The following is a 115343-nucleotide window of genomic DNA, read 5'->3' as shown; positions in this document are numbered from 1 at the left end:
TGTCTTCTCTCTTAATTCGAATTGCTTCAACGATATTTCCAAGAGGTAAAGCATAACGCTTATCATTCGTTTGAACAAGCATAGATTGAATAATAGATAACGTTAATGGAAGTTCAATTCTAAATGTACTTCCCTTTCCTTCCTCAGAATCAATAATTAAATGCCCACCTAAACTATGAATCGTATGTTTTACAACATCTAATCCGACACCGCGTCCAGAAAGATCTGATACAACTTCAGCTGTACTAAATCCTGGTTGGAAAATAAGATCAAACACTTCACGATCTGTTAATCTATTCGCATCCGCTTCAGTTACAACGCCATTTTTAATCGCTTTTTCTAATACTTTCCCTTTATTAATACCGTTTCCATCATCCGTAATTTGAATAACGACATGATTTCCACTATGAAAGGCTTCTAATTTAATCGTACCTGTCTCATTTTTACCTGCATCACGTCGTTTTTCAACAGTTTCTACACCGTGATCGATTGCATTTCGAATTAAATGAACGAGCGGATCACCGATTTCATCAATAACAATTTTATCTACTTCAGTATCTTCACCTGTAATTTGTAAATCGATTTTTTTCCCTAAATCTTTCGCTAACATACGTACCATACGTGGGAAACGATTGAATACAGTTTCAATCGGCACCATACGCATATTTAATAGTACATTTTGAATATCTTTTGAAATATCGCCTAATCGATTTAAATGTTCAATTAGCTCCTTGTTTTGAATCGTTTGAGCCAATTCATCAATGCGCCCACGTTCAATTACACTTTCTTCAAACATATTCATTAATCTTTCGATTTTCTCTAATTGAACACGAATTGAACGATTCTCCACTTTAGCATTTTTCGTTTTTGTAGTACTTTTAGCCGGCATAGCACTTGAAGGTTGATTCGTTGCCTCTATCGGTGATTTTACTTGCGTAACCACAGCTGGTTGTAGCTTTTCTTCTACTTGCACAACTTCTTGTGTAACGACTTTTTTAGAAGCTACTTCCTTCGATATAGGTTCTCCTTGCTTTACTTCCACTTTCTCAATTTCAGAAACATGAAGTACTACTTGTTTCAATTCTTCTATACTACAATCCGTCTCCATAAATACTGTAAATTCAAATCCGAAAGCATCTGCTTCAATTTCTTCAATACTCGGAGCTGTTTTTTGTATATTCCCTACATTTTGCAATGCTTCAATACACATAATGGCACGTACTGCTTTTAAAATTGCCTGCTGTTCAACTGTTATATGCACTTCATGCGAAACTGCATCATCGTTGTCTATATGATTTTGCTCTATATGTTCCGTAGGAGTTTCTACATTGCCGTTCAATAATGCTTCTAATTTCTGTTTAGTTGAGACTACATCAATATTGCCCATTCCACCTTGTTGCACATCTGCAACCATCTTCTCCAAATTATCAATGCACTCAAAAATCACATCAATAATATCCGCATTTACAACTATATTTCCATGACGAATTTCATCTAACACATTTTCCATCTTATGCGTTAAATCAGCCATCTCCGTAAATTCCATGCTCGCAGACATACCTTTGAATGTATGAGCGGATCGGAATATTTCTCCTACAACATCCATATCAGCAGGATTTTGTTCTAACACTAGCACATTTTCATTTAGCGACTGTAAATGTTCTTCTGACTCTTCGAAAAATATATTTAATAGATCTGTTTGCATTTTTATCCCCTACCTGTCTAACAAACATTTCATTTATGTATAACAATTTAGTGTTTTACAATGAGAAAAAAGGGGGCCACACGTCGATCCGCTATCACTGTTTTGATTCCTTGTGGCACCCCTTCTATATTAACTATTTGCTACTTTTGTTAAAGCTTCAATTACACGATCCGCTTGGAATGGCTTTACAATAAAGTCTTTTGCCCCGCCCTTAATTGCATCTAATACCATACCTTGTTGTCCCATTGCAGAACAAATAACAACCTTTGCACTTGAATCAATTTTAATAATTTCTTTTAATGCTTCAAGCCCATCCATTTCTGGCATAGTAATATCTAATGTTACAATATCAGGTTGAAGTTCTTTATACTTTTGAATTGCTTCCACCCCATTCTCTGCTTCGCCGATAACTTCAAATTCAGCATTACTTTTTAATAAGTTTTTAATCATCGTTCGCATAAACATCGCATCATCTACTACTAAAATTTTATGTGCCATTCTTTTTAATTCTCTCCTTCTATGTATAAATATATCTTAATATTTCACCTTATCATTCTCACTCATTATACAAAATAAAATGATAAAATTTAATATTTTTTTAAAAGAATTTTCGTATTTTTAGTATTTTATTATTAAAATAATAATATACTACTCTTTTATATAAATAACAACGCGACGGTTTTTTTCCCAGTTTTGCGGTGAATCATTTGGTACAATTGGCTTTGTGTCTGCATATCCTACCGCAGCTAGCCTTTTATCGTCCACATTATACACTTCAATTAAATGGTGAATCATATTTGCCGCTCGTGCTGAAGATAACTCCCAGTTAGAGGGGAATTTCTCGTTATGAATAGGTCTACTATCTGTATGTCCCTCTACAACAATGGGGTTAGGTACGGATTGAAAAAATCCAACTAATTGACTTATTATCCCTTTCGCTTCGGGCTTAACGTTCGCATCGCCTGTATCAAATATTAAATTATCTACTATAACGACGCTTACCCCTGTATCCTCTCGATATACATTCACTTGACTAATACCGTTATTATCTACATACGCTTTTAACTTCTTATATAATTCATCCATTCTCTTTTTTGAAATCATTTTTTCATCATTTTTTTCATGTGAAATATCCGGTATTGTATTTTCCATTACTTTTGCATCTACTTGCCCCGTATCACTAAACTTTTCAAGCATCTTTGACAATTTTACTGCATCTTGCTTTGATGTAGCAACTAGTAATACAAAGAAAGTTAATAATAACATCGTTAAATCTGTAAAAGTCGTCATCCAACGAGGCGATCCCTTTTGCGGTCCTTTACTCATCATACCACTCCTTGAAATATTAGGCTGCTCCTTTTACCTTTTTTACCTTTGTTTCGTATACATATGTATCCAGTTTCAACTTTAATTTGGAAGGGATTTGTCCACGATACAATTCTGAAATTGCTTCTATTACAAACTTCTTCTCTGTATATAAATCTTCAATACCACGATATACTTTTTCCGCAAGAGGGATTGCAATCATATTCGCAAGTACAGACCCATATAATGTCGTTAACATCGCAACTGCCATTCCTGTACCAATTTGCGATGTATCTTGTAAGTTTTGGAGCATAATGATAAGACCGATTAACGTACCAATCATTCCCCAAGCTGGAGCAAAATCACCAATTTTATCTAATAATGCTGCTCCTTTTCTTAACTCATACACTTCCGTTTCAATATCTTTCAATAACACTTCTTTTAATTCATCTTCATCGTAACCGCTTAACATTAATCGAATTCCTTTTTGAATAAAAGGATTGTCTACCTGCTCCCCATCTACCTCTAAAGAAAGTAAGCCGTGCTTTTTAGACTTTTTCGAAAAATCGACAAACAAATCCGTTAACTGTTCTAAATCTTCTTCTCTTCTATGTAAAACAGTAAAAATGCTTTTCGTATATTTTTTTATTTCTCCAAATCGATATGCCACAACAATTGTCGCTGTAGTTCCCCCTATGACAATTAAAATAGATGAAACATCTAAAAAGTTTTTGAAAGCTTTTATTCCACCGCCGCCAAGCATAATTGCCGCTATCACTATAATGAAACCTACTATAATGCCCACTGGGCTAGAAATATCAAACTTCCTTTTTCTTCTTTGTGGTCTAGCTAATACTTGATTTTTCTCTCCCATATTTCTGCCCTTTCCTTTCCATTTTTATATAACATTTTTTTATTTTAATAATACGTTTTCACATATAACATGTATTATACGCTTATCATCTGTTTATCGCAATATACTCATGAAATTGACACATTTCATTTCTATATTAGAATTATGGTATGAATAAATGAGGAGGATGACGATGGAACACAACATTTTACAAGTCATTGCATTAGCAGAAAAACTAAAATATGAAATGCGACATAGCTGGCTTTCCAACGGGCGTCAAGAAAGTGTTGCCGAACATACATGGCGTATGTCTCTAATGGCCATTTTAGTTGAACCTTATTTGGATCAAAAAGTAAGTATTGAGAAATTACTTAAAATGGTTATTATTCACGACCTAGTCGAAGCCGAAGCTGGTGATATTCCTGCTTTTGATACAATGAATAGTCACGAATTACAGCTACAAAAACAAAAAAATGAACTAGAGGCTATTTTAAATATTAAACAAACGTTAACAGGTTCTCTCGGCGAGGAATTATATGACTTATGGATGGAGTTTGAAGCGAAAGAAACGTACGAAGCAAAAGTTGCTAATGCACTCGATAAACTTGAGGTGAAAATCCAGCATAACGAAGCTGATATTGATACGTGGCTACCAATTGAACATAAAATGACGTTCCAAGTAGCAAAGCATACAAACTTTGATTCTTTCCTATCTAAATTACAAAAAATTATTGAACAAGATGGAGAAAAGAAGTTAATTGCTGCCGGCATTGATGTTGAGGCATGCAAGCAATAATGAAATAAGACACTCAACAAGAGTGTCTTATTTCATTATTGTTGATATAGCCTGCTTATAAATAAGCTGTTGTTTTCCATCCACTAAGATTAAAACTGTAAATTTATCCACTCCAACAACTTCTCCTACTATTCTAACGCCACTCTTTAAGAAAATTGTAACTGTACCTTTTTCTTCTTTTATTTGTTTATACAATTCTTCCTGTAAATGTTCCAATTACTGTCCTCCCCTTTCTGTTAAACATCTTAATATAAAAAACTATAAATTCTTTATTTATGCACTTTGTCTTTTATATTCATAAACTTATTAATTAGTATATCTAAATCTCGGCTGAATAACAAAACTTTATCATGATCCAATCCGTGCCTCGCAACAAGTTGAATTAACTCTTTCTTTTTGTTTTCTATTTTATTTTGTAATTGTCCCATCTCCATCTCTATACTAAAACTCCCTTTTCCCATAATATTACTTGTAAAATTATAGTACATATTCTCTCATAAAAAAATAAAAAAATGGTTTTTTTTACAATTTTTTATTTTTCTATGCCTAAATTACGGATTACGTAAAGATTTATTTACAAATCACTAACATACAATCCTAATGAATCTACAGGCATTTGTCTAATTATAAATGAGACTGGCTCGTTTTCTATACAAAAAACATACTGTATATAGTAGTCCATGAACCATATAGATTAACTTACTAAAAAGGAGGAAAACATATGAGTTATGGTGGAAGTTGCGCTGGTTTCGGCGGTGGATTTGCTTTGCTTATCGTACTATTCATCCTTCTAATCATCATCGGATGTAGCTGTTGGGGTGGCGGTGGATACGGATATTAATATATCCTATCCTTGACAAATGAACGAAAAACTATAGAAAAACAGCTCATATTTGAGCTGTTTTTTTCATACTTTCGTATGAATTTATATCCCTCTTATTTGCGATTTCAACTAACAAAATATTGTTTAATATAGAATAAGAAACATTTTACTAAGGAGGATTACAATGATTAAAGGTCTTTACGAAGCACAATTACCTGTTGGACTTCCTACAGAGGAAAAAGTGTATTTAAGCGAATGGAAAAAACAAGTTCAAGCATCATCATTACATAAGGATTAATCTATTTATGTCAGTTTCTTATTCCAAACTTCTTAAAACAAATAAAAACTTCAATAAACTATTTTATGGGCAAACATTAAGTGTACTTGGGGATTGGTTCCATACGGTAGCTTTATTAACATTTGTCTACAGCATAACGGAATCGCCGTTTATGATCGCACTTACTTTTATAAGTAAAAGTTTACCACAGCTTCTTCTTAGTCCATTCATAGGCGGAATTGTAGATCGTTTCTCTAAAAAGAATATTATGATTTTTACCGATATTACACGGGGAATTCTAGTCCTTACATACTTACTCGCAGGCTATAAAATTGAGATTATTTTCATTGCTAATATATGTTTATCTGTACTTTCTTGTTCATTTGAACCGGCTAAACAAGCAACCCTAAAAAATATTGTACACCAAAATCATTTCGTAACTGCTAACTCTCTTTCTAGTACAATTAATGGTTTTATGTCTATTATGGGAGCTTCTTTGGGCGGAGTAATTGCACAATCTTTACATATTGAGTTCGCTTTTTTAGTAAATAGCCTATCATACTTTATTTCAGCCTATTTTATTTATAATATGAGTATTCCTGCTCATGATACTTGTAACAAGAACAAAACATTTTTCACTGATATAAAAGGTGGTTATACATACATATTACAAACAAAAATCATTTTAACATTAATTCTTGTCGGCATTTCATGGGGAATTATTGGAGGCGCTTATCAACTACTTCTAACGATCTATGCCCAAAAAATTTTCCATACGAACATTGGGATTTTATATACGGTTCAAGGGGCTGGGCTTATGATAGGAAGCCTTCTCGTTAATCTTTATATATCCCATAATAAAGAAAAAATGAAAAAAGTATTCGGTTGGGCCTACTTACTACAAGGAATTTTCTTTCTCGGATTCATTCTATCCGATCAACTTATTATCGGTATCATTACTTTATTCTGTATGCGCATAGCAGGAGGAATCATCGTTCCACTTGATACGACATTACTTCAAACTTATACACACGAAAATATGATAGGTAAAGTTTTTTCATTCCATTATTCCATTTACGGATCTCTTATTCAGTTATCGATGTTTTTTACAGGAGGACTGTTAGAAATTCTTTCTCCTCAAATGATTGGCAGTTTATTAGCTACATGCTGTATTTTTGTAAGTTTTATATGGCTGTTCTTGTTTTATCGCGGGGATCTCAGTGAATAATTTAATGATAATCAATAAATTTTGATCCCATTCATTATTTGTTTCCCCATAATAAAATTGTTTAAAAATGTAAGTCGGATTTTTTAGGTAAAGAGCCTTATATGGCAACACTATTTAAGAAAAAACTAGATATTTATGTTAAAATACAAATAAGTTTGTGAAATATTGCACTTAAATAATAGACTTTAACTAGTTAAACTTGATTAAATAGGAGGGCTGTTTTGGGTATCACATTCATTTTCATATGTATTATATTAGTGGCTTCTATTCTGCAAGCAAGTACAGGTTTTGGCTTCTCCATAATGGCAACACCTTTCTTACTTATGTTATTTCTGCCACAAGAAGCTATACAAATAAACATTATTTTATCTTTAATTATCTCCATTTCACTCATTTGGAAAATAAGAATGGATGTTGATTTTGTTCTACTGAAAAGGTTTATTTTTGGAAGTATAGTTGGTGTTCCTTTTGGCATTTTAATTTTCATTTCCGTTAACATAAACACTTTTAAATTAGCAGTTAGCATCCTACTCTTACTATTAACATTGTTGCTAATATGCAACGTTAAGGTTAGATCAACACAATCTAGAGATTTCATAGTTGGCGGATTATCTGGTCTTTTAACGACAAGTATCGGTATGCCAGGTCCACCCCTGTTACTTTATTTTACAGGAACTGATACTGAAAAAGAGAAGTTAAGAGGAACTACATTAGCTTTTTATCTATTTATATATTTCATTAGCCTAGTAACTCAAATACTCTTTACTGGCACAAACAAAACCATTTGGGAATCAAGTTTTTATGCCATTCCAATTGTATTTTTAGGTTTGTTTATAGGTCAAATTATTTTCAAATGGTTTAATCAACGGATTTTTAAAATATTTACGTATATCCTTTTAAGTTGTACGGGTATGTATCTTCTTATTGAAAGTTTGCATTTATTATAGAAGTTGCTTTAGGTTATGCATTAAGAATTAGGTTTCGAATGAAATATCATGATATATTTTTAAACGTGATAACGATAAAAAGCGGCTATTATGCCGCTTTTTACATTATCAAATTGGTCGATATTAAACCAAATGACAGTAAATACATCGTTATAACAATCATCCACATATTGTTTTTCAATAGGGGTACTTAATGATTTATGAATAATGTACAAAATTAATTTTCCATATTGATCAATCACTTCTTTCAAAGCATCTTGATCATGTTTTTTCATAGCTATAATTAAATCCTCTTCAGAATTGAAAATCATAAGCATCTTCCTTCCTCAGTTCCCCTTTAGCAGCTGCTTTTACTTACTATTGGCATTTCATTCTCTTTTTCTATCACTTTTGTAAAAAATTATTAATTTTTATTTCTATGTATATGATAACAAACAAAATACCTAAGTTCAGAAAGAATAAACAACTTTCTGAACTTAGGTATTTCTCCTCCAAAAAAGGCAAACCCATACGTCAGGTTTGCCTTCTTACTCACTTCTTATTTAATCCTTTTTCACTTAAAAACTCTTTCATATGCATTCTTTTTTCTTTAGACATAAATGAACTCATGGATTCCGTCCACGTTACGCTTTTCTTATTTGATGATCTTTCTTTATAATACGCGTTCATCGTTTCATCATATTCGTTTAGTAATTCATCATATTTTTGTTCATCATATCCATTTTCATGAAGAACTGCTGCTACTGGTAAACGTGGTTTAACTCCATGTTCTTCATCTGGTACACCGACTGTCATTCCAAATACAGGATATACTTTATCCGGTAAATGAAGCAATTCGCTCACTTCTCTCGGATTATTGCGAATACCACCAATATAACAAATACCGTATCCTAATGATTCTGCCGCTAATGCTAAGTTTTGCGCAAAAAGTGAAGCATCTACCGTCGCAACGATAAAGTCTTCTACTCCCTCATGCTTTATCTCTGTACTATGTTTTTCACATGCAATTTCAAGTCGTTTTAAATCTGCACAACAAACAAAAAATGCTGCACAGTCCTTCACATGGCGATTTCCGGATAGCTCTGCTAGTTTAGCCTTTAATTGCTGATCTGTTACATATATAACAGAATACGCCTGTACAAAATGTGATGAAGCTGCATGTTGCGCAGCATGCACCATCTTTTCTACTACATCTTTCGGAATTGATTCTTCTTTATATTTACGAACTGAAACATGTTGCTCCATCTTATGTATGATCTCATTCATGAAAATCACTCCTTTTTTCTCTTCATAATGAAAAATTAACATATTTTTTTCAATTTTCACAACTTATAAGCACAAAAAGAGCAATTCTTTTTGAATTGCCCTTTTTTAAAACGTTTATCAATACGGTAAATGAAATTATACTTATCTTATTACGCCGTTTTCAAAACTTTAATACCTTTTACGATATTCCAAATGAAGTAGTAAATCCCTACAAGAATGAACACTGCATATGTGATAGCCATTCCAATTCCAGCACCGTCAGATTGATTGAACCCTAAACCGTACATGCCTGATACTGCTAGTCCTCCAAATAAGATTGCGTATGGGAAAACATGTGACCAAAATGCTTTTTTCGCGTGATACTTCACTTCATCTTCTGCAACAAAGTACACGATAATTGGTAGTAAAAATGGTGCAAAAAAGATACTAAAGTAACATAACGAAGATAAAATATTATTTCCTTTCATCCGATTCACCTCTAAATAGTTTTTGTTACCTTCATTATGTCAGGAAATCATTCTAGAAACTATCGCTTTACCTTTCACGAACGTGACATATTTGTAAGATTTTCCTCAAACTAAATCCCGCCTGAGTTTCAGACGGGATCACTTTCACTATATTCGATTCATAAACCAATACTGTGTAATTGCTAAATATTCTCGTACATTCGATGGAATGATGATTGGTTTCGGTGTTTTTGCCGGAAGACCTTCTAATTGTAAACCTTGTTTGGCCGCTATTTTTTTCGCTCTAAACATGTGAAAATCGTTTGTTACGATCATACCTTTTTTCATATCGGCTGGAATTAACGGTTTTGAGAATGTAATATTCTCATCTGTACTCGTAGATTTGTCCTCCATTATAATGCGGTCTTCTACGATGTTTTGTTTTATTAATCCTTGTTTCATTGCTAATGCTTCTGAAATGTCTTCACCTTTTCCTTGTCCTCCAGATACGATAGCGATTGTTTTCTCATGTGATTTTAAATATTCAGCTGCTTTATCAATACGATATTGCAATGAATAAGATGGTTTCGTCCCATTTACTTTCGATCCTAGTACAATTATGTAATCAGCATCGTAGGTTGCATTCATATGCCCATGCTTATAAATGTGATATTGTAAAAACCCCGCATACACGGCGCAAATCATTATAACACCTAAAATGCCCTTCATTATTTTCTTCTTTCTCATATTCATATACTCCTATTTTCTTTTACTTCCTTCATGATAATATCCATTTATTTGTTTGTATACAGACAAATTCCAATAAACCCTAATTTATCCTCTGAAAGGTAATATTTATATTACTTTCGGGAATAGTAAGTACAACTTTACACGAAGGAGTGTCTCTATTGCTTCTCTTTTTATGTAACGTGTCGTTCTTTTTCATCTTATTTTTACTATCGCTTAAGTTACTCGGTAAATCCGCGTTAGCGCAACTAACTCCTCATGATTTTGGGGCTATAATTTTTTTATCTTATTTAGCTTTCCAGGCCATACCCGTCTCTGGTGCTTTACAAGCATTTCTCGGTATGGTTGTTATCACATGTTTACATTTACTCCTTACAAAATTAAGCCTATTCAACAAACTAAATCGTTTTATTCTCGGACACCCTATCATTTTAATTAAACATGGTGATATTATTTTTGAGAACTTACAAAAAAGTAGATACCCCATTGCAGAATTGCTTTCTAATCTTCGCGTTGCAGGATATCCAAGTGTTCATGAAATTGAATACGCTATTTTAGAAGCGAACGGCGCTATTAGTATTTTACCAAAAAGAGAACTTGTACCATTAACTCCAAAAGATTTAAACATAGAAGTTAAGTATGCTGGATTACCAATTGCACTTATCGTCGATTCACAAATTCAATATGATAACTTAAAGTTAATACATAAAGATGAAAAATGGTTATATAAAGAATTAAAAGAAAAAGGAATTACAAATATTAAAAACGTTGCCTTTGCTTCTGTTCAAGAAACGGATGGATCTTTTGCGATTAGTTTAAAGGAATAAGAAAATTCCCTTAATTGCTTAAGGGGATTTTCTTCATCATATCGCTTCTTTCTCTCCTGCCATATTTAATGGCACAGGATGTTTCATACGATTCATCGTAAATACGATAACCGCTGTCATTACTTCTGCAACTGGCATAACGAGCCAAATTCCATTTATACCAAATAATTTCGGCATAATCCATAACAATGGAATAATAAATAGTAATCCTCGGCTCATTATAATAAGTACTGATTTCTTCGTTTGTCGCACTGATTGGAAGTACTCTCCATACACAATGTTATAACCTAAAAATACGTATTGGATAAAGAATAAACTAATACCTGTTAAGGTTAACTCCAATAATTCTGGAGATTGAACATCAAATAAACCAATGATATATTTCCCGAAGAATAATCCGACAATTATCGCAACGCCTCCGAGGACAACAGCAATTTTCACAGCAAACTTCAATCCTTCACGAAGTCTCTCTGATAAATTTGCCCCGTAATGGAAACTAGCAATTGGCTGTAATGCTGCTCCAACACCAAAGAATAATAGTAATGTCATTGCATGAATACTATTCACCATCGCATAGGAAGCTACTCCTACTTCTCCTGCATATTGGACAAATGCGATATTAAAACCAATCGTTACGATTGCAACCGTACTTTCTGCTGTAAAACTTGGGAAACCAATCACCATAATTTGTTTGACAGTATCCCATTCAAAATGAAATTTCGTCCACTTTAAAATACTACTTTTTCTAAAGAAATGGGTTAATAATACAAGGAAACCAATCGCTGCCGAAAGAATAGTCGCTGAGGCAGCACCTGTTACGCCCCATCCAAAGATAAAAATAAAGATATAGTCAAACACTATATTTAATACAGCCGTTACAACAAGACCAGCCATTGCTAAATTAGGATTTGCATCATTTCGTATAAATGTACTTAAAATATTTTCTAAAACGTATATCATTCCAAATGTTAATAATACGTGTAAATAGTCTAACGCATATGGTAAAATTACTTCATTTGCACCAAATAAGTATGCTAAATCTTCTATTCTCCATAAGCAAATCGCTGCTAAAACACCTACGATAACAACTGCTACCGTCATTGATTGAGTAAAAATAGATCTCGCTCTCTCTCGTTTATTTTCACCTAATGCAATGGAATATAACGTTGCCCCGCCCATTCCAATCCATAATGAAATAGAGAAGAAAATCGAAAAGGCTGGAATAGCCACGTTCACTCCTGCTAAACCGTTCGCCCCAACTCCTCTACTAATCATAACCGCATCAATTACAATATTCACTGACATTAATACCATTCCGAGGACGGCTGGTATTAAATAAGAAATAAATAAACTTTTAATTGGTTTTTCTCTTAATTTTTCTGTTGCTTCCATACTCTAATATGCTCCTTTTTTTCAACTCTCTTTTCTTAGTTTAAACCTTCAAGTAACTTTAAGGTCAATAGAGAATTAAAAAATAGGTGACTTAATTATCGCGTTTGATGCTCATTTGTAATTATACGAGTCCTATAACTTATTGCTTTGTTTTTTCATTATAGGAATTTGAATTTCTGTTACTTGCTCCTCAGGATCTTCTGTTACAGACCAATCAATCAATCCAATCTCAATCGAATCTCCATGTACTTCGTAACCTTCTTTATCAATGTATGTAAGTAACTCCTTGTACGTTGCATCTGTTTCTTCATACGGTCCATGATGATAAGAACAAGCATATAAACCTTCTTTAATTTCATCTGAAGTATGCACTTCATACGGCATATAATCCAAAAGAATAAATACACTGCTATATGCTTGAAACTCATTTTGCATTAACCCTTTTTTCGCAACAGTTACACCAATATCTCCAGAAAATAAGCTATCATCCATTTGCCTCATATTTTTTTGCAACGAATGAATGTAGTACTCAAACATATCATCCGTCGTATTCGGGGCAACCGCAATAGCTGTTATTTTTCGCTGCGGGATCTCTTTTATTACCATTTGTTCAGCTTTTGCTTTTGTTGCTTCCTTAATTAAATGAATTCTATGCTCCATTTTCGCCAAAGCATACTCAATTTCTCTTTGTTTCTTCAGCATCATCTCTTGTTGTTTTTCCAGTAAATTGAGTGCGTATGCTGGATTTCTTTCATCAATATATTTCTTAATTTCCTTTAACGGAATATTTAACTGGCGTAAAAATTTAATCGTATCTAACAGTGAAAATTGATCGATTGTATAATAACGATAATTCGTTTGAGGATCAACAATGGACGGATGAAAAATTCCTTTTTCATCATAATACCTTAATGTAGATTCTGCGATATTATGCATTTTTGCCATTTCTCCAATTGTAAAACGTTTATTTAATAACATGTTTCCTTCTCCAATTCATTAAAAATGTTGCCTTATTTCTTCTTATTATATAGCCATTCCCTTCATACCTAAATCAAATTCCATCATGAAAATCTGCTATTTTTTCATTGATTTTTAATAAATTTTATTATATATTAATTACAGGTTCAAATTACGAGTTCAAAAGAACTTGTAATCAGACCCTTTTTGTTTAATGGGTTTTACATATTTTCATTAGGCAAATTCCGAGAAATCGTATGATAAAACTAAAAATGACGAGGAGAGGATCAGATGGAATTCGAATTTTTCTTTCAAATTGCACTTATTTTATTAAGTACAAAACTTGCTGGTGATCTTAGTGTTAGATTAGGTCAACCTTCTGTGCTAGGTAAATTAATTGTCGGTATCGTTATCGGCCCAGCTATATTAGGTTGGATTGAAAATTCAGAGCTTCTAACACAATTAAGTAATGTCGGTGTTATTCTTTTAATGTTTATGGCAGGACTTGAAACAGACTTAGATGAATTAAACGCAAATCGCAATTCTTCTTTAGCAGTTGCACTCGGGGGTATCATTCTTCCATTCGTAGGTGGTTACGTTTCCGGTCTTGTTATGGGAATGGAACAAGGAAACGCTGTATTCTTAGGGTTACTTCTGTGCGCGACAAGTGTTAGTATTTCCGTTCAAACACTTCGTGATTTAGGTAAAATGAAAACACGTGAGAGTACGACGATGCTTGGAGCCGCTGTATTTGATGATATTCTTGTTGTTATTTTATTAGCATTCGCAATGAGCTTCTTAGGCACTGATGATGTTAACTTAACAATGATTATCTTGAAGAAAGTAGTATTCTTCGCTTCTATTATTTTAATTGGATGGAAAGGTGTACCAGCGATCATGCGTTGGTTATCACCACTACGCGTATCTGAGTCTATCGTGAGCGCAGCTCTTATCATCTGTTTCTCATTCGCATATTTCGGCGAATTATTAGGAATTGCTGGTATTATTGGTGCTTTCGCTGCTGGTATTGCAATTTCTCAAACAAACTACAAACATGAAGTAGAAAAGAAAGTAGAACCAATTGCTTACGCTATGTTCGTTCCAGTATTCTTCGTTAGTATCGGTATGAATATTACATTTGACGGTATTGGCAATCAAATTTGGTTCATCCTAGCATTAACAGCAATCGCTGTATTAACAAAACTAATTGGTTGTGGTGTTGGTGCACGCATGACTGGATTTGATGCAAAGTCTTCTGCAATTATCGGTTCTGGTATGGTTTCTCGTGGTGAAGTTGCACTTATCATCGCAGGAACAGGACTCTCTTCAGGTCTATTAGCACAAGATTACTTTACAGCAATCGTTATTGTCGTTATTTTAACTACAATGATTACACCACCAATGTTAAAATACACTTTTGGTGCTAAAGATAAAGCAATGAATGAAAGCAAGTAAATAAGTTTACTATAATAAAAGGAGATTGCTATCTTATAAAATAGCAATCTCCTTTTTGTTTTATCTTTAAACAATCTCGTGCTTTTTTAACCATTTTTCAAAAATAGTTCGAGCTTCTTCATCATCGATATCATTACTAAATGAATACACCTTAATGCCATAATCATCTATATATTCGCCTAGTTTCATTTCCTCCACTTTCTTATAAAAACCGTCTGCCTCATAGTGCGGAATATAAGCATCCCAAACTGGTTCATTTATTCTTTTGTACGCTGTCACTTCCAAATCATATCCATCTTCATAATATCCGATGTGATAATGTTGACTAGGATCATATTTCTCCATAAAAAACTCCTCCTACTAAACAAAAGCGAGCTGTAATCTACAGCTCGCTTCATTCATTAAATGCGTTCCATCGCTGTCTTCAACGTTCCAACAACAAAAGCGATTTCTTCACTCGAAATAACAAGCGGTGGTGCTAATGTTAAGACGTTATTGTATCCTGCTGTTGTCATACCGTTTCGCCCTATAATTAACCCTTTTTCTTTACAAGCATTTACAACACTTGCAATTTTGTCATTATCAATTGGCTCTTTCGTCTCTTTATCATTTACTAGCTCAATTCCAACTAGTAAACCTTTTCCTCTAATATCCCCAACAAGTGGATGCTCTCCAATTTCTTCTTTTAATTGCTCTAATAAAAGCGAGCCCATTTGTGCAGAGCGCTCAACTAAATTTTCATTTTCCATAATTTCTAAGTTTTTAAGTGCTAATGCACAAGCCGCTGGATTTCCACCAAATGTATTAATATGACGGAAGAATTCATATTCTCCCTTCCCTTTAAATGCTTCATATATTTCTTTTTTCACAGCTGTTGCTGATAACGGTAAATATGCGCTCGTAATCCCTTTTGCCATCGTAATGATATCTGGCTTCACATCATAATTCATAAATCCAAATGCTTTTCCTGTACGTCCGAAACCACAAATCACTTCATCGCTTATGAGCAAGGCACCGTGTTTTTGACACGTCTCATGAACAGCTTTCATATAGTCTTGTGGTGGCATTAAAATGCCTCCACCCGTAATAATTGGTTCCATAATAAAAGCTGCAATTGTTTCACTTAATTCCCATGTCATAACGCGATCTACTTCTTTCACACATTCTACATCATAAATGTTCTCTCTTTCTATTCCAGGCATACGATAGCAATCTGGCGGCGTTACATGTAAAAAGCCTGAAGCAAATGGCTCATATTGATATCTACGCTGTGCTTGTCCCGTCGCTGCCATCGTTGCCATTGTATTTCCATGATACCCGCGGTAACGTGACATAAATTTATAACGATGTGCTTCACCTTTTTGCGCATAGTATTGCCTTGCTATTTTAAAAGCTGTTTCGTTCGCTTCCGAACCACTATTAGAGAAGAAAATAACATACTCTCCTCCAAGCCACTCATTTAATTTTTCTGCAAGCTTTATAGCCGGTTCATGCGATTGTGACATCGGAAAGTATGATAATGTTTGTAATTGCTTATAAGCTGCCTCTGCGAGCTCTTTTCTGCCGTATCCACTATTCACACACCAAAGACCACTCATACCATCTAAATATCTTTTCCCTTGTATATCTTCAACCCAGCACCCTTCTGCTTTTGCCCCTACCATTGTATTATTTGGACTAAAGGGACGCATTCCGTGCCAAACATATTGCTCATCTTTTGCTAATAATTCATCAGTCTGTTTCGTTTTCATCATTTCTTCCACCTTCCATAACAACTTATTTTTCACAAAAGCTGCGCTGGTGCCATGATGATTTAAATTTCTCCCTGCTTATTTTCATTCCACAAAATTAAGATAAATCCTACTTACAAAGCAGTATTATTTACAATAAAATGACAAAAGAAAAAGGAGCTTTTCTTATTATCGAAAAGCCCCTCTTTTTTAATGTGAAGACGCATCACTAATACCATGACCAGTATTAGATTTCACAAGAATTTCATCAAACTTCGCCGCATCTTCTTTCTTACTAGATAAAATGGTCCCTAAATACGCTGCAAGGAATCCGAGCGGGATCGAAATAATTCCAGGTGTCGTATATGGGAATATCGCTTCTCCAACAAATATAGCTTTTCCAGCTACAGGATTCCAAACATTCGGACTTAACGCTACGAGAACAATAGCTGATACGAGACCAACAATCATACCAGAGATGGCACCCGCTGTATTGAAACGCTTCCAATATATTGTGAATAATATAACTGGTAAGTTTGCACTCGCTGCAACTGCAAATGCTAATGAAACTAAAAATGCTACGTTCAATGTTTGAGCAAATAACGCTAGTATAATGGATAATACCGCTACTCCAATAGACGCATAGCGAGCCATTGAAACTTGCTCTTTTTCCGTTGATTTCCCCTTGCGAATAATTTCATTATAAAAATCATGTGCAAAGGCTGACGCTGCTGTTAATACAAGGCCTGCCACTACAGCTAAAATCGTTGCAAAAGCAATGGCTGATACGAAAGCAAATAAGAAATCTCCACCTAACGCTTTCGCTAATAAAGGTGCTGCCATATTACCAGCAGGATTTGCTTTAATAATTGCCTCATTCCCTACAAATGCCGCTGCCCCAAATCCTAAGAAAATTGTCATAATATAAAATGCGCCAATTAACCACGTCGCGTATACTACAGATTGACGTGCTGTTTTTGCATCACGAACTGTAAAGAAGCGAACAAGAATATGTGGTAATCCAGCTGTACCAAGAACTAGTCCTAAATTTAAAGATAGCGTATCAAGGCCATCTTTATACTTTACTCCTGGGTTTAAAAACGAGTCTTTTAACGGTGTAGCTGTCTTCATTTGTGCGAACATTTCAGTCACACTAAAATTAAATTTTGCGAAAACGATAACAGAAATAATAAATGTACCAGCCATAAGTAATACAGCCTTTACAATTTGAACCCAGCTCGTCGCAGTCATTCCGCCAAAAATAACGTACACTGTCATTAATGTACCAACGATTAAAACAGATGTCGTATATTCGATTCCTAATAATAATTTAATAAGTGCACCAGCCCCAACTAATTGTGCAATCATATAAAAAATCGAAATCGTCATCGTATTAAGCGCTGCAACTCCGCGAACTTTTTTCGCATCAAAACGCGCTGCAATCATATCTGCTAACGTGTACTTTCCTAAATTTCGAAGCGGCTCTGCAACTAAGTATAATACAACTAAGTATGCAACTAAAAAACCGATGCTATAAAAGAACCCATCAAACCCAGTTAACGCGATCGCCCCAGCTATACCAAGAAAGGACGCAGCAGACATATAATCTCCCGCAATAGCCAGACCATTTTGCCAACCAGTTAATCCCCCTCCAGCCGTATAAAACTCACTCGCATTTTTCGTTTTCTTCGATGCAAAATAAGTTATGACGAGTGTACCAAGTACGATGATTAAAAATAGTGCAAAAGCGGTTACATTCAAAGTCATCCCCTCCCTTTTTGCATATCTTGCAGAATGTTTTGTGAGATTTTATCAAAGGATTCCGCTTTTTTGCTGTAAATCATACATAATGACCACGTCATAATAAATTGAGCAAATGCAAATACCCATGCCCACGTAACATCACCGAATGCCGGTGTATTGAGTACCTTTGAATACGATGTTAATATAGGTAACGCAATAAAAAAACTTAAAAAGAAAATACTCATTGGAACGATGAACTTCTTTTTCGTATTTAATAGCAATTGAAATTCTTCTGACTGAACAACCTCTGTATAATTCACCTCATTTTGCAACTTACGTGCTGACGTATCATCTCGTTTCATTAACCGATCCCCTCTCTTACTTGAAATGCACTTCCCCCTTGCATACCTAAAGTCTAAATTTTATAAATATTCAGAAACTTATACTTATTGTAGACAATCCGTGCATTCATGCAAAGATTTTTTGATAGACATTTTTCGGCAATTTCCCCTAAATTTTTAATATACTTTTTCAACATAAAGTGACACCTTACTTATTTTTTCCTCATTAAGACAAAAGCAGTGCTTAACGCACTACTTTTGTCTTTTTTTCCTTTTCTAAATTACGAGCTGTTTCGCTTAACTCAACCTCTTTTCCGTCTTTAAGTGTTCCAAATATAAAATCGAATACTGGATTTGAAACACCGAACCAAAACTTTTCGTTTTTATAATGGTGTAATATATGTTGTTTTTTTAACCATCTTCCAAACTTAGTGACGGGACGAATCGGTCTATGGGCAATATAATGTTTCCATTCGTAAACGAGTAGCATAATAATCATTCCGATTCCAAATGAAAGTGTAATAGTAACACTTTTTGTAATACCATATGCTATAAGCAAATATATAGTAAAACTAGGTATACTAAACCAAACAGGTAAAAACAAAAGTTTTAAATCATCTGGATATACGTGGTGATCATAATGCAATCTTCTTAACATTTTTAATAGAAATGTGTTTTTAGGTGGCTTTATATGGAATAAAAAACGATGTGTCATATATTCATTAAGTGTATAGAAAGCAATCCCAACCATACATGCTAACATACCAAACCACGTAAAAAATTGCATTTTTAAAATAATAATGAAAATAAATAGAATGCTATACATAATAACGATATCATGTTGTAAAAAGAACTCTTTCCCCACTTTCTTCATCTTGTTTCCCCCTTTTCCAAAAAAACAGCCGCAACATATCGTTACGACTATTTCTTTTCTATTCTTATTCTATTCACTTTACAAATTTGCCTGCTGTTCTATTGTCGAGAAAAAATTGTTTGGTCCAAATATATTTTGCTTCGGAATAATATGTTCCACTGCAAACACTGTTACTTCTCCTCTTTGCACTTCTCCAATAATAAGCCCCAATATTTCATGATTTACTGCAAACGTCGGTTGCTTTGTTTGTAACAATCTTGCTGCATTATGAAATACCGTTTCATATAGTGGATCTCTATCAGTAATTTCTTTTCGGATTTTTGGCGCTAACGTAATTATAATTTCTTTTCCTTCAATAGTGGTTCGATACATAAAAATCTCCCCTTCAATCTTATGTGAACAACTGTAAAGCTTTGTATGCAAAATGTATAGAGTAACATACTAAAATAATACCTGCTCCGGCTGTTATGTAGCCAAGCGCTTTTGGTTTTAATAAAGTTCTTCCAAAATGTACAGAAAAAGCAATATTTAAATTCCATAAAATAATACCAGCAATAATGCAAAGACTGTATAAAAAAGCTTCTTGTTTCGTTACCTTCGTAAGTAATGAGCTAAGTGTACTTCCGTATATACCAAACCAAAAAACAAGATTTAATGGATTGGATATCGCAATTAAAAATCCTGCCATAAACGATTGCTTAAGGCCATCTACCTCTTCTTTTTTATATTCCATATTCGAGTGGAAAATTCCTTGTTTTACACTTTGAAATCCTAAATAAAATAACAAGAAAAAACCCGTGCAATACATGAAGGCTTGTACATATGTATACATAAACACAGAAGATAAACCGAAATAAATGAGAAGCATAAATAAAACATCTGCAGTCATTCCGCCAATTCCAACAACCCAAGCGTGCCAAAACCCACGTTCGATTCCTCGTTTTAACATTTCAATATTAATTGGCCCTACTGGCGCAGCCAATGATATACCTAATACGATTTGCTGTATAATTGCTCCAAACATCGCTCTATCCTTTCTACTCTCTTTACTACTAGTTAATGATGTAATTAAAAAAATAGACTAGCTTTCATAATAAAATACCCTTTTTTATCCAAAATATACAAAAGAACCATCTAGGTGATGGCTCTTACTTTTCTATCCTATGAAGAAAAGGACATTTCCCTTTTATTAGCTCTACATCGTCTCCTATGAAATATTGTTTCCATTCGCGATGCTCTGGGTCACCATAATGACTAATGTTAGGATGTTTCGGCAATTGATCCCACTTTTCAACTCGCTCACGGACCATTTGTCTTGAATATGCTCCTTTAGGATGATCTCCCTCTAATCCATCAAAAATAGTGCGTGGCTGAAACCCAATAACGAGTGAATTCCCTAAATATCTAGTTTTTCGTTTTTTATAAGCTGGCGCATTTCCAAATGCGAATATTGGCTCACCACCAAATGAAAATTCCCATAAATAATGGTCTGGATCTTCAGGAATTTGCTTTGGCCATGCTTGATTATCGTTTTCATGTAAATACTGTAACACTTTCCAAAAGGAATCACGGTAATATTCGAGTGATTGTTCTTCACATTCCGGTTCTACAAAAAGGAAAAAGCCCCTTCTTACAATCGGCCTCTCTTTCATTAACTCTAAAAAAGATAACATTGTATGTGGCAAATGACTCCAATCATTATGAGAAAGAAATGAATAACGAAGTTCATTCTTTTTCAAAGCTGTTAAACCGAAATAACATGGAAAAGTTGGTTCTAACACGACACTTGAAAAAATCTCAAATTCTTTTGCAACCCAATCCGGTATGTCGGTTCTCGTTCTCATTCCTTCATTGTCTAATAAGTAAAACTTATTCATTCTTTCACCTCATTATGTATAGCATTCAATTAAGAATATTACATACTCGGTCTGTCCTATACCTATTTAAAAATTTGACTGAAAAATTATTTAAAAATACAAAAAAATAAAATCGCTTACTTGACTAAATTCTCCCAATTCGTGTATATTTAAATTAATCATTTAGCAGAATATTCAAGAATATAGCATTTTTAGTTTATATTATTTTTTTAAATGAATTTCACTAAATGAAAATAGTAAACGCTTTTAGGAGGAATTGTAACATGCAAGGAAAAGTAAAATGGTTTAACAACGAAAAAGGTTTTGGATTTATCGAAATGGAAGGCGCTGACGATGTATTCGTACATTTCTCTGCTATCCAAGGCGACGGCTACAAAGCTTTAGAAGAAGGTCAAGAAGTATCTTTCGATATCACTGAAGGAAACCGCGGACCTCAAGCTGCTAACGTAGTAAAACTTTAATCTAACATATGACAGGAGGTTACCTAACTTGGTAACCTCCTTTGTTATTCCTTTGTTATTCCTTTGTATATTTCCGTTTTCCAGAGCAAAAACTATGTGAAATGCGCAATATACAAAGGAGGAATTAGCAATGGGATCAGAAGTAAATGATTTTGAAGAAGTAAAATTCCGTGTAGAAACAGCACAAAAAATGGTAGGATCAGCAACAATTTCAATGGATCCAGATACATTAGAGCATGCTACTACTGCTGTAGAAGCCGCTCGCTCTCAGCTTGAAATTATGAAGTCTGTTGCAACAGATTTAGATGAGCCGTTTCTGATGAATGAGGAAAAAAAATTAAGTCAATGCGAGCATCAATTAAATGAAGCGAAGCACTAAAAAACATCCAGAGAATTTTCTCTGGATGTTTTTTCATGACAGCTGTTCTCCATACTTTTTCAACGTTTCTCCAACTGTACATTGCCTGATACAAAATGAATGAGCGTAATACTTACTATTCGTCTTTCGATTATGTTCTCGCAAAAAACACCCTTCACAATACGTTTCTAATAAGTCATTTACCTCTGTAATGAGTTGCTTTTTATCCACCTTTGCACCTCTCTATTCGGTTATTTCTTTATGACTATCAATAACTGTTCCTTCTAATGCTTGCGTAGCTAATTGATGTGCTTCTTTATTTTGTTTTCTAGATATCGGCTCACATACAAGTTTTAATTTCATTTGCTTCGCCTTTTGTTCAATTTGATCTAAATAATGATTTAAATGTTCATCATAACAAGGCCATTCTCCAGCCAATTGCTGCAGTACCACTTGTGAGTCTCCGCGAAGTGTAACTGCTTCATACTTAATCCCTAGTTCCTCGAGTATATTCATACCGTATAATAATGATGCATATTCCGCTTCATTATTATCATATATACCTTCTATATATGCATTGCGGCGAATGCGGTAGTTTGTATTTCCTTTTTTATAATACACACATATACCAACGCCAGCCTCTTTCGTTTGCACATCATACCCCCCATCAAAATAAACGAGTATTTCTTGGGGCTCTTCCTCTACTTGCTTACTTAACTTTTTCATCTCTTTTAATGACCATTCTGCATCCATTTCATCATAAAATGAAAATTCTTTTACTCTTCCTGTTTTCTCAAAATCCTCTGCAAATTGAAGTACTTCTTCTATGTTCATATACTCTGTTGTTAATTCCGTCTGCAATCCGCGCTTCGTTTTATACAACCAATGAATTTTATATTTCATACTACATTCCCCTTATGTAAGACTTCTTATTTATCCGGCTAATTGAAGCCTCACTTTATTTTATTATATTTTATCAAGAGTCACAGTATTATATTCAATATAATCACATACAAAAAGAGCCACTCTATATAAGGAATGGCTCTTTCATCTATTACATAAATCTTTCAAATTGTACTCGCTTATTAATCCAGTACATTACAGGCATACCAATCGCCATGACAACAAATTCACCGATTGCACATGTTAACCAAGACAACATAAATGGTAAACCCAATGCAAGATGAAGTTCAATTGCAATCATAAACATTGTAATCGTAAAGATAACTGTATTAAAAATCATACGAGCCCAAACACCTTTAATAAATCGCATAGAAATAATCGTTGCAACTAATGCAAGAATAGATTGACCTACTCCAAATACTAAATCATAAGCGATCATAGGTGAGAAAAAGAGATTCGTTAAAAATACACCTAATACAATTCCGTAAATTGCTTTCTTGTTAAATACAACGAGATGATTAAACATCTCTGAAATACGAAACTGTACATTCGTAAAGCCAAATGGCTGAATAAGCATAGAAACAGCAATATATAATGCCGCTAAAATACCATTACCGACTAATGCTCTAATATTCATGACAAAATCTCCTTAGTTTTTTTACGTGGGATGGTTTCGAACCACGTTATTCGTTTTTTAAGCAACAAGATTATATTTTACGTGGTAGCCCCTCTTTCGTCAATAGATTCCTATCGTGAACTACCTTTTTTCTTTTAGACAACGTATAATGAAACATATGAAAGATTTAGGAGGTTTCACTTCATGACAGCAACAATTCAAAATGAAAAAGTGATCGTTTCCATTTCTGACAAAGGTGCAGAATTACAGAGCGTTCGCTTAAAAGAAGACAACATAGAATATTTATGGCAAGGTGATTCTACTTATTGGGGGCGCCGCGCACCAATTTTATTCCCAATTGTCGGTCGATTAGTAGATAATACATACTACGTAGACGGTAAACCATATTCATTAACACAACACGGTTTCGCTCGTAATCTTACTTTCTCTGTGAAAGAACAAAGCGAAACAAAGATCACTTATATCGTTACTAGTAATGAAGAAACATTAAAAAAATACCCATACGAATTCGAATTACTCGTTTCTTATGAGCTAGATGGACAAAGTGTTCATGTAACATACGAAGTAAACAATCCTACTTCAAAAGAGATGTTCTTCTCAATCGGAGCACACCCTGGATTCAACTTGCCTTTATTGGACGGTGAATCATTTACAGATTATCACTTATCGTTTAATGGTTCGGAACACTTAGAAACCAGTGTATTAGAAGGACCTTATCTTTCAAACAAAAAGCAATTAATCGCTGAAAATACAAATGAATTGCCACTTACATATGATTTATTCAAAAATGATGCGCTTATTTTTGAACATATGAATACGAATGAAATTTCGATTCGTTCTCATAAACATAATAAATTTGTAAAAGTAGAATTTGATGGATTCCCATTTGTCGGCGTATGGACACCAGGGGATAATGCACCTTTCTTATGTATTGAACCTTGGTACGGAATTGCCGATGAAGTAACTCCAGCAAAAGATTTCAAGGAAAAAAAAGGAATTCAATCTTTACAAGCGAATGAAACATTTACATGTCGTTATAGCATTACAATCGGCTAATTACTCTATCCCCTACTTCAAAGAAACATATAAGTAGGGGATCATCTTATCATTTGGAGGTTTCTCATTTTGATTGAAGTATATATTGATGGTGCATCAAAAGGAAATCCTGGTCCTTCTGGTGCGGGAGTATTTATTAAAGGGGTTCAACCAGCTGTACAATTATCATTACCCCTCGGGACAATGTCCAATCATGAAGCAGAATACCACGCTTTACTTGCGGCATTAAAATATTGCACGGAGCATAATTATAACATTGTCTCTTTTCGTACAGATTCGCAACTTGTCGAGCGAGCTGTCGAAAAAGAATACGCAAAAAATAAAATGTTTGCACCTTTATTAGAAGAAGCACTGCAGTACATAAAAAATTTCGACCTCTTTTTTATTAAGTGGATTCCAAGTAGTCAAAATAAAGTTGCTGATGAGTTAGCTAGAAAGGCTATCTTACAAAATTAACGGAGGTATGAGTGTGAAAAAAGATTGGATTGCTCCTCTTGCTTTATTATTTGTCTCTTTTATTTGGGGAGCTACGTTTGTTGTCGTTCAAAATGCTATGTCTTTCGTTGGTCCATTTACTTTTAATGGTATTCGCTTTTTATTCGCCGGAATTATTTTATTATTCGTTCAAATGATTTTCGCAAAAAAAACTTCAAAACAAGATATAAAACAGAGTAGCCTTGCTGGATTAATCGTTGGATTCTTTTTATGTGTTGGCTATGTGTTACAAACATTCGGCTTACTTTATACAACTTCTTCAAAAGCAGGATTCTTAACAGGGCTTAGTATCGTTATGGTACCTATTTTGTCTTTTATCTTTTTAAAACAAAAAGCTACTATTTTTATCGTAATGGGCATTGCTGTAGCAACAGCAGGTTTATACTTATTAACAGCTGGTGATTCATTTCAATTAAACATTGGAGATATACTCGTTCTCGGTTGCGCGGTTGCTTTCGCTGCTCATATTCTTGTTAATGGCTTCTTCTCTAAGAAAATATCACCTTTATTGTTAAGTACGTCGCAAGTGTTAGCTGTCGGTATGTTTTCTTCTATTTGCGCCTTTTTGTTTGAAGATTGGGAAAAATTACTTTCAGCAGCACTATGGAAGAATTCTTCCTTTTTATTCGCCCTATTTCTAACTTCTCTATTCGCAACATCCATTGCTTTTTTCATTCAAACATCAGCGCAAAAACATACGTCTCCAACGAGAGTAGCCATTATTTTCGCAATGGAGCCCGTTTTCGCTGCCTTAACAGGCGTTCTCGTTGCAAACGAACAACTTTCTATTTCCGCTATTATCGGATGCCTCTGTATTTTCCTAGGCATGGTGTTTGTTGAATTACCTTCCAAAACAAAAAAAGAAGCGCAGGCTGCGTGAAGTTACGCTTGTAACTTCCGCATAAAAGCCTTAGCGCTTTTTTTATCTGTAATCTCTTCTTCTTTCAATCGTTCTAATAACGCAACAAAATAACTCCCATCAAACTGTAACTGATGTTTAATTGTCGCTTCTATTGCCGCGTTCACAATTCCATCAGATGCACCCGTATATCCTTGTCCGAACATAATAAACCCTTGTGCTTCCTCTGATAGTTTAAATCCTTTCGTATGTAAGAATGAAAGATAATCTTCTACTGTTTGCATGCTATTCCCACCTACTCAAAAATTCTCCATCTCCTATCATACATGTTTTTACAAGCTATGAGAATGAAATTTATATGACAACTTTGTAAATCTATCCGAAGTAGACGATAGAGGATTTCCTTACAATATAAAAGAATATGTAACTGGTAACTTATTTTATATTAAAGGGGATAGGGATATAAAATGAAACAAGCACTATTAATTATTGATGCGCAACAAGAGTTAATGGATGGAAATGAAAAAGAAAATGCAGTTTTTCGTAAAACCGAGTTACTATCCACACTAAATACAGCTGTGCAGAAAGCAATCGATGCAAATGCCCTTATTGTTTTCGTAAGAGATATCGATGTTGCTTCTGGTAGCGGTGAGGGATTTGAAGTACATAATGAAATTCAAGTACCTCAGTCTGCAATCCTTATTAATAAAGCAGCAACGAACGCATTCTATGGCACTTCTTTACTTGAACTTTTAAAAGAAGAGAAGATTGGCCATATCGTTATCGGTGGATGTAAAACAGAGCATTGTATCGACACCGCAGTTAGAACTGCGACTGTACAAGGATGTGACGTTACATTAATTAAAAATGGTCATTCCACAACTGATTCTAACGTATTATCTGCAGAGCAAATTATTGCTCATCATAATAAAATTCTACATGGACATTATAATGTGGATCATTTTTCAGTTGTTAGGGATGTCGAGGAAGACCTTTTTGTACCTATTCATGATCAATATCGTGATTAACGAAAAAGAATCCTTCATTCAGAAGGATTCTTTTTTATCCAAAAATTTGCGCTGCAATGCTATATAACTCATTATTCCTTTTTAATAATTGATCGCTATTTTTCATCATAATTGGTGGTGTATTAACCTTTTGAAAGCCAACAGCCTCTAATTCATTCATAAAATCGTTTTTCCCCTCTGGTACATCAATTCTTAATTTACCATGATGTTCACTTGCTAAATAATGTACAATTCGCATCGCCATTTCATCATTTTTAGCAACGACTGGTCCTATTATTTTATTTTCTGGTGTTTGTACGCTTAAACCATATGCTAGTACATGTTGTTCCTTATCCTTTACAACGATACACTGTTCACTTTGCATAATTCTTTTCGTTAAAAACTCTTTTCTATTTGTTCCAAACGCATATTCATCTAATTTTATTAGTTCTTCTAAATCACACTCTTGATAATTCATTATATAATCTTCATTTTCTATACAATAATCATTCACATTGTACGAGTTACATATGTATTTAGAAACATAGCTTACTGCTCTAAATCCTAATTTTTCATATAAAAATTCCCCCTCATCCGTAGCAATAAGCATAATGGCAGTTTGAGCCGATACGCTCTTCATGCATGCATTCGTTATCGTCTTTCCAATCCCGCGTCCCTTATAATTCGGATGTACAATGACCATTCCGATAGATGCTAATTTCTCTTCATATAATATTATTGCCGCACTAGCAATGAGTTCCTCCCTCTCATTCCACACACCGTATACAATACCTGAGCTAAAAATAGTCTCAATTTCTTCCCTGTTATAATCCCACCCAATATAAGAAGATAACGCTACAATGTCCTCTATTTTTTCTTTCCTAAGACGTTCTACCCTCATTTCTAATTCAATCATAATCCATCCCCTTATCTAGACATTTAAATCATTATTATCAAATCAACTTGTACATGTTTCCCTTTATTTGTCACACACATATCCTATTTTGACCAAGACTATATTGGGAATGAGGTGACAACATGCCCATTACGAATCGATTTTCTACCACCACTAACGGCGCACTCGCTATTACAGGAAATACTTTAGGATTAAGTAAAATTAGTAATCAAAACCGTGCTGGTACAATCGGAGCAATTGGTGCATTCGCAACTACAAATACTGCTTTACAAGTACCTACTTTTCCTGCTGGTACAACGTTAAACTATACACAAAATAGTTCTACCGCTCTTTTAAATATACCTGCTGGTAGTACGATTCTTTACGCAGAACTCGTTTGGGGTGGAAACTATTTATCTCGTGATCAAAACATTACGAGTGTATTAGGAAACCCGGTTTCTTTTACAACACCTGTTTCAACATACTTGATTACTCCTTCAGCTGTTACAGCTTCAAATCAAACTTTCGTTTCAAATTCTATTACATTTGGCTTTTACACTCGTTCAGCAGACGTAACAACCCTTATTCAAGCTGGAGGCTCTGGTTCTTATACTACGGGAGCTGTCCCTGGACTTGTAGATCCTATAGATGCTTCTAATGGAACAATTAATTCAGCTGGATGGACGCTTATCGTCGCTTATCAAAACGGGACATTACCAGCAAGAAACTTAACAATTTACGTAGCTGGAAACCGTGTTTCTGCTGATACTGGTAGTGCAGATGTAGCTGTTTCTGGATTCTTAACACCTTCAGGAGGACCTGTAAGCGGGAGATTATTTTTAAGTTCTATTGAAGGAGATGCAGATATAACAGGGGATCAAGCGCTATTTGGACCAAATTTCAGTTCATTAAATGCTTTATCTGGGCCAAATAATGCTGTAAATAACTTCTTCGGTTCTCAAGTGAATAATGCTGCAGGAAACTTAGATACAACTGGGACATTTGGAACGCGCAATCAAAGTGCCGCTACAAGCACAAATATCTCCGCAGGCCGGCAAGGTTGGGACATTACTTCTATTGATATTTCTCCTTATTTAACAAATTCTCAAGTGTCCGCCGCAATCCGTTTAACGACTAACGGAGACGCTTATATGTTGAATACAGTCGGTTTACAAATCAACATAAATTCACCTAATATTCAAGCAACGAAAAGCGTAAATAAAAGTGTTGCGGCAATTGGAGACGTTCTCACTTATACAGTTACTATCCCTAACACCGGACTTCTTCCTGCCAATAACGTTATTTTTACAGACATCCTCCCTAACGGTACTTCCTTTATACCTGGCACTGTAACAATAGATAATGTCCCACAAACGAACGCAAATCCGGCCGCTGGTATATCTCTCGGAACCATTAATAATGGTGCTTCTCGTACAGTAACTTTCCAAGCTACTGTCGTTTCTCTTCCAAGTCAAAATCCTATCTCTAACACTGCTAATATTACATTTCAATATACACCAATCGCCGGAGGAACAACCTTTAACGGTCTTGCAACAAGCAACTCTGCTGGAACACAAGTTAACCTCGCAGATATTAATGGCACAAAATCAGTCAACAAACTTTTTACAGATATTGGTGAAACGTTAACTTACAGTATTGCCTTAGCTAATATAGGAAATATCGCGGCAACGAACGTTATATATACGGATCCGATTCCTAGCGGGACTACTTTCATTCCAGGGAGTGTAACTGTTAACGGGGTTACTCAAGCTGGCGCAAATCCCGCTACTGGTATATCAATTGGATCTATTGCTGCTAATTCTACGACTACGGTTTCATTTCAAGTATTCGTTCCTTCTATCCCGCAAACAAATCCAATATTAAATAGTGGTACAACAACTTATCAATACATTCCTGTGCCAAATCAACCGGCAGTAAGCGGGACTGATACGACGAATATTGTCTCCACTCAAGTGAATAATGCTACTGTAACAATGACGAAAGCAGTAGACAAAAATTTTGCAGATATTGGTGATACACTAACGTACACTGTTTCCTTTACAGGTACAGGTAATACGAATGCGAATAACGTTATTTTTACAGATGTCATTCCTACTGGAACAACTTTTGTTCTCAACAGTTTAACAATAGATGGTACGACACAAGTTGGAGCAAATCCCGCTACTGGTGTGAATATAGGATCTATTCCAACTGGCACAACAAAAAATGTTTCATTTCAAGTAGTAGTAAATACAATTCCAGCGTCGAATGTCATATCTAATGGTTCAAGCGCTTCTTATCAATATACCGTCAATCCTAGCCAATCACCCGTTACAAAAAACATTTCTTCTAATCTTGTTTCTACTCAAATTAACAATGCGAATTTAACAGTAACAAAATCAACAAATAAACAATTTGCTACAATTGGCGAAACAATCAGTTATACAATTCTTATTACAAACAGTGGAAATACAGCTGCAACTAACAGATCCACTACCAAATGGAACGATATTAACTCCTGGTACTGTAACACTAAACGGTGTTTTACAAAATGTAGATTCTCTCATTGCTTTACCTATAGGAACAATTCCTGGCGGAGCTACTTTTACTCTTTCTTTTCAAGTAACAGTCATCAATATTACTGCCCAAAATCCTATCATTAATAATGCATTCGCTTCTTACCTATATACTGTAAATCCAAGTGTGCCACCAACTTCAAAAACAACAAATTCTAATTCTGTTACATCAACAATTAGAATAGCAAACCTTCAGGCTACTAAGTCTGTAGATAAAACATTTGCGGAAGTTGGAGATGTTTTAACTTATACCTTTTCTCTTACAAACGATGGAAATGTTGCGGCGAACAATGTAGTACTATCCGATTCAATCGCGAATGGTACTGTCTTTATACCAAACAGTGTTACGATTAACAATGTTACTCAACCAGGCGTTACACCAGCTAGCATCAATATCGATAGTATCAATGCTAATACTACAATTACAGCTTCATTCCAAGTATTAATAACTAGCATCCCAAATCCAAACCCTATTTCAAATAGCGCTTCTATTTCCTATAACTTTATCGTGGATCCTAATGCTTCCCCTGTAAGTAAGAACACAACTTCAAACACTACATTCACTCAAGTAAATGACGCAAATGTCGTTTCAACCAAAGCAGTGGATCGAGCGTTTGCTACTGTTGGGGATGTATTAACTTATACCGTTACTTTGGCAAATGCAGGAAGTGTTTCCGCTGATGGTCCTACTTTTGTTGATACGAATCCAGACGGTACTACCTTTATCCCAAATACTTTCCTTATTAATGGTGTACTCCAAAATAACGTCGATCCAAATGTCGGTGTTCCGTTACCTTCTATTCCTGCTAACGGCTCACTTACCGTCTCTTATCAAGTAACTGTCACCTCTTTACCAACACAAAATCCAACAATAAATTCATCTAGTACACAGTATAGCTTTATTTTGAACCCAGGAGATCCACCAACGATAGAAACATCTTTAAGTAATACTGTAAGTACACAAATTAATTTAGCAAATGTAATTATTTTCAAGGATGTAGATTTAACTATCGCTGATGTTGGGCAACCAATCACATATACAATTGCCTTAGCTAACCCAGGAAATACTCCAGCAGATAATGTAGTCGTTACCGATATACTTCCACCTGGTACGACTCTCGTACCAAATAGTATTTTTATAGGGGGTGCTTTACAGCTAGGTGCGGATCCAAGTGCCGGCCTTCAAGTTGGTACGATTCCAGCAGGCGGCATTACAACAATTGTTTTCCAAATTAGTGCAAATAGTTTACCTTCACCAAATCCAGTTCAAAACAGTGCTGCACTTCAATATAGCTTTATCGCAGATCCAAATTTACCTGCTGTTGTCAGGAACGCTATTAGCAATATCGTAGCTACACAAATTAATACTGCTAATATTGTCGCTACGAAACTAACAAGTACAAATTCCGCTGATGTTGGCGATGTCATAACTTATGCAACAATTTTAACGAATAGCGGCAATATCCCCGCCTCTAATGTAACGTTTACAGATATCATTCCAGCTGGTACCACCTTTCTTCCTAATACTGTAACGATTAACGGTGTCCCTATAGCTAATGCAAATCCTGCTAACGGCATTTTAATTGGTACAATTGGAGCAAATTCATCACGTACTGTTGCATTCCAGGTTTTTGTACCAACTATTCCTAGTCCCAATCCGCTTACGAATCAATCGAGCACTACATTCCAATACATGTACGATCCATCCAAACCAGTTGTAATGCAGATCGTGGCCTCTAACACTGTACAGACAATTATTAATAATGCAACGATTACCGCTGCAAAATCTGCAGATAAACAGTTTGCGAACGTAAATGATATTATTACGTACACGACTACTTTAACGAATAACGGGAACACACTTGCATCAAATATAGTCTTTACCGATGCAATTCCAAGCGGGACATCTTTTATTCCAAATAGTGTAACAGTAAACGGGAATATACTGCCTAATGTAAATCCAACGAATGGAATAGCAATTGATCCTATAAATCCGAATGCAAATACGATAATTTCGTTCCAGGTGCAAGTAAACTCCATCCCGAATCCGAATCCAATCCCGAACCAAAGTAACACAACGTACCAATATATCGTAGACCCGAACTTACCTCCAGCATCCGCCAATGCATCAAGTAATGTAATAACAACTCAAATTAACAACGCTACGATTATCGCTACGAAATCAGTAAACATACCGAATGCTGCAATTGGAGATATCGTTACTTATACGATTGCAGTTACGAACACAGGAAATATCCCTGCTAGTGCTACAGTTTTAACGGATGGACTTGGACCAGGTGCATCCTTCATCCCCAATTCCGTTACGATCAATAACATTTCCCAACCTGGATTAGACCCTTCATTAGGTATTCATTTAGACGATATTTCACCAGGAGGCACTACTTTCATTACATTCCAAGTGAAAATTCTCGCTATTCCACCTAGTGGAACTTTAACGAATAATGCTCTTGTAAACTACGAATATGCAGTGAATCCAACTGAAACACCAGCTGTTGGTAGTACCGTTACAAACACGACAGTTACACCGATTATTGACGCTACTTTAGTAATAAATAAAAATGCTAGTACAACTTTCGCAACAATTGGAGATACGATTACATTCACCTCAGTTGTTACAAATACAGGAAATACTACCGCTAATAACATTGTTTTTACAGATTCCATTCCAAATGGTACCGCCTTTGTCCCAAATAGCTTTAAGATAAATGGTGTAACAATCCCGAATGCAAATCCACAAAACGGTATTACTATTGGTAACTTGAATTCAAATGCATCGGTTACACTTAGTTTTCAAGTGAATATTACAACTCTTCCAAATCCTAATCCCATTCCGAATCAATCATCGCTTCAATATAGCTTTATTGTTGATATAAATGAGTCGCCTGTTTCACGAACAGTTCAATCCAATACAACTTTTACACAAGTAAATACTGCGTCCGTTATCGCAACAAAAACTGCAAGCAGTGCTTTTGCTGCTGTTGGAGATACAATTACGTATACAACTACGCTCATTAATAGCGGAAATACTACCGCAAACACACCTGTTTTTATCGATATATTACCACCTGAACTTTCATTCGTTCCTGATAGCGTACAAATTAACACTATCCCACAACTTGGATTTAGACCAGATAGCGGGATTTCTTTAGACGCAATTCCGGTTGGAGGAACGACAATAGTTAGTTTTCAAGCGATCGTCGGCTCAATACCAGCTACAAATCCAACTTTAAATCAATCTAGTACGACATACTCTATCATTGTTGATCCTAACCAGCCACCAGTGACAGAAACAGCTACTAGTAATCCAACTTTAGTGCAAATTAATGAAGCAATTATCCAAGCAACGAAAAGTGTGGATCGACTATTTTCTGACATCGCACCTGGAAATTCATTTTTAACGTATACAGTTTTATTAGAAAATATAGGAAACACGACTGCTACGAATATCATGTTTACAGATTCGATTCCAAATAATACAGTATTCATAGAAGATAGCGTTCGAGTAGGCGGGGTTTTATTACCTGGAGTAAATCCAGCAAACGGGATACCAATTGGGGATATTATTGCAGGAGATTTTATAAACGTTACCTTCCGCGTGCAAGTAGTTAGTATTCCAAATCCTATTTTTACAATCGGACCTGGAGGGCCAAATTCACCAGTTGTAAACGGTGCTTTCATTGATTATCAATTTATGACAGGACCTAATTTACCACTTGTTTCACGAAGTACGACATCTAATTCTGTTTCGACACAAATAAATTCTGGGGAAGTTGTGGCAATCAAATCTGTAGATAAAACTTTCGCTACGATTGGCGATACAATTTCTTATACAATTACATTAAGTAATCCTGGAAATGTCACTTCACAAAATATAATTTTTACGGATATTTTACCTGAAGGAACAACATTTATTTCCGGAACTTTAACAAATGATTCTGGTACACAGCAAATTGGAAATCCTGGGAACGGAATACAGATTGGAAATATAAATCCAAGTGGAACGACTGTTATTACTCTCAATGTTCTTGTTACAAATATTCCAAGTATAAATCCAATTTCTAATTTTAGTTCCGTACAATTTGAACATGTAGTTGATCCTAGCCAACCTTCTGTATTACAAACAACTATATCAAATACGGTTTCAACGACCATTAATAGCGCAATATTAACTACAACAAAAACTGTTGATAAATCGGTTATTTCCGTCGGGGATACACTTACGTATACAACGACTATTACGAATACAGGAAATACACCAGCTACAAATGTAACTTTTACAAGTACCATTCCAGCTAGTACTACATTTATACCAAATTCAGTTACAATAAATGGAATTCAGCAGTCTGGTGTGCAACCAGCACTTGGAGTAAACATACCAAATATTGCTCCTGGTGAAACAGTAACCATTACTTTCCAAGTAAATGTTCTTTCTGTTCCCCCTTCAAGTTCAATTATGGGGAATGATACCATTTTATATTCTTATACTGTCGATCCAAACGGAACTCCTGTTACAACTTCTACTTCAACGAATATCGTTACAAACCCTGTATTAGATGCTATCATAACGATGATTAAATCCGTCGATCAAACACTTGTAACACTAGGTGATACCATTACCTATACGACCATTTTAACGAATAGTGGTAATACAAACGCTACAGATATTGCTTTCATTGACCTTATACCAGATGGAACAACGTTTATTACTGATAGCGTTACAATAGATGATATCAAGCAAATTGGACTCAATCCTAATACCGGTATAACGATTGGATCAATTGCTCCTAACAGCTCAATATCTATAGCATTTCAAGTTACTGCTACTTCTACACCAGCCCAAAATCCTATTGCCAATTCCGCTACTGCTTCTTACACATTTATCGCTGATCCTAATGCCCCTATTGTTTCAAGGACGGTTACTTCAAACACAGTGTTCACTACGATTAATACAGCTACCATTCTTTCATTAAAACAAGTCGATAAATCCTTTAGTCGTATTGGAGACACACTCACTTATACTGTCGCTTTAACAAACAATGGAAACTCATCCGCACAAAATGTTATATTCACAGATACCGTACCGAACGGAACAGCATTTATTGCAGACACATTTTCTATTAATGGAATTCCTCAAAGTGGCGCAAATCCAATGAACGGTGTAAATATCGGAACTATAACAGCTGGGACTACAGTAACAATTTCGTTCCAAGTTACTGTAACGTCATTACCAACGGAAAACCCCATTGTAAATTTCTCATCAACATCGTACCAATTAGTCTCACCGCCTGATGCAGAAACTTCAATTAGCAATCCTGTTTCAACGCAAATTAAAGAAGCACTATTATCCATGACGAAAAATGAAAGTGTATCGTTTGCAGGTATCGGGCAAACTGCTTTTTACACTACTTCTATTTCAAATATAGGGAATACAGATGCAGCCAACATTGTATTCAAAGATGTATTACCAAGTGGAATCACATTTGTTCCTAACACATTAACTGTCGATGGTGTTTTGCAACCTGACGCGAATCCGAATAACGGTGTATTACTTGCAGCACTTCCACCAAATGAAATATATAGTATCACCTTTCAAGTTACAGTGAACAGCATTCCACCTATTAATCCAGCACCAAATACTGCATCAACGACATATGAGTTTACTGTTGATCCTGTTAATCCTCCAGTATTAAGTGCGGCTACTTCCAACACTACGCTTCTTCAAATAAACAACGCAAATATTATAAGTACAAAAACAACAGATCTTACTTTTGCGGATGTTGGTAATACAATAACATTTACACTTAACCTCCCGAATACAGGAAATGTGACTGCAACTGATGTTACCGTTATCGATATACTTGATAGCAATTTAACTTTTGTTCCAAACAGTTTCACGGTTAATGGGCAAACCATTCCAAATGCTGATTTATCTACTGGTGTAAATATCGGTTCAATTAACGGTGGTACTGCAGCCATTATCACATTCCAAGCTACCGTTACAACCCTACCAATCAACAACCCTATTTCTAATTCAGCTCTTACCACTTATCGTTATATTGTTGATCCCGACCAGCCGTTCATTTCAACTTCTAATCAATCTAATACAACGACAACACAAATTAATAGCGCTATCCTTACTGCACAAAAAAATTCAAATGTATCAACGGTAGATATTGGGCAAGATATTATCTACTCCGTTACGATTACAAATAGCGGAAATGTTAGTGCGACGAATGTTATTTTTACCGATATGATTCCAGACGGAACTTCCTTTGAACCGAATAGTTTTACACTCAATGGAACTACTATCCCAAATGCAGACCTAATTACAGGCGTTCCAATTGGTGATATCGCGCCAAACCAGTCTGTCATCGTATCTTTTCATATTAGTGCCGATGAAATTCCGCCTATAAATCCAATTACTAATCAAGCTAGCGTTAATTTCCAACATATCGTCAATCCAGCTAACCCTCCAGTTTCAAAAAACATTACTTCAAATAGTGTTACAACAACAATTGAAAGTGCTATTTTAACTACCACTAAAATTGGAGATAAAGCTTTTGCAACGATTGGTGATACGATTACGTATACAACTACGATCACGAATACTGGAAATATTCCTGCCAATAACGTTATTTTCTCAGACCCGATACCATTGTGGACACAATTTGTTGCAGGATCAGTTATTGTTGATGGCACTCCGTTACCATCCGCTTCTATCATTGACGGTATTGGCATAAATACGATCATTCCAAATCAAACTGTAACAATTGTATTCCAAGTTCAAATTGTAAGTAACCCAACAACATTCACACCAGAGCTCCAAAACTTAGGATTTGTAAACTTCCAATATAACGTAGGAAATGCATTACAGGCTCAACCTGGAAATGTGGAAACGAACGTCTTCGTTACTTCTATTAATTCAGCAATCCTTTCAGCTGTAAAAACTGCTAATACTGCCTTTGCGAATATTGGCGATACGATCACTTATACAGTTTTAATTCAAAATAGCGGTAATACAAACGCTACGAATGTAAATTTCTCAGATACGATTCCAGCAGGAACAACTTTTGTAGAAAATAGTTTTACTGTAAATGGAAGTACCATTCCAGGGGCAGATCCAAATAACGGAGTTAATATCGGAACAGTTAGCGTGAGTAGCTCCTTAACTGTTACTTTCCAAGTCATAGTTACATCAACCCCACCTTCAAATCCGATTACAAACGTAGCATCTATTCAATACGCTTTCATCGTTGATCCGGCCTCTCCTCCTGTTACAGGCACGATAAATTCTAATAGCGCTTCAACACAAATTAATAACGCAACTGTTACAACTGTCTTACAAGCAAATCGTTCAATTGTATCTATCGAGGAAGTAATTACGTATACAGCAACATTAACGAATACTGGAAACTTCCCTGCAAACCCTGTATTACTCATTAATGGCATTCCTGAGGGCGCATTATTTGTTCCAAATAGTGTTACGCTAAATGGAATTTCACTTCCTGATGCAAGTCCAACTCTCGGTATTCCAGTTGGTATTATCGCGCCAGGTGATTCTGCTACTATTACGTTCCAATTTGTCGCTAGTTCTATTCCACCGCAAGGAGCAATTATCAATCAAGCCATTACAAGTTACACGTATATCGTCGATCCAAATCAACCTCCAGTTACAGCAACATCCTCGTCTAATACAGTTAATACAGCTGTTGTTGATGCATCGTTATCCGTAATTAAAAGTACAGATTCTCTCGTACAATCTACTGACGGTACAATCACTTACACAGTAGTCGTTCAAAATAACGGAAATACTACTGCAAATACAGTTACTTTAATAGACTTGGTCCCAGAAGGAACCGCATTTATTCCGAATAGTGTTACCATTAATGGCGTTTCTGTTCCAGGTACCGATCCTAACATAGGAATACCATTAAACTCCGTTTCACCTTCAGAAATCGTCACCGTCACATTTCAAGTTATCGTTCAATTCATTCCAAACGTGAATCCTATTTCTAATACAGCCCGTATTGACTATACTTTTATCGCTGATCCAACTGCTCCTATCATCTCTCGAACAATTACGTCCAATCCAGTTTTCACACAAATTTCGGACGCGACTATTCTTTCTTTAAAAGCAGTCAATGCACAACAAGCAACAACAGGAGATATTTTGACTTATACGATAACACTAGAAAATACCGGAAATATTCCAGCTACAAATCTCATATTTTCAGATACTCTTCCGGAAGGTACTACATTCGTAGAAAATAGTTTTACACTTAATGGAACAGCTATGCTTGGTGCCAATCCAAATGCTGGTGTTACTTTACCTACCTTATCAGCAAACGCTACTCACCTTATTTCTTTCCAAATTCTTATTAACGATCCATTCTCGCAAGAATCAATTACAAATCAATCCAACACAACTTATACAATTCAGCCAGACCCAGGGCAACCGCCTATTACTGAAACATCTACTAGTAATATCGTCATTACAAATTTCGTGCAAGCACAATTGGTAATTACAAAAACATCCAATCCAACAACTGTAGATATTGGCGGAACTATACTTTATATTTCTGAAGTGAAAAATATCGGTAATGTTGACGCAATAAATATTATTTTCACAGACTCTATTCCAGCTGGGACTACATTTGTTCCCGATAGTGTCACAATTAACGGCGTCCTGCAGCCAGGTGTAAATCCTGAAAATGGAATACCGATTGGAACCATTCCTGCTAACAGTTCCAAAACGATACTATTTCAAGTGCAAACAAATAATCCACCTACTGAAACCGAAATTGCAAATCAATCTTCAGCAATTTACCAATATGTAAGCATTCCTACAGCCCCACCAGTAAATCGCTCTGCAAATTCTAACATTGTTACAACATCACTTCAAAATGCAAATATTATTTCTGTTAAAAGCGCGGATGTAACTTTCGTATCAATCGGGCAAATGATTACCTACACAAATACACTACAAAATATAGGAACCGTTCCAGCTAACAATACCGTGTTCGTTGATAATATTCCAGAAGGTACTATATTCATTGAAGATAGCTTAACAATAAATAATGTAATTCAGCCTGGCGTGAATCCTGAAAACGGAGTAACTCTCGGCACGATACAACCAAATGAAACAATCACTATTTCATTCCAAGTACAACTTACAAATATACCAGAGGGCAATGCAGTCATTAATATTTCAGACACTTCGTACGAATACCAAATTGATCCTAGTTCTCCTATTATTCAGCGCATATCGTTATCAAATGCAGTAAATACTGAAGTGCGGACGGCAAATGTTAGTGCAATTAAATCCGCTAACAGATCTATTACACGCATAGGTCAAATCATCACATATACAATCGCAGTTACAAACGCTGGTACAGTACCTATTACAAATACTCTCCTCATTGACGCAATTGCCGCTGGCACCACATTCGTTCCAAATAGCATACTTGTAGATGGCATACCAAGGCCTAATGAAAATCCAATTACCGGTATCAATCTTGATATAATTCTTCCAAATAACACGATTATTGTTACTTTTCAAGTAAGCGTAGTCTCTATACCGCCACAAAATAACATTAATAATATCGCTGTCATTCACTATGAGTATCGACCAGACCCAAGCGCCCCACCAATTTCAGAAACGACCTCTTCCAATAGTACAAATATACAATTTATTGATGCTATTCTTATTGCTACAAAATCTGCTAATACTGTATTAGCTAACATTGATGAAACCATTGAATATACAGTATCCATTCAAAATAACGGATCCACTACAACTAACTCCATCTTTTTTACTGATATTATAGAAGATGGAACGGTATTTATTCCGGGAAGTGTAACAGTTAACAACACTGTACTTCCTGCAGCAGATCCGAATATCGGCTTTTCCATTCCTAATATCGCATCAGGTCAAATAGCTACAATAACATTCCAAGTTTCAGTTACGAATTTACCTGCTGTAAATCCAACACCCAATACTGCAAACATCGTCTACGACTTTATTTTCAATCCTGACTTTGCACCAATTCAAAAATCGACTACTTCCAATACTACTTTCGTTCAAATTAATGATGCTGATATCGTTTCACTTAAAACTGTTGATTTGACCTCTGTAACGATTGGTGACATTTTAACTTATACAACAACTTTAACGAATACGGGGAATACGGATGCAACTGCTGTTGTATTTACAGACAATATACCTGATGGAACAACCTTTATTGACAGTAGCGTTTTAGTAAATAACATTCCTCAGCTTAATGCCAATCCAAGTGCTGGTATACTTGTAGGAACGATTGCTCCTAACACTTCTATCCCAGTCACATTTTCTGTTACTGTCGCAGCTCTTCCAGCCAGCGGCTATGTTCAAAATCAATCAACTTCTCGTTATACAATTACTGGCGAGGAACAACTATCGACTAGTAATATTACTTTCACTGAAGTTATTTCTGCTAATGTAATTGCGACAAAAACAACACCTATCCAATATGCTGACCTACAAACAATCATCCCTTATACAATTTCCATTATAAATAACGGAAATATACAAATAGAAAACATTATTGTTACAGATAGCATCCCAGGAAATACGAACTTTATAGAGAATAGTGTTATTGTGAACGGAAACGCTCGTCCAAATGACAATCCACTTAACGGTATACAAATTGATAACATTCCGCCTAATACGAGAGCAACTGTTCTATTCCAAGTACGGGTCACCTCGATTCCACAAACCAATCGTACAATTGAATATGAATACACGTTACCAGATCGACCACCTATTACGGAAACCATTATTTCATCAGCTGCAGCAACAGAAATTAATCATGCGAATTTGAATAGTAATAAAACTGTTGATCTTGCATTTGCAACGGTTGGTGATACGTTAACGTATACGATTACACTAAATCAAACCGGTAATGTTGCAGTAAATGATGTAATTATTCAAGATATTATTCCTCAAGGTACTACGTTTATAGAAAATAGCGTCATTGTAAACGGAGAAATCCTTCCAGGAGTGAATCCAGTAAGCGGCATACCAATTGGTACTATACCTATTGGTGGAGACGCAATAGTTTCATTCCAAGTAACTGTAACTTCTATCCCAACACCAAATGAACTCAACAACAATGCAATTACTACCTTTAACTATATAGTCAACCCAAATAACGCACCTGTTACGAATACAACTACAACAAATACTGTCACTACAACTGTCCAAAATGATAATGTCGTTGCGATAAAGGTTGTTGATTTCACGAGCGCCTTGCCTGGTCAAACTTTAACGTACACCATTACTATTACGAATAATGGTAATATCACTATTGAAGATCTTCTTCTAGTAGACACGGCACCAGTAGATACGACATTCGTTATTGGTAGTGTTACGATTAACGGAATCAATCAGCCTAATGAGAACCCTGAAAATGGTATTACGTTAGGAAATCTTGCTCCTAATGAATCTGTTATTATTACGTTCCAAGTGAAAATTTCTTCTTCTACTCTTCAATCTAGAATCAATAACGATGCGACTATTTCCTATACGTCTATTGTCGGTCCAACCGAACCACCTATTACGATTAGAAGGCAAATAAATACTGTTACAAAACAAACAAATATTGTTACAACGATAATCATTAATCCAATAGTTCGCATTGAGAAAACAGCAGACAAATCTATCGTCATTATAGGAGATGTTATTACATTCACATTAGAGGCATTTAATGATTCCCCAATTCCTACATTAAGTACTTCCGTTTTAGATATGATTCCAGCTGGTACAACATTAATAGAAAACAGTGTAACAATTAACGGTACTCCCGTTCCAAACATTCGACCAGATACTGGTATTAATATCGGCTCTTTACCCGCAGATTCAGTAGCAACTATAACATTTCAAGTTCTCGTAACTTCTATTCCTTCAAACAGTACAATTATAAATTCTGCAACAGTTACCGCTGCTTTTCAATTGACACCACAGGATCCAATTGTTACTTTCATTGTTAATTCAAATATCGTTCGTATACCAGTTCAATTTGTAACTGCAACAGTCACGAAAAACGCTTCCGTCAGCTCAGTTTATTTAAATCAATATTTTGATTATATGGTACGTGTTACAAATACTTCCGAAATTTCACTCTCAAATATTTCTTTACAAGATACCATTCCAGCAGGTTTACAATTTATAAACGGCACTGTCTTTATTAACGGTGAACGCTCTCCACTAGCGAATCCGAATATCGGTTTCCTAGTCGCTACTAATTTGGAACCAAACGAAACAATTATCGTGTCATTCACAGTACAAGTAATAAGCCCACCTGTTAATAAAGAATTTAAAAATACGGCCAATATTTCGTTACAACTTCAAGTATCGCCTACCGACCCACCAATTACAGTAACCGTTACAAGTAACGAAAACATCGTCACCTTTGTTCCAGAAAATCCAGATGAAACACTTCCAAATTTAAATTGCTTCTTTGACGGTGAACACTTCATTCGCATTACTCCTCGAAATGTACGAAATTACCTTTGGACTTGGATTTGGTGGAAGTAATTTAAACAAAAAAGAGATTGTAGTTTGGTTGAAACCAAATTACAATCTCTTTTTCATTACCTATATCCCACTACGTTGTAACTTGTCTAAGAATATACACTTAAACACCCTCTCAAGTTATTTTAGTCGTAATAAGTTGACCAGCTTCATTAATAGTAACTTTCCATTTCGCTCCACTAGCAGTCTTCATGATTATACCTTTACTTGCCTCTATTTCAATATCTCCAAACATTCTGCCACCAGTTGTCGCTAACCAAGCATTCCCGTTTTCCAGAGAAGATCTTGCAAAGATACGATTAATTCGAAAACGCTTATGATCTTGAGAATAACCACTTAATGTAATTCTTACTTTATATAGTTGATTCGCCTTCATATTCGATATAATTGTATCGCCTACATTTAATGGAACATCCGATGCGATAACCCAATTTCCAGTTGCGCTTAATGCATATTCAATTTTAATTTTTTTTGGACTCTCTCCCCATCCAAAATACATTCCGAAACAATTTAACATTTGTATTGGTTTTTTCGTAAAATCCAGTTCAATAACAACTGGATTACTATCTGGAACGTCAATATAGTTTACACTTTGTTCATCTATTAAATTAAAGCAATTTGCTAGATTTCCACCGTACGGTACTTTCCCACTTACTTGCTTAACAATATACTTTTGCTGAGCATTTACTAATATATCATCTTGATTGCCTATTAAGTGAGGTTTATTTAACGTAATCGGTAACTGAATTCGAAGAGATTCTTCATAGGTAGACTTACAAACATTATATTGCCCTTTATCTACAATAGTTGTCGAAAGCAGATTTGAAAAAAGGTAGTTACGATGAGAATTAGAAGAAAATTCAATGACAATTTGTTCACTACTCATCCGGTACGTATCCCAGATCATACAATCAAATGTATTATACGCACCTGAGCAACGAATTACTTTTTTCGTTTGTTGTCTACATTGTACTTGAATATCATGAAACGTATTTCCTGAACTTTCATTTGGTAAATCACTATTTCCATCTACTTCAATCCCATACACACATCCATCAATAAATATAGATTGAAATACATTGGCGTTAATCCAACAAGGTGTATTGATATCATTTATATATTCTGTCTTCAAATGTATTGCAGTTTGAAAGTTTTTAATTTGAATAAATTTAACTTGAAAGAAACTAATAAAATCCCATGCCTTTTGACAATAAAAATGTATAGCTTTTCCTTTATACGATGGGGTTGCATTTACTATATTTATATTTGATATAACAGATTGATTAGGTACTTCGATTTGTTGTGAACCAGAAACATAAATAACAACAGATTGAAACAATGGATTTATAACTTGAAGAGTACCACCAACTATCGAAGCGTTACTTTGTAGCTCAAATGCATTAAAATCTCCATCAATTTGCAGCGTTACGGTAGGATCTAACTCTAATCTTACGTTTGATTTAATAACAATCGGCTTTACAATTTTGTACGTATTTACCCCGGTAATTCTAACCGTCGAAATTCGATTCGCTACACAATAATCAATAGCTTGCTGAATTGCTAATGAGCTATCATTTCCCGAGTTTGGAACTGCGCCAAAACAATTAATGTGAACGCTACTTTCTGGCACACAATCTTCTTGGGAAGAAATATATTGTGACAAAATAAATTCACTCCTCATATTACCTTTTTCATATAATATGTGAGTTGTCTCTTAAAAGTTTCTATAATAAAAAAAACAAACGACCTACCCGGTCATTTGTTTAATTCATATATATTTTTCGTTTCCTCTATCATTTTAGTTAACGAGAAATACATCATTGCTTTCTCTCGTGCTTTTAGTCTAATAGCAATTACCTTTTCTTCATTCCCTTGTAGTTCCTCAAGCGCACTTGCGAATTCATATTCGCAATATTCAGATATCAAAACACCTGATTCTCCATCTATTACTGCTTCATGTATTCCACCAACATCTATTGAAACTATTGGTGTCCCTGTAGCCATTGCTTCAATTACTACCATTGGAAACACTTCACGAAAAGATAATAAAAGTAAGGCATCCATATTCCCTATAAACTCATGCGGCTCAGAAATATTTCCTAGCATCTTTACACTCTGTTGCAATCCATATTTTTCTATTTCTTTCATAATCGGTTCTTTCTCTGGTCCATCACCAGCAATATAAAACATAAAATCATTTCTCTTTTTCAACACATTTGCAATTTTGACAAATAGTAGATGGTTTTTCTCTTTGGATAATCTAGCTAATATCCCTATTTTATATGTAGATTCTTTCTTTTTCTGCTGGAATAAAAACTTTTCAATATCGACACCGTTATAAATTGTATTTATTTTTTCTTCTGCTACATGAATTGAAATTAAATTATTCTTTTCAAACTCACTTACTGTAATAATATTGTTTACATATTTATTCATGAAATAACGAAAAAGCGTTGGCATTTTCTTTTCTAATATCGTTACATTATGTTTCGTATAAACAATTTTCATCTTTTTTTTAATAAACTTTTGAAGTAGCAAAGCATATAATACCATTCGCAAACTATTTGCATGAATAAGTTCTATCTTTCGTTTACAAATTTCGTTTCGTAAATAATAAATATTCCTCAAATGATTCCATCGACTAAGTAAGATGAAATTTTCTTTTCTAGTAAGAGATTCATATAGTTCTCCATCACCTGCAGCTGTATAAATCTTAAAATCCTCATAACGCAAATTACTTTCCAATTTACAGAAATAGCTCTCGGCTCCGCCAGTTATCAATTTATCTGTCATCAACAGTATATTCATAATTGCGTCTTCCCAACTACATTGATTTTATTTTTTTTATAAGCATGATAAGCATACTTGCTGAAATAGTAAAAAATTTGTACCGAATTCAGTCTTTCTTGTTCCCTTAACAATTTCCAATACCGGAAAGCTGCTCTAATTTTATTTCTAGAAACAGAATTTGTAACAATTCTATATTTTGCTAACACTTGCTGTATCCCTTTTGCTTCATACCCTTTATGTAATAAGTTCAGCCATAACGCTGTATCTTCCGGCTGTATACTAGGCATTTCTACATACGGAATTTTTTCACGATCAATCATCACTGTTAAACACCCGATAATTGTATTTCCTACTAAATAATGATAGTCAACAGATTTTGGTACACTCACTTCGCAATTTAGTTCATTACCATTTTCATCAATTAAACTATACGACGCATATGAAAAAGCAATATTCATTTCTTCCATAAATAACAATTGTGTCTTCAATTTATGCGGCAACCATATATCATCACTATCTAAAAAGGCAATATACCTTCCTCTTGCCTCTTGGATCGCTAAATTCCGAGCTTTAGCAGCACCAACATTTTCTTTTAATGATAATAATCTAATTCGTGAGTCTCCTTCTATTATCTCTTTAATTTTTTCCGCAGATTGGTCGGTTGAACCGTCATCAACGATAATCATTTCCCAGTTTTCATACGATTGATTCTGTACAGATAAAATTGTCTCACCTATAAATCGTATACTATTATAAGAAGGTGTTATTACAGAAACATAAGGCGGCTCGTTATGTGCTGATAGACATTTTACCATCTATCTTTCCCCTTCCTTCATATATTGAAATATACTTCACAACAACTGCTAAAAATAAAAAGAACGCTTCGTTAATAATGAGTGACAATGACATCATCTGAAATAAAAATGCAATCATAGTCAATAGAAGGTATGGTTTTTCACGAAACAAAGTATGCTGCGCTAGCTTGAATATTAATATGAATAAAAACGCGCTATATAGAAGAAAACCAATTGTACCCGATTCAGACAAAATTTCTAAAAATGTATTGTGTACATACAATTTTTCATTAAATTGATACTCATAATAATTCGAAAAGTTAAAAGCACCGATTCCGATATATGGATTGGATAAATAATATTTAAAAGCAGCTTCCCATAATGTAAATCTACCACTTCCATTATCATGGGAAAAATCAGAGATTCGTTTATTTAATATGTCATCTAATTGCCCACCCATTACACTATTCGATAAACTAAAAATAACTACACTAAACAATACTAAACTCATAATTATTTTTATTTTTTTAGCGAAACTAGACATACATATATATACAAAAACGACAAGCACAAGCGCTAATATACCACCCCTTGAAAAGGTTAATAGACTCGTCGTAACACATAAAATTAACCCTAGGATGTTAGTGATATTTTGTAAATTAGTCATATAGTACATAAAAAATATTGTATTATAGAAAATAAAAATGTTAGGATCATCTAGCAATCCAATTAACCGTGGATATCCTCTATCAACTAATAAACCAGCAAAAATTTCTCTCTCTTCTCCACCGTATAAACTAAAGTATTGTAAACCGATTATATAGAGTATTAGACTTACAATATTAAATACTACTCCTACATAAGCAATAGATGATTCAAGTACCACTATTTCAGTATTCCCCAATAAATTCCTCATTATAAAATAGCATCCTAAAACGAGTAGCACGCCAAAAATCATACGAATACTAGCATTTAAATACATAGAAAGAATTCCACTTAAACAATAAATGAAATAAAACAGTAAAAATATAACTTCATGAAAATATAACTTTTGAATATGAAAGTTTTTAATTGTTAAACAAAAATATATGACTAAAAAAATCATATATATTTTCAATGAAAATCCAATATATAAATTGTATTTACTTAACATAACAAATAATATTAGAAGAATAATCCATCCCATCGATACTTTCATACTATTTTCCATAAGCTATATCCCCTGTTTCGTAATATAATCCTTTTTGCGTATTTTTCTTATAAAAGAAAGAAGAAGTTTTTTTAGCTCATAATCATATAAGAATATGGCAGCTACTACAATTAGTATATTAAGAACAAGCGCAATTAAATGATATGTATGCAATATATATTGCACTCCAATAAAGGTTACACCAAAATAAATTGTATACGGCATTACAATTTGGAATACAATTTTTTTCTTCACTACACTTACCGCTATATATCCCACTAAAGCGACAATTTCAAATAAAACCATAGCGTATGCCGCTCCTATCACTCCACCAAGACTACTAAAGCTATAAAGCATAACCCCACCTATCACCAATGCTACACACTGCACAACAGTTCTCTTATTTTGGCATCCACTCGTCGTTAAACCGTCAGCAATGGCAATATTTAAACTTTGTAGCACAATAAGAAATGATAATATTTGGAGTGGTTCTACTGCATTGCTCCATTCTTCATGAAAAAATATAGAAATAAAGTATGGTGCTAAATGATATAAACCAATCGTCATACATATTCCTACAATCGCCATTGATTTAATTTGAAGCAAATTTAATTTCGTATGCGCTTCTAAATTATTCTGGTTATAATGCTTAAAGAGCACTGGGAAAAATGCACCTGCAATTACCCCTGGTACTTGATATAAAGCTGCCGGCATCCGGTACGCCACTGCAAAAACACCTACCATACTTAATGGCAATGTATAGTTAAGCAAGATAGGCGCTAATTGTGGCGTACTCATTATTAAAAAACCGCTAATAATAAAGGGAGTTAATTGCCAAAATAACGCTTTATGAATTACGACTTTCATATTCATTTTCGTCTTTCTTCTCATGATATATATACTGAATACACCACCGATCATATACCCAAAAGCATATAAGCGAGCTGTTACATACACCGGTAACTCTCCGAAAATACAAAAACATGTAATTATAATGACAACTGATGCTGATACAACTTTTATGAGCGCTATATACTTCATTCGTTCCGTCAGTTGAAAATAGGCAACCCCTATGTTTTGCCAAGTTAATCCTATTAACATGAAAAACATTACGTTTATCATCATATAAATTAAATTTTTATCCGCATACATATAATGAATAGCAATATAACCGATGATAGAAATAAAAATAAGTAGAATCATCCTTATTTTTATATACGATGATAAAATCTGCTCTAAATCTGCTCCATCCTTTGCCCCTTCTCGAAGAAACGTATTACTAAGTCCTAAGTCTGTAAAAAATAACATAACAAACGTCACTGCTATGGCAACACTAAACATCCCATAATGTTGTGTGTTAAAAAAGTTTGCTAAAACAATTAAACTGACGGCCTGAAGAAGGTTAGCTAAAATCGTACTATAAAATAGATGGATAATATTGTTTAGAATAGATCTACCCATACCAGTTCTCCTTTGCAAGTAACCTACTTACATATGTTGTTTGTTTACATATATATTTATCTTGCACCATTACCATTCAATACAATTAAAACGGTTTTACATAAAATACGGATGTCCATCCGAAATGTTTTCATTTCAATATACTCCATATCCAGCCTCAACTTTTCCTTTGGATCAAGATTATACCCTCCATTTATTTGTGCCCATCCTGTTAATCCTGGTTTTACTATTAAACGTTCCTTAAACTCTGGAATATACGCATCAAACTCATTATAAAAAAACTCTCTCTCTGGTCTAGGGCCTACAAAAGACATATCTCCTCTTAAAATATTTAAAAGTTGCGGTAATTCATCAATTCTCGTTTTTCTTATAAACAATCCAACTTTTGTAATTCTTTGATCATGTTCTTTTGCCCATTGTGGTCCGTTCATTTCAGCATCCTTTACCATCGACCTTAATTTAAATACATTAAACTTCTTCCCGTTTATACCTAAACGTTCTTGAAAGTAAAATGGAGCACCTGATGTTTCTAAAGTAATCATAATACAAAAGAACAACATAATTGGTATTGTTAATAGTAACAATATGATTGAAAATATAATATCAAACAAGCGTTTTACACTTCGATTCAATATACTAGGCTTTTCTTGAGCCGGAATCGTATACAACTTGGCTTGATTTGTTTCACGAATCATGGATCGTTACCCCCACATTCAAGAATATAAAATTATACCTATTAATTCACATTCTTTCCTCTTTATATCCGCTATTACTTTTTGCACTGTACGTAGTGAATCTTTTCGCTTTTTAACTGCTAAGACCACTCCATCGCATTTCCCTGCAATAATGTGCGTAGCAGGAAGATCAAATACTTCAGAAGAATAAAAGAAAATGTAATCAAAATCTTCTTTCCACTTAGCAATCGCATTATCAAATTCATCCATAGCAACTAAGGGGGTCCCTGTGTGTACTGTTTTTTTTGCAGGAATACAATATAAGTATTTAGACAAATTACTAGAAAAAGATTCATAATTGCAGGGGGAAGAGCTTATTATATCGTTTACTGTTATCATGTGATCACTTTGTAATAATACATGTAATTTAGGATCAGAAAAATTCACATCAATAAGTAACACCTTTTTCTTCATTTCCGCAAACACTAGACCCATATTTACTATAAGCGAGGCAACAACCCCTCTGTCCTTCGTTGAACTAACTGTGAACAGTTGTTTTCCAGATTTTTTTAGCTCGTGATACACCGTATAAAACTGTTCTTTCATCAGATCATCATGCAGATCGAATGGCAGCTGTTTCTTTGTCCTAAACATCAACATGTTCACCTCGATATATAGATGATTGTTTATCAACCTCTGTAGGTTTCTTTTTTCTATTCGGTTTCATATTTATGTGACCAATAACAGAGACTGTTGTTATTTTCTCTAAATCTTGTTCCGTGTATATACGTTCATCAAAATAATCTCGAAATACAGCTAAACCTACCCCAACAAAAAAACTAACAATTAAAGAAATAGGAATGATTAGTTGAAATTTTGGAAACAATTTTTCAGCCTGTTCCTGTAACTCAGGATCCGTCAACACTTTCACACCTTGTACATTTGTGTACTGTTGAAAACTTTGTTGTGATTGCTCTGCCAATGTCTTTACAATGTCTTTCACGACTTTCGGATTGGAATTTTTTACTGTAACAGTTACAATTTGTGAGTTATCCGTATTCACAACCGAGATTTTTTGTGCTAATTCATGACTTGATTGCTCTAATTTCAAAGTTTTTTTGACTGTTGAAATAATTAATGGGCTTTTTAAAATATCAACATACGATGTTACTAGTTGCTTATTTTCTTGTGTTTTATTTGTTGAATTTTCCTTATTAAACTCATCTAAATTCCCAACAAGAATTTGCGTTGAATATTGATATGACGGCTTTAGAACATACATTGAGATAAGAACTAAAGAAGCGGTTAAACAACACATCGTTAAAATAATCGTTACGAATCTTCTTTTCAATAATTGTTGAAAATCTTTTATACTCATTTCTTGCTTCAATTATTTCACCGCCCTTTTCTGAATAACATCCTGCAAGTCACTCTTTACAGATAACTCTCTCTTCTTTCTGTCCACTTGTTTTGTTACATAGTTTCCGACTCTGAATGCAAACTTTTCTACATATACATACGAAAGTATTGCAAGTATAAACGAAAAAACAAGTGAAAAAATTAAAATAATAGGCAATGGTAATATTTCATGGAGCATGTATATAAGGGAGAACAACGATATAATATGGTATAAATAAAGACTGTAAGAAATCTTCCCCAAATATAACAAGTATTTATTACGTAGCAAGGACGACAAAGTTGATATTGACAAACTTAATATGACAAATAGACTTGCACTTATCGCCACTACGTAGTCTCGAAATATAAAATTATTGAGCACTTTAATTTCTCCAATAAGTCCTTCATACATAAAAAGTAAAATCGCAAATAAAAACCATGCAATTTTCGTGTTTTTAGTACAATTACTATAAAAAACTATTAAATTGTTTTTATACTTCGCAACTAGTGCTCCTAGTAAAAACAGCACCGTGTAATGCACTGTTAATGCATAGCTTGTCAATGTTAAGCCCGAACGAAACAAAAATAATATTACAACAGAACATATACTTAAACTAAACAATAATAGTAATGAACACCTCAACGTTTTTCGTAAACAAATCATCAAAATTAACGGAAAAATTATTGATATTCGCATTTCATGGACAAGTGACCAAATCACACCGTTATATGCATCTGTATTGTATTTCCCAACCAATAAAATATGTTGCGCTATTAAGCTTGAAGAGCTTTCAATCGTCCATGAGCGATTAAACCATTCACTTAAATAAGAAATACCATATTCACTAATTGTAGCCTGGCATATAATAGCTATAATTAGTGCTACAATATAGGGAATATATATTCTGCATATACGTTTTAAAAGGTATGCCCCATAACTACTATAGTTTTTTTGAATAGATTCGTACAAAACAAATCCGCTCAAAACAAAAAAGATAATAACAGATTCGTTACCACTACTAAAAATAAGACGAGCAGGCGTTTCTTTTAATAGGTACACAACAAATGGTTTATTATCTCCATAACTGTAATTTTGAAATGCTAAAAAAATCATTAAATGATGACCGATCATTACTATTAATGAAGAAATCCCTCTTATAGAATCCAATTCCTCGTATCTCTTCATCTTTTTACATCAACTCCTAATGAAATGATAATAATCATTTCAAAGCGACATCTTTATTCATATTCCTCTCCTTTCTTTTCATTCCAATTTTTCATATTAAAATGATTTTATAGTATAAATTTGAGTGTATTGTAACATTTTTTGTAATATTATGAATAGCGAATCCTAAAAATTGGTATATACCAATTTCAACCTCGAAAAATGAGTAATATTGATAGAAAAACACTATAAAAATATCTTGCATATTTACAAAATTAAAGAGCTGAATAGCGTTTTTTCAATATAAAATAAAAAAGATAGCCTACATAGGCTATCTTTTTTATTTTATTTAATTACTGGCACCACTATATGCTACATGTCGTTTCTCAATTCTCTCTTCAATTTCTTTCATATTTTCTTTATTATTTAATAGTGATTGTTTATTTTCAATTAATAATTGTTTAAAAGATTTTCTCACTTTTTTTCTCATTTTCATTGTCCTCCTTGGGGGATGGTTTATATAAAAGATAAAGAATTATCTGTGTGTTCTTATAATAATTGATTGTTGTGAATTCTATTTGAACTTCATATGAAAATTCTATTTATTTTCTGACAACTTTGTGAACACGCAAAAAGAGACTATCTAAAACTATATTGCAATTAATTTACTTCATTATATTTTGTCGAAACATTTATATATTTAAAATTGAGTTCGACATAATTTTATTTACTATAATACTGTTTACAAAAACAAAAAGAAGGTGTTACCAAGTCAAAGTTCGACTTATGCAACATCCTTCTTTCCAAGCTATTTATAGCATATTTATTAATATTTCAGGTCTTCCCCAATTCATTTCTTCACAAACAAATCTAATTTTTTCTGCATCCATTGTGTGTAATCCTTCTTCTAGTGAACATGAAATTGGAACTTCACAGTGAATTTGGGCTAATTGTAACGAAATATTTAAGTTCTCTAAATCACTTTCAATCTTCGTACGCTGCGCTTTTGTTAATGATTCTACATTTTCTAGTACAGCGGATACTGTTCCGTGCTCTTGAATAAGCTTATACGCTGTTTTTTCACCGATACCTTTTACACCTGGATAATTATCACTTGTATCTCCCATGAAAGCTTTTGCATGGACGATTTGCCACGGCTCTACACCTTTTTCTTCCATGATTTTCTCCGGTGTGTAATATTCGTAATTTCCAATTCCTTTACGCAGAAGCATAACTGTAACGTTCTTATCAACAAGTTGAAGTAAATCTGTATCACCTGTTAAAATATAAACTTCAGCTTCATTGCAGTATTGTTTTGCAAGCGTACCGATACAATCATCCGCTTCGTAGCCTTTCATACCGATAACTGGAATGGATAATTTCGCAGTCATTTCTTGCACTAAATCGAATTGAGGAATTAATTCTTCTGGTGGCGCTGCACGATTTGCTTTATAATTCGAGAACGATTCTGTTCTAAATGTCGTACTTCCCATATCCCAGCATGTAACGATATGTGTTGGTTCGATCGCTTGCGTAGCTGTTAATAAGTGTTTCATATAACCATGAATCCCGTTCGTAGGGGTTCCATCTTGTCTTTTCATAAATTGTCCGTAGACACTTGTTGCGTAAAAAGCACGAAATAATAGTGCCATACCATCAACTAATAATACTTTTTTCATAATTCCTCTCCTATTAAAAAAATAATAACCTTACGTTATCACGTAAGGTTATATAAATAGATTACCATTCTACGTTTTTGCTCAACTTTGTCTATTATACATTGTTTTTGTATATTTAGCATCATTAACACATTAAGACGTTCTACTACAACAAGTATGCAATATGCCTGAATACGTATTTTTCCCAGTAGAAACAACGACAGCTTTTGCATTTCCACTAACGATATACGAACCTTTAAAACATACATTTTCAAGCTCAAGTGGATTATAATCTTTCATCCGTTTTAATGGAATAAATCGTTTACGTTCAAGGTGATAGCAGCTCTCAAACTTCTCTATATTCGCTTCGTTTCCCGTTAACACAGACTCATTCACTAATAAGTCATCTGCATAAATAATACGTACATCAGCTGGCACAGCATCTCCAGCCGAAAGAAAAATCATATCTCCAGGTACAAGTTCTCGCACTGGTATCTCCATCATTTTCAGTTCACTATTTAGCCCTGTACTACTAGAACATTCTACTCTAGATACAGTAATCGTTTCACGTTGTAATTCATCACACACACGTTGTTTTGAAAAACCTGGAATCATGCCACCAAGCTTCATCATGACTTCTGTAAGAAGTGCTCTTTTGGAAGTTAGTTCATTTCGGCCATATACTTGAATACGTTTTTGTGCCTCTTTCATTGATAGTCCGTCTCTTGTTGTTTTAAAATATGCAAATACAGATTTGACATCTCTTGTTGCAATTTCAATTAATAAATCTTTATTTTTTTGGAGCATTGTTTGTTCTTTTATTGATTTTTTACTTAGTTTATATGACATGTTACCCACAGTTTTGTTTGCATATAACATATTATCGTCTCCTCCTTTACAACATAGGAAGAAACGCTTTGTTTCTCAATTTATCCACTTTACTGTGAAAGTGTCTCGCGCTTTATAAACGCTACATCGTGATAAATATAGAGGGAGGAACAAATCGTTTCCTGCCTACATCATATATTTTTGATTTGAAGTATATGGGTAACGGAACCGAGTCAGAATTTGACATGCTCCTCACCTCCTCGTTTAATTTTATAGTTTATACTATGAAATTACTCATAGCTTGGTAACAAAAAAGACCCCTACCCTTAAGAGAGTAGCGGCCATTACATACACAAATAAACGATTTCTAATATGATTAGAAATCTACGGACCTCTCCCTCACCGAGTTTTAGCACTGTATAGCATAGGTACATTACCAGCTACGTTAAGAAAAACCTTAATTCGATCATTCCTGTTGACCCATTGGCGTCTCTCGACATTTTTGGGCAGTAGCATTTCTCTATACAGGAGCCTCACCTAACAGAGACTTATTTTCATTACATTGAAAATGTTACTCTTATTTAAAATAGATGTCAACCGTAGCCTACAATTTTTTCAAAAGGTATGGCAAACTAACATATATAAAGTGAAACTTTAATCAGTGGGGGGGTGTTTATCCCCACTGTTTATTAGCCCTCACCAATCGGGCTGTCCTGTAAATAGCGGGATAAAATAAAAAACTTTACGTTTAAACGTAAAGTTTTTAATAAGTTATACAACCAGCAATTACAATCCCAATTGAAAGCGATAAAAACATAAGAAAAAGACCGACTGCTTGATTATCTTCTTCGAGACTTTTGTTTATATTAAAGCGTGGTGTAAGCCACTCAGCTAAATAAAAGACAATAATTTGAGCCAAAATCCCAATTGCCCCCCACGAAATCATATCAAGAAGTGAAATTGAATTAGCTGCTGTCGAATATAAAACAATAGCTAACCCAAGTAATCGTCCTCCAAGCACATAGCTTACCGCCTTATTCCCTTGAGCCATTAACTTAAATTCCTTAACTTTCGTTGTCACTTCCATCAAGAACAGACCAATACATAAAAGTCCGAGTGTTACTGCTAAATATAATAAAAAATTAATCATTTTTCCTCCTCCTTTTTATACCTACCGGTAAATAGTACGATTCATTTCCTGTAATCTTTTCTCCCGCGCGAATACCGATACTACTCGCTTTTCCAGCAATTAAAAAAGAACCAAACACATACGACAGTTTCTCCATCCCTTTTTCTGTTTCCAAGAATACGACTGGAAGTTCTGTATACTTTTGAAATATTGGCAGTGACGTTTTATATGTTTGATGTGCATTTTGAAGCATAATATTTTCATCCTTATCGCGAATCGTAATTGTATCTCCTTCTCTACCAAATGAAGGTTTTTGAACGAAAGAACCTTTTCCTAAAAATAAATCTGGTTCTAAATATGTAGGTAACATATATTCTTTAATCCACTGTTGTTCCTCGTTTGTATAAAAGGCCTCTTCTTCTGCTAACCCCCAAATAAGACACTGAATTGATTTTGGCTGAAGTAAAAATGCTGACAAAGGATTTATTATAAAAAGCTTTCCGGCTTTTACAAGTTGCAGCAGTTCCACACCTACCAAATCTCCTGTTTCAGAATCTTGATCCTCAATTAAATCTTCTATCGGATATGTTTGGCGATATAAAACGTCAATCTTCGCCCCATCTTTATCGATTAGAGCATCTTTTGTAATTCTAAGTTCTGACATTGGCACTACTTTATTTTCAACATGGCATAACTGACTCAAATACATAGTCGTATTCCAATCCTCAATATGTTCATGATGTGCTGTAAAAACAACATTTGGATTGTCTAATCCCTTTGTCGCTTCCATTACAGCTTTCGTAACACCAGAAGATAGTAATCGTTCTTGATCCGAGTTTGGATCATCATAACCTAGATTTTCACATACTTTCCCATTCATTTGAAAACATTCCACAATAAAAGTTGGTGTATCACTATTAAACTCAAGCATTTTGATTTGGTTATCCTCTGTTACAGCAAAATCAAATCGCGAAATTACAGATTCAGGATAAAGCCCTTTCATTCTAATGAAAGATAAGCTCACAGGAGGAAAACCAAGCTCAAGAAGCTGTTCGTCACTTAAATTACGCAAAAGTCTAGCAGTCTTAAAAAATATTTTTCCCATTCGTTCAGTCGCCAATCGTAATTGTTCCAAAGTCTGATTTGTTATAGAAAAAACATGAAACAAACTATACTCACATTCATATAAATCCGACCAAAAATTTGGATATTTCAAATAAAACTCTTTTCGATCCCTTATGTATTGCGACATATTTTAGCCCCCAAATCCTCCCTTTGAACCGCTTCCAATTCCACCTTTAAATTCAGCAGACGATTGATACGATTTAAACGCCGATGAATTTTTAAAAGAGGATTTATTTTGATAGTATCGCCCACCATAGAAATAATGCCCACGATAACCTGAACTACTATCATCACACTGCCATACCCCAAGTTCATCATCCCAATCCCAATCAGAACAACTATTATCATTCGGTTTTGGGGGAAGATCTTGTGCGCAACCAAATAAAGTGCCAGTCATTAAAGACGTTACGACACCACCTACTAGCCATTTCGTTTTTGTCACTTTCGCACTCCCCTTTTTAATTTCTATTCCTATTATATAGGATAGCATGATAAAGTAGAAGAAAAAGGAAGAAGAGGGATAAAATGCGCTTAGAATATCGACTTAATGATGAAACGAAAGGGTATCCTGCTTTATGGAACTACGCCAATATTTCTAATTCTGAAATTATCGCACGCATGACTTGTGAATATTTTATTAAAGAGAAAAATACTTATGTTGTTACTGCAACTTCGGTTGATCCAGACGGAACAGCAGTTATTTATATTCAAAAAGAAGTTTTCGCAAATGACCCTTCAGACCCTACATACTCCCACATCGGATTTGAAATTAGAGAACTAAGTGAAACGAGTTCAAACATAGTAGATAGTCAAGATGTATGGAAATATGAAGAAATTTTACCATCTCTTCATTCAGATATTATATATATTCAACGAGACGGCATGTCTATGGAATTCTCCTTGGATTCTAGAGAGATTGATGAAGACAGAAAGTGCTACATTTATTACGGAAACTTCACAGGTGAATCAAGATAATATTGATATATCTATACAACAAAAAAACCTTACGTATAAAACGTAAGGTTTTTATATAGCCCCACATATGCCGTTCTCTCTAGATGTCCATAAACCTGCTCTCACAGGTGGATGCTCTCACAAATGTTTGTAACTTCCTTCTTAAAAAGATGGCATGTTAGCTACATTTAAATATTGAACTTCCATATTAAACTTATTGGTTTAAGACATGCATAAGCTACGTACACCGTAGGAATTTTATATAAGGTTAGTTGAAATAAGACCCCCGCACGTGCCGCTCCTCGTAAATGTCCAAAAACCCGCTACTCGCAGGTGGATGCCCTCACAGTTACCGTACATCTTCCTCCACAAGGAAGGCTTGATGATGGTCGCTAAATATTGAGCTTCCGTATAACTAACATCGGTTTTAGACATAAATAAGTTACGCACACCGCAGGATGTATTATTTACTTGTCGTTATATTATCACATTGTTTCTAATGTGTAAAATACAAATTTTTTCGAGCAATCTCTTGCTTGTGACCTTATTTTAATACAAATTATTTTTGCATGCAAGTGATTAATCTTCTTCTTTTGCAATTTGATTTTCTGGATAAGAAATCCAATCACTCCAGCTACCTACATACAATTTAACATTTTGGAATCCAGCCAATTTTAACGCAATGATATTTGGACATGCCGTAACACCAGAACCACAATATACAATGGTTTCCTTATCTTTCGACAGATTTTGGAATCGTTCTTGTTGCTCAGCTTCATTCTTAAATTGTCCTGATTGCAACATTCCATCTTTCCAAAAATAGTTTGCTGCTGTCGGAATATGACCTGCTTTATGATCGACAAGTTCCTCTACACCAGCATAACGTTTTGGCTCTCTTGAATCAATTAATGTAACATCTGCACCTGCCTGGATATTCTCTCTTACTGTTTCCATCGATACAAGCATATGATCTTGTATGTTTGTTTTGAATGTTCTTCGTATAACAACAGGAATTTCCGTTGTTGTCGGTAGTCCATTCTCTTTCCAAGCCGGGAAACCACCATCTAATATATATACTTTCTCATGTCCTACATAGTTACATAACCACCATAAACGAGCAGCATTTGCACCGGCTTGACTATCATACGCAATTACTGTCGTATGTTCATCAATACCAGCCTCCGAAAGCTTGTCTGCAAACTCCTCAATATTTGGTAAAGGATGGCGGCCACCATGTTCTGCTATAGGACTTGATAAATCTAAATTCAAATCAAAATATAACGCATGAGGAATATGTCCTTCTTCATACTCTTCTCTACCCCAATTAGGATTCGCTAAATCAAAACGACAATCGATTATACGGACATTCTCATCTTCTATATGCTCACGTAACCATTCGACTGTAACTATCATCTTTAACGACCTTCTTTCTCTTTCAAACGACTTACATACTCCATAACCATTTCTTCTGTAACATATTTACGCTCTAGTGTAACACCATTTTTTGCAAGATCATTAATTTGCTTCGTTACAACATTAATGACATCAACCGAAAATTCTTTCCCATTTGACGCAAGAGATACAGCAGCTTCAATAGCTGCTTCACGCTGTGCATCTAATTGTAAACATGCTTTTACACTTTCATTTTGTTTACGAGAATGTGCTGTAATTGCTTTATGTACTTCCATCTTCTCTTCCCCCTAAATAGTTATACGTTTTTATTCAATTCCATTGCAAGCCGGATCATATCACGACATACAATCCCATTTTCAATAATCTCTTCTTCATAATGCTTCGAAAAGTAATCAAAATCAATAGAAAAAATACGAAATCCACATTTTTGATATAAAGCAAGTTGTGAAACACTAGAATTGCCTGTACCAACTTCAAGTTTTGACATACCATATCCTTTAGCAGTTTCTACAGCATGCCTTAATAGCTTCTTCCCAATCCCTTTTCCTTGTAAATGCTCTGCAACCGCAATATTCATGATTTCCATCGTCTTTGGCCTTGTTTCCAAAAGAACATATACACCGATAACGCTCCCCCCCTGCTTAGCTACATATGTTAATCCTCTTTGTACATATGTAGCTATTTGCCGTTCACTTGGATCAGCAAGTAGCAATAAAGACTTCGGTATAGCCTCTTTTGGAATACGTTCTATTACAACAGACATAAAAAATTCCCCCTTCTCTATTGTTCTAAACCCTCCTTGTCTACCATAAGTAATAGAAAGGAGGGATTCACCATGGACAACAATGAGAAAAAATGCAACGTCATCTCTATTGATGGAAAGAAGAAGAAAAGCGACACGTATTCCTATCCAAAATTAGTAGTTGAAAACAAAACATATGAATTTTCTTCATTCGTCTTATGCGGTGAAACACCAGATGGCAGACGACTCGTTCTTACTCATATGATTTCTACCGATGAATTTGCTGGATTTGTAAAATCTTTAGATACTGTACTGCAAAAGAAAATTGAACGAATCTTTTTCTCATAACGACTATATAACATAAATTTCTTTTTCAATCTCTACTAACTGCTTTTGCAATTGTTCTTTACTTTGCTCATATAGAGATACATCGATCGTTTCAGCCAATGCAAACAATATACTTTCATAATAGTTCATCACATCTTGCTGCATCACTTTTTGGAATAAGTTCCACTTCATATCCCACTCTTGCTTATAATGATGAACAAATAAATCTTTTTCATCAGCTACATAGTTTGATACGAGCGGTTCTAATACAGATTTAGCGTCTTCTTGCATAAAAGCTTTGTCATTCTTTTCAAAAAAGCTTTTCTCATTTTTAAAATGTGCCAGTGCTTTTTTGAAATCTTTTATTTTAACTGAAGGGAACGGTTCTTTATGTGTAATATCTTTATATTCATACTCCACTGTTCCATTCATAGAAATTGATTCATTTTCCACTTTACAGTTCACTACAATTTCGTCCTTTGCACGCTTCATCGCTTCGTCTATCCATTTTTCAAGGCGTAATGATGTCGCACGCATTTCTTGCAATAAATCATGCTGAATAAATGCTACTAATTCCATAACACACTGTTGCAATTGTGTTTTCACATTTCCATCCGTTCGAAGTGAAGCCGGATTAATAAATTCAGTAAACACATCGTTATAGCGTAGGAATAGGCGCTGTTGCACGTAATAAAGCAACTCTTTCACTTCATTTTGCATCGCCTGTTCTTCAGCAAGTACACTATATGATGAAATGATATGAAGTAGTTGATCACGCTCTGCTTCATATTTTTTCGTTTGCTTCTCTTTCTCTTCATTCCCCTGCTTTGCACCCTTTATCATGTTTACTAAAAGCTGATCTGCCCCTTGCAAAGCACCGTATAGAGCATGCACAGAAACAAGCATTAAATCTCTCATCATAAAGGACGTAAATGATTCCTCAAACTTAGTAATCCCAGAGTTTTGTAAAATACCATACTTCTCTTTTTCAACATTCTTTCCTTGTTTCTCTTCAAGCGCACATAAACTTGAAATTGCAAATAAACGCGGATTTCTAATACCGTATTGCAGTAGCTGATCTGCGATATAACCTTTTACCATTTCAAGTTCTTCTTCAGACTCTGCTAAATCCGCCGCATTAATTAAGAAGAACATTTTATCAAGGGCAAAAGTATCCTTTACACGACCAAGTTGAATTAAAAATTCACGGTCAGCACGAGAGAATACATGGTTATAATATGTAACAAATAAAATAGCATCTGCGTTTTTAATATACTGAAATGCAACATCCGTATGGCGAGCATTAATAGAATCCGCTCCAGGTGTGTCTACAAGCGCTACTCCCTGCCTTGTTAAAGCACAATCATAATAAAGTTCCATATACTCAACGAAGCATGATTTCTCTTCATTCGCTACATAATCAGAGAACTCTTCTAATGTAACTTGTACTTGTTCTCCTAAATAAGTAGAAACTGCATCATACCCTTTTTGTACCGCTCGTAAAAAGCTAAATGTTGTTTTTTGCTTCCCAGTTGGTGAAGGATATTTCATAACTTTATCAATTTGTGCTAACGCTTCATCTAACGTAGCAATCTCATAATGAAACAGCTTATAAACAGCTTTCATATCTTCTAATAACGCTTGCTTTGATTTAAACTGAACAATTACTGTTCCATGTGGTTTTTCCTCTGTAACCGGCAAAATTTGATTAATCGTTGCCGTCGTCGGGTTTGGTGATACAGGAAGTACTTTGTCACCGAGTAAGGCATTGGCAAATGATGATTTCCCAGCACTAAATGCCCCGAATAACGCTACTGTAAATTGTTTTGTTTCCACACGTCTTCTTTTCTCTATTACCTCTTGCTGTACATGTTTCAACGCTGGTAATGGCTCTAATATCGTTTCGGCTTTTTTCACTTTCTCTAATATACGTTGAATATTTAAAGCTGCCGTTCCTTTTAGCTCTTCCTCATGAACCGCTACGTTATCGTTTACGATTTCCTGTTCTTGTAGTGTAAATTTCTCACTAACAATTTGTGTCTCCCTTTGCAATATCTCATCTATTTGCAACCCTTCAGGCGTAGCAACATGATCGTGCCAAACATTTCGTAAATAGTCTTCATATGCCTCCAAATTGTTACTGTATTGTAATTGTGTTTCTTTCGCCGTTTGCAACATCGTATATGTTTCAATCTCTTCTTCAATACGAGCAACTGCTTCCCTCACCTTTTGCTTCAAAACGACCGCACTTTTATCAAAAATTTGCTGTGCTTTTATAAAATAACGTTTCTTCAGTTCATTCGCTACATCCGCTGTATAAAGAAGTAAGTAATCACCTGTGAAACCTGCACCTTGTTTAATTACTTCGGCCAACATTTCTGGTCCGAAAGCAATTTCTAACCCATATATGTCTTTCCCAATTTCCTCCGTGAACAATCCTTCTTCTTTTAAGAAGGCTACAATAAATTCCTTCACATGAAAATCAAGTTGCGTTTCAACAGTTTTTTGAAGGGCAGAATAAAACGCCTCTACACGTCTTTGTTTTTCTTGCTCCGTCTTTCCTTTCGAAAATAGCAAACCGACCTTAAATTTTGTTAATTTCGTTTCTAAATATGCATTTGCCAATTCTCTCATTTCAAATGGCATTAAATAAGCATTATCTAATATAGCTTGTAAACCTTTTATAAATTCGTTTCTCACATGAGATTCTTTACTTGCCTCACGATTTTTCGCTTCCGTTAGCTCTTCCTTCTTTTCAACTACCTCTGAAATAGAAAGTGGTGATGCTAACTCTTCCTCATATTTCAAAAGAGCTTTTTCATTTTCAGAAACAATAAACGAGAAATGTTCCCCCATTAAATATTCTGTTTCTCGCTCCATTCCAGTCCTTACACACTGCTCTTTTTCCTTCATAATAGAAGTAATTAACGCTTCTAAGCTTCTAATTTCATTATGTGGATGGTTCATCATTCGTAATGACGTATAATAAACACCATCTACTTCAATATCCCAGTTAGAGAATGATTGTTTTACACTATCTTTATAATTCTCAAACGATAATTCATTTTCTTTATGTTTATCTATTTGATTTACAACGAGATAAACCGTTTTATTACGTTGTTTCAATTCTTTAACAAATTGTAAATTCACTTCCGATTGGACGTGATTATAATCCATCATATAAAAAATGACATCTGCCAGATGAAGTGTCGATTCTGTCGCTAATTGATGGGCATCATCTGTTGAATCGATCCCTGGTGTATCAACTAACATAACCCCTTCAGGAATTGGCACGTCGTTTCGATAAATATGAACACCAATTACTTCATCGCCGTCTTTACAAATTTGTTTTAATTCTTCTGCTGAATATGCACCGTCATATTCGTACTGCTCTCCAGATTTAACCGTTACAACAACACGATCCATTCCTTTTTCAATTTTGACAACGTTAGCGCTTGTCGGAATTGGACTTGTCGGTAACAACTGCGCTTTATATAGATGATTCATCATCGTTGATTTCCCTGCAGAGAAGTGACCGCAGAACGCTATCATAAGCTGTTCTTGTTTATATTTTTGAATTACCTCAAACAACTTTAAACTATTCTCTGCATCGCCGTGTTTTTGCCACTCTTCATAAAAACAAACAAGTTTTTTCATACCGTTTGTCTGTACTATGTTTGTCATCCCCTTGTTCCCCTTTATCCAAGATGTATATACTTTTCCCCGCTATTTGCGAGCTCATAACCAGTGAGAGTTACACCTACCCAATGATTACAGTTTCACTTTACTATCATACTAAATTTTCAGCATATTCTCATTAAAAATAAAAAATCCCTTTCATTCTTTTTACAAATGAAAGGGATTTTATGTCATATCACTCATTTTGCTGTTCCTACTCCATTTAAAACATACTTCGCAATAACTGCATATACAGCGACTGTACCTGCTACTAATGCATATACCATACTTACGCACCAACCTTTTTTTGATAATGATTATCACTTTTGAATACAGTGTATCATTAAAGAGAATCATTATCAACACTTTTCATAAAGAAAGCTCCTTATAAGAAGGAGCTTTACCGCCTGTTTTGAAGAAGGTTAAAACTTGTTGTGCAATCTTATTATATCTCATCCTACATAACTTAACAGTTTAAAAAAATGGAAATATCCCCTATCCCCTCCATCTTACATTTTGTATAATAAAAGGGAATTACTTAACAAGGAGGAAAAAAATGACACAAAATCTCACACAAGGCGAGAGGATACACTCCATTGATATTATTAGAGGAATAGCTGTACTAGGTATTTTTCTTGTGAATTGGCCTGTTATCGCCGGGGTTGACTCACGTGATCTTTCAGGAATTTACGAAGGGATAGACAGCTACATTCGCCTATTTTACGATATGTTTATTCAAACGAAATTTTATACAATTTTTTCGTTTTTATTCGGATTAGGTTTTTATATTTTTATGAGTGGTGCTGAAGCGAAAACAGATCATCCGAAAATTTTATTTGTTCGCCGCTTACTTATTTTATTATTATTCGGTTTCTTACATTACGTTCTTTTATGGGACGGAGACATTTTACATACTTATGCGATTGCTGGATTTTTCTTATTTTTATTTTATAAGAGAGAACCTCGTACTATTTTAATATGGGCTATCGTTTTATTGAGTATTTTTCAGTTTTTCATGCTAATCGTAGGTATTATGATTGCATTCGTTCCAAAGGCAGAATTAGGATTCTCCTTACCTATCATGCCACTTGAAGACTGGGTGTCACAAATCCAAAATCGTTTCCATGCATTTTATGCTGATGGAATTGGACTCAACGTATTCATGCTCCCAGAAACAGTTGGGCTGTTTTTACTTGGTTTATACGCCGGCAAAAAGGATATTTTCCGCCGCGCGAAAGAGTTAGATCCAAAGCTTAAAAAATGGCAAATTATTATGTTCATTTTAACATTACCAATGTGGTTCTTCATGGTCCGTTACTTCTTATCAAAACCATTTTATGAACCAATTTATATGCAGGTCTTTACAATGTTTAGCGGAAAGACATTGTTCATCTTCTACATTGTCACGTTAATGCGTTTATTACAAAAAGAAAAATGGCAAACAGTATTACGTCCATTCCAATACGTTGGACGAATGGCATTAACAAATTACATCTCGCATACAATTGTTATATTGCTTGTATTCGGGCTATTATTTAAAAATGATTATCCTTCTCCATTATGGGTTGGACCAATATTCTGCATTAGTTTCTACACGTTACAAATCTTTATTAGCCGCTGGTGGCTTTCACATTACCAATACGGGCCACTTGAGTACATTTGGCGTCTTGGTACTTACGGGAAAATGATGCCACTTAAAAAGAAAAGCAAGGTCTCATAACGAGACCTTGCTTTTTTACGCTTCTCTTACTGCATTTTGCATAGATACTGGCTCTTCTTCTACTTTCACTTTGCGCTGCGGCACCATATTAAATACGATATTTAAAAGTACTGCTGACGCACTTCCAAGTACAATTCCGTTATCTGTTAAAATACGAATGCTTTCTGGAAGTTGTGAAAATAATGTAGGAACGACTGTTACGCCAAGCCCAATTCCAACAGAACATGCAACGATTAATAAGTTTTCTTGTTTACCAAAATCAACGCTACTTAACATTTTAATACCATATGCCATAACCATACCGAACATCGCTAACATCGCACCACCCAGTACTGATTTCGGAATAATTGTTGTAATAGCTGCGATTTTAGGAATGAAACCAAGAACGATTAACATACCACCACACGTGTAAATAATAACGCGATTTCTTACTCCAGTTAATTGAACAAGTCCTACGTTTTGAGAGTATGTTGTATATGGGAATGCGTTGAAAATGCCACCTAACACCATCGCTAATCCTTCTGCACGATAGCCTTTTGTTAATTCTTTTTCACCGATTTTTTTATTGCAAATATCAGATAATGCAAAGTATACACCCGTTGCTTCTACAATCCCTACACAAGCAACAAGAATCATCGTAATAATTGGTGTTAATTCAAAGGTTGGTGTACCAAAGTAAAATGGTTGAATACCGTGGAACCAATCAGCCTCTCCAACCGCTTGCAAACTTACTTTCCCCATAAACGCTGCAACGATAGTACCGAACAACAAACCTAATAGAATAGAAATGGAACGGATAAATCCATCAAAGAAACGATACATAACGATGATAAATAATAACACTCCAAATGCTAACGCTAAGTTTTCAAGACTTCCGAAATCTTTGCTTCCTACTCCACCAGCCATATCATTAATAGCAGCTGGAACAAGTGTAACTCCAATTACTGTAACTACAGATCCTGTTACAACAGGTGGAAACAGTTTTACAAGTTTTCCAAATAATTTCGCAAAAATAACAACAAATAACCCAGCAGCAATAATTGCTCCATAAATTGAAGACACACCGTATTGTTTTCCAATCGCAATCATCGGTCCAACCGCTGTAAATGTACAACCAAGTACAACGGGAAGTCCTATACCAAAAAAGCGATTTGATAATGCTTGTAAAATTGTCGCAACGCCGCACATTAATAAATCAATTGAGACTAAATATGTTAACTCTTTTTGATTTAAACCAAGTCCGCCGCCCACAATAAGCGGAACGATAATTGCTCCAGCATACATTGCAAGCATATGCTGCATACCAAGCGATGCAATTTTAAATGGATGCTGCTTCATCGTTTATTTCACCTCCGCAGTTTCTTGCTGTACAAATGTAACTGTGCCGTTATCAAATGATGCAATTTCTGCTAGTGATTCAACACGAACTCCTTGTTCACGAAGCTTCTTTCCTCCATCTTGAAATGCTTTTTCAATAACAATCCCAATTCCTGCAATACTGGCTCCTGCTTGCTCTACTAAACTCATTAACCCTAAAGCAGCCTGACCGTTTGCTAAAAAGTCATCGATAATTAAAACGCGATCACTTTCATCAATATGATTTCGAGATAATGAAATTTCATTCGTTTCTTGTTTCGTAAATGAATATACGTTTGCAACGTACATATTATCTTGTAACGTTAACGATTTACGTTTTCTTGCAAAAATTACTTTTACACCAAGCTCTAATGCAGCCATAACAGCTGGTGCAATGCCTGAAGATTCAATCGTCACGATCTTTGTAATGTTCTCTTCTTTAAAACGTTTAGCAAATTCTTTTCCGATTTCTTGCATAAGTACTGGGTCAATTTGATGGTTTAAAAAAGCATCTACCTTTAATACGTCACCAGATAAAACCTTTCCTTCGTTCAAAATCTTTTCTTGTAATACTTTCATGTTTGTTCCCCCTCTTATGCAATAAAAAAACTCCAAAAGCCGCCACCACTCGTTACAAGTGAGAGACGCGCTTTTGGAGTTTCGCAAAAAAGAATGCTAAACAAGCAAATATATTCGTCCTCACTCATAGTCAAAGTATTTACGGTACTTCGGTAGAAACTTGCAGGCCATATCCCCGCGATTATATGAGTGTAGCTAACTATTTATTTTATAGATGGATTATAACGCACTTTTTATACTTTGAAAAGTATTTATTAACAAAACACGTACAAATTTTATCAAAATATCATTTTCGTTCGAGTTTTGTAAACTCTTACATATTATTTCAAAGCGCCGTTAAAACGATTGGCCCATCTTTTGTAATCGCAATTGTATGCTCATATTGCGCTGATAATTTCCCGTCCATCGTTCTTGCAGCCCATCCATTTAAATCTACTTTCGAATATCGCATACCTACATTTACAATTGGCTCAATTGTAATTACCATTCCTTCTTGCAGCTCAGGCCCTTGTCCTTGTTTCCCAAAATGAAAAATTGCTGGTTCTTCATGAATCTCTTTACCGATTCCATGTCCCGTAAAGTCTCTTGCGACAGAAAAACCTTCATTTGTTACATAATTTTCAATTGCATAGCCAATGTCTCCTACATGATTACCAATTACCGCCTGATCAATCCCTTTATACAAAGCATTCTCAGCTACTAACAACAACTTTTCTGCTTCATCAGAAACATTTCCAACTCTATACGTCCAAGCAGAATCTGAAAGACCACCATTTAAGTTTACTACCGTGTCAATTGTTACAATATCGCCCTCAGTTAAAGGTACATCCACCGGAAACCCATGGCACATTTCATCGTTTATAGATGCACATATCGCATATGGATACCCGTTATATCCTTTCTGCTGAGATATTGCACCATGCTTTTCTAAATATGCTTCAACAAACGTATTAATTTCTTTTGTCGTAATACCTGGTTTCATCATTTTTGCAATTTCCCTATGACATGAAGCAAGTAACTTCCCGGATTCGTGCATCAAATCTATTTCATTTTTCGTTTTAATTGTAACCATGCTTACCTCTACCTTCCTTGCTAAACTTACTATTTGCTACTAATACAAATCCTCTTCCAAAACTTCCAATTATAAAAGCTAACATCATTTCTTCTATTTTCCGAATGTAAATTTTTATTTAATTCGTTTTTACATATTACATCTAGTATTTTTTGTTGATGTTTACTTATAAACAAAGTATAGTAACACTATACTATTAAAAGGAGGATTGTTAAAGATGATGCATGCAGGAAGACTACGTCAGCAAACTTTGAACAATAAGTAACTTAATATGTTCAAAGGCTCTGTTTTCATAAAGCAGAGTAAACGGGATTAGTCTGCACATTTTTAATAATCTTCAACGGAAGAATACACTTTCCATATGAAGAAAGGCAGATATACATCTGTCTTTTTTTCGTATATTTTTTTGATACAAAAAGAGACGTTTTTTCATTATATCCTCGTTTACTCTTAACCACAGACAGAAGCCCGTCTGTGGTTTTTTTATGATTACATTTTCTTATATCTTGCTACTTCAATCATATGGATGTAGTTAGAAACAATTCGTAACAGAAAACGTATGAAAACATTGAAATCTAAATAAACATTTGGAGGAAATCAAAATGAATACACTTAAAGTGAAACAATTAGCAAATAAGGAAGGACTAAATATATTAGAAGATTCAATAGAAATCAATGAATCTGGCGTTGACTTTCAAGTAGCACACGTCAAAGAACAAAACGGGGATAAATGGATACTACGAATTCCTCGTAGACGAGAATCTATGAGACATGCTCTACGTGAAAAAGAAGCATTAGAAATCATGAAAAAACATGCAGAATTCCAAGTTCCTGATTGGTCTATATTTTCTGAGGAACTAATTGCTTATAAACAACTAAGTGGCGTTCCTGCCGCTACTATCGATATAGAACAACAAGGTTATATATGGACCTTTAACGAAAAGGATGTACCAACTGAATACTATATTTCCTTAGGAAAAGTTTTAGCGAATTTACACTCATTACCTCAGCAAAAATTTAATAGTATAGGTGTTGAAATTCTTACTGCTAATGAATTAAGAACTTCTATGAAACAAAGGATGAATCGAGTGAAGGAACAATACCACATCAATCAAAACTTATGGGATCGTTGGCAAGCATGGCTAGCTGAAGACTCTTTTTGGCCATCTCACGTAGGAGTAAAGCATGGGGATATCCATCCAGGTCATATCCTGATTGATAATAAAAATAAGGTAACTGGCTTAATCGATTGGACAGAAGTAGGGATAGGTGATGTATCTATAGATTTCACATCGCATTATCTACTCTTTGGAAAGGATGGACTAACAAAGTTAATTCACTCTTATGATAACGCTGGCGGTAAAACTTGGTCAAGAATGGATGAACATATTATCGAACTTCTAACAACGAGTAGTATTACTGTTGCTGAATACGCTCAAGTGTCAGGTTTGAAAGACATGCATGAAATAGCTGTACACATGCTATCAACTGAAAGTTAATGAAGTTGCAAAAAACAGAAGAACCCTCTTCTGTTTTTTGTTATTTTTCACATATATAATTCATTTTCAAAAACTCAAAACAACTACCATTCGTCTTCTGTATAAACGTTCCAACTGCTTCAAATCCTGCCCTTTTATATACTTTAATAGCTCTTTTATTAAATGTCGCTACTGATAACGTTATATAATTGCATCCGTATTTTTCTTTAATAAAAGCTAGTCCAGCATTTACGAACTGTAAACCAAATCCATTTCCAGTTATATCAGGTTTCATTCCAAGACCTATATCAACCGTTCCATTATTTATTTTACAAATAGTAAAAAAACCAACGAGAATGCCATTTTCCTTCACTGAAAATGTATGATTCCCTCTACTCTCATCATGTAAAAATCCAGCTAAATCTTCTTCATCTGCCTCTATATCGTAAAAGGAATATTCCCCTTTATAATGCCAGTTATATGCAATCTCTTCCGCCTCTTCTTGCGTCATTACTGTATATGTATAAACCATCTTCTATCCCCCTATAAAAAAAAGCTGCAAGTAAGCAGCTCTTTTTTTACAACTCATAAATTTCTTTATACTTCGCTTCTAAATAATCTGCTAAGTAATTTGCATTTAACCCTTCGCCTGTTACATCTTCTAAAATTTCAAGTGGCTTTTTCGTTTTACCATATTGGTGAATATGTTCAGTTAGCCATTCACGAATTGGCGTTACGTTTCCTTCTTCTAATAATGCATCAAAGTTCGGAATATCTTTTAACATTCTTTGCTTAAACTGCGCTGCGTACATATAACCAAGCGCATAAGATGGGAAGTATCCAAATGAACCACCAGCCCAGTGAACATCTTGCAATACACCTTGTGCATTGTTTTCCGGACGAATTCCTAAATATGCTTCCATCTTATCATTCCAAGCCGCTGGCAAATCTTTCACTTGTAATGTACCATCAAATAATTCTTTCTCAAGCTCATAACGAACCATAACGTGAAGCGGATATGTGAGCTCATCTGCTTCTATACGAATGAACGATGGCTTCGATTCGTTAATCGCATCATAAAACTCATCTACTGATATATCATTGAATTGACCATTGCTATACTCTTTTAATAAATCATAATTTTTCTTCCAGAATGATTTATTACGACCGATAAAGTTCTCAAAGAATAACGATTGTGACTCATGAATACCCATAGATGTTCCACTACATAGCGGTGTACCTTCAAATTTTCCTGCAATATTTTGTTCATATACAGCATGACCACATTCATGAATTGTTCCAAACACAGCCATACGGAAATCCTTTTCGTCATAGCGTGTCGTAATACGAACATCCCCTCTATTTAATGTAATCTCGAATGGATGCACCGTTTCATCAAGACGACCTGCTTCAAAGTCATAATTCAACTGCTTTAATAGCTCTAATGTAAAGTTCTTTTGTTTTTCTTTTGAAAAATGTTCTGATAAAGCACTTGTCTTTAATCTCTTTTGTGACTCCGATATTTCTTTTACAAGCGGAACGATACGCTCACGAAGTTGACCAAATACGTGATCTAACACTTCTACTGTAATACCCGGCTCATACATATCTAATAATGTATTATATTTGTATGTTTCGTAACCCCAATATGTAATAAATTTCTTTTTAAATTCAACTATTTGTTCTAAATACGGACGGAACATTTCGAAATCAGATTTTTCGCGGGCTTCTTCCCACACACTTTCCGCTTTCGCTTCTAATTTCACATACGCTTCATATTCAGCTTGTGGAATTTTTTTATTTCTATCATATTCTTTACGACACTCTTCAACCATTTTCTTCGTCGTTTCAGAAAGTTTGTCTTCACTTATTAAAGCTTCAAGCTCTGTTAAATAATTTCCCATCTCATCTGAAGTCGACATAGCAAACACTTCTGATGAAAGCATACCAATTACTTCTGAACGCTGGTCCACACCTTTTTTAGGCGCACCTGTTCTTAAGTCCCAAAACATTAAGCTTAATGCTTCTCCGTAATTTTGTATCTTCTTCACATATGTTAAAAATTGTTTTTCTACTTCATATGTAGCTACTGTCATCGTATAAAAACCTCCCTTTTCTACCTCAAACTTAATTCGACATGAAAATCTAAATTCCTTTTATAATAGAAAAAAAGCTTGGCAAGCGCCAAGCTTTCTCCTTATAATTCTTTACCTTCTACCGGTAGTACGTTTTTCACCGCTTCTATCACTTTCTCATCTTCTGTATCAGATAAGAAGATTGAAATAGCACCTTTATCGTCACTCGTACGAATTAAACGACCGATGCCTTGACGAAGACGTAAAATCATATATGGTACATCTACATCCCAGAACGGATCATTAACATGTTTACGCTTCGCTTCAAACACCGGATCGTTTGGAGGGAATGGTAATGACCAAATGATAACATGTGATAATGATGAACCAGGAATGTCTAAACCTTCCCATAAATGAACGGCACAAAGTACAGTCTCTTCTTCATTTTGGAAGCGAGAAACGAGCTGACTAATTTCTTGATCCCCTTCATATAGGAACGGAACTGACATTTGTTCTTTACTTACATATTCTTTAAACGCTGCAAGCTCTTGCGTTGTACGGAATAATACAAGTGTACGTCCATTTGTTTTTTGTATATTTTCAAGTGTATATTGACACTTTCTTTCCCATTCATTTTCTTTCGTATGCGATAGTAAGTTTACTGCCATTTGCTCCTCATAATCAAACGGTGAGGCAACTGAGAATGATAAGTAATCTTTTACCCCTAAGCTATTTGCTGTAAACGCGAATGAATCGTTATTAGATAATGTAGCAGACGAGAAGATATACGGGATTTTCTTCGAGAATACTTTCTCTTGTAACACTTCTTCAACTGCACGTGGCATAATGACTAACGTGAAGGCTCCATCACCTTCTTCGCCCCATGTAATTACATTTTTCTCGTGCATGAACAGACGAAGTGAATGTTCTAACACATCTAAATGTTCATCAACGATATTTAAATCATACGTATTTACTGTATGCATTTCACTTTCAAATACTAATGCATCACCGACTTCACCAATTTTCGCATAAAGTCGTTTTGCTTCAGCTGTTACTTTTTCTGTCACAGTAATTTCTAAACGATCCGAACCGGCAATTTCCTTTTTATTTTCTTGTAACACATCAAAGAATCGCTCTGTTTGCCAAATTGTTTCTTCTACTAAATGTGCAAACTCTTCACGAATATCATTTTGTAATAATCTCGTTAATAGTTGCTCCATCATCGTTTGCTTTAAACGGTATGTTAAAGCTTTTTGAGCTGCATATTCTACAAGATGTCCTTCATCGAATACAACGCAGCTACTTTCTGGTAATAACGGAATTTGCCCTTCACGCTTACGAGCATCGTACGTCCAAATATGATCCATATAGAAATCTTGAGAACAAATAATTAAATCTGCTGCTTTACGATAATGTTCACGAGAAAGAGTTTGTCCACAACGATGACGAGAATCACAAGTAAAGCAATCTTGGAAGTAATCCCAATTTACTTTTGACCATTCTTCGTCATTTAAAAGTGGAAATTCTTTTCTGTCACCATAGTGCGTAAAGTTTTGCATCGTACCATGATCGAATACAAACTGTGGTAACTCGTAATATACGTCTTCAATTACTTCTGGAGCTCGTCCACTCATAACATCTTCAAGTTTACGTAAGCATAAATAATTATCCATTGATTTTGCAAGCCTTACATCAACAGATAGCCCTAATGCTTCAGATAACTTAGCAATGTCCCCTTCTTCTTTCACAAGCTGCTCAATTAACGTTTCATCTGCACAAGCAATAATAGCTGGTTTCCCAGTATAACGCGCATAACAAATTGCATATAGAAGATATACAATTGTTTTCCCTGTTCCTACACCCGCTTCTGCGAACATTACTTTCTTTTCTTGGAAAGCACGCTCTAATTGAAACGCCATAAAAATTTGTTCATCACGCTCTTCAAATCCTTTTTCTGGAAGGATGTCGTAAAACACATCTCCAATCCACTCATTCAACTTATCATAAAAATTATCTTGTTTTCCTACTTCAAATGGTAATCTCTTCTCAGTAAACATCCTTAGCCTCCAACCAAAAAGTTTTTCTATAAAAAGATATAGCAACCGCTACTCATTTGTATGCAGTCACTTTCCCCTGTTACAATACATAGAAATGCACGAAAAAAAATTTTCCTTTCGAAAAAGGAAAATTTTCTTCTATATTAATGACTTTAAATACCGTTTATCAATCGCTGTTTCATGTGAAAGAGCTGACAAATATTCTTCTTGTGCTTTTTGTATTTCATCTACAATCACACCTTGGCTATCCACTTCTTTTCCGAGCTCATCATACGTACGGTGAATAGCTTTTTGAATCATTGATAATTGGAAACTATCCATATTAGTTCCTCCTTTACGCATTACATAATAGCCAGTATATGCGTGCTAGAGGAGTTTTATACTATGAATTACGCGGTGGACGTTTTCCGAAGTATTGGTAGTAATCTGTACGGATAAATCCGTTAAATAGTTTACGTTTCTTCGATGCATCTTTTCCGTAACACTTCTCAAATGCTTCGTAACTTGTTAATACATATGCTGACCATGTATCTAACGGACGGAATACTTGTCCCATTTCTTTGTACAATTGTTCAACAAGTGCTTTTTCACTTAAACGTTCTCCGTATGGAGGATTCGTTACAACGTAGCCATAATCCTCTTTTGTTGTGAAATCTTTTACTTGCATTTGTTTAAATGTAATTAAATCGCCTAAGCCTACTTCTTCTGCGTTATCTTGAGCAACTCGAATCATACGATGATCAATATCTGATCCAATGATTTGTAATCGTTGATCATAGTTCGCTAAATCTTCAGCTTCTTGACGAGCTTCACGCCAGTTTTGTTTACCTACCCAGCCCCACTCGTCAGATGCGAAACCACGGTTAAATCCTGGCGCAATGTTTTGTCCAATTAATGCTGCTTCAATCGGAATTGTACCTGATCCACAGAATGGATCAACAAATGGACGATCTGGCTTCCAGTTTGTTAATTTAATTAAAGACGCAGCTAATGTTTCTTTTAACGGAGCTTCCCCTTGATCCATACGGTATCCACGTTTATGAAGTCCAACACCACTCGCATCAATTGTTAATGTTGCAATATCCTTGAGCATTGCAATCTCGATACGGAATAATGGACCATCTTCTTCAAACCAAGTTGTACGTTTATATGTTGTTTTTAATTTTTCAACGACAGCTTTTTTAACGATACGTTGGCAATCCGAAACACTGAATAATTCAGATTTTAAAGATTTACCGATAACAGGGAATTCGCCATTCTCTGGAATATAATCTCCCCAGTTTAATGCTTTCGTTTTTTCAAATAGCTCATCAAATGTTGTTGCTTTAAATTCGCCAACTTTAATTTTTACACGGTCCGCAGTACGTAACCATAAATTCGTGCGACAAATCGCCTTTTCATCTGCTTCAAATGTTACTTTGCTGTTTTCTACTTGACATTCATAACCAAGATCGCGAACTTCTCGGGCAACTAACGCTTCAATACCCATTGCCGCTGTTGCAATTAAAGTAACTTTTCCCATTTGCATTCACCTCTTATGTATATTCAAACAATAATTAATAGCAATTGGTCCTATTAATCATTACATTTTACGAAAAATTTTCTCATTAACCATTTTAACTCATACTTTATAACTTCATACAAATAAAAAGCCCTCCTCTAACAAAGGAGAGCTGAGTTATTTCATAGTTGGTTCATAACGTTCTGTAAGCCATGTTCTGTTCCTTTGTACTACAAACGGCCCACGCCTCGTACTCCGGTGGCAATCATCTATCTACAGGTTATAAAACCTGTCCTTTCCCATCGTTCATTTCCTTGGAAAAGATTCCCCTACCATTATTTGGGTTTCTCGCTCGTGGGGTTTACCTCGTTCCACTCCTATCATTTCTTCAAGGACTTCGTCACTGTGGCACTTTAAAGGTAGTCAAACCATATCCGAAAGGACTTAGGTTTTTTCCCTGCCGTTAAACCAGCCTTACAGCCAGAATACCCTAGCTTATGAATTGGCTAGGCACGAACACTACAGCCATCTCAGGCCGTGCGAGCATGGACTTTCCTCTACAACGTTGGCGTTGCAGCGATTACCCAAACGTTATGACATCCATTAGTATAGTGGAAACAAAAAGATTTTGCAACGTTTTTTTCTATGTAAAATGCTTAAACCTTTTCCCACCTTACATCATTCGTATAACTTACTTCCAAATACAGCTTTTTCTAAGTTAGATAAGCGTTTTAAAATATCCGTATTCGTGTTGTTATAAACTGGTTGTGCAACTGGTGTTTGTACAGGTTGTTGTGGAACTTGCGTTACAGCTAGTTTTTGTTCCTCTAATTCACGCTTTAAACGAGCATTTTGTTGCTTTAATTGCTCAAACTCTTTGTGGAAAGCTTCATAGTCTTTAATGATCATATCAAGAAACTTGTCTACTTCTTCTTGCTGATAACCTCTCATACCTGTTTTAAATTCTTTTTCTAAAATATCTTTCGCTGTTAATTTAATTTTATCCGAAATCATTTTCTTCACCTCAAATTTTTACCAAAACTTTCATTAACTAAATTTTTTCAGAAACAATGCTTTTTGTCAATCATATATACGAGTACTATATTACATATTACTCTGCATTATTCCACTGTTCCTCTTCTATTATATCTTGTAAATCAGAAAAAAGAATGAAATAACTGTGATAATTTTCTATTTCCCCTTTTTTCTTTGCTGATTCTACAATATATTTGGGACTTCCTGGTTTTTCTTCATCGTATACCGCTAAAAGCGCATCACTTTTTTCAATAAAAAATTGATTTTTTAATTTAAATTGCTCTGGGCTTTCATACTTCCGTTTCGTGATACTATCAACATGGTCTGCTTGAGAAAGAATAAATTCGTAATATTCACGATTATCTTCTTTCCAATTTTCTTCTTGTTCTAAAAACGGAGTGAATACCCCTAATTTTAAATCTGGATATTCTACTTGCATTTCAAAAACAACTTCAGCAGCCCATAATTCTACACCTAATTGGCCGCTTATTATAACCCACTCTAAACCATCTTCTACAAAAGTGAGTAATTTACGGTGTAATGCTTTCTTTATACACTCCACTCCTGGATGATCATTTTTAAATATTCCAAGTTCAAATGGCTTATATCCTGTTACTGAAATAACTTTCATATCAACACTCCAATTACAAAAAAAGAACTAGCATTTCGCTAGTTCTAACATATCATTTACTTTTTAAATATTCCACCAACGTTTGGTCCGATATTTGGACCTACTGGTGATACATTGTTTGGTAAAAACGGTGATACATTTGGTCCTGGTCCAAACGGTGATACATTCGGTCCCGGCCCAAATGGAGATATTTGATGACCGTGGTGATGATGATGATGATGACCATGACCACACGGTCCACATCCGCCGCCGAATCCTGGGTCGATTGGGTCCACAACATTTACATTTGAATTTGTTTGTGGGAAGAAGTTTTGGTTTTTAATTTGTTGATGATGTACATGTGTTGTATGTGTTGGGAAAATGTGTGGCACCACCGTTGTTGAAAAAGAGTGTGTTACGCATTGTTTCGTCGGATGAATGACAGGAGCAGTCGTACAAATAGGTCCTGTAGGCTTATGCCCTCCAAAGCAAGGATGACAATGATGCATAGTTTTTTCTCTCCTCTCTCGTTAAAAAAAATCTGATTACACTTTACAGTATGAGAAAAGAGAGAAAGCCGTTTGTTATATATACCCATTTATTACAAGGAAATTTGTCTAGTCCTTTATTTCATCTACATTGTTTTTATAGACAATCCTTCAACATTACTTACCAAAAAAGCCTCCAACTTGCTTTACAATACCTGTCACTTGATTCATCGCATTCATCATTTGTCCAGCTGTATTCATCATTTTATTTACATCATAGTTACCATCTGATGTTTTAAATTGAGAAACAAAACTAGAAAACTGACTTGGCTGTTGTTGCTTTTGCTTACCCTGCGTCGGATACGGTTGTTTTGGTGGATAAAACATCGCTTGTTGATTAGCATACGGCGATGGTGGTGGTGGCATATAATATTGCGAATTCATATAAGGCTGCTGCTGTTGTTGATTCATGTATGGTTGCTGAGCTTGTGGTTGTTGAGCTTGATTCACATAAGGTTGCTGCTGTTGTGGTTGTTGAGCTTGATTCATAAAGGACACTTCAAACGGTTGATAATAATTTTGATTTCCATAATAAGGCTCGAAAGGATACATATTATACCGTAAATATGTATCCGTATTATATTGGTACATATTTTGCTGTACATATGGATTCGTTTGCTGATATACGTTAGGTTGTTGAAACATGCATTCTCTCCTCCTTCACATAAGTTTCTACATATATAATATGTACCTATAAAATAATATGTGTGATGGAGTATCTGTCTATTTTTGTCGGAAGTTTAAATTTTTAAAAAATTAAAAAAGAAAACCCTTCCATGCTATGATAATGAAGAAGAAGATTCTCATGGGGGAGGAATCAACATGGTATTAGGGGATTTAAAACAAGCGTTTTCTCAAAAAAAGGGGTATTGCACAGAGAATGTAAATGAATTATTAGACTTTGCGAGACATTGGTATCTCGAAGGAAAAATATGCATATCAGATTATCGAACATTAATAAAAGAATTAGAAATAAACGGCGCAACAAAACCCACAACAATGACAGAAGCATAAAAATAACAAGAGGGCTCTCCCTCTTGTTATTTACATTGCTCAACTATATTTTGCAAAGTATACGAAATGGCTTGGTGTGTTTCAAAGAATCGTTTACCTTTACCTTTATTTACAAAGCATTGTAACACATTCGTTTGTAAATTATCGTATACTTGATCAATTTGCTGTACATGTATATATTTTGGCTTTTCTTCTTTAATCCACGTATAAGCTAATTCTTTCCACTTCTTTAATTCCTCATCTACCATATCTACAAACGGTTTCATATCCTTATAAAAGTCGTATTCGGTTAGTTCTCTCTTTTTTACATTCGCTTCATTATTATACTGCATGAGTTTTTCTGAAGACTGTATTAACGCTTCATTTTTCATTACTTTCCCACCTTATTATGCACTCACTACGACGTTTTGAAATGTCTTTACCCAATTCCCTTTCTCTTCGTGATGCACTAATTTATTTTCCATATGTTCAATATGCATTTCTGTTATTTCTATCTTATTGCATATTTTTTCACTCGCATCCTTTAATGCATGATTCATTCTAATCCCTATATTCATTTCCAGCAAATCGAGAGAACTTAACATTTGATCCATTTTTTTCATTACATCTTCCTTTTGAACCATCGCCATATACAAAACGCCTCCTTCTTTGCTTTTCCTTTGTCATGTATTTTCGCCGAATGATTCACCACTCCTGCCCACATGACAAAACTAGTTGTTATTCGTCAAAGAAATCATTTCGTATGTCATTTATAGAAATGGTAACAATACAAAAAGGAGGTGTATTACAATGGCAAAGAACAAAAATGAAAAAAAGAAAAACCAAAACAAACAACAAAATAAACCCGAGACTGGCAATCCAAAGCTAGATGGTCCAAACTTCCCTGCTACATAAAGCGAGACTTTATTACGAACAGTTAAATTTCAAGTCACCCTTAATCTCCTACTAGCATTACGTTTTGAGATTAAAGTTGTAGCACACATAGCAGGATTGTTTCAAATTAAGAAGTCCCGTCTTCAAAATGGAAGACGGGACTTCTTTTTTATTATATCATGAACTCATCCATCCTTTTAGCAAAACGATTTACGATAGATAGCCTATAGATTTGTTCTCTCTTTCTTCTATACCATTCTGTTATATTAACTTCCCCTTTAGGTTCTTCAAGTACAAATAGCACATTCATTTTCATATTTGCACAAAACCAATCTCTCATTTTTATTTCTTCATGTAAAATAACAGGATAAATATCTCTAAGTGTTGGCGTATAAGACTTTCGAGTTTCCTTTGCGTAAACTTCATAATCTTCTCTAGACCCAGTATGTGTAGTTTGCAATGCAAACTTATAAAACGAACCATTATAAATTGGATGAAACAATAACCATGCTAATTTTTTTCCTAGTTCTATACGCTGTTGTAACGTTTCAAATTGATAAACCGAAAATCCATACATTCTCCCTTCAATTGTTGGGAAGATAACTGCACTAATATGAAATCTTTCTTGTACTTTAAAAAGTGCAGTATGGAATACATGTTTTTTAAAATATGTGTTCTCAATGACTGGTTTTTGAATTTTATTTTGTTCATTTATAATAAGCGCTGTCATAAGCCTATTTATATCTCTTCTTTCCCAGAAAAATAGCCATTCTTTTTCCATAAAAATTGATACGCTGAAATATTGCAACAAATGAAAGAGAGGTGCACGTCTCTTCTTACTTTCCTCATACAATAATAGCTGTGGAAATGCATCTAAAAAAATAATCCAATTAGCCTGTTCGTACAGAATAAATAAATGTTTTTTTACCGTTTTAGGTAAAACAGTAGCATAATATCTCCCTTCTAAATCAGTCATATTCCAGCCCGCATTTCTCGAAACCATACTCGCTAAAAAGGCCCACCTGATTTCACTATTTCTTAAATAATATTCTTGATAAGATTGTGTTCGAGAAATATTGTCCACATTAGCTATTTCTGTTTTCTTTTTAATATTGCGAATGATTGCTCTTTCTTCCTCTGTACAAAACTTTTTTTCTCGATTTTGTTTAATTTTCATATAATCATTCCATGTAAACATAAATAAGTCATCATACCTTTCATCAAAAAGGTCACATCTTTTTTCATTTTTTGATATAATCACCTTTGTAAGTAATTCTTAGCAAGTTGGGAGTGGACACACTATGACCATTCGTTACCCAAATGGAAAAAGGTATAATCAAGCTTCACAACCTCAAAAAACACCTATAAAAACACATACTTATAGTAATAGAGGTATGTCCCTTGAAGAGGAATTGAATGAAACAAATCAATATTACTTAACCCATAATATTGCATGTGTACATAAAAAGCCTACACCTCTTCAAATTGTAAAAGTAGATTACCCCGCTCGAAGTGCTGCAGTGGTAAAAGAAGCGTATTTTAAACAACCTTCTACAACAGATTACAACGGTGTATACAAAGGGAAATACATCGATTTTGAAGCAAAGGAAACAAAAAATAAAACTAGTTTCCCACTTCAAAACTTCCACCTTCATCAAATTGAACATATGAAGCAAGTGGTTGCTCATAATGGAATTGCATTTGTTATTATTAAATTTACACTTTTTGATGAATTTTATTTACTAGATGCAAAACATATTATTGCATTTTGGAATCGTCAAAATACTGGTGGACGCAAGTCGATTACGAAAGAAGAAATAGAAGAGCATGGATCCTTATTATCATGCGGTTATCACCCTCGGATTGACTATATCCGTGTACTAGACATGGTTTATTTTTCGTGATAGAGTCATCACTAAGGCTCTTTTTTCGACTTTTGGGGGAGAGAATGAAAGGTAGGAGAAAGTATAATGTCAGATAATTATCGTTCTCGTACAGAACGAAATCATGTGAAAAATCAAGAGAAAAAAACACATAAAGAAGAAAAACCAAAGAAAAAAGGCTCCTTTTTCAAGAAATTCCTTATAGGTTGTCTACTTCTTGGTATCGTTGGTCTTGTAGCCGGCGTTTCCGCTTTCTTTGTTATGGTAAAGGACGCTCCAAAATTAGACAAATCCAAACTTGTTAATCCTTTATCAACAAAGTTTCTTGATAAAAACGGAAATTTCTTCTATGAATACGGTGCTGAAAAACGAACACATGTTACTTATGATCAAATTCCAAAAGTAGTTGAAAATGCATTCCTTGCAACTGAGGATTCGCGTTTCTATGATCATAATGGAATTGATTTTAAACGAACTACAAAAGCAGTTATGGAAAATGTCACTGGTGGTTTCGGTTCCCAAGGTGGTAGTACGATTACACAGCAAGTCGTTAAAAACTACTTTCTAACGATGGATAAAACCGCTAAGAGAAAAGTACAAGAATGGTACTTATCTTACAAATTAGAGCAACAATACTCTAAACATGAGATTTTAGAAATGTACTTAAATAAGATTAATTTAGGTAACCGTTCATACGGTATTGCGACAGCAGCGCAAAAATATTATGGTAAAGATTTAAAAGACTTGCAATTACATGAAGCTGCTATGCTCGCTGGTTTACCCCAAGGTCCAAACATTTATGATCCAACCAAAAAGGAAAATGTTGAACGAGCAACAAATCGTCGTAATGTCGTATTGTCATTAATGAATCGACATGGTTATATAACAAAAGAAGAAATGAATAATGCAGTTAAAATCCCAGTAACAGAGGGCCTTCAACCGTCTTCAGAAATAACTGAGATGAAGTATCAAGCATTTTTAGATGCAGTTGTAAAAGAAGTTGAAAAAGAATATCCTGATGTAAATATCGGTTCAGATGGTTTAACGATTCATACAACACTTGATCAAGATGCTCAAGATTATGCTGAAAAAATTATGGATGGCAATCTTATTAAGTATCCAAACGATCAATTCCAAGGATCATTCGTATTTATGGATACACAATCTGGAGAAGTTCGAGCAATTGGTGCTGGACGTAAAGAAAATAAGTCCACTTTCAAAGGTCATAATATGGCAACTGATTTAAAACGCCAAGTTGGTTCAACAATGAAACCAATTTTCGACTACGGTCCAGCGATTGAGAATCTTCAGTGGTCTACTTATCATCAATTAAATGACTCTGAATATACTTATTCTGATGGCACAAAGATTAAAAATGCTACAGGGAGTTTTAAAGGTGACGTTTCACTTCGTGAAGCATTGAAGAAGTCATTAAACATCCCGGCTTTAAAGACAGCTCAAACAGTTGGACTTAATAAATCAAAAGAGTTTGCTGAAGGTTTAGGCATGACATTTGAAAATGGAGTACATGAATCTACTGCAATTGGTAGTAACGATAGTTCTCCCTTAGCAGTAGCAGGTGCATATGCAACCTTTGGTAATAGTGGTAACTACAATAAACCACACTTCGTAAAAGAAGTAACCTTCCCGGACGGGAAAAAGAAAAGCTTTAAACCGAAAGAACAACGTGCTATGCAAGACTATACAGCTTACATGGTAACTGACGTTCTTCGTGACGTAGTAAAACCTGGTTCTGGTGGTACAGGACCAACAGCATATGTTTCAGGTGTTGACGTAGCGGGTAAAACTGGAACGCAAAACTTTGATGCAAAAGATTTAAAGAAATACGGCATTCCAGCTGATGCAAACAGAGATAGCTGGTTCGCTGGATATACACCACAATATACGATGGCTGTATGGACGGGTTACGTAAAGAACGGTCCAGAAAACTACATTAGTGATCGTTATACTAAAATTGCACAGCAAATGTTCCAAGTAATGATGAGCAAATTCGCTACAGATAAATCACGCTTTGAACGTCCTTCTTCTGTTCAAGAAATAAACGGAGAATTATATGTAAAAGGTGCGAAAAAAGATGCAATTAAACAAATTAAAGTAGATGCCCCTAGTGGTCTGAATGTCACTTTTGATGGCGCTAGCACAGTTACACTAAACTGGTCTGGACCAGCAGAAGTTGATGCATATGCAGCCAGCTATAAAGCAACTGACGGTTCAAGTGGCAGCCTATCAGTAAGTGGTACGACAGCTACTCTTGGTGGTATTAAACCAGGTGTTACTTATAGCTTCTCTGTAGTAGCGAAAAAAGGCACTGGCACAAGCCCAGCAGTTGGTGCATCCTTCACTGCGCCTGGCGGAACTCCAGATGCGAAAAAAGCTGAAGAAGAGGCTAAGAAAAAGGCCGATGAAGAAGCTAAGAAAAAAGCTGATGAAGAAGCCCAGAAAAAGGCTAATGAAGATAAAGTAAAACAAGACGAAGCTAAGAAAAAGGCTGAAGAAGAGGCTAAAAAACAACAAGAACAGCAACAAGAACAACAACGTAAACAGCAAGAAGAAGCTCAGAAGAAAGCTGATGAGGAAGCTAGAAGGAAAGCTGAAGAAGAAGCTAAGAAAAAAGCTGAAGAAGAAGCTAAGAAGAAAGCTGAAGAAGAGGCCAAGAAAAAAGCTGAAGAAGAAGCTAAGAAACAACAAGAACAGCAACACCAAAATACCGGAGGAGATACACCTCACGCAGACGGTGCTGTTGTTACAACAGAGTCCTAATATACAAAAAAAGAAGTCCGTTTCTCTTAACGAGAAGCGGGCTTCTTTTTTGTTATCATTTTCTTTACATACAGCTTTTCTATTTCGATATACAACTGCGCTAATTGAATATAAGAATGATAATTACTCGGTTTCTTTATAATGAATGAATATCTTTCCATAAAATTAACAGGTTGTACTTTTAATTTATTCGTATTTATTTGCATTTCATTCAAACTATGAACAGGTTGTTCATTTAGCCAATAGACAACCGATAACAAGTGAGCTGCAAAAAGAATCATTGGTCCCTCAGCCTCTTGCTTATTTCTATTTCGAAACAGTATAGCAATGTCTTCATGCTTATTTTTCCATACATTCAACATCGCTGGAATACTGTTTTCAATTTCCTTCCATGGCTCATACTGTCTTTCAATATCAAATATAAAGTAAGTATTTTGTATTATCTCTTCAAAAGAATTGTCTGTATGATACTTAATTAAATTTACACTTTCTTCAAAAAATGGTAAACAGTGAAATTCTTTCGGTATTTCTATAACTCGCTCCATCCTTTATTTCACCTTCATTCGCTTCTTTCCTTCACGACATACTTCTAACAGTCTGCACTCCTCACATTGCGGTCGTTGTGCTTTACAGTGATAACGTCCAAAGAAAATCATACGATGATGTGTAACTCCCCACTCATCCATCGGTACTTTTTTCATTAATGTTTTTTCTACTTCTAACACAGAGTCTTTCCATCTACACATAGCTAATCGTTTACTCACTCGCTCCACATGTGTATCAACAGCAATTGCCGGAATTCCAAACGCTACGGAAACTACAACATTCGCTGTTTTCCTTCCTACACCTGGTAATTTCGTAAGTTCATCTCGATCGCTCGGTACTTCTCCATTATAGTCATCTAATAACATTCGGCATAATTTTTGAATGTTTTTTGCTTTATTTCTATACAATCCGATAGAGCGTATATCTTGTTGTAATTCTTCTAGAGAAACACTTAAATAATCTTCTGGTGTTTTATATTTTTGAAATAAATTTCTTGTCACTTTATTTACAAGTACATCCGTACATTGTGCAGATAACGCCACCGCGATTACAAGTTCAAATGGATTATCATGAACCAATTCACAATGTGCTTCTGGATACATATCCGCCATTGTGTCTAAACAATAACGGATTTGCGTTTTGTTAAGCATATTTTTCCTCCTATATTACTGCTCCAACCAATTATAAAAAGGTACTTTTCCAGTAAATTTCGTCTCTTGTTTTGTCATTTGTTGTGTTCTTTGTTGATTCGCTCTAAATTTTTGACCTTGATTTTGAGCCTGATCTACCGTTTTAATTCCATTCTTTTTCCACTCAAATAAAATACGATCAATATATCGGAAATTTAGTTTTCCACTCATTACAGCCTCTCTAAGAGCCGCTTGAATTAAATTTGGATGATGTTGATCTTGGTCCTCCCACATTCCTAACGTTTCACATTCGAACGGCGAAAGTGGTCTTCCAAATTCTTTTTCAAATACTGTATATAAATTTACTTGCAGCTGTTTTTTTTCTTTTTGCTCTTCCTCTATTGATTCATCCATTAAGAAATGTAATATTTTTTCCCATAACGGTTGTAAAGAATAACTTTCGCACATCATCGCTTCTGATCTTTGTCCACCTTCTAGTGATAAAAAACCTTTTTGAATCAATACTTGAATTACTTCCATACATTTCATTTCCGTTATCGTCATCCGTTCAGAAATCTCTGAAGGAGTCGGAAACGAATTACCTGATTCTAAAAATGTGTGTACATGAAGTACCACCATAAATTCCGTCTCATTTAAACCTAATTTTTTATAATGCATCATAAGCAATTTTGGAATTGCAATGCTTCCCTGCTCAAACCACTGTAACATTATTTTCTTTTTCATCACCAAACACCTCGCTCTCTAGTATAACACACCTTTAGCTATTTCTTTTTGCCACAATTCGTCAAAAAAACCTCCCCATTAATAGGGAGGTTTTTTATATTACATGAATGAAATATAAAATTAAGCTTGCACTTTACTTTTCATAAACGTATGAATGCGTTCTAATGCTTTCTCTACTTGTTCAAGAGATGTCGCATATGATAAGCGAACGTTATTCGGAGCACCAAATCCTGTACCTGGTACAAGAGCCACTTTTTCCTCTTCTAATAAAGCTTTTGCCCAATCATCAACGTTTTCGTATCCAGATAAAGCTACAGCTTCTTTTACATTAGGGAATAAGTAAAATGCACCTTGTGGTTTAATGCAAGTAAAGCCAGGGATTTGAATTAATTTATCATAAATAATGTTTAATCTCTCTTCAAATGCTTGACGCATTGTTTCTACAGGTTCTTGTGAGCCTGCATATGCCGCAATTGCGCCGTATTGAGCGATTGAAGTAGGGTTTGACGTACTATGACTCGCTAAGTTCGTCATCGCTTTAATAAGCTGCTTATTCCCTGCTGCATATCCAATACGCCATCCTGTCATAGAATGAGATTTAGATACACCATTAATAATAAGTGTTTGTTCTTTTAATGCATTAGAAAGCTGGGCAACCGAAGTATATTCTGCTCCACCATAAATTAACTTTTCATAAATTTCATCTGAAACGATTAAAATATCGTGTTCTAAACATACTTCTCCAAGCTGTTGTAATTCTTCTTTGCTGTAAATCATTCCTGTTGGATTGCTCGGTGAATTAATAATAACTGCTTTCGTTTTCTCTGTAATTGCCTCACGCAGCTGCTCTGCTGTAATTTTGTACTCATTGCCTTCCAGACCTTCTACATAAACTGGCTTACCTCCAGCGAGCTTTACTTGCTCAGGATAACTTACCCAGTAAGGCGTTGGGATGATAACTTCATCTCCTTCATCAAGTAACACTTGGAATAATGTATATAATGCATGCTTTGCGCCGTTACATACAATAATTTCGGACGGATCATACGCAATTCCTTGATCGCGAGTAAACTTCTTCACAATCTCTTGTTTTAACGCTTGTAATCCACCTGTTGGTGTATACTTCGTATGTCCTTCTAACATCGCTTTATGTGCAGCATCCATAATATGTTCTGGCGTATTAAAGTCAGGTTCTCCTGCCCCTAATCCAATTACATCATGACCTTCTGCTTTTAATGCTTGTGCCTTTGCTGTAATTTCTAAAGTTGAAGACGGTGTTAAAGCAGCTACTCGCTTTGCTAATTTCATTTGTAGTTCCCCCTACATCTATTTTTCAATGCTATATCGTCTTAAAAATTTTCCATCTTTAAATTCAAGATAGTAATAGCTATAACGATTGTCATCATCAATATATGTAACTTCCCATAGTGGTACATCATTTTCAAAGCCTAATTTCACTTTCATAATCTCTTTCGGCTTACTTTTTGATTCCTTACTTTCATTGCCGACTTGCTCTATTGTTCTTTGTATAGCCTCTTTTTCAGAAATACCTTCGCTCTTTTTCCTTACTACAGTATCCCCTTTTTTCTCAGGCACCCAAACGATAAGTTGTTCTCCCTTTTCATCTGTACCTTGCACGACTATATATGCAGATTTTCCATTGTAATAATCAACAGATTTGACCTTTGTAAGCTTTGCTTTTTCTTTAGCAATTTCTACAAATTTCGACTCTTTGGGAATTTTCTTTCCCATCGCTTTATTATAAACATACGCCCCATATATTCCGCTAGCAACGATAACAATAATGATTGCAAAGATCCACTTTTTCATTGTATCACTACGTTCTGTAAATCGTAAATACAGCTGTTTCTTTATCTTTTTCGTCTAATGCTAGTCCGAACATGAGGTCCTGCTCTTTTAACGTACGATTCAAACTATCAACAATTTTATACAAATCAGACGAATATTTAATACGTGTCGTTGATAGTACTTCGATTTTCTTCTCCATGAAAAAACTCCTCCGTTACACAAAAATTTCTAATTATAGAAGAACGCAATGCGGTTACAATAAGAGTACATTCTTTACAACCCCTGCTTCATCACCCATCTATTATAGCAGGACATGTACAGCAAAAAAAGGTTTCAAGTCGAAAACCAACACATTTTGTATACAAGAAGTAAGAAAAATAAAATTCCTCCTACCCACATTTTTTACGCCCGAAGTTTATAAATACTTCAGGCGTATTTTTCTTCCATTTTTATTCATTTGGTGGTTCTTCTAATTGTACTAATAATTCTTCTAATGGTCCTTCATAAAGAGGTACGTTAGGGATCGATTGTAGAAATCGTTTTCCATAAGAAGAACTCGTCAAACGACGATCTAACACTACTACCGTTCCTGTGTCTGTATTCGTTCGAATTAAACGGCCAAATCCTTGTTTGAAACGTAATATTGCTTGTGGGAGCGCTAATTTAGCGAATACATCTTCACCTTGATTTTTTAGCCACTCACCTTTCGCTTCCATCATCGGCTGATGAGGAGGTGTAAATGGTAGACGGACTATAACAAGACAACTTAAGGCATCTCCTGGAATATCTATTCCTTCCCAGAAACTGCTCGTCCCTAATAAAATTGATTTGTCGAACTCTTGAAACTTTCGAATTAAACGGCTTCTACTTCTATTATTCACACTTTGTGTGAGTAATAAATAACCCTCTAATTCATCATTATTTTTTAAATTCGCATACGCTTCTTTTAACATTTCATACGAAGTGAATAAAACGAGCATTCTGCCTTTTGTGGTTTTCGCTATCTTTGCAATATGTTCCGATACAGATTCAATAAATCGTTCATTACTTACTTGCTTAATAAAAGGTACATCCGTTGAAACCATTAATTTCATCTGTTCATCATAACGAAATGGTGACGGAACCTTTAAAGTATTTGGAGCGAAATCATGTAAACCAAGTTCCTCTTTTATATAATCAAACGTATCGTTAATTGTTAGTGTTGCAGATGTAAAAATAACACTCTTTTTTTCTGTTAAAAATTCATCCGCAAATCTTTCACCAATATGAACAGGCTGTGCATATAGAACTGTTGAATGAATCGTCCCTTTCGTTTCAGTCTCCATCCAAGTTACATACGAATTCTTTTCTAATATGAGTAATTGTAATGATTCTGCCATCTTTCTCAGCAACTCAATTAAATGCATAAATTCACCTGTTACAACATGCATCTCCCATTCTAACTTACTTTGCAATATATTCACTTGCTTCTCAAGAGCAGTTACTACCCTTCTTAATTCATATATAAAACGATTTGTTAATTCGACAATACTATCCCACAACTTACCTTTTTCTAGTTCTGGGTTATACCTATAGATGAGCGGCATATTATTCGTTCCTTGTTCTTGCTTTGTTTGTTTAAATATAAAAGTACGTAACATTTGGAAGAGTTCATCCGCATCAAACTTAAGTTCCTTCAAACTATAACTTATCATACGGAAAGTTGAACGAGATGCTTGCTCTGATTTTTTCATCATTTTATATACTTTGGAGAGTACATCTTCTGTTTCTAGCGTCCCAAGACGAGATATAACCAATTGAAAATACATACAAGAGAACTGTTCACCCAATGTTCTACTCGCAGCTTCTTCAATATGGTGAGCTTCATCAAAAATAATATGTTCGCATGAAGCAAACAACGGTTCTTCACTTGAAAAATCTTGAAATAATAACGCATGATTTGTAATAACGATATCTGCAAATAAAGCTTTATTCTTCGCTCGCTGGTAAAAACAACGACTATACCAATTACTTTGCATACCGCCTGGACTATACGCATCGCTACAAATCCGATTCCAAAGTAACTTTCCACCCTCAGGAATATTTAATTCGTCTCGATCACCTGTTTCAGTTTGCAATAGCCAAACTAAAATCTTCGCCTTCGTAAGTGCCATATCATAATTTTTTTCTTCCTCTTGCAAAGCATACTCAAATTTATGTAAGCATAAATAATGCTTTCTTCCTTTTAGAAGAGCTACCTCAAATGAAAATGGCATTATTTTTTGTAATAACGGAATTTCTTTTTCTAATATTTGTTGTTGGAGTTGTACCGTTTGTGTACTTATAATGACAGGTTCTTCTTTTCTCTTTGCAAAATAAAGACTAGGAAGCAAATAAGCAAGAGTCTTTCCTGTTCCTGTACCGGCTTCAATTAGTGAAAAACGAGAATCTCTTAACGCCGTATATATCTCTTTCATCATCAATTGTTGACTTTCTCTTCTTTCAAACTTTGGCATATGTGATTCCAATTTATCCATCGTTTTATTCAAGAAAGCATCAAACTTTGATGAACACGTTTCTCCAAGGTTTAAGGAATAGTTCCGCTTTTTCAGCGCAATATTTCGATGTATTTCATACTCCGCTGTATCTTCTTTACCGTGCATTACTTTCTTTAAAATATTTTCAGAAAGCACATCAGCTATATCACTTTGGAACACATCGCTTAATTCATAAAGCGATTGCAACGTGACAAGTGGTAACTTTTCAATTTCATTTAAAAATTGTAAAAATAATTCCGCTGTTGCAAGAGCATCACTATCCGCACGATGTGGTTGATCGTGCTCTAGTTCATGCTTCTTAGCTAAATCACGTAATTTATAACTATCGGCTGTCGGCAAAAGAATTTGAGCCAATTCAACCGTGTCGATTTTCGGACAATGTATTTCTGTATATCCAGCTTGCCTTAATTCTTCATTTAAAAAATTCCAATCAAAGTGAACATTATGCGCAACGAAAGCCGCACCTTGTAATAGCTCAACAATCATCGGGGCTACATCTTGAAATAACGGGGCTTGTTTTACAAGACTTTCATCAATCCCTGTTAATTCTGTAATAAATGGTGGGATCTCTCTCTTTGGATTAACAAAAGACGAAAAAATCTCCAATATCTCTCCATCTTCTACTACAACAGCTGCAATTTGGGTAATTTTATCCTTCCCATCTTTCCAGGAGTTCCCTGTCGTCTCTAAATCAACAACGACATAACGCTTACTCATATATGTAACACCTCAATTTCTTACCTTTCAAACAACAATAATTTATATAATGTTACTATACCACGTTTTATCTCATCTTAATGAAAAGATGCACAAAAAAGCTATCTCCGCAATGGAGATAGCTTTTCTACTTATAATATCGTACCCGCTTTTTCAGCACCTAACATTTCAATAATTTGATTATTATCGTCTAGTACTGCAATTTTTGGTTCTTGTTTATGAATCTCTTCTTCCGTAACTAGCCCATAACAAATAATAATTACTTTGTCCCCTGGTTGTACAAGCCTTGCCGCAGCACCGTTTAAACAAACAACACCACTACCGCGTTCCCCTTTAATAACGTATGTCTCTAAGCGAGCACCATTATTATTATTTACAATTTGGACTTTTTCGTTTTCTACAATATTTACCGCATCCATTAAGTCTTCATCAATTGTAATACTACCTACATAATTTAAATTTGCCTCCGTTACAGTTGCACGATGTAACTTTGCTCTCATCATTGTGCGAAACATAGATGCTCCCCCTTATTTAACCGTTAATGTTATATTGTCAATTAATCTTACATTTTCAAACTTAACTGCAATAGCTAAAATGATCCTTCCTTCGACTTTCTCTACCATTGTTAATGACGGATATGCATATAAATCCACATAATCTACAGTGCCTTTCGTATGCGTCTCAATATACTCTTTCACAAGATTTGTAATGATTTCCGGATTACGTTCACCTGCCTCAATTCTTTCTTTCGCTATACATAGGCTTCGGTATAAATGAAGAGCTTCTTCACGTTCATCTTGTGATAGGTACACGTTACGAGAACTTTTCGCTAAACCATCTTCTTCCCTTACAATATCAACTGGTACGATTGTAACTGGAATATTGAAATCAGTTACAAATCCTTCAATGACAGCAACTTGTTGAGCATCTTTCATACCGAAATAAGCACGCATTGGCAGCGTAATATTAAATAGTTTCATTAGTACAGTTGCAACACCAGCAAAATGACCAGGTCTTTGTTTGCCACATAATACATCGGTACGCTTTACAACTTCAACTGTTGTCGTTTGTTCTGCTGGATACATTTCTTCTACACTCGGATAAAATAAATAATCTACACCGTTTTCTTTTGCTACATTTTCATCTCTATCAATATCACGAGGATATCGATCTAAATCTTCATTTGGGCCAAATTGTAGTGGGTTTACAAATACACTTAAAACTACAATTTCATTTTCTTCTCTTGCCTTACGTAATAAAGTAGCATGGCCTTCATGTAAATAACCCATTGTTGGAACAAAACCAATACTCTTTCCACTTGCACGAAGTTCGTTTGTAATTTGCTGCATCTCTTGCACTGTAGTTACGATTTTCATTATTGTTTTCCTCCGTATAACGCTAAGCATTCTTCCTCTTTCATTGTGAACGAATGTTTTTCTTCAGGAAATTTCCTTGTCTTTACTTCAGTAACATATTGTGAAATCCCGCGTACAATCTCCTCTTGAACAGACGTATATTGCTTCACAAATTTCGGAACACGATTTACGCCGTATGAGATAAGATCATGATAAACAAGCACTTGCCCATCTACTTTTTGTCCTGCACCAATCCCAATTGTCGGTATTGTTAGTTGCTCTGAAATAAGTTCTGCTAGCTGCATTGGTACACATTCTAACACAAGCGCTATTGCACCAGCTTCTTCACATTTCTTTGCATCTTCTATTAATTTTTTTGCACTCTCCGCATCTTTTCCTTGCACTTTATATCCACCCAACACTCCTACAGATTGAGGGGTTAAACCTAAATGCGCTACAACAGGAATTCCTGCGTTCGTCAAATATTGAATCGTCGATATAACTTCTCCAGCACCTTCTACCTTCAGTGCGTGTGCCCCGCTCTCTTGAACGATGCGGCGTGCATTCACCATCGTTTCTTGTAATGATACGTGATACGACATAAATGGCATATCAGTTACAATAAACGTCTCTTTCGCTCCACGGCGTACAGCTTTCGTATGATGAATCATATCCTCTACTGTTACAGGTACTGTTGAATCGTATCCGAGTACAACCATTCCAAGAGAATCTCCAACTAGAATCATATCAACTTCAGCTTCTTCTGCTAATTTAGCAGATGGATAATCATACGCCGTTAGCATTGTAATCGGCTCACCTTGCTCTTTCATCTTCAAAAAATCTGTTTTTGTTTTCAAAAACTACTCCTCCTTTATGCAGGAGAGAGGAGATGGCCGAAATCATATAAAAAACCCCTCTGGCCATAAAAGGGCAGAAGGGTTGTGTGTTAGTCGGCATTATTCATCCCTCTGTCCCAGTCCGTTATTGGATCAAGGCAGAATCCAAGTTATTATTTTTCGTATGACTTCGAATCATGGTGCAGTTCGCTCTGATACTGCCCACATTCGAACTAATTATAGCAAACTACAAAAAGGAATTACTACATTTTTTTGAAAAAATAATTTTTTATTCTTATTACGGTATATGAAATTTAATACGAGAGTATATGCTATACAGTTTTTATGGATAATTCAATCCTGAAAAGATACATGTTTTTCAACGCATGTTAAAAAAAGTCCAAGTTAATTTTTTCTGTAATCCATTTAACTGTATAGTATAACCCTTAAACTAATGATGCAGGTTAATTGAAGAAAGCACTTAACAAAGGAGAATTGCAGATGAAAAGAATTTATTATCATGTTACAAATTCACCTCAAAACTATTGAAATAAAAAGAAGTTCCAAAAGAGGAACTTCTTTTACTTAATTTCGATATCTGCAGAATGAATATGATGTACTTTTCCTTCATGGTCTTCTAGAAGCAATACACCATCCTCTGTAATTCCTTTTGCTACACCCGTAATCGTCTCTCTCATTGTTCGAGCGGTAATTTCTTTCCCGATGCTCACAGCGTAACTTTCCCAAAGAATTTTAATGACAGAGAAACCATTTTGTAAATACTCTTCATATAATTTTTCTAGTTGTAAATAGATTTGTTGCATAAGTTCTGCACGAACAATCGGCTTACCTGATTCAATCGCTAATGAAGTAGCAATGTGCTGAATTTCTTCATCAAAATGTTCTTGCTTTTGATTCGCATTAATACCGATGCCCATAATGACAGCATTAATTTTATCAGGATCCGCTTGCATTTCTGTTAATATACCTACAGCCTTTTTACCTTGAATTAAAATATCATTTGGCCATTTTATTCCTACGTTTACACCTGTACATTTTTCAATTGCCTGTGCAACACTAACAGCCGCTAACAAAGTAAGTTGCGGTGCATGATGAACTGGGATTGATGGGCGTAAAATAATACTCATCCAAATCCCTGTTCCTTTTGGTGAATGCCATTTTCTGCTTAAACGACCTCTTCCCGCTGTTTGTTCTTCTGCTACAACGACAGTTCCTTCTTCTGCACCTTCATAAGCAAGTTTTGCTGCAATGTGCTGCGTTGATTCAACAGTTTCTTCAAAATACACTGTTCTACCAATTCGCTTCGTTTGTAGCCCTAACTGAATTTCATTAGCAGTCACTTTGTCTGGCTTACTTGCAATTCGGTAACCTAATCGGCGCACAGCTTCAAGTTCATATCCCTCACTCCGGAGATCCTCCATATGTTTCCACACAGCAGTTCTTGAACAACCAAGTTTATCACTAATTGTTTGGCCGGATACAAACTCGCCATCCGCTTCAGAAAAAACTTGCAATAACTGCTTTCTTATAGTAGATTGCATCCTTGCAGCCACTCCCTTATACGCTCTTTCTCATTAACTACGTTTCCTTGTACGATTGCTTCTTCGATTTTCTGAAGCATTTCAGCAACCCACGGACCAGGCTTTTTGTTTGCCCAGTTTAATAAATCATTACCAGTCACATTCATTTCTTGACGCTCCTGGATTGGCAATGCATGAAACATTGATTGTACTCGTTCAACAGATGTAGGATTATAGCTTTCAATCATCGCTTCATATACTCTCTCTGCCATTTCAGCGATATGAATTCCCGTTTTATAAAGAAGGACTGTATCCCAATCCTTCTCCTTTCTAGTACGAATTGCCAATAAAACTGCAACAATATCTTTTATTTTTTTATTCGAAAACTTCCATTGACGTAAAAAGACAGATGGATGTTCTTCTCCGATACAATATAAGAAAAATGCCCACGCCTCAATATCCGTTTCGAAAGAATCCCATTTATACTGCGTAGCTTTTAACAGTCTCTCTTCTGACATTTGTAAATATGGCAAATGAGAAAATAGCTTCGTCTCTACTAATTCTTTGAGACCTTTCACACAATATGTACCAGTTAACAGTTTCTCAAACTCTACTGTAATACGCTCAATTGCTATATGTTCTAGCAAATGCCCATGCGTTTCAATCGCTTGCTTCGTTTTCATTTCTAATGAAAAACCTAACGTGCTTACAAACCGAATACCACGCATCATTCGCAGGGCATCTTCTTGAAAACGATCCGCAGCATTTCCAACTGTCACAATTTCTCTCTGTTGAATGGCTTCCTGTCCAGCAAATAAATCAACCATTTTGCCTTCTTCTGTCATAGCAATTGCATTCATCGTGAAATCACGACGTTTTAAATCCTCTTCTAATGAACGAACAAATTGAACACTACTAGGTCTTCGAAAATCTTCATATTCGCTTTCTGTTCGAAAAGTAGTTACCTCATAAGGCTCACCATTTTCTACAACAATTACAGTTCCATGCTCAAGACCAACAGGAACATTTCTTGGGAATATAGCCATCACTTCTTCTGGTAGAGCAGATGTCGCAATATCAATATCTCCAATCGGCCTATCGATAATAAGATCTCGTACGCTCCCACCAACAAAGTAAGCCTCATGTCCTTGTTGCTTTAATGTCTCAATAATAGAACTAGCTTTTTTAAATCTTTCCATTTTTGTCATCCCTTAGTACGTCATAGTAAATCGTTTCATATTGTGAAACAATTTTTTCTGAGCGAAATTGCTCATAAACACTTTCTCTTGCTCGCTCTCCCATATTACGGTGAAGTTCCTCGTCCTTTAATAGCTGAATAGCTTGATTTGCCACTCCTGTTGTATCGCCAACTTCACATAAATATCCTGTTTCCCCGTGTTGAATAACCTCTGGAATACCTCCAACCCGCGTTCCGATACAAGGTACACCACACGCCATTGCTTCTAATAAAACAAGACCAAAACTTTCCTTCTCTGATAGAAGCAACATTAAATCACTCATCGCGAGTAGTTCTGCAACATTATCTTGCTTCCCTAAGAATAAAACGCGATCTTCAATATGTAAATTTTTCACTATCTGTAAAATCGTACAGAATTCTGGTCCGTCTCCAACAAGAAGCAACTTCGCATCTACTTCTTTAACAATTTTAGCAAATGCCTGAACAACATCCTGCACACGTTTCACTTTACGGAAATTCGAAATATGAATAAGTACTTTTTCACTCTCACTTATACCATATTCTTTCTTTAATTGAGACATATTACGCTTGAAATATACACGTTCGTCTATAAAGTTATATACCGTTTGAATTTCTTTACTTGGTTTTACAAGCTCATGTGTTTCATTAATTAATGAATGCGAGACAGCAGTGACAACATCTGATTGCTCAATACCAAAACGAATTAAATTATTTAACGAAGGGTCGGAACCTAACACAGTAATATCTGTTCCATGTAAGGTTGTAACAATTTTAATACGCTCTCCGATCATTTGTTTTGCTAAATATGCACAAATTGCATGTGGTATTGCGTAATGCACATGTAAAATGTCTAAGTTTTCTCTTTGTGCAACCTCGGCCATTTTACTTGCTAACGCTAAATCGTATGGTGGATATTGAAATACAGAGTATTGATTTACCGTCACTTCATGAAAATAAATGTTTGGATATACTTTATTTAACCGGAATGGTAAACCCGATGTAATAAAGTGAATTTCATGCCCACGTTCCGCCAATTGCTTTCCTAATTCTGTTCCAACAACTCCAGAACCACCTACAGAAGGATAACATGTAATACCTATTTTTAATTTCATTTACATCCCCCTAATAAATCAGCATGTAATAAAACCGGTTTCTTACTCATAAATCCCTCGGCATACAAGACTCCAACTTCTTTTCCAAACATCTTCTCACGAGCGATCACAGTTTCAACGTAACCTTCTGTTAACGGTGTCTTAACACCATCGCTCCCTGTTGAAAACTGACTTTCATACGCTTCTAATGCTTCCACCTTTATAGAGAGGTACTCACTTATATCTATACAAAAATTCGGTTTATGAAAACCATTAATCATATAATTATAAAAAGACTCCACACGATGTGGTGAAAGTTCCGGCATATATTTACGGATTCCTGCTGAAAAAATAGCCTCTTCCACAAGCTTTGCACAATTTGCATGATCTGGATGGCGATCTTCATAGTACGGCGCAAAAACTAGTTTTGGTTTATATGTACGGATCACCTTGACAATTTCACGTATATACTCTTCTTTCATATACAAACCACGGTCTGGCATCGCTAAATTCAGCCTCGTTTTTACTCCCATTATACGAGCTGCGACCTTCGCTTCTTCTTTTCTCAACTCTATCGTTCCATTTGAAGAAAGATCAGCTTCTGTTAAATCACAAATACCTACTTCATACCCTTGCTTTGTATATTTAGCGATGGTACCAGCCATGCCGATTTCAACATCATCGGCATGAGCACCAAACGCTAATATATGTAATCCACTCATAATTGTTCCCCTCATTTTCTTAACTTACGATAATCTAAATCTCCTCGCTCTAATGCGTGCATTAACATTTCAGCACTTGCCATATTCGTTGCAAGTGGAATCGCATATACATCACATAAACGAAGCAATGCATTCACATCCGGTTCATGCGGCTGTGCTGTTAATGGATCGCGGAAGAAAATCACCATATCTAAATCGTTCTTTGCAATCATTGCACCAATTTCTTGATCTCCACCAAGAGGGCCAGATTGATATCTTGTTACAACTAATCCAGTCGCTTCCATAATACGAAGCCCTGTCGTTCCTGTTGCAAATAATTCATGTTGTTCAAAAATTGGTTTATATGCGTATGCAAACGAAACCATATCATTTTTCTTTTTGTCATGTGCGATTAAGGCAATTTTCATCCGTTGTCTCCCCTTTAGTCGATAATATTTTCTAAACCGTACACAAGATGATCAAGGTTCATTACTGTCTCAATTGATAGTTTTACACCTGACATAAATGATGCACGATTGAATGAATCATGACGAACTGTTAACATTTGTCCATCTCCACCGAACATTACTTCTTGGTGTGCAATAAGCCCTGGCAAACGTACACTATGAATGTGAATACCGTCTACATTTGCACCACGTGCACCTGCTAGTTGCTCTACTTCATTTGGATGACCTTGCTGCTTTGATTCACGATTTTGACGAATTAACTCTACCGTTTTTACAGCTGTACCAGATGGTGCGTCTAATTTTTGATCATGATGTAATTCAATTACCTCAACATCTTGGAAATATTTCGCTGCCATTTGTGAGAATTTCATCATAAGAACTGCACCAATTGCAAAGTTTGGAGCAATAATTGTTCCTACTGCTTTTTCTTTTGCATTCTCTGTTAAACGTGCCAATTCTTCTTCTGTAAATCCAGTTGTACCAATAACCGAACGAAGTCCACGCTCAACTGCAAGTGTAACGTGTTGTTTCCCCACTTCTGGTGTTGTTAAATCTAACAACACATCTGCTTCTACTTCATCTAAACAAGTATGTAAATCAGCGTAAATCGGTGCATGTAATGCTGGCATGCCAGGTAAATCAGAAATCTTCTCACCACCATGCTTATAATCCACTGCTGCTACTAAATTAAAATGTTCCGTTCTTTCCATAAGAAGAACTGCTTCATGACCCATACGTCCTCTTGGTCCGGCGATAATTACTTTAATTTCTTTCATTATTCTTTCTCTCCCTCATCAATACGTGTCCAGCGATCTTTATCACGTGTATTAAATTTATTCATTACAATGTTATGTGCTGTCTCTAAATCAATATTTAAACTATTTGCCATACAAATCATAACAAATAATACATCTCCAAGCTCTTCTTCAATACTTCTTTCTTTTTCAGTTGTTTTCTTCGGTTTCTCACCATAATAATGATTTACCTCTCTTGCAAGCTCTCCCATTTCTTCCGTTAAACGAGCCATCATTGCAAGCGGACTGAAATAACCTTCTTTAAACTGACCAATATATGCATCTACTTCTTTCTGCATATCTTTCATCGTTTTTGCTTCCATACTATTCACCTCTAATCCTTCCTCTTTCATGTTAGCCAATTCATCGCGATTTGACAAATATTATTCCCCGCCAAACACCTATTTGCCACCCATTTTTGGATAGACTATAATAAAGTGAAACTTCTTTTGCGTTTTTTTGCAAAAGATTAGTTGAACTAATCGGGTTCCTACGGCTGGTTCGCCTTTCTTCAGAGCTTTATCTCCTACCAGCCGTTGGTACGGGGTAAAGTGAAACTTCTTTTGCGTTTTTTTGCAAAAGATTAGCCCGTACCAATCGGGTTCCTACGGCTGGTTCGCCTTTCTTCAGAGCTTTATCTCCTACCAGCCGTTGGTACGGGGTAAAGTGAAACTTCTTTTGCGTTTTTTGCAAAAGATTAGCCCGTACCAATCGGGTTCCTACGGCTGGTTTGCCCCTCTTCTTTGCTTCATCTCCTATCAGCCGTTGGTGCAGGTTCTTACTATTTTCACTAGCAACTAGAAATTACTTATTATTATGTTTTACCGTTTCAGCGGAGCAATGCAATCATTACATAATTAGGGGGATTTCTATATGACATCAAAATTGAAGATGCGAAATATTGTTTTTATTTTAATTGGTTCCGCTATATTTTCTTTCGGTATTGTCAATATTAATATTGAAAACCACCTTGCAGAGGGTGGGTTTACTGGTATTACACTATTATTGTATTTTTTATTTAAGTTTGATCCTTCCTACTCAAACTTAATTTTAAATATCCCTATATTTTTTATTGGTTGGAAGTTACTTGGCAGAGCGACATTTTTATATACATTAATTGGCACCTTTAGCGTATCTTTATTTCTATGGATTTTCCAGCGTTACGAAGTACTCAACTTACATTTAAACTTGCAAAATGATATGACACTCGCAGCTTTATTCGCCGGGGCATTTATCGGTATCGGCCTTGGAATAATATTTAAATATGGCGGGACTACTGGCGGTGTAGATATTATCGCACGACTAGCTCACAAATATGTTGGCTGGAGTATGGGGAAAACAATGTTTATGTTTGATGCTGTCGTTATCGTCGTCTCTATTCTTACCTATTTATCATACCGCGAGGGCATGTATACGCTAGTTGCTGTTTTTATCGGTGCTAAGGTCATTGATTTTATGCAAGAAGGAGCTTATGCTGCCAAAGGAGCGACTATTATCTCAGAGAAAAACGATGAAATTGCTGCCAAAATTTTATCTGAAATGGAGCGCGGAGCAACCTTTTTAAAAGCTGTTGGATCGTATACAAAAGTGGAACGTAACGTATTGTATTGCGTTGTTGCTAAAAATGAAATCGTGAAATTAAAAAATATCATTACTTCTGTAGATCCTCATGCTTTTGTCGCTGTAAGTGATGTACATGATGTAGTTGGTGAAGGATTTACGTTAGATGAAAATAAAAACCCTTTACATAATTAAATGTAACTAGAAAAGCGCCTTAGCTTTTCTAGTTTTTTATTACAAGTCTTTTAAGCTTCTCTAAATCCTCATAAATAAGCTCCAATAAACCCCGATTATAAAAAATGGAAGCTGGATGAAAAGTCGGAAAAACTTCGTATTCTTTCTCTGACCATGTAAACTCTGCACTTTGCATATCCTTTAATTTTTGAATGGGCTGTTTTAATAATTGCCCGTGTACATCTGTGATTTTTTTATTTTTTCCTGTTAAACGTTGAAGACCGATATTTCCAAGCGTGACGATAAGCTTCGGATTTATTTTCTCTAATTCATAATCTAACAAAGGCGCATGGGCAACTATTTCTCCCTGATTTGGCGTTCTATTATATTTTTTTTGCATGACTTCACCATTTCGTTCTTTTTTCTCTCGCCATTTATAAGGTCTACTCCGAACAGCGCTCGTAATATATACTTCTTCCCTTGTAACATCAATACGCTCTAAAAAATCCATTAATTGTTTCCCCGCCCTCCCGCTAAACGGAATCCCATTATGAATTTCTGTTTCACCAGGCGCTTCTCCTAATAACATAAATTTGGGATTTTCAGGACCTTGTCCACTTAAAAAACCTTCTAGTTGATAAGGAGCACTGCGCTCTTGCACTTGTTTTACTAAATGGTCTGGATATTTCATTTCCCCCCACCGCCTTTCCGCATTACTTCTATTATTTCTATTTGCAATACATTATATAATTCAATCCATACAACAAAAAAAGACTATCAAAATTGATAGTCTTTAGTCGTCGCTACGCTGCATACCAGTATACATTAATACGAGACGTAATAATTCAAATACCGCTACAGCTGCAGCTGCTACATATGTTAATGCTGCCGCATTTAATACTTTACGAGCTTGCCCATATTCATCTGTTGATACAATACCTAGCGCTTCAATTTGTTGCATTGCGCGCTTTGACGCATCAAACTCAACTGGCAATGTAACGAGCTGGAACACAACACCTGCTGCCATTAAAATGATACCTAATAACAACAAACCAGACATTTGTGCAAATATACCGATTAGGACGAAAATCCAAGACATATTCGAACCAAAGTTTGCAACTGGCACTAACGAATGACGAACGCGCATAAATTTATAATCTTTTGCATCTTGAATTGCGTGTCCTACTTCGTGTGCTGCAACTGCTGTACCAGCAACTGAATGTCCATAATAGTTATCTGTTGATAATCGAACCGTCTTAGCGGTTGGATCATAATGGTCTGATAAATGACCTGGTGTTTCTTCTACAGCTACGTTGTATAATCCATTTTCATCTAAAATTTTTCGAGCCACTTCCGCTCCTGTCATACCTGATGTTGAATAAACTTGTGAATACTTGCTATAGGCACTACGTACTCTTGACTGTGCATACAACGGTATGATCATTATGATCGCGAAGTAAATTAAATAAAACATCATGAACCTCCATTGAAGTTTTAATTATAGTACTTCTCATTCTATTTTCTTCTGCCACTATTGTCAATGAATAAACCTTACAATCCATATCTTTATTTATTGCATTATCTATTTTTAGAATGTGCATTACTTTTTCTTTTTTCTCTCTCTCCTTTATACTTTCTCCATCCAACATAAGTTAATGTGAATAAAATAAGTCCCCCAGTAATTGTCATAAACCAAATGAGAGAGGGTGCAATTTCATCTTTTTTTACTGTGTGAAATATCTTTTGCAAATCCCCTTTAATAATCCCTAATTGCATTTGGCCGCCTTTCGTTTTTAACATAACGTTACGAAATTCATCTAAATAAGATAAATGAACATTTACACGCTGGACCTCATTTTCTGGCAAAGCAATCATTAAGCTTGGATAAATAATATTGAATTCATTTAAAAACGTATTTAACGTTTGTTGAAACTGCCCAGCATCTTCTTTTTCCATCGCTTTTTCCATTTGAGAAAAGGCATCCATTACTTTCCTTTCTCTTTCCATCCAAAGTGGTTGATATTTCGATACTTGTGCATCAACAGCAAGTTGTAATGCCAGCACATTATCAATTTTAGCTTGCTTACCTAAACCTTCTTCAGAGAGCGATTGTTGCGCCTTATCGTAAGCTAAAGAAATAACTCTAACTTGATCTGGTGTTACTTCCTGCTTCTTTTCATTCCCCTTTATTAAAAACTGCTCCGAGAAATGTTGTAATACTTGTACCGCTTTTTCATCTTCATTACGCTTCACTAACTGTAACGAATCGTCTAACAACCCTGTTAGCTCATTCCACTCTTCAGCATATATACGTAACGGAAACATTATAATTAGAAATGCTATCAATCCAATTAATGTTCTCTTCATCCCGGTCCCCCCTATAACTACTAGTACAAAATATGTTAATTTGGACAAGAATAGAACAGAACTAGACCGAAAAATATATTATCATTTTACAAAGAAAAAAATTCTCTTTAAGCAGAGAATTTTTTCTGTGACATCCTTTTCTTTTTTACGAAACATCTATATAAACTGTAACAAAGTATACTACCACCTAAAATGAATAATAAAATAGCACATGCAGCATGCATAAAGAACTCTTCTGGTAACATTAATATAATTGGATCCTTTTCAGGATCAAAAACCCAATAATCATTACTAAATAAAAGCTTATGGAATAATACAAAACTCTTTTCAAAATTAATAGCAATTGGTAACATAAGCGCTATCGGAAAAATGATTGTTAAAATCGATCCGTGCAGTAAAAACTTTTCATTTTTCTTTTTTAATAAATAAATTCCGCCTATCACTGCAATCATAATTGTCGCATACATCACATATTGAATGTTTACTAAAATATTTTTAACATCTACAAAATGAATACGGCCATTTGTAGACATACCTAATGTTGGCAAATGTAATGCTCCGTCATAAAACGGGGATAAATATGTAATAAGCACATCGTAATTTCTTTTAATTTCATCCTTCGTCATATCCGCTAAATCAGGAATATTTAAAAAATCAATTTCAAAATAATACAGCCATTTTCCATATACAACTGCCATTGTTGAGAGTGCAAAAATAGAAAATGCTATGCTATATGAAACAACTAAAGTAATCAATCGATCCAATATTTTTGTACCACTCTTATTTTTCTCCATGTTCTCCCCCCTAAAATGTTCTAACCATCATAAAGAAAATTGTTTCCTTTGCTCACTTAAACAACAATAATATGTAATACATAATACAGCAATGCTTAACCAAAACGTAAAATAACCAATTTCCTCTACAAACAAATGCATAATTCCATATCGCGGCATTTGCCAAAATAAATAATCAATTGCATCGTTATGCAACGTCCACACAGCTGCTACTATAAAATGCCATTTTTTTATACGATAAAATGGGGCATATAAAAATCCTTGTACTGCCATCGCAAAGTGCGAAAGCATTAACATGTAGCCCATAAGGCCAATAGGCCCTTTTACGTAAATCATAATCCCGTTTACAACAACAGCCCAAATACCATATTTTATTAAAGTTACAATCGCTAACGCTTCTATTAATCCCCAGTTTCTCTTTGCCAAAAAAGCAATTAAAACAAAGACAAAAAAGAGACTCGCCATAGGACTATCTGGTACAAACGGCCAAAATATAGGTGACGTTTCTTTCAATTGATTTCCGTACCATATAAATCCGTAAATTGTACCTAATATGTTAACAATTAATAAAAATAATAATACCGAGCGTTGTCTTAACATTGCATACAAGTACACCAATCCGTATGTCCAACACCTTTCAAGCAAAGTAATTCATTCATTAAATCCTACTCTATTATAACAAACTTCATCTAACTAAATAGAAAAGCTGACTACAAATTTTGTAGTCAGCTTTTTATTATTTTTTATTATACTTTGCAACGAATTCCGAAAGCTTCTTCAGTTCCTCATCCGTACCTTTAAATATACCTTTAGGCATTGAACCTTTTCCCTCTTTCGCAATTTTAGCAATTTCTTCTGGCTTTAAAGTTAAGTTTTGCAGTGCCGGTGCTGCTGCCCCGCCCTGTAAATTGTCACCATGACATGTTAAACAAGTATTTTTTTGCATTAATTTATAGCCATCATCATTTTTATCAACTGGCGCTGTTTTTACAATTGCTCCTTGTTTTTTTGCAGCTTCCCAGTCGTGGTGTGCTACAGATTCCCAAGTTAAAAAAATAATCGATGCAATTGCTAAAAGCATAAATCCAGTTGCCACAGGACGCTTCAATGGACGTCTTTCTGGACCTCGATCAAGAAATGGAGCTAACAGTAATGCTCCAAACGCAATCCCTGGCATAATAAATGCTCCAATTACAGTAAATGAACCGGAAGCATAAGAATACTTTAATAACTGATACAAGAATAAGAAATACCAATCTGGAAGTGGTATATATCCAGCATCAGTTGGGTCCGCCATTCTCTCAAGCGGCGACGGATGCGCCACTGTTAAACATAAATAACCGATTAAAAAAACTGCACCAACCATCCATTCTTTTAACAAGAAGTTCGGCCAAAATGCTTCTGTTTTCCCTGGGTATTCAGAATAGTCTTTTGGAATATTTGGTTTCCGAGCTACTGGTACCCGAGAATCTCCTACAAACTTCATCCCTTTGCCGCGATGCATAATCTCCCTCCTTTAGTTCTTTCCCCTTTAATTTAGCAATCTCTTATAGTGGACCGGAAATACCTTGTTTGCGAATCATGATGAAGTGGAAGGCCATTAAACCTAGAAGTGCTGCTGGTAAGAAGAAGACGTGAATAGCAAAGAAGCGAGTTAATGTTTGAGCGCCAACAATTTCGGAATGACCAGCGAGTAATGTTTTAATATAAGGACCAATGAGCGGTGTTTGCTCTGCAATTTGAATCCCTACTTTTGTAGCAAATAAAGCTTTCATATCCCACGGCAATAAATATCCGGTAAAACCAAGACCTAACATAACAAAGAAAATAAGAACACCAACAATCCAGTTTAACTCACGGGGCTTTTTATACGCACCTTGGAAGAAAACTCTGAGTGTATGTAAAAACATCATTACAATTACGAGACTAGCACCCCAGTGGTGCATACCACGAACAATTTGCCCATAAGCAACTTCATTTTGTAAATAGTAAACTGATTCCCAAGCATTTTTAATATCAGGCACATAATACATCGTCAAAAACATTCCAGATAAAATTTGAATTACAGTAACGAAAAAGGTAAGTCCTCCAAAGCAATAGACGAATGCAGAAAAGTGATGTGCCGGGTTTACATGTTCAGGTACTTCATGATCAGCGATATCACGCCATATTGGTGTAATATCCAATCTTTCATCCACCCAATCATAAATTTTATTTAACATCTACTTTGCACCCCCTCTTGGCTTCGCTTTTCCTAGATACAGCGTTCCATCTTTCACTTTAGACTCGTACACATCAAGCGGAGCAAGGGGTGGCGTACCTTTAATGTTAATCCCATCTTTTGTATAACGCCCCCCGTGACATGGGCAAAAGAATTGATTCGGATGTGCTTTGTCCGAATTCCAGTTAACTGTACATCCTAAATGTTTACATACTGGAGAGAACGCAACAATGTCTCCGCTTTCATCTTTATGAACCCAAGCCGATTTTGGTTCTTCAGACTTGTACCAACCATCAACCTGCTTCACTTTAAAATCGAAACGCTTCGGCTCTGTTGTAATATCCTTTACTTGCGCAACAGCAACCATATCTGTTCCCGCTTCTTTTCTTAACACCGGATCAAGCGCAAATCGCGTCATCGGCATTAAAATACCGGCAGCCATAAAGCCTCCTACCCCTGTGAGTGTGTAATTTAAAAATTGTCTTCTTGACACGCGATGTTCTTTGTCGCTCACGAAAATTTCCCCCCTCTATCAGAAATTGTCCCCTCGTGATAAATTATATAAAAAATAAAAACTAGGACACTATCATGATATAATACGCTCATGCACAGGTCAATATCATACTACTCATAATAATAAGAACTTTCTGTTTATTGCGAGTTTCCCCATTTCTCTTCCAACATCACCATTATATTTTTTATATGCGCATGAATAACTTCTCTTTTTGCTTGATCACTAAATTGTTCTAACGCTAATGAAGGAAACCAAAATAAATCTCCCTGTAACTCTTGCATATCCTCTTTCCATGAAAAATCACTTGTAATATAAGCAATATGCTTAAAACCTTCACTTCGTAAATGATTTGTCCATTCTTGCAAACGACCTTTTTCATTCTTTTGACTTTCGACCAAATACGTAAACGCAGGCAGTAAAAGCACTCTTCCTTTATACTCTCTTTCCAATTCCGTGCTCAACAATTCGATAAATTCACCTTGTTCTACAATCATTTTCATTTCTTTTGCTGCCGAAATTGATAACAGCGGTATTACTCCTGTATCAACATACTCTCTTGCTTGCTCAAACTGTTCTACATCTTTTACAATCCACTTCAAATCCCTTCCCTCCTTTACTTACAAATGACAGAACTTTCACTTTATATATATTAAACCACACTAAAAGAGGTAAAAAAAGAAAAACTACCCAATATAGGTAGTTTTTCTTAATAAAAGTCTGAAATTTGTAAAAATTAATTAATCCAAATAAATTCTATAAAGTCTTTAACTCTGCCGTTAATCTATGAAACGCTTCCTTATCTTGCTTATCTAACGCTTCATCAATTTGTTTCAAAAGGCGTTCTCTCCTAAACGAAAATACACTTTCTTCCAAAAACCTTTCTGCAAGTAAACGATCTTTTTCATTTACTTCAATATGCTTTGGTAGATATGGATTTTCTTCTAATACAGCTACATAATTCGCATTTTGAAACGATGATTTAAAGTTGAGTTGAATATAAATATCCTCATCTCGATTTAAACGAATATCATGAAACGATTTTTCAGCATCTGTTGTCATAACATTTTGTTTAAAAAAGTGAAACGGTGTGTCTTTCACACAATTCGCTGACATTACTAAGCCACGCGGACAATATTTTGCATGCTCTACGAAGTGGACTTTATGCATCAATTGGTCGTGACTCATTAAATAATTCAGAATCCATACACATTCACGCTGTTTCAGTTGGTAATTATTCAAAAACCATTTTACAAAATCCTTCTTCTCGTTTACAGAAACAGGGGTATTCATAGCAATTAAGTCCCTCCTCTGTCTTTCTCTTTTCTTTTTAGATTCAAGAAGCGGCATTCAGTTTCCTTCCAACTTATGAAAAATCCTCTAAATTATATAACAACTCTTCAATATGAATTTGTGTCGGGTCTAGTTGTAATAACTGGGTAAATACTTCTTTCGCCTCTTTTCGTTTTCCTTCTTCCAATAAGAAATAACCGTACTCTTCTAAGAAGTCTGGATGATTCTTAAAAGAAGTATATGCACTTTCATAGTGTTTTAATGCATCCGAATACATTTCTAATTGTTTTTTTGCATACGCAAGATCCCAAAGTAGTTGTGTATCTGGTTCTCCACTATCAATAGCACGCTCTACAATTGCAATTAACTCTTCGTACTTTTCTTGTTCTTTTAAGATATATGCATATTTTAATGTTGCACCTAAATGCCCTGGATCTAACTCAAGCGCTTTTTGAAGAACTTCCTCTGCTTCTACTATTTTTCCTAATTTCGCCGCAATGTTCGCTAACTCTACATAAAATGGAACTGAAAGCTCATCTACTTTAATTCCTTCATGAAGCGTTTCATAGCTTTCTTGAAGCATTCCTTCTTTTTCATAGCTTTTCGCTAAATACATGTACAGTGATGCGTACTCAGGGTCTAATTCTTTTAGTTCTTGCCAAGCACCAATTGCTCTCTGATATTCTTCACCTTGGTATAATGTAAAGGCATATCCAAATAATGAGTGAATATCTTTTTGTTCCTCTAGGCCTGCTTCATAATAAGAAATCGCTTCTTCCCAGTTTCCGATCGCGCTTAACGTTTCTGCGAGGCGAAGTGCAATCACAACACCACCCATTACTTTATGTTCCGCTAATAGCGATTCATAATAAGTAATTGCCTTTTGTTCTTCACCTTTACTACTATATAATTCTGCTAACCCAAACGTAATAACAGGTTCATCAGGCATCATTTCTTTCGCCTTTAATAGTTTTTGCTCTGCTACATCATCAAAACCTTGCATTTGGAATAAATCTGCAACAAGTAATAACGATTGAACATATAAATCGTCATTTTCTGGAATATCATGAAGCACTTCAATCGCTTCATCTTCTTTATCTAGATCAATATATAATTCTGCTAAAAATACAGTGAATTCACTTTCTTCTGGATACAGTAAACGTAAGTCTTCAGTAATTGCTAATGCCTCATCTGTAAATCCAAGCGTATGATAGTAACGAGCGATATCATACTTCTCTTCATCATTCGCAATTTTTAATTGTTCTTTTAATAATTGTAATCCTTTTTCCGCTTCACCATTTTCAATATATGAAACAGCTTGTTCAAACTTTTGCATAAACGTCTCCTTTAATTCTAAAAAATATTCTCTTCTGTTCATTTACCCCGCTATTAACGGGCAGTAAGACCCCCACCTCAAAATTCAGCTAAGGCAAAGAAATTAGTTTGGGGATCAACTGCCCGTAAAAGCCCGATTGGTTCAACTAATAATTAGCGGGGGATAAACATCCCCCCACTGATTAAAGTTTCACTTTATCATAAGCAACTCACTGTTAGAACGCAACCTTTAGAATGAGCATGCATCTTCTTATACTTCTTCTTACAGAGTAGGTAATTGTTCAAAAGGTTCGGATATGACACCGATACCTTATCCTCATCTTCTATTGTACCGCTTTCTTTTATGACCGTGCAAATAACTTCTCTCACTAATTATCGAGCCATACAAACCGTGGTTTACAGAATAACTTAATTAGCAGTCTTCAACCTTTATTTTTAATGCGATAAAAAAGGCTCCTATACTAGGAGCCTTCACAATCTCTTAAGAATATGTTTCTTCTTTCTGTACTTGCTCATTTACAAGCTCTTTCAGCAACTCTATAATTTCATCATTTTCTTCCTTCAAACCGACAGTAATACGAATACCATCATCGATACCAAATGCAGCACCAGAACGAACGATATATCCTTTTTTCATTAATCGTTCGAAAGCTTCATTACCCGGTATACCAAGTTTTAAGAAAATGAAATTTGTTTGAGATGGATAATAGAATACGTTATATTCTTTACAAAATGCATAATACTGATTTAAACCTTCAGCATTCTTTTGCACACAATCTTGTAAAAATGCTTGATCTTCTAATGCAGCGAGTGCTACAGATTGGGCTACAGTTGATGTATTGAATGGTAACCTAGCTACTTCTAGCTGTCCGATTAACTTCGCATCCCCAATCGCATATCCGATACGAAAAGCAGCTAAACCATATGCTTTTGAAAACGTGCGTAAAACCATAAGATTTTCATACTTTTCAAGAAGTGGTAATGTTTGCGGATAATCTTCTGCTTCCGCGTATTCATAATATGCTTCGTCCATAATAACGAGAGCCGACTTAGGAACTGATTCTAAAAATGAAAGTAATTTTTGTTTCTCAACATATGTACCTGTTGGATTATTCGGATTACAAATCCATACAATTTTCGTTTTCTCATCTACTTGCTCTAGCATTGCATCTAAATCGTGAATACCATCTTTAAGTGATACTTCACGAACTTCTGCTCCTTCAATAACAGCATGGTGATGATATTGTGAAAACGTAGGATTCGCCATTACAACGTTTGTTCCTTCATGTAGTAACGCTCGGCTAATCATTTGAATGACTTCATCTAATCCACTACCAAATAGTAGTTGTTCTGCTTTTACACCTAAATGTTCCGCTACTTTTGTCCGAAGTTCAAAGGCATATCCATCTGGATAAAGGGCATATTGGCTCGCTAAAGAAGTTAATGCTTCTGTCACACGTGCTGAACAACCGAATGGATTTTCGTTGGATGCTAATTTCACAATTTTTGATAAACCATATTCCCTTTTTACTTCTTCAATGTTTTTCCCAGGCACATACGCTCTCAAAGTTAACAATTGCTCTTTCACTCTCATTTTTCTTCCCCCAGTCATTTCATTCAATTTGATTACAATACGGTTATAGCCCCTTACTGTAATCTTTTGTCATAACCGTCACTATTACGAGAATACCTCTAAATGAGCACTTCACAGCACTTCGCTATCATTTTAAACCATATCTTTTTGAAATGCCTCTAACGCAATATGAACAGTCTCATCTGAAATAGATACGACATTCACTACCCCATATTCCTGCATAAGCACCATATGAATTGCTCCTGCATTTGCTTTCTTATCTTGTTTCATCAATTGAACGAGGCGCTCTACATTCAAATCTCTTGGCATTTTTGGATAGCCGTATTTCAAGAACCACTGCTTCATATCTTCATAAGCAAGATCAACCTTGTACACTTGCTCACTTAAAAATATGGCGAATAACATTCCAACCGCTACACCGTCACCGTGAGTAATATTTCCATACCCTAGCTCTTTTTCAAGAGCATGTCCTAACGTATGTCCAAAGTTCAAATGAGCACGTATACCCTTCTCTGTTTCATCTTGTGACACAACATTTGCCTTTACAGGAATCGCCTTCGTTAATATATGGATTAACTTCTCATCATGAAGATCCGCTAATGTTTGCACTTCTTCTTTTAACCAATGGTATAGCTCCACATCACCGATAAGAGCATGCTTTATCACCTCTGCATAACCTGAACGCCACTCTTTTTCAGGAAGAGACTGTAAAAACGGTGTATGATATACAACTGCTTCTGGCTGATGGAATGCACCAATCATATTTTTACCTAACGGATGGTTAATCGCTACTTTCCCACCCACTGCGCTATCGTGCGCTAATAAAGTTGTCGGAACCTGCACAAAGCGAATACCACGCATAAACGATGCAGCAACAAAACCAGCTAAATCTCCAATCATTCCGCCTCCAAGTGCAAGAATTAAAGAATTTCTATCTAATTTATTTTCAAGAGCTGACGTATGAGCCGCATAGAAATTTTCGAAAGACTTCTCTTTTTCGCCACTTGGTACAACAAACGAAAACACGTGCTGCTCTACTTGTAATGCATCGATAACTGTCTGTAAATGTAGTGATGCAACAGCTTCATCTGAAATGATCATTACGTTAGATACCGCTGGCTGCATATTTTGAACGATCATTGTTAAGTTTGACAACGCTTCTTTACCAACATGTACATCATATTCTTTTGATTTCGTTTGAATATGTATGTTTCCCATTAAAATCCCCTCGCATATTCATTATGTTTCTCAATATTTTCACGAATTAGTTCCATACGATCTAATCCGAATTGTTCTATTAAAGCTGTCGCTAATTCCCAAGCCACAACCGCTTCTGCAACGACACTAGCTGCTGGCACTGCACAACTATCTGAACGTTCAATACTCGCTGTAAAAGGCTCTTTCGTATCAATATCTACACTTTGAAGAGGTTTATAAAGTGTAGGTATCGGTTTCATCACACCGCGCACAACAATTGGCATTCCAGTCGTCATACCGCCTTCTAGTCCACCTGCATTATTTGTTCTTCGTGTATATCCATGCTCCTCATCCCACAGAATTTCATCATGAACTTCACTTCCTGGTCTATGCGCTGCTTCAAAACCAATTCCAATCTCGACACCTTTAAAAGCATTAATACTCATAATTGCAGCTGCTAATTTCGCATCCAGTTTTCGATCATAATGCACGTAGCTACCTACTCCAATTGGCATCCCTTCCACAATTACTTCAACGATTCCACCAATTGAATCACCATTTGCTTTCGCATCATCAATCGCTTTCATCATTTGGTTACCAGCTTCTTCATCTAAGCAACGTACAGAAGATGCTTCTGTAATACTCTTTAATTCTTCAATTGAACTATACGTAATCTCCTTAGCTTGTACACCGCCAATTTCAATTACATGGCCCGCCACTTTAATACCAAGTTCTGCTAACACCTTTTTAGCAACCGCACCAGCAGCAACACGTACCGTCGTTTCGCGCGCTGACGAGCGTTCCAGTACATTCCTCATATCTCTATGACCATATTTAATCGCACCATTTAAATCAGCATGCCCAGGCCTTGGTTTTGTCACTTTCCTTTTCATCTCTTTTTCTTCTTGCTCAGTTAAAGGCTCCGCCCCCATAATTTTTGTCCAGTGTGCAAAATCACGATTTTCAACAACAAGTGCAATAGGGGAACCTAATGTTTCTCCATGTCTAACACCACTTAAAATTTGCACTTGATCCGTTTCAATTTGCATGCGTCTACCGCGCCCATATCCCTTTTGCCTTCTAGCTAACTCTTCGTTTATATCATCTGCTACTAAAGACAATCCTGCCGGAACACCTTCTATAATCGTTGTAAGTTGTGGACCATGAGATTCACCAGCTGTAATATATCGCATACGTTATTCCTCTTTTCGTATATGTATTTATCTCACTATATTAACTTTTATCATTCTAAAAATATTAAAGAAATTATATCATAAATCGACCATTTTCTTATTCTATATTTCCGATAGGCCTAATTTAAATATCAACATATCATAACAGCTCAAACTTCGTAACTAACTGAAAATAAAAAAAGTGCAAGAAGAATACCCCTATTCTCCTTGCACTTTTTACTATTATCACAGTGATTAAAGCGTTTACAAATTATTTCAAAATAATTAGTAAATCCATTCATTCATTAATTTTGAGTAGTCAACTAATTCTTCTTCTTTAAAGAAAATAGCAATCTCGCGCTCTGCGCTTTCTAAAGAATCAGAACCATGGATAATGTTTTTCGCAACAGTTACACCGAAATCTCCACGAATTGTTCCAGGAGCTGCTTCATGTGGTCTTGTTTTCCCCATCATGTTACGCGCTGTATCTACTACACCATCACCTTGCCATACCATTGCGAATACAGGTCCAGATGTAATAAACTCTACTAACTCACCAAAGAAAGGTTTTTCCTTATGCTCAGCGTAGTGTTGTCCAGCAATTTCCGGAGTGACTTGCATTAATTTTGCACCAACTAATTGAAAGCCTTTTTTCTCAAAACGAGCTACAATTTCCCCAATGAAGGCACGTTGTACACCGTCTGGTTTTACCATTAGAAATGTTTTTTCCATAAAAAATCTCTCCACTTCTGAATTATGTATGTAATTGTATATCCCCACACACATATTATCACCCTTATC

112 protein-coding genes, 3 other RNA genes, 1 pseudogene and 3 riboswitches (1 of these 119 only partly in view) are annotated in these 115343 nt (G+C 35.2%); of the genes and pseudogenes, 22 read left to right on the top strand and 94 right to left on the bottom strand.

The genetic code is table 11. From position 1 onward, the window contains the following. From MR143_RS01195 to MR143_RS01180, 4 genes are all read right to left on the bottom strand, one after another. On the bottom strand, positions 1-1705 hold the 5' portion of the coding sequence (locus MR143_RS01195; protein WP_001192624.1) for a chemotaxis protein CheA. It extends 314 nt beyond the left edge of the window; only the first 1705 of its 2019 coding nucleotides appear in the window; the start codon lies at positions 1703-1705; its stop codon lies beyond the left edge, outside the window. 129 nt (positions 1706-1834) lie between these two features. Beyond that, positions 1835-2203 (bottom strand): response regulator, encoded by a 369-nt coding sequence (locus MR143_RS01190; RefSeq protein WP_000940568.1) that lies wholly within the window; start codon positions 2201-2203, stop codon positions 1835-1837. 150 nt (positions 2204-2353) lie between these two features. Beyond that, a complete protein-coding gene (locus tag MR143_RS01185) occupies positions 2354-3031 on the bottom strand; it encodes an OmpA family protein (protein ID WP_000033627.1) in 678 nt (225 codons plus the stop codon). 19 nt (positions 3032-3050) lie between these two features. Continuing rightward, positions 3051-3884, bottom strand: a complete 834-nt coding sequence (locus tag MR143_RS01180; protein ID WP_000504191.1) for a flagellar motor protein MotP — start codon at positions 3882-3884, stop codon at positions 3051-3053. Positions 3885-4056: 172 nt separating this feature from the next. Between MR143_RS01180 and MR143_RS01175 the strand changes: the two genes are divergently transcribed. Continuing rightward, a complete protein-coding gene (locus tag MR143_RS01175) occupies positions 4057-4659 on the top strand; it encodes an HD domain-containing protein (protein WP_000400780.1) in 603 nt (200 codons plus the stop codon). A gap of 27 nt (positions 4660-4686) precedes the next feature. On the opposite strand, the gene hfq is transcribed toward MR143_RS01175, so the two are convergent. Both hfq and MR143_RS01165 read right to left on the bottom strand, forming a co-directional pair. After that, on the bottom strand, positions 4687-4875 hold the full coding sequence (hfq, locus tag MR143_RS01170) for an RNA chaperone Hfq (RefSeq protein WP_000400665.1): 189 nt from the start codon (positions 4873-4875) through the stop codon (positions 4687-4689). 53 nt (positions 4876-4928) lie between these two features. Continuing rightward, positions 4929-5147 carry an aspartyl-phosphate phosphatase Spo0E family protein gene (locus tag MR143_RS01165; RefSeq protein WP_000291691.1) on the bottom strand — a complete coding sequence of 73 codons (219 nt, stop codon included), beginning with the start codon at positions 5145-5147 and terminating at the stop codon, positions 4929-4931. 233 nt (positions 5148-5380) lie between these two features. Between MR143_RS01165 and MR143_RS01160 the strand changes: the two genes are divergently transcribed. From MR143_RS01160 to MR143_RS01150, 3 genes are all read left to right on the top strand, one after another. Next, positions 5381-5500, top strand: coding sequence for a YjcZ family sporulation protein (locus tag MR143_RS01160; RefSeq protein ID WP_000120179.1), 120 nt, complete (start codon positions 5381-5383; stop codon positions 5498-5500). Between the two features lie 287 nt (positions 5501-5787). Then, positions 5788-6987 (top strand): MFS transporter, encoded by a 1200-nt coding sequence (locus MR143_RS01155; RefSeq protein ID WP_000117051.1) that lies wholly within the window; start codon positions 5788-5790, stop codon positions 6985-6987. A 221-nt stretch (positions 6988-7208) separates the two neighbouring features. Then, positions 7209-7934, top strand: coding sequence for a sulfite exporter TauE/SafE family protein (locus MR143_RS01150; RefSeq protein ID WP_000513084.1), 726 nt, complete (start codon positions 7209-7211; stop codon positions 7932-7934). 59 nt (positions 7935-7993) lie between these two features. Here MR143_RS01150 and MR143_RS01145 read toward each other — a convergent pair whose 3' ends face one another. From MR143_RS01145 to MR143_RS01130, 4 genes are all read right to left on the bottom strand, one after another. Then, a complete protein-coding gene (locus MR143_RS01145; protein ID WP_003300677.1) occupies positions 7994-8245 on the bottom strand; it encodes a hypothetical protein in 252 nt (83 codons plus the stop codon). Between the two features lie 220 nt (positions 8246-8465). Further along, positions 8466-9200: an oxygen-insensitive NADPH nitroreductase gene (gene nfsA / locus MR143_RS01140; RefSeq protein WP_001002397.1), complete on the bottom strand. Its 735-nt coding sequence runs from the start codon at positions 9198-9200 to the stop codon at positions 8466-8468. 149 nt (positions 9201-9349) lie between these two features. Beyond that, the gene (locus MR143_RS01135) at positions 9350-9667 is read right to left on the bottom strand and encodes a magnetosome magnetite crystal formation protein family (RefSeq protein ID WP_000678055.1); all 318 of its coding nucleotides are present in this window, start codon (positions 9665-9667) and stop codon (positions 9350-9352) included. 147 nt (positions 9668-9814) lie between these two features. Continuing rightward, the gene (locus MR143_RS01130) at positions 9815-10393 is read right to left on the bottom strand and encodes a YdcF family protein (protein WP_001227672.1); all 579 of its coding nucleotides are present in this window, start codon (positions 10391-10393) and stop codon (positions 9815-9817) included. A 161-nt stretch (positions 10394-10554) separates the two neighbouring features. Between MR143_RS01130 and MR143_RS01125 the strand changes: the two genes are divergently transcribed. After that, a complete protein-coding gene (locus MR143_RS01125) occupies positions 10555-11220 on the top strand; it encodes a DUF421 domain-containing protein (protein ID WP_000923924.1) in 666 nt (221 codons plus the stop codon). A 36-nt stretch (positions 11221-11256) separates the two neighbouring features. Here MR143_RS01125 and MR143_RS01120 read toward each other — a convergent pair whose 3' ends face one another. Both MR143_RS01120 and MR143_RS01115 read right to left on the bottom strand, forming a co-directional pair. Continuing rightward, entirely contained in the window at positions 11257-12612 is a 1356-nt protein-coding gene (locus tag MR143_RS01120; protein ID WP_242280592.1) for an MATE family efflux transporter, read from the bottom strand. Positions 12613-12744: 132 nt separating this feature from the next. Then, entirely contained in the window at positions 12745-13590 is an 846-nt protein-coding gene (locus MR143_RS01115) for a MerR family transcriptional regulator (RefSeq protein WP_000925915.1), read from the bottom strand. A 270-nt stretch (positions 13591-13860) separates the two neighbouring features. Between MR143_RS01115 and MR143_RS01110 the strand changes: the two genes are divergently transcribed. Continuing rightward, positions 13861-15024, top strand: coding sequence for a cation:proton antiporter (locus tag MR143_RS01110; protein ID WP_000393873.1), 1164 nt, complete (start codon positions 13861-13863; stop codon positions 15022-15024). A 66-nt stretch (positions 15025-15090) separates the two neighbouring features. On the opposite strand, the gene MR143_RS01105 is transcribed toward MR143_RS01110, so the two are convergent. From MR143_RS01105 to MR143_RS01070, 8 genes are all read right to left on the bottom strand, one after another. Beyond that, the gene (locus tag MR143_RS01105) at positions 15091-15369 is read right to left on the bottom strand and encodes a DUF3986 family protein (protein ID WP_000417077.1); all 279 of its coding nucleotides are present in this window, start codon (positions 15367-15369) and stop codon (positions 15091-15093) included. A 56-nt stretch (positions 15370-15425) separates the two neighbouring features. Beyond that, on the bottom strand, positions 15426-16775 hold the full coding sequence (locus MR143_RS01100) for an aspartate aminotransferase family protein (protein WP_000850944.1): 1350 nt from the start codon (positions 16773-16775) through the stop codon (positions 15426-15428). 189 nt (positions 16776-16964) lie between these two features. Next, a complete protein-coding gene (locus MR143_RS01095) occupies positions 16965-18515 on the bottom strand; it encodes a solute symporter family protein (RefSeq protein ID WP_001103249.1) in 1551 nt (516 codons plus the stop codon). A gap of 2 nt (positions 18516-18517) precedes the next feature. Then, on the bottom strand, positions 18518-18859 hold the full coding sequence (locus MR143_RS01090) for a DUF485 domain-containing protein (protein WP_000817376.1): 342 nt from the start codon (positions 18857-18859) through the stop codon (positions 18518-18520). Positions 18860-19082: 223 nt separating this feature from the next. Next, on the bottom strand, positions 19083-19712 hold the full coding sequence (locus MR143_RS01085) for a sterol desaturase family protein (protein ID WP_000755399.1): 630 nt from the start codon (positions 19710-19712) through the stop codon (positions 19083-19085). Between the two features lie 78 nt (positions 19713-19790). Continuing rightward, a complete protein-coding gene (locus tag MR143_RS01080; RefSeq protein ID WP_000286382.1) occupies positions 19791-20084 on the bottom strand; it encodes a hypothetical protein in 294 nt (97 codons plus the stop codon). Between the two features lie 19 nt (positions 20085-20103). Further along, positions 20104-20736, bottom strand: coding sequence for a LysE family transporter (locus MR143_RS01075; protein WP_000466564.1), 633 nt, complete (start codon positions 20734-20736; stop codon positions 20104-20106). A gap of 124 nt (positions 20737-20860) precedes the next feature. Further along, a complete protein-coding gene (locus MR143_RS01070) occupies positions 20861-21589 on the bottom strand; it encodes a YqcI/YcgG family protein (RefSeq protein ID WP_001032318.1) in 729 nt (242 codons plus the stop codon). A 263-nt stretch (positions 21590-21852) separates the two neighbouring features. Here MR143_RS01070 and cspB point away from each other — a divergent pair, with 263 nt between their 5' ends. Both cspB and MR143_RS01060 read left to right on the top strand, forming a co-directional pair. Further along, positions 21853-22050, top strand: coding sequence for a cold shock-like protein CspB (cspB, locus tag MR143_RS01065; protein ID WP_001161731.1), 198 nt, complete (start codon positions 21853-21855; stop codon positions 22048-22050). 130 nt (positions 22051-22180) lie between these two features. Next, a complete protein-coding gene (locus MR143_RS01060) occupies positions 22181-22429 on the top strand; it encodes a DUF2564 family protein (protein ID WP_000534396.1) in 249 nt (82 codons plus the stop codon). Positions 22430-22462: 33 nt separating this feature from the next. Here the strand turns inward: MR143_RS01060 and MR143_RS01055 are convergent, their stop codons facing one another. From MR143_RS01055 to MR143_RS01045, 3 genes are all read right to left on the bottom strand, one after another. Continuing rightward, positions 22463-22639 (bottom strand): zinc-finger domain-containing protein, encoded by a 177-nt coding sequence (locus tag MR143_RS01055; protein ID WP_000358801.1) that lies wholly within the window; start codon positions 22637-22639, stop codon positions 22463-22465. A 12-nt stretch (positions 22640-22651) separates the two neighbouring features. Beyond that, positions 22652-23311 (bottom strand): ribonuclease H family protein, encoded by a 660-nt coding sequence (locus tag MR143_RS01050; RefSeq protein ID WP_000875552.1) that lies wholly within the window; start codon positions 23309-23311, stop codon positions 22652-22654. 151 nt (positions 23312-23462) lie between these two features. Then, positions 23463-23948 (bottom strand): QueT transporter family protein, encoded by a 486-nt coding sequence (locus tag MR143_RS01045; protein WP_001025904.1) that lies wholly within the window; start codon positions 23946-23948, stop codon positions 23463-23465. Positions 23949-23954: 6 nt separating this feature from the next. Then, positions 23955-23999: riboswitch (PreQ1 riboswitch) on the bottom strand. A 132-nt stretch (positions 24000-24131) separates the two neighbouring features. On the opposite strand from MR143_RS01045, the gene MR143_RS01040 reads away from it, so the two are divergent. From MR143_RS01040 to MR143_RS01030, 3 genes are all read left to right on the top strand, one after another. Continuing rightward, entirely contained in the window at positions 24132-25004 is an 873-nt protein-coding gene (locus tag MR143_RS01040; RefSeq protein ID WP_199717557.1) for an aldose 1-epimerase family protein, read from the top strand. A gap of 69 nt (positions 25005-25073) precedes the next feature. Continuing rightward, positions 25074-25460: a reverse transcriptase-like protein gene (locus MR143_RS01035; RefSeq protein ID WP_000573872.1), complete on the top strand. Its 387-nt coding sequence runs from the start codon at positions 25074-25076 to the stop codon at positions 25458-25460. A 13-nt stretch (positions 25461-25473) separates the two neighbouring features. Continuing rightward, positions 25474-26379 carry a DMT family transporter gene (locus MR143_RS01030; RefSeq protein WP_199717558.1) on the top strand — a complete coding sequence of 302 codons (906 nt, stop codon included), beginning with the start codon at positions 25474-25476 and terminating at the stop codon, positions 26377-26379. Between the two features lie 2 nt (positions 26380-26381). Here the strand turns inward: MR143_RS01030 and MR143_RS01025 are convergent, their stop codons facing one another. Continuing rightward, complete coding sequence (locus MR143_RS01025) at positions 26382-26642, bottom strand: DUF6123 family protein (RefSeq protein ID WP_001195212.1); 261 nt, start codon at positions 26640-26642, stop codon at positions 26382-26384. 183 nt (positions 26643-26825) lie between these two features. Here MR143_RS01025 and MR143_RS01020 point away from each other — a divergent pair, with 183 nt between their 5' ends. Next, positions 26826-27386: a cysteine hydrolase family protein gene (locus MR143_RS01020; protein WP_000806331.1), complete on the top strand. Its 561-nt coding sequence runs from the start codon at positions 26826-26828 to the stop codon at positions 27384-27386. A gap of 34 nt (positions 27387-27420) precedes the next feature. Here MR143_RS01020 and MR143_RS01015 read toward each other — a convergent pair whose 3' ends face one another. Then, complete coding sequence (locus MR143_RS01015; RefSeq protein WP_000571033.1) at positions 27421-28281, bottom strand: GNAT family N-acetyltransferase; 861 nt, start codon at positions 28279-28281, stop codon at positions 27421-27423. Positions 28282-28403: 122 nt separating this feature from the next. Between MR143_RS01015 and MR143_RS01010 the strand changes: the two are divergent. Then, positions 28404-43431: pseudogene (locus MR143_RS01010) on the top strand (cell surface protein). Positions 43432-43543: 112 nt separating this feature from the next. Here the strand turns inward: MR143_RS01010 and MR143_RS01005 are convergent. The 15 genes from MR143_RS01005 to MR143_RS00935 all read right to left on the bottom strand — a co-directional run bounded on the left by MR143_RS01005 (position 43544) and on the right by MR143_RS00935 (position 58081). Beyond that, on the bottom strand, positions 43544-45091 hold the full coding sequence (locus MR143_RS01005) for a glycoside hydrolase family protein (protein ID WP_000084977.1): 1548 nt from the start codon (positions 45089-45091) through the stop codon (positions 43544-43546). 92 nt (positions 45092-45183) lie between these two features. Further along, positions 45184-46236, bottom strand: coding sequence for a glycosyltransferase family 4 protein (locus MR143_RS01000; protein ID WP_001023712.1), 1053 nt, complete (start codon positions 46234-46236; stop codon positions 45184-45186). Further along, on the bottom strand, positions 46233-47033 hold the full coding sequence (locus MR143_RS00995) for a glycosyltransferase family 2 protein (protein ID WP_000237678.1): 801 nt from the start codon (positions 47031-47033) through the stop codon (positions 46233-46235). The genes MR143_RS01000 and MR143_RS00995 overlap by 4 nt, the downstream gene beginning before the upstream one ends. Beyond that, complete coding sequence (locus MR143_RS00990; RefSeq protein WP_000431763.1) at positions 47008-48222, bottom strand: O-antigen ligase family protein; 1215 nt, start codon at positions 48220-48222, stop codon at positions 47008-47010. The genes MR143_RS00995 and MR143_RS00990 overlap by 26 nt, the downstream gene beginning before the upstream one ends. 3 nt (positions 48223-48225) lie before the next feature. Next, positions 48226-49662, bottom strand: a complete 1437-nt coding sequence (locus MR143_RS00985; RefSeq protein ID WP_000533737.1) for an oligosaccharide flippase family protein — start codon at positions 49660-49662, stop codon at positions 48226-48228. 56 nt (positions 49663-49718) lie between these two features. Then, a complete protein-coding gene (locus MR143_RS00980; protein WP_000617641.1) occupies positions 49719-50357 on the bottom strand; it encodes a sugar transferase in 639 nt (212 codons plus the stop codon). Between the two features lie 18 nt (positions 50358-50375). Then, positions 50376-50996, bottom strand: a complete 621-nt coding sequence (locus tag MR143_RS00975; protein ID WP_002163913.1) for a CpsD/CapB family tyrosine-protein kinase — start codon at positions 50994-50996, stop codon at positions 50376-50378. Beyond that, the gene (locus MR143_RS00970) at positions 50983-51726 is read right to left on the bottom strand and encodes a YveK family protein (protein WP_000807052.1); all 744 of its coding nucleotides are present in this window, start codon (positions 51724-51726) and stop codon (positions 50983-50985) included. The genes MR143_RS00975 and MR143_RS00970 overlap by 14 nt, the downstream gene beginning before the upstream one ends. Next, entirely contained in the window at positions 51727-52920 is a 1194-nt protein-coding gene (locus tag MR143_RS00965) for an acyltransferase family protein (protein WP_000833038.1), read from the bottom strand. Between the two features lie 328 nt (positions 52921-53248). Continuing rightward, positions 53249-53389, bottom strand: a complete 141-nt coding sequence (locus tag MR143_RS00960) for an FbpB family small basic protein (protein WP_001228048.1) — start codon at positions 53387-53389, stop codon at positions 53249-53251. Between the two features lie 322 nt (positions 53390-53711). Further along, positions 53712-54578 carry a 5'-3' exonuclease gene (locus tag MR143_RS00955; protein WP_000757070.1) on the bottom strand — a complete coding sequence of 289 codons (867 nt, stop codon included), beginning with the start codon at positions 54576-54578 and terminating at the stop codon, positions 53712-53714. Positions 54579-54710: 132 nt separating this feature from the next. Further along, a complete protein-coding gene (locus MR143_RS00950; protein WP_199717559.1) occupies positions 54711-55436 on the bottom strand; it encodes a P-type ATPase actuator domain-containing protein in 726 nt (241 codons plus the stop codon). 335 nt (positions 55437-55771) lie between these two features. After that, a riboswitch (M-box (ykoK) riboswitch) is annotated at positions 55772-55937 on the bottom strand. 211 nt (positions 55938-56148) lie between these two features. After that, a complete protein-coding gene (locus MR143_RS00945) occupies positions 56149-56535 on the bottom strand; it encodes a DUF350 domain-containing protein (protein ID WP_000606856.1) in 387 nt (128 codons plus the stop codon). Next, on the bottom strand, positions 56528-57766 hold the full coding sequence (locus MR143_RS00940; RefSeq protein ID WP_000084946.1) for a glutathionylspermidine synthase family protein: 1239 nt from the start codon (positions 57764-57766) through the stop codon (positions 56528-56530). Before MR143_RS00940 ends, MR143_RS00945 begins: the two co-directional genes overlap by 8 nt. 3 nt (positions 57767-57769) lie before the next feature. Continuing rightward, positions 57770-58081: a hypothetical protein gene (locus MR143_RS00935; protein ID WP_000169028.1), complete on the bottom strand. Its 312-nt coding sequence runs from the start codon at positions 58079-58081 to the stop codon at positions 57770-57772. An 83-nt stretch (positions 58082-58164) separates the two neighbouring features. Between MR143_RS00935 and MR143_RS00930 the strand changes: the two genes are divergently transcribed. Continuing rightward, on the top strand, positions 58165-58614 hold the full coding sequence (locus MR143_RS00930) for a hypothetical protein (RefSeq protein WP_001235518.1): 450 nt from the start codon (positions 58165-58167) through the stop codon (positions 58612-58614). 54 nt (positions 58615-58668) lie between these two features. Here MR143_RS00930 and ssrS (MR143_RS00925) read toward each other — a convergent pair. From ssrS (MR143_RS00925) to MR143_RS00905, 5 genes are all read right to left on the bottom strand, one after another. Beyond that, a non-coding RNA gene (gene ssrS, locus MR143_RS00925) (6S RNA) lies at positions 58669-58852 on the bottom strand. Between the two features lie 21 nt (positions 58853-58873). Then, positions 58874-59056, bottom strand: a non-coding RNA gene (gene ssrS, locus MR143_RS00920) — 6S RNA. A gap of 116 nt (positions 59057-59172) precedes the next feature. Then, positions 59173-60006 carry a sulfurtransferase gene (locus tag MR143_RS00915; RefSeq protein ID WP_000637536.1) on the bottom strand — a complete coding sequence of 278 codons (834 nt, stop codon included), beginning with the start codon at positions 60004-60006 and terminating at the stop codon, positions 59173-59175. 2 nt (positions 60007-60008) lie between these two features. After that, a complete protein-coding gene (locus MR143_RS00910; RefSeq protein ID WP_000451815.1) occupies positions 60009-60281 on the bottom strand; it encodes a YpbS family protein in 273 nt (90 codons plus the stop codon). 20 nt (positions 60282-60301) lie between these two features. Then, complete coding sequence (locus MR143_RS00905) at positions 60302-60769, bottom strand: GNAT family N-acetyltransferase (RefSeq protein WP_000117689.1); 468 nt, start codon at positions 60767-60769, stop codon at positions 60302-60304. 72 nt (positions 60770-60841) lie between these two features. Here MR143_RS00905 and MR143_RS00900 point away from each other — a divergent pair, with 72 nt between their 5' ends. Then, a complete protein-coding gene (locus MR143_RS00900) occupies positions 60842-61096 on the top strand; it encodes a DUF3931 domain-containing protein (protein WP_000369740.1) in 255 nt (84 codons plus the stop codon). 3 nt (positions 61097-61099) lie between these two features. On the opposite strand, the gene MR143_RS00895 is transcribed toward MR143_RS00900, so the two are convergent. After that, complete coding sequence (locus MR143_RS00895; RefSeq protein ID WP_242280591.1) at positions 61100-64759, bottom strand: dynamin family protein; 3660 nt, start codon at positions 64757-64759, stop codon at positions 61100-61102. Between the two features lie 550 nt (positions 64760-65309). Here MR143_RS00895 and MR143_RS00890 point away from each other — a divergent pair. Further along, positions 65310-66473: a DUF418 domain-containing protein gene (locus MR143_RS00890; protein ID WP_000193185.1), complete on the top strand. Its 1164-nt coding sequence runs from the start codon at positions 65310-65312 to the stop codon at positions 66471-66473. Positions 66474-66488: 15 nt separating this feature from the next. Here MR143_RS00890 and pbuX read toward each other — a convergent pair whose 3' ends face one another. The 3 genes from pbuX to MR143_RS00875 form a co-directional block, all read right to left on the bottom strand. Further along, positions 66489-67811, bottom strand: a complete 1323-nt coding sequence (pbuX, locus tag MR143_RS00885) for a xanthine permease PbuX (protein WP_000809234.1) — start codon at positions 67809-67811, stop codon at positions 66489-66491. Between the two features lie 3 nt (positions 67812-67814). Beyond that, the gene (locus tag MR143_RS00880) at positions 67815-68408 is read right to left on the bottom strand and encodes a xanthine phosphoribosyltransferase (RefSeq protein WP_000866486.1); all 594 of its coding nucleotides are present in this window, start codon (positions 68406-68408) and stop codon (positions 67815-67817) included. Between the two features lie 107 nt (positions 68409-68515). After that, positions 68516-68617, bottom strand: a riboswitch (purine riboswitch). A gap of 116 nt (positions 68618-68733) precedes the next feature. Next, positions 68734-69480, bottom strand: a complete 747-nt coding sequence (locus MR143_RS00875; RefSeq protein WP_000256351.1) for a type I methionyl aminopeptidase — start codon at positions 69478-69480, stop codon at positions 68734-68736. Positions 69481-70082: 602 nt separating this feature from the next. Between MR143_RS00875 and mphL the strand changes: the two genes are divergently transcribed. Beyond that, positions 70083-70979, top strand: a complete 897-nt coding sequence (mphL, locus tag MR143_RS00870; RefSeq protein WP_001094257.1) for a macrolide 2'-phosphotransferase MphL — start codon at positions 70083-70085, stop codon at positions 70977-70979. A gap of 40 nt (positions 70980-71019) precedes the next feature. Here mphL and MR143_RS00865 read toward each other — a convergent pair whose 3' ends face one another. The 10 genes from MR143_RS00865 to MR143_RS00820 form a co-directional block, all read right to left on the bottom strand. Further along, a complete protein-coding gene (locus MR143_RS00865) occupies positions 71020-71490 on the bottom strand; it encodes a GNAT family N-acetyltransferase (protein WP_000263213.1) in 471 nt (156 codons plus the stop codon). A gap of 46 nt (positions 71491-71536) precedes the next feature. Next, positions 71537-73054: a carboxypeptidase gene (gene ypwA / locus MR143_RS00860; RefSeq protein ID WP_000215094.1), complete on the bottom strand. Its 1518-nt coding sequence runs from the start codon at positions 73052-73054 to the stop codon at positions 71537-71539. Between the two features lie 101 nt (positions 73055-73155). Then, positions 73156-75093, bottom strand: a complete 1938-nt coding sequence (locus MR143_RS00855) for an ATP-dependent DNA helicase (RefSeq protein ID WP_000493698.1) — start codon at positions 75091-75093, stop codon at positions 73156-73158. A 138-nt stretch (positions 75094-75231) separates the two neighbouring features. Further along, positions 75232-75414 carry a DUF3921 domain-containing protein gene (locus tag MR143_RS00850; protein ID WP_000376898.1) on the bottom strand — a complete coding sequence of 61 codons (183 nt, stop codon included), beginning with the start codon at positions 75412-75414 and terminating at the stop codon, positions 75232-75234. A 61-nt stretch (positions 75415-75475) separates the two neighbouring features. After that, positions 75476-76615, bottom strand: a complete 1140-nt coding sequence (locus tag MR143_RS00845; protein ID WP_000521224.1) for a THUMP domain-containing class I SAM-dependent RNA methyltransferase — start codon at positions 76613-76615, stop codon at positions 75476-75478. Positions 76616-76795: 180 nt separating this feature from the next. Further along, positions 76796-77186: RNase P RNA component class B (gene rnpB / locus MR143_RS00840), an RNA gene on the bottom strand. A gap of 86 nt (positions 77187-77272) precedes the next feature. Beyond that, positions 77273-77608: a cell division regulator GpsB gene (gene gpsB / locus MR143_RS00835; protein WP_000622431.1), complete on the bottom strand. Its 336-nt coding sequence runs from the start codon at positions 77606-77608 to the stop codon at positions 77273-77275. A gap of 97 nt (positions 77609-77705) precedes the next feature. Further along, positions 77706-78260, bottom strand: a complete 555-nt coding sequence (locus MR143_RS00830) for an SLOG family protein (RefSeq protein ID WP_000864832.1) — start codon at positions 78258-78260, stop codon at positions 77706-77708. Between the two features lie 56 nt (positions 78261-78316). Beyond that, entirely contained in the window at positions 78317-78748 is a 432-nt protein-coding gene (locus MR143_RS00825; RefSeq protein WP_000546272.1) for a CotD family spore coat protein, read from the bottom strand. A 156-nt stretch (positions 78749-78904) separates the two neighbouring features. Further along, positions 78905-79432: a YppG family protein gene (locus tag MR143_RS00820; RefSeq protein ID WP_000487630.1), complete on the bottom strand. Its 528-nt coding sequence runs from the start codon at positions 79430-79432 to the stop codon at positions 78905-78907. A 177-nt stretch (positions 79433-79609) separates the two neighbouring features. On the opposite strand from MR143_RS00820, the gene MR143_RS00815 reads away from it, so the two are divergent. Beyond that, positions 79610-79801 carry a YppF family protein gene (locus MR143_RS00815; protein WP_000242653.1) on the top strand — a complete coding sequence of 64 codons (192 nt, stop codon included), beginning with the start codon at positions 79610-79612 and terminating at the stop codon, positions 79799-79801. A 26-nt stretch (positions 79802-79827) separates the two neighbouring features. Here the strand turns inward: MR143_RS00815 and MR143_RS00810 are convergent, their stop codons facing one another. Both MR143_RS00810 and MR143_RS00805 read right to left on the bottom strand, forming a co-directional pair. Then, positions 79828-80172: a YppE family protein gene (locus MR143_RS00810; protein ID WP_000786940.1), complete on the bottom strand. Its 345-nt coding sequence runs from the start codon at positions 80170-80172 to the stop codon at positions 79828-79830. Between the two features lie 15 nt (positions 80173-80187). Next, positions 80188-80430, bottom strand: a complete 243-nt coding sequence (locus MR143_RS00805; protein WP_001252036.1) for a hypothetical protein — start codon at positions 80428-80430, stop codon at positions 80188-80190. An 85-nt stretch (positions 80431-80515) separates the two neighbouring features. Here MR143_RS00805 and MR143_RS33135 point away from each other — a divergent pair, with 85 nt between their 5' ends. Next, positions 80516-80695: a hypothetical protein gene (locus MR143_RS33135; protein WP_001987054.1), complete on the top strand. Its 180-nt coding sequence runs from the start codon at positions 80516-80518 to the stop codon at positions 80693-80695. A gap of 151 nt (positions 80696-80846) precedes the next feature. On the opposite strand, the gene MR143_RS00800 is transcribed toward MR143_RS33135, so the two are convergent. After that, complete coding sequence (locus tag MR143_RS00800) at positions 80847-81872, bottom strand: DUF2515 domain-containing protein (protein ID WP_000495647.1); 1026 nt, start codon at positions 81870-81872, stop codon at positions 80847-80849. 103 nt (positions 81873-81975) lie between these two features. On the opposite strand from MR143_RS00800, the gene recU reads away from it, so the two are divergent. After that, the gene (gene recU / locus MR143_RS00795; RefSeq protein ID WP_000155598.1) at positions 81976-82578 is read left to right on the top strand and encodes a Holliday junction resolvase RecU; all 603 of its coding nucleotides are present in this window, start codon (positions 81976-81978) and stop codon (positions 82576-82578) included. A 66-nt stretch (positions 82579-82644) separates the two neighbouring features. Next, positions 82645-85338 (top strand): PBP1A family penicillin-binding protein, encoded by a 2694-nt coding sequence (locus MR143_RS00790; protein ID WP_001283096.1) that lies wholly within the window; start codon positions 82645-82647, stop codon positions 85336-85338. Positions 85339-85364: 26 nt separating this feature from the next. On the opposite strand, the gene MR143_RS00785 is transcribed toward MR143_RS00790, so the two are convergent. The 17 genes from MR143_RS00785 to MR143_RS00705 all read right to left on the bottom strand — a co-directional run bounded on the left by MR143_RS00785 (position 85365) and on the right by MR143_RS00705 (position 100647). Next, on the bottom strand, positions 85365-85883 hold the full coding sequence (locus tag MR143_RS00785) for a YpoC family protein (protein ID WP_000442647.1): 519 nt from the start codon (positions 85881-85883) through the stop codon (positions 85365-85367). 3 nt (positions 85884-85886) lie between these two features. Then, positions 85887-86534 (bottom strand): endonuclease III, encoded by a 648-nt coding sequence (gene nth / locus MR143_RS00780; RefSeq protein WP_000933037.1) that lies wholly within the window; start codon positions 86532-86534, stop codon positions 85887-85889. Positions 86535-86549: 15 nt separating this feature from the next. Then, positions 86550-87257, bottom strand: a complete 708-nt coding sequence (gene dnaD, locus MR143_RS00775; protein WP_000727172.1) for a DNA replication protein DnaD — start codon at positions 87255-87257, stop codon at positions 86550-86552. Positions 87258-87377: 120 nt separating this feature from the next. Next, complete coding sequence (aspB, locus tag MR143_RS00770; protein ID WP_000761568.1) at positions 87378-88565, bottom strand: aspartate transaminase AspB; 1188 nt, start codon at positions 88563-88565, stop codon at positions 87378-87380. 18 nt (positions 88566-88583) lie between these two features. Then, the gene (locus tag MR143_RS00765; RefSeq protein WP_000758739.1) at positions 88584-89087 is read right to left on the bottom strand and encodes a cell wall elongation regulator TseB-like domain-containing protein; all 504 of its coding nucleotides are present in this window, start codon (positions 89085-89087) and stop codon (positions 88584-88586) included. Positions 89088-89094: 7 nt separating this feature from the next. Next, entirely contained in the window at positions 89095-89265 is a 171-nt protein-coding gene (locus MR143_RS00760; protein WP_000412179.1) for a YpmA family protein, read from the bottom strand. Positions 89266-89515: 250 nt separating this feature from the next. After that, entirely contained in the window at positions 89516-92320 is a 2805-nt protein-coding gene (dinG, locus tag MR143_RS00755; RefSeq protein ID WP_000044965.1) for an ATP-dependent DNA helicase DinG, read from the bottom strand. Between the two features lie 131 nt (positions 92321-92451). Further along, positions 92452-92835: an aspartate 1-decarboxylase gene (panD, locus tag MR143_RS00750; protein WP_000490182.1), complete on the bottom strand. Its 384-nt coding sequence runs from the start codon at positions 92833-92835 to the stop codon at positions 92452-92454. Between the two features lie 12 nt (positions 92836-92847). Beyond that, on the bottom strand, positions 92848-93696 hold the full coding sequence (gene panC, locus MR143_RS00745; RefSeq protein ID WP_000707012.1) for a pantoate--beta-alanine ligase: 849 nt from the start codon (positions 93694-93696) through the stop codon (positions 92848-92850). After that, positions 93696-94532 carry a 3-methyl-2-oxobutanoate hydroxymethyltransferase gene (gene panB / locus MR143_RS00740; RefSeq protein WP_000851107.1) on the bottom strand — a complete coding sequence of 279 codons (837 nt, stop codon included), beginning with the start codon at positions 94530-94532 and terminating at the stop codon, positions 93696-93698. Before panB ends, panC begins: the two co-directional genes overlap by 1 nt. A 560-nt stretch (positions 94533-95092) precedes the next feature. After that, a complete protein-coding gene (locus MR143_RS00735; protein ID WP_001192064.1) occupies positions 95093-96073 on the bottom strand; it encodes a biotin--[acetyl-CoA-carboxylase] ligase in 981 nt (326 codons plus the stop codon). Continuing rightward, a complete protein-coding gene (locus tag MR143_RS00730; RefSeq protein ID WP_000439318.1) occupies positions 96058-97251 on the bottom strand; it encodes a CCA tRNA nucleotidyltransferase in 1194 nt (397 codons plus the stop codon). Before MR143_RS00730 ends, MR143_RS00735 begins: the two co-directional genes overlap by 16 nt. After that, positions 97238-98383, bottom strand: a complete 1146-nt coding sequence (gene bshA / locus MR143_RS00725; RefSeq protein ID WP_000768305.1) for an N-acetyl-alpha-D-glucosaminyl L-malate synthase BshA — start codon at positions 98381-98383, stop codon at positions 97238-97240. The genes MR143_RS00730 and bshA overlap by 14 nt, the downstream gene beginning before the upstream one ends. Then, positions 98380-99084: a bacillithiol biosynthesis deacetylase BshB1 gene (gene bshB1 / locus MR143_RS00720; RefSeq protein ID WP_000015673.1), complete on the bottom strand. Its 705-nt coding sequence runs from the start codon at positions 99082-99084 to the stop codon at positions 98380-98382. Before bshB1 ends, bshA begins: the two co-directional genes overlap by 4 nt. Positions 99085-99095: 11 nt before the next feature. Beyond that, positions 99096-99491 (bottom strand): methylglyoxal synthase, encoded by a 396-nt coding sequence (mgsA, locus tag MR143_RS00715; RefSeq protein WP_000684765.1) that lies wholly within the window; start codon positions 99489-99491, stop codon positions 99096-99098. Between the two features lie 14 nt (positions 99492-99505). After that, positions 99506-100306 (bottom strand): dihydrodipicolinate reductase, encoded by an 801-nt coding sequence (gene dapB, locus MR143_RS00710; protein WP_000658810.1) that lies wholly within the window; start codon positions 100304-100306, stop codon positions 99506-99508. After that, positions 100306-100647 (bottom strand): nucleotide pyrophosphohydrolase, encoded by a 342-nt coding sequence (locus MR143_RS00705; protein WP_002108639.1) that lies wholly within the window; start codon positions 100645-100647, stop codon positions 100306-100308. Before MR143_RS00705 ends, dapB begins: the two co-directional genes overlap by 1 nt. Positions 100648-101197: 550 nt before the next feature. On the opposite strand from MR143_RS00705, the gene MR143_RS00700 reads away from it, so the two are divergent. Then, positions 101198-102079 carry a YitT family protein gene (locus MR143_RS00700; RefSeq protein WP_000202124.1) on the top strand — a complete coding sequence of 294 codons (882 nt, stop codon included), beginning with the start codon at positions 101198-101200 and terminating at the stop codon, positions 102077-102079. Between the two features lie 28 nt (positions 102080-102107). Here MR143_RS00700 and MR143_RS00695 read toward each other — a convergent pair whose 3' ends face one another. The 15 genes from MR143_RS00695 to ndk all read right to left on the bottom strand — a co-directional run bounded on the left by MR143_RS00695 (position 102108) and on the right by ndk (position 115274). After that, entirely contained in the window at positions 102108-102749 is a 642-nt protein-coding gene (locus MR143_RS00695) for a uracil-DNA glycosylase (protein ID WP_000876872.1), read from the bottom strand. 102 nt (positions 102750-102851) lie between these two features. Then, positions 102852-103535: a zinc metallopeptidase gene (locus MR143_RS00690; RefSeq protein WP_058839490.1), complete on the bottom strand. Its 684-nt coding sequence runs from the start codon at positions 103533-103535 to the stop codon at positions 102852-102854. 101 nt (positions 103536-103636) lie between these two features. Continuing rightward, the gene (ypjB, locus tag MR143_RS00685) at positions 103637-104425 is read right to left on the bottom strand and encodes a sporulation protein YpjB (protein WP_199717561.1); all 789 of its coding nucleotides are present in this window, start codon (positions 104423-104425) and stop codon (positions 103637-103639) included. A 107-nt stretch (positions 104426-104532) separates the two neighbouring features. Continuing rightward, the gene (gene lit, locus MR143_RS00680) at positions 104533-105219 is read right to left on the bottom strand and encodes a lipoprotein intramolecular transacylase Lit (protein WP_046945517.1); all 687 of its coding nucleotides are present in this window, start codon (positions 105217-105219) and stop codon (positions 104533-104535) included. A 27-nt stretch (positions 105220-105246) separates the two neighbouring features. Beyond that, on the bottom strand, positions 105247-105837 hold the full coding sequence (gene lhaT, locus MR143_RS00675) for a lipoprotein heptaprenylglyceryl N-acetyltransferase LhaT (protein ID WP_116777454.1): 591 nt from the start codon (positions 105835-105837) through the stop codon (positions 105247-105249). A 118-nt stretch (positions 105838-105955) separates the two neighbouring features. Further along, positions 105956-106723 carry a menaquinol-cytochrome c reductase cytochrome b/c subunit gene (gene qcrC / locus MR143_RS00670; RefSeq protein WP_199717562.1) on the bottom strand — a complete coding sequence of 256 codons (768 nt, stop codon included), beginning with the start codon at positions 106721-106723 and terminating at the stop codon, positions 105956-105958. A 43-nt stretch (positions 106724-106766) separates the two neighbouring features. Further along, positions 106767-107441, bottom strand: coding sequence for a menaquinol-cytochrome c reductase cytochrome b subunit (qcrB, locus tag MR143_RS00665; protein ID WP_000932700.1), 675 nt, complete (start codon positions 107439-107441; stop codon positions 106767-106769). Next, complete coding sequence (qcrA, locus tag MR143_RS00660; protein ID WP_001280593.1) at positions 107442-107954, bottom strand: menaquinol-cytochrome c reductase iron-sulfur subunit; 513 nt, start codon at positions 107952-107954, stop codon at positions 107442-107444. Between the two features lie 137 nt (positions 107955-108091). Next, complete coding sequence (locus MR143_RS00655; protein WP_202822485.1) at positions 108092-108553, bottom strand: YpiF family protein; 462 nt, start codon at positions 108551-108553, stop codon at positions 108092-108094. A gap of 154 nt (positions 108554-108707) precedes the next feature. Beyond that, the gene (locus tag MR143_RS00650) at positions 108708-109244 is read right to left on the bottom strand and encodes a ReoY family proteolytic degradation factor (RefSeq protein ID WP_001095925.1); all 537 of its coding nucleotides are present in this window, start codon (positions 109242-109244) and stop codon (positions 108708-108710) included. Between the two features lie 73 nt (positions 109245-109317). Beyond that, positions 109318-110580, bottom strand: a complete 1263-nt coding sequence (locus MR143_RS00645; RefSeq protein WP_001168671.1) for a tetratricopeptide repeat protein — start codon at positions 110578-110580, stop codon at positions 109318-109320. Between the two features lie 480 nt (positions 110581-111060). Continuing rightward, complete coding sequence (gene hisC, locus MR143_RS00640; protein WP_001264023.1) at positions 111061-112173, bottom strand: histidinol-phosphate transaminase; 1113 nt, start codon at positions 112171-112173, stop codon at positions 111061-111063. Between the two features lie 132 nt (positions 112174-112305). Then, the gene (aroB, locus tag MR143_RS00635; RefSeq protein ID WP_000526810.1) at positions 112306-113391 is read right to left on the bottom strand and encodes a 3-dehydroquinate synthase; all 1086 of its coding nucleotides are present in this window, start codon (positions 113389-113391) and stop codon (positions 112306-112308) included. Next, positions 113391-114563, bottom strand: coding sequence for a chorismate synthase (gene aroC, locus MR143_RS00630; RefSeq protein WP_001269388.1), 1173 nt, complete (start codon positions 114561-114563; stop codon positions 113391-113393). Before aroC ends, aroB begins: the two co-directional genes overlap by 1 nt. Before the next feature lie 264 nt (positions 114564-114827). Then, positions 114828-115274: a nucleoside-diphosphate kinase gene (gene ndk / locus MR143_RS00625; protein WP_046945519.1), complete on the bottom strand. Its 447-nt coding sequence runs from the start codon at positions 115272-115274 to the stop codon at positions 114828-114830. Positions 115275-115343: the final 69 nt, after the last annotated feature.

This window comes from Bacillus cereus group sp. BfR-BA-01347, assembly GCF_022663835.1.
Classification (GTDB): domain Bacteria; phylum Bacillota; class Bacilli; order Bacillales; family Bacillaceae_G; genus Bacillus_A; species Bacillus_A thuringiensis_K.
Note: the sequence above shows the minus strand (reverse complement) of the source record. Positions and strands in the feature narration are given on the sequence as shown.

Bases quoted from the DNA above. Each gene is read 5' to 3' on its own strand.
- ndk (WP_046945519.1), bottom strand. From the start codon at position 115,274: ATGGAAAAAACATTTCTAATGGTAAAACCAGACGGTGTACAACGTGCC.
- MR143_RS00845 (WP_000521224.1), bottom strand. From the start codon at position 76,615: ATGGGAAAAGTTACTTTAATTGCAACAGCGGCAATGGGTATTGAAGCG.
- MR143_RS00790 (WP_001283096.1), top strand. From the start codon at position 82,645: ATGTCAGATAATTATCGTTCTCGTACAGAACGAAATCATGTGAAAAAT.
- MR143_RS00700 (WP_000202124.1), top strand. From the start codon at position 101,198: ATGACATCAAAATTGAAGATGCGAAATATTGTTTTTATTTTAATTGGT.
- MR143_RS00735 (WP_001192064.1), bottom strand. From the start codon at position 96,073: ATGCAATCTACTATAAGAAAGCAGTTATTGCAAGTTTTTTCTGAAGCG.
- MR143_RS00645 (WP_001168671.1), bottom strand. From the start codon at position 110,580: ATGCAAAAGTTTGAACAAGCTGTTTCATATATTGAAAATGGTGAAGCG.
- nfsA (WP_001002397.1), bottom strand. From the start codon at position 9,200: ATGAATGAGATCATACATAAGATGGAGCAACATGTTTCAGTTCGTAAA.
- bshA (WP_000768305.1), bottom strand. From the start codon at position 98,383: ATGAAATTAAAAATAGGTATTACATGTTATCCTTCTGTAGGTGGTTCT.
- ypwA (WP_000215094.1), bottom strand. From the start codon at position 73,054: ATGACAGTAGCTACATATGAAGTAGAAAAACAATTTTTAACATATGTG.
- MR143_RS01190 (WP_000940568.1), bottom strand. From the start codon at position 2,203: ATGGCACATAAAATTTTAGTAGTAGATGATGCGATGTTTATGCGAACG.
- MR143_RS01175 (WP_000400780.1), top strand. From the start codon at position 4,057: ATGGAACACAACATTTTACAAGTCATTGCATTAGCAGAAAAACTAAAA.
- MR143_RS01060 (WP_000534396.1), top strand. From the start codon at position 22,181: ATGGGATCAGAAGTAAATGATTTTGAAGAAGTAAAATTCCGTGTAGAA.
- MR143_RS01000 (WP_001023712.1), bottom strand. From the start codon at position 46,236: ATGAATATACTGTTGATGACAGATAAATTGATAACTGGCGGAGCCGAG.
- MR143_RS01015 (WP_000571033.1), bottom strand. From the start codon at position 28,281: ATGATTGAATTAGAAATGAGGGTAGAACGTCTTAGGAAAGAAAAAATA.
- qcrB (WP_000932700.1), bottom strand. From the start codon at position 107,441: ATGTTAAATAAAATTTATGATTGGGTGGATGAAAGATTGGATATTACA.
- dapB (WP_000658810.1), bottom strand. From the start codon at position 100,306: ATGAAAGAAATTAAAGTAATTATCGCCGGACCAAGAGGACGTATGGGT.
- mgsA (WP_000684765.1), bottom strand. From the start codon at position 99,491: ATGAAAATTGCCTTAATCGCACATGACAAAAAGAAAAATGATATGGTT.
- MR143_RS00945 (WP_000606856.1), bottom strand. From the start codon at position 56,535: ATGATTAATTTTTTATTATATTTAGCAGTAACACTCGGACTTTTATGT.
- MR143_RS00865 (WP_000263213.1), bottom strand. From the start codon at position 71,490: ATGGTTTATACATATACAGTAATGACGCAAGAAGAGGCGGAAGAGATT.
- MR143_RS00940 (WP_000084946.1), bottom strand. From the start codon at position 57,766: ATGTCGCAATACATAAGGGATCGAAAAGAGTTTTATTTGAAATATCCA.
- MR143_RS01145 (WP_003300677.1), bottom strand. From the start codon at position 8,245: ATGATTTTCAATTCTGAAGAGGATTTAATTATAGCTATGAAAAAACAT.
- MR143_RS00950 (WP_199717559.1), bottom strand. From the start codon at position 55,436: ATGTTATATGCAAACAAAACTGTGGGTAACATGTCATATAAACTAAGT.
- bshB1 (WP_000015673.1), bottom strand. From the start codon at position 99,084: ATGAGTGGATTACATATATTAGCGTTTGGTGCTCATGCCGATGATGTT.
- MR143_RS01105 (WP_000417077.1), bottom strand. From the start codon at position 15,369: ATGGAGAAATATGATCCTAGTCAACATTATCACATCGGATATTATGAA.
- MR143_RS00815 (WP_000242653.1), top strand. From the start codon at position 79,610: ATGGTATTAGGGGATTTAAAACAAGCGTTTTCTCAAAAAAAGGGGTAT.
- MR143_RS00975 (WP_002163913.1), bottom strand. From the start codon at position 50,996: ATGTTGATGTTTAGGACAAAGAAACAGCTGCCATTCGATCTGCATGAT.
- ypjB (WP_199717561.1), bottom strand. From the start codon at position 104,425: ATGAAGAGAACATTAATTGGATTGATAGCATTTCTAATTATAATGTTT.
- nth (WP_000933037.1), bottom strand. From the start codon at position 86,534: ATGCTTAACAAAACGCAAATCCGTTATTGTTTAGACACAATGGCGGAT.
- mphL (WP_001094257.1), top strand. From the start codon at position 70,083: ATGAATACACTTAAAGTGAAACAATTAGCAAATAAGGAAGGACTAAAT.
- MR143_RS00875 (WP_000256351.1), bottom strand. From the start codon at position 69,480: ATGGTTACAATTAAAACGAAAAATGAAATAGATTTGATGCACGAATCC.
- MR143_RS00995 (WP_000237678.1), bottom strand. From the start codon at position 47,033: ATGGTAAAATGTCTATCAGCACATAACGAGCCGCCTTATGTTTCTGTA.
- MR143_RS00965 (WP_000833038.1), bottom strand. From the start codon at position 52,920: ATGAAGAGATACGAGGAATTGGATTCTATAAGAGGGATTTCTTCATTA.
- MR143_RS00825 (WP_000546272.1), bottom strand. From the start codon at position 78,748: ATGCATCATTGTCATCCTTGCTTTGGAGGGCATAAGCCTACAGGACCT.
- MR143_RS01155 (WP_000117051.1), top strand. From the start codon at position 5,788: ATGTCAGTTTCTTATTCCAAACTTCTTAAAACAAATAAAAACTTCAAT.
- MR143_RS00890 (WP_000193185.1), top strand. From the start codon at position 65,310: ATGACACAAAATCTCACACAAGGCGAGAGGATACACTCCATTGATATT.
- MR143_RS00910 (WP_000451815.1), bottom strand. From the start codon at position 60,281: ATGGAAGTACATAAAGCAATTACAGCACATTCTCGTAAACAAAATGAA.
- aspB (WP_000761568.1), bottom strand. From the start codon at position 88,565: ATGAAATTAGCAAAGCGAGTAGCTGCTTTAACACCGTCTTCAACTTTA.
- MR143_RS01130 (WP_001227672.1), bottom strand. From the start codon at position 10,393: ATGAGAAAGAAGAAAATAATGAAGGGCATTTTAGGTGTTATAATGATT.
- MR143_RS01120 (WP_242280592.1), bottom strand. From the start codon at position 12,612: ATGGAAGCAACAGAAAAATTAAGAGAAAAACCAATTAAAAGTTTATTT.
- MR143_RS01165 (WP_000291691.1), bottom strand. From the start codon at position 5,147: ATGTACTATAATTTTACAAGTAATATTATGGGAAAAGGGAGTTTTAGT.
- MR143_RS00990 (WP_000431763.1), bottom strand. From the start codon at position 48,222: ATGGAAAATAGTATGAAAGTATCGATGGGATGGATTATTCTTCTAATA.
- MR143_RS01040 (WP_199717557.1), top strand. From the start codon at position 24,132: ATGACAGCAACAATTCAAAATGAAAAAGTGATCGTTTCCATTTCTGAC.
- MR143_RS00985 (WP_000533737.1), bottom strand. From the start codon at position 49,662: ATGGGTAGATCTATTCTAAACAATATTATCCATCTATTTTATAGTACG.
- MR143_RS00955 (WP_000757070.1), bottom strand. From the start codon at position 54,578: ATGAAAAAAGTATTATTAGTTGATGGTATGGCACTATTATTTCGTGCT.
- MR143_RS01070 (WP_001032318.1), bottom strand. From the start codon at position 21,589: ATGAATAAGTTTTACTTATTAGACAATGAAGGAATGAGAACGAGAACC.
- MR143_RS00900 (WP_000369740.1), top strand. From the start codon at position 60,842: ATGGACAACAATGAGAAAAAATGCAACGTCATCTCTATTGATGGAAAG.
- MR143_RS00980 (WP_000617641.1), bottom strand. From the start codon at position 50,357: ATGATTCGTGAAACAAATCAAGCCAAGTTGTATACGATTCCGGCTCAA.
- MR143_RS01020 (WP_000806331.1), top strand. From the start codon at position 26,826: ATGAAACAAGCACTATTAATTATTGATGCGCAACAAGAGTTAATGGAT.
- MR143_RS01085 (WP_000755399.1), bottom strand. From the start codon at position 19,712: ATGAAGAAAGTGGGGAAAGAGTTCTTTTTACAACATGATATCGTTATT.
- MR143_RS01110 (WP_000393873.1), top strand. From the start codon at position 13,861: ATGGAATTCGAATTTTTCTTTCAAATTGCACTTATTTTATTAAGTACA.
- MR143_RS00650 (WP_001095925.1), bottom strand. From the start codon at position 109,244: ATGAATACCCCTGTTTCTGTAAACGAGAAGAAGGATTTTGTAAAATGG.
- MR143_RS01100 (WP_000850944.1), bottom strand. From the start codon at position 16,775: ATGAAAACGAAACAGACTGATGAATTATTAGCAAAAGATGAGCAATAT.
- MR143_RS00915 (WP_000637536.1), bottom strand. From the start codon at position 60,006: ATGATAGTTACAGTCGAATGGTTACGTGAGCATATAGAAGATGAGAAT.
- pbuX (WP_000809234.1), bottom strand. From the start codon at position 67,811: ATGAAGCAGCATCCATTTAAAATTGCATCGCTTGGTATGCAGCATATG.
- dnaD (WP_000727172.1), bottom strand. From the start codon at position 87,257: ATGAAAAAGAAAATAATGTTACAGTGGTTTGAGCAGGGAAGCATTGCA.
- MR143_RS00800 (WP_000495647.1), bottom strand. From the start codon at position 81,872: ATGTTTACATGGAATGATTATATGAAAATTAAACAAAATCGAGAAAAA.
- MR143_RS01160 (WP_000120179.1), top strand. From the start codon at position 5,381: ATGAGTTATGGTGGAAGTTGCGCTGGTTTCGGCGGTGGATTTGCTTTG.
- MR143_RS00730 (WP_000439318.1), bottom strand. From the start codon at position 97,251: ATGGAAAGATTTAAAAAAGCTAGTTCTATTATTGAGACATTAAAGCAA.
- MR143_RS01135 (WP_000678055.1), bottom strand. From the start codon at position 9,667: ATGAAAGGAAATAATATTTTATCTTCGTTATGTTACTTTAGTATCTTT.
- MR143_RS00705 (WP_002108639.1), bottom strand. From the start codon at position 100,647: ATGGAAGCAAAAACGATGAAAGATATGCAGAAAGAAGTAGATGCATAT.
- panD (WP_000490182.1), bottom strand. From the start codon at position 92,835: ATGTTTCGCACAATGATGAGAGCAAAGTTACATCGTGCAACTGTAACG.
- MR143_RS00805 (WP_001252036.1), bottom strand. From the start codon at position 80,430: ATGGCGATGGTTCAAAAGGAAGATGTAATGAAAAAAATGGATCAAATG.
- lit (WP_046945517.1), bottom strand. From the start codon at position 105,219: ATGGAGAAAAATAAGAGTGGTACAAAAATATTGGATCGATTGATTACT.
- MR143_RS00760 (WP_000412179.1), bottom strand. From the start codon at position 89,265: ATGGAGAAGAAAATCGAAGTACTATCAACGACACGTATTAAATATTCG.
- MR143_RS01080 (WP_000286382.1), bottom strand. From the start codon at position 20,084: ATGTATCGAACCACTATTGAAGGAAAAGAAATTATAATTACGTTAGCG.
- MR143_RS00820 (WP_000487630.1), bottom strand. From the start codon at position 79,432: ATGTTTCAACAACCTAACGTATATCAGCAAACGAATCCATATGTACAG.
- MR143_RS00850 (WP_000376898.1), bottom strand. From the start codon at position 75,414: ATGGATAGTTTCCAATTATCAATGATTCAAAAAGCTATTCACCGTACG.
- MR143_RS00855 (WP_000493698.1), bottom strand. From the start codon at position 75,093: ATGTTTACTGAGAAGAGATTACCATTTGAAGTAGGAAAACAAGATAAT.
- MR143_RS00960 (WP_001228048.1), bottom strand. From the start codon at position 53,389: ATGAGAAAAAAAGTGAGAAAATCTTTTAAACAATTATTAATTGAAAAT.
- MR143_RS01115 (WP_000925915.1), bottom strand. From the start codon at position 13,590: ATGTTATTAAATAAACGTTTTACAATTGGAGAAATGGCAAAAATGCAT.
- recU (WP_000155598.1), top strand. From the start codon at position 81,976: ATGACCATTCGTTACCCAAATGGAAAAAGGTATAATCAAGCTTCACAA.
- MR143_RS00880 (WP_000866486.1), bottom strand. From the start codon at position 68,408: ATGAAAGTATTACAAGAAAAGATTTTGAACGAAGGAAAGGTTTTATCT.
- MR143_RS01075 (WP_000466564.1), bottom strand. From the start codon at position 20,736: ATGTTTGGAGCAATTATACAGCAAATCGTATTAGGTATATCATTGGCT.
- gpsB (WP_000622431.1), bottom strand. From the start codon at position 77,608: ATGATTTCGGATAAAATTAAATTAACAGCGAAAGATATTTTAGAAAAA.
- MR143_RS00830 (WP_000864832.1), bottom strand. From the start codon at position 78,260: ATGAAAGTTATTTCAGTAACAGGATATAAGCCATTTGAACTTGGAATA.
- MR143_RS00695 (WP_000876872.1), bottom strand. From the start codon at position 102,749: ATGAAATATCCAGACCATTTAGTAAAACAAGTGCAAGAGCGCAGTGCT.
- dinG (WP_000044965.1), bottom strand. From the start codon at position 92,320: ATGAGTAAGCGTTATGTCGTTGTTGATTTAGAGACGACAGGGAACTCC.
- MR143_RS00765 (WP_000758739.1), bottom strand. From the start codon at position 89,087: ATGAAAAAGTGGATCTTTGCAATCATTATTGTTATCGTTGCTAGCGGA.
- MR143_RS01025 (WP_001195212.1), bottom strand. From the start codon at position 26,642: ATGCAAACAGTAGAAGATTATCTTTCATTCTTACATACGAAAGGATTT.
- MR143_RS00895 (WP_242280591.1), bottom strand. From the start codon at position 64,759: ATGACAAACATAGTACAGACAAACGGTATGAAAAAACTTGTTTGTTTT.
- MR143_RS00930 (WP_001235518.1), top strand. From the start codon at position 58,165: ATGCGCTTAGAATATCGACTTAATGATGAAACGAAAGGGTATCCTGCT.
- MR143_RS01090 (WP_000817376.1), bottom strand. From the start codon at position 18,859: ATGAAACGAGATGATACGTCAGCACGTAAGTTGCAAAATGAGGTGAAT.
- MR143_RS00810 (WP_000786940.1), bottom strand. From the start codon at position 80,172: ATGAAAAATGAAGCGTTAATACAGTCTTCAGAAAAACTCATGCAGTAT.
- panC (WP_000707012.1), bottom strand. From the start codon at position 93,696: ATGAAAATCGTAACTACAGTGCAAGAGATGCAGCAAATTACAAACGAA.
- MR143_RS00785 (WP_000442647.1), bottom strand. From the start codon at position 85,883: ATGGAGCGAGTTATAGAAATACCGAAAGAATTTCACTGTTTACCATTT.
- MR143_RS00905 (WP_000117689.1), bottom strand. From the start codon at position 60,769: ATGTCTGTTGTAATAGAACGTATTCCAAAAGAGGCTATACCGAAGTCT.
- qcrC (WP_199717562.1), bottom strand. From the start codon at position 106,723: ATGCATCGCGGCAAAGGGATGAAGTTTGTAGGAGATTCTCGGGTACCA.
- MR143_RS01180 (WP_000504191.1), bottom strand. From the start codon at position 3,884: ATGGGAGAGAAAAATCAAGTATTAGCTAGACCACAAAGAAGAAAAAGG.
- MR143_RS01045 (WP_001025904.1), bottom strand. From the start codon at position 23,948: ATGAATATTAGAGCATTAGTCGGTAATGGTATTTTAGCGGCATTATAT.
- MR143_RS01185 (WP_000033627.1), bottom strand. From the start codon at position 3,031: ATGAGTAAAGGACCGCAAAAGGGATCGCCTCGTTGGATGACGACTTTT.
- aroB (WP_000526810.1), bottom strand. From the start codon at position 113,391: ATGGGAAACATACATATTCAAACGAAATCAAAAGAATATGATGTACAT.
- hisC (WP_001264023.1), bottom strand. From the start codon at position 112,173: ATGAGAGTGAAAGAGCAATTGTTAACTTTGAGAGCGTATGTGCCTGGG.
- MR143_RS01050 (WP_000875552.1), bottom strand. From the start codon at position 23,311: ATGAAATATAAAATTCATTGGTTGTATAAAACGAAGCGCGGATTGCAG.
- MR143_RS00690 (WP_058839490.1), bottom strand. From the start codon at position 103,535: ATGATGTTTTATTTAATTTACTTCGCGATCATAATGATCATACCGTTG.
- cspB (WP_001161731.1), top strand. From the start codon at position 21,853: ATGCAAGGAAAAGTAAAATGGTTTAACAACGAAAAAGGTTTTGGATTT.
- aroC (WP_001269388.1), bottom strand. From the start codon at position 114,563: ATGCGATATATTACAGCTGGTGAATCTCATGGTCCACAACTTACAACG.